115 protein-coding genes, 2 pseudogenes and 1 other annotated feature (1 of these 118 running past the window's edge) are annotated in these 115,343 nt (G+C 41.8%); of the genes and pseudogenes, 60 read left to right on the forward strand and 57 right to left on the reverse strand.

All coding sequences use genetic code 11. The features are described 5' to 3' along the window. Nucleotides 1-357 precede the first annotated feature (357 nt). The 3 genes from C1G57_RS09555 (at nt 358) to C1G57_RS09565 (ending at nt 2,331) form a co-directional block, all read left to right on the forward strand. Nucleotides 358-714: a type II toxin-antitoxin system RelE/ParE family toxin gene (locus C1G57_RS09555; protein WP_105114691.1), complete on the forward strand. Its 357-nt coding sequence runs from the start codon at nt 358-360 to the stop codon at nt 712-714. 1 nt (nt 715) lies between these two features. Continuing rightward, complete coding sequence (locus C1G57_RS09560) at nt 716-991, forward strand: helix-turn-helix domain-containing protein (RefSeq protein WP_105114692.1); 276 nt, start codon at nt 716-718, stop codon at nt 989-991. Nucleotides 992-1,302: 311 nt separating this feature from the next. Continuing rightward, entirely contained in the window at nt 1,303-2,331 is a 1,029-nt protein-coding gene (locus tag C1G57_RS09565) for a threonine aldolase family protein (RefSeq protein ID WP_105114693.1), read from the forward strand. An 18-nt stretch (nt 2,332-2,349) separates the two neighbouring features. Here C1G57_RS09565 and C1G57_RS09570 read toward each other — a convergent pair whose 3' ends face one another. Beyond that, nucleotides 2,350-2,661 (reverse strand): hypothetical protein, encoded by a 312-nt coding sequence (locus C1G57_RS09570; RefSeq protein WP_238595300.1) that lies wholly within the window; start codon nt 2,659-2,661, stop codon nt 2,350-2,352. 130 nt (nt 2,662-2,791) lie between these two features. Continuing rightward, entirely contained in the window at nt 2,792-3,205 is a 414-nt protein-coding gene (locus C1G57_RS09575) for a DUF6556 family protein (RefSeq protein ID WP_105114694.1), read from the reverse strand. Between the two features lie 112 nt (nt 3,206-3,317). On the opposite strand from C1G57_RS09575, the gene C1G57_RS09580 reads away from it, so the two are divergent. The 48 genes and pseudogenes from C1G57_RS09580 (at nt 3,318) to C1G57_RS09810 (ending at nt 41,930) form a co-directional block, all read left to right on the forward strand. Continuing rightward, a complete protein-coding gene (locus C1G57_RS09580; RefSeq protein WP_105114695.1) occupies nt 3,318-4,460 on the forward strand; it encodes a cysteine desulfurase family protein in 1,143 nt (380 codons plus the stop codon). Nucleotide 4,461: 1 nt separating this feature from the next. Further along, nucleotides 4,462-5,679, forward strand: a complete 1,218-nt coding sequence (gene thiI, locus C1G57_RS09585) for a tRNA uracil 4-sulfurtransferase ThiI (RefSeq protein ID WP_105114696.1) — start codon at nt 4,462-4,464, stop codon at nt 5,677-5,679. Between the two features lies 1 nt (nt 5,680). Continuing rightward, nucleotides 5,681-6,283 (forward strand): hypothetical protein, encoded by a 603-nt coding sequence (locus C1G57_RS09590; RefSeq protein ID WP_105114697.1) that lies wholly within the window; start codon nt 5,681-5,683, stop codon nt 6,281-6,283. Nucleotides 6,284-6,325: 42 nt separating this feature from the next. Beyond that, on the forward strand, nt 6,326-6,901 hold the full coding sequence (locus C1G57_RS09595; protein WP_153045631.1) for a hypothetical protein: 576 nt from the start codon (nt 6,326-6,328) through the stop codon (nt 6,899-6,901). Between the two features lies 1 nt (nt 6,902). After that, a pseudogene (locus C1G57_RS09600) lies at nt 6,903-7,055 on the forward strand (tRNA 4-thiouridine(8) synthase ThiI); the annotation flags it as partial. A gap of 146 nt (nt 7,056-7,201) precedes the next feature. After that, entirely contained in the window at nt 7,202-8,527 is a 1,326-nt protein-coding gene (gene brnQ / locus C1G57_RS09605; protein ID WP_105114699.1) for a branched-chain amino acid transport system II carrier protein, read from the forward strand. 67 nt (nt 8,528-8,594) lie between these two features. Further along, nucleotides 8,595-8,683, forward strand: a sequence feature (ribosomal protein L21 leader region). A 36-nt stretch (nt 8,684-8,719) separates the two neighbouring features. Next, complete coding sequence (gene rplU / locus C1G57_RS09610) at nt 8,720-9,034, forward strand: 50S ribosomal protein L21 (RefSeq protein ID WP_002941330.1); 315 nt, start codon at nt 8,720-8,722, stop codon at nt 9,032-9,034. 45 nt (nt 9,035-9,079) lie between these two features. Further along, on the forward strand, nt 9,080-9,373 hold the full coding sequence (gene rpmA / locus C1G57_RS09615; protein ID WP_009909754.1) for a 50S ribosomal protein L27: 294 nt from the start codon (nt 9,080-9,082) through the stop codon (nt 9,371-9,373). 237 nt (nt 9,374-9,610) lie between these two features. Then, nucleotides 9,611-9,877 carry a hypothetical protein gene (locus C1G57_RS09620; protein ID WP_105114700.1) on the forward strand — a complete coding sequence of 89 codons (267 nt, stop codon included), beginning with the start codon at nt 9,611-9,613 and terminating at the stop codon, nt 9,875-9,877. A 79-nt stretch (nt 9,878-9,956) separates the two neighbouring features. Then, nucleotides 9,957-10,160: a CPCC family cysteine-rich protein gene (locus C1G57_RS09625; RefSeq protein WP_105114701.1), complete on the forward strand. Its 204-nt coding sequence runs from the start codon at nt 9,957-9,959 to the stop codon at nt 10,158-10,160. 186 nt (nt 10,161-10,346) lie between these two features. After that, nucleotides 10,347-10,589, forward strand: coding sequence for a hypothetical protein (locus C1G57_RS09630; RefSeq protein WP_105114702.1), 243 nt, complete (start codon nt 10,347-10,349; stop codon nt 10,587-10,589). Nucleotides 10,590-10,606: 17 nt separating this feature from the next. Beyond that, nucleotides 10,607-10,891, forward strand: a complete 285-nt coding sequence (locus C1G57_RS09635; protein ID WP_238595299.1) for a DUF7675 family protein — start codon at nt 10,607-10,609, stop codon at nt 10,889-10,891. A 176-nt stretch (nt 10,892-11,067) separates the two neighbouring features. After that, nucleotides 11,068-11,973, forward strand: a complete 906-nt coding sequence (locus C1G57_RS09640) for a LysR family transcriptional regulator (protein WP_105114703.1) — start codon at nt 11,068-11,070, stop codon at nt 11,971-11,973. A gap of 1 nt (nt 11,974) precedes the next feature. Further along, nucleotides 11,975-12,439 (forward strand): signal peptidase II, encoded by a 465-nt coding sequence (lspA, locus tag C1G57_RS09645; protein WP_105114704.1) that lies wholly within the window; start codon nt 11,975-11,977, stop codon nt 12,437-12,439. After that, nucleotides 12,423-13,319 (forward strand): RluA family pseudouridine synthase, encoded by an 897-nt coding sequence (locus C1G57_RS09650; RefSeq protein WP_105114705.1) that lies wholly within the window; start codon nt 12,423-12,425, stop codon nt 13,317-13,319. The genes lspA and C1G57_RS09650 overlap by 17 nt, the downstream gene beginning before the upstream one ends. A gap of 79 nt (nt 13,320-13,398) precedes the next feature. Next, entirely contained in the window at nt 13,399-13,737 is a 339-nt protein-coding gene (locus C1G57_RS09655; RefSeq protein WP_105114706.1) for a zinc ribbon domain-containing protein YjdM, read from the forward strand. Nucleotides 13,738-13,785: 48 nt separating this feature from the next. Next, the gene (locus C1G57_RS09660) at nt 13,786-14,421 is read left to right on the forward strand and encodes a Pr6Pr family membrane protein (protein WP_105114707.1); all 636 of its coding nucleotides are present in this window, start codon (nt 13,786-13,788) and stop codon (nt 14,419-14,421) included. Between the two features lie 216 nt (nt 14,422-14,637). Continuing rightward, nucleotides 14,638-15,159, forward strand: coding sequence for a bifunctional pyr operon transcriptional regulator/uracil phosphoribosyltransferase PyrR (gene pyrR, locus C1G57_RS09665; RefSeq protein ID WP_105114708.1), 522 nt, complete (start codon nt 14,638-14,640; stop codon nt 15,157-15,159). A 55-nt stretch (nt 15,160-15,214) separates the two neighbouring features. After that, entirely contained in the window at nt 15,215-16,138 is a 924-nt protein-coding gene (locus tag C1G57_RS09670; protein ID WP_105114709.1) for an aspartate carbamoyltransferase catalytic subunit, read from the forward strand. A 637-nt stretch (nt 16,139-16,775) separates the two neighbouring features. After that, nucleotides 16,776-17,855: a carbamoyl phosphate synthase small subunit gene (locus C1G57_RS09675; protein WP_105114710.1), complete on the forward strand. Its 1,080-nt coding sequence runs from the start codon at nt 16,776-16,778 to the stop codon at nt 17,853-17,855. A gap of 390 nt (nt 17,856-18,245) precedes the next feature. Next, nucleotides 18,246-21,425, forward strand: a complete 3,180-nt coding sequence (carB, locus tag C1G57_RS09680) for a carbamoyl-phosphate synthase large subunit (RefSeq protein WP_105114711.1) — start codon at nt 18,246-18,248, stop codon at nt 21,423-21,425. A gap of 113 nt (nt 21,426-21,538) precedes the next feature. Beyond that, nucleotides 21,539-21,982, forward strand: coding sequence for a hypothetical protein (locus C1G57_RS09685; RefSeq protein ID WP_161941148.1), 444 nt, complete (start codon nt 21,539-21,541; stop codon nt 21,980-21,982). Continuing rightward, the gene (locus C1G57_RS09690) at nt 21,979-22,242 is read left to right on the forward strand and encodes a hypothetical protein (RefSeq protein ID WP_193434487.1); all 264 of its coding nucleotides are present in this window, start codon (nt 21,979-21,981) and stop codon (nt 22,240-22,242) included. Before C1G57_RS09685 ends, C1G57_RS09690 begins: the two co-directional genes overlap by 4 nt. Before the next feature lie 125 nt (nt 22,243-22,367). Beyond that, on the forward strand, nt 22,368-23,276 hold the full coding sequence (locus tag C1G57_RS09695) for a glycohydrolase toxin TNT-related protein (RefSeq protein WP_238595298.1): 909 nt from the start codon (nt 22,368-22,370) through the stop codon (nt 23,274-23,276). After that, nucleotides 23,276-23,920, forward strand: a complete 645-nt coding sequence (locus tag C1G57_RS09700) for an Imm59 family immunity protein (RefSeq protein ID WP_105114713.1) — start codon at nt 23,276-23,278, stop codon at nt 23,918-23,920. The genes C1G57_RS09695 and C1G57_RS09700 overlap by 1 nt, the downstream gene beginning before the upstream one ends. Nucleotides 23,921-23,975: 55 nt before the next feature. Beyond that, on the forward strand, nt 23,976-24,758 hold the full coding sequence (locus C1G57_RS09705) for a class I SAM-dependent methyltransferase (protein ID WP_105114714.1): 783 nt from the start codon (nt 23,976-23,978) through the stop codon (nt 24,756-24,758). Next, nucleotides 24,733-25,380, forward strand: a complete 648-nt coding sequence (pcp, locus tag C1G57_RS09710; protein WP_105114715.1) for a pyroglutamyl-peptidase I — start codon at nt 24,733-24,735, stop codon at nt 25,378-25,380. Before C1G57_RS09705 ends, pcp begins: the two co-directional genes overlap by 26 nt. Beyond that, on the forward strand, nt 25,380-25,688 hold the full coding sequence (locus tag C1G57_RS09715; protein WP_105114716.1) for a DUF4298 domain-containing protein: 309 nt from the start codon (nt 25,380-25,382) through the stop codon (nt 25,686-25,688). The genes pcp and C1G57_RS09715 overlap by 1 nt, the downstream gene beginning before the upstream one ends. 492 nt (nt 25,689-26,180) lie before the next feature. Further along, nucleotides 26,181-26,620 (forward strand): annotated as a pseudogene (gene tnpA / locus C1G57_RS09720) (IS200/IS605 family transposase). A gap of 210 nt (nt 26,621-26,830) precedes the next feature. Beyond that, the gene (locus tag C1G57_RS09725; RefSeq protein ID WP_105114717.1) at nt 26,831-27,580 is read left to right on the forward strand and encodes an HAD family hydrolase; all 750 of its coding nucleotides are present in this window, start codon (nt 26,831-26,833) and stop codon (nt 27,578-27,580) included. 198 nt (nt 27,581-27,778) lie between these two features. Beyond that, nucleotides 27,779-29,113, forward strand: coding sequence for a methylenetetrahydrofolate--tRNA-(uracil(54)-C(5))-methyltransferase (FADH(2)-oxidizing) TrmFO (gene trmFO, locus C1G57_RS09730; RefSeq protein ID WP_105114718.1), 1,335 nt, complete (start codon nt 27,779-27,781; stop codon nt 29,111-29,113). A 118-nt stretch (nt 29,114-29,231) separates the two neighbouring features. Then, the gene (gene relB / locus C1G57_RS09735; protein ID WP_105114719.1) at nt 29,232-29,465 is read left to right on the forward strand and encodes a type II toxin-antitoxin system RelB family antitoxin; all 234 of its coding nucleotides are present in this window, start codon (nt 29,232-29,234) and stop codon (nt 29,463-29,465) included. Next, on the forward strand, nt 29,458-29,736 hold the full coding sequence (locus C1G57_RS09740; protein ID WP_105114720.1) for a type II toxin-antitoxin system RelE family toxin: 279 nt from the start codon (nt 29,458-29,460) through the stop codon (nt 29,734-29,736). Before relB (C1G57_RS09735) ends, C1G57_RS09740 begins: the two co-directional genes overlap by 8 nt. Nucleotides 29,737-29,808: 72 nt before the next feature. Next, entirely contained in the window at nt 29,809-30,846 is a 1,038-nt protein-coding gene (locus C1G57_RS09745; protein WP_105114721.1) for a DNA glycosylase AlkZ-like family protein, read from the forward strand. An 82-nt stretch (nt 30,847-30,928) separates the two neighbouring features. Then, complete coding sequence (locus C1G57_RS09750) at nt 30,929-31,753, forward strand: alpha/beta hydrolase (protein ID WP_105114722.1); 825 nt, start codon at nt 30,929-30,931, stop codon at nt 31,751-31,753. Nucleotides 31,754-31,780: 27 nt separating this feature from the next. After that, the gene (locus tag C1G57_RS09755) at nt 31,781-32,527 is read left to right on the forward strand and encodes an esterase family protein (RefSeq protein ID WP_105114723.1); all 747 of its coding nucleotides are present in this window, start codon (nt 31,781-31,783) and stop codon (nt 32,525-32,527) included. A gap of 17 nt (nt 32,528-32,544) precedes the next feature. Next, nucleotides 32,545-33,711: an ATP-grasp domain-containing protein gene (locus tag C1G57_RS09760; RefSeq protein ID WP_105114724.1), complete on the forward strand. Its 1,167-nt coding sequence runs from the start codon at nt 32,545-32,547 to the stop codon at nt 33,709-33,711. Between the two features lie 140 nt (nt 33,712-33,851). Next, complete coding sequence (locus C1G57_RS11290; RefSeq protein ID WP_169050761.1) at nt 33,852-33,989, forward strand: hypothetical protein; 138 nt, start codon at nt 33,852-33,854, stop codon at nt 33,987-33,989. A 12-nt stretch (nt 33,990-34,001) separates the two neighbouring features. Next, nucleotides 34,002-34,736, forward strand: a complete 735-nt coding sequence (locus tag C1G57_RS09765; RefSeq protein WP_105114725.1) for a TraX family protein — start codon at nt 34,002-34,004, stop codon at nt 34,734-34,736. Nucleotides 34,737-34,834: 98 nt separating this feature from the next. Further along, nucleotides 34,835-34,975: a hypothetical protein gene (locus C1G57_RS11295; RefSeq protein ID WP_105114726.1), complete on the forward strand. Its 141-nt coding sequence runs from the start codon at nt 34,835-34,837 to the stop codon at nt 34,973-34,975. Nucleotides 34,976-34,987: 12 nt separating this feature from the next. Then, nucleotides 34,988-35,377 (forward strand): NisI/SpaI family lantibiotic immunity lipoprotein, encoded by a 390-nt coding sequence (locus C1G57_RS09775; protein ID WP_105114727.1) that lies wholly within the window; start codon nt 34,988-34,990, stop codon nt 35,375-35,377. Nucleotides 35,378-35,385: 8 nt separating this feature from the next. Then, the gene (locus C1G57_RS09780; RefSeq protein WP_024407069.1) at nt 35,386-36,138 is read left to right on the forward strand and encodes an ABC transporter ATP-binding protein; all 753 of its coding nucleotides are present in this window, start codon (nt 35,386-35,388) and stop codon (nt 36,136-36,138) included. Next, nucleotides 36,139-38,109, forward strand: a complete 1,971-nt coding sequence (locus C1G57_RS09785; RefSeq protein WP_105114728.1) for an FtsX-like permease family protein — start codon at nt 36,139-36,141, stop codon at nt 38,107-38,109. It abuts the gene before it with no gap. A gap of 90 nt (nt 38,110-38,199) precedes the next feature. Continuing rightward, on the forward strand, nt 38,200-38,451 hold the full coding sequence (gene relB / locus C1G57_RS09790) for a type II toxin-antitoxin system RelB family antitoxin (protein ID WP_105114729.1): 252 nt from the start codon (nt 38,200-38,202) through the stop codon (nt 38,449-38,451). Then, nucleotides 38,435-38,701 (forward strand): type II toxin-antitoxin system RelE family toxin, encoded by a 267-nt coding sequence (locus C1G57_RS09795; RefSeq protein ID WP_105114730.1) that lies wholly within the window; start codon nt 38,435-38,437, stop codon nt 38,699-38,701. Before relB (C1G57_RS09790) ends, C1G57_RS09795 begins: the two co-directional genes overlap by 17 nt. 38 nt (nt 38,702-38,739) lie before the next feature. Further along, nucleotides 38,740-39,408, forward strand: coding sequence for a response regulator transcription factor (locus tag C1G57_RS09800; protein ID WP_024385222.1), 669 nt, complete (start codon nt 38,740-38,742; stop codon nt 39,406-39,408). Next, entirely contained in the window at nt 39,405-40,346 is a 942-nt protein-coding gene (locus C1G57_RS09805) for a sensor histidine kinase (RefSeq protein WP_105114731.1), read from the forward strand. Before C1G57_RS09800 ends, C1G57_RS09805 begins: the two co-directional genes overlap by 4 nt. Before the next feature lie 75 nt (nt 40,347-40,421). Then, the gene (locus C1G57_RS09810; RefSeq protein ID WP_105114732.1) at nt 40,422-41,930 is read left to right on the forward strand and encodes a phosphomannomutase/phosphoglucomutase; all 1,509 of its coding nucleotides are present in this window, start codon (nt 40,422-40,424) and stop codon (nt 41,928-41,930) included. A gap of 69 nt (nt 41,931-41,999) precedes the next feature. Here C1G57_RS09810 and xerS read toward each other — a convergent pair whose 3' ends face one another. Both xerS and C1G57_RS09820 read right to left on the reverse strand, forming a co-directional pair. Beyond that, nucleotides 42,000-43,070, reverse strand: coding sequence for a tyrosine recombinase XerS (xerS, locus tag C1G57_RS09815; RefSeq protein WP_105114733.1), 1,071 nt, complete (start codon nt 43,068-43,070; stop codon nt 42,000-42,002). 740 nt (nt 43,071-43,810) lie between these two features. Continuing rightward, nucleotides 43,811-44,773 carry an Abi family protein gene (locus C1G57_RS09820; protein WP_193434488.1) on the reverse strand — a complete coding sequence of 321 codons (963 nt, stop codon included), beginning with the start codon at nt 44,771-44,773 and terminating at the stop codon, nt 43,811-43,813. 340 nt (nt 44,774-45,113) lie between these two features. On the opposite strand from C1G57_RS09820, the gene C1G57_RS09825 reads away from it, so the two are divergent. After that, nucleotides 45,114-45,548, forward strand: a complete 435-nt coding sequence (locus tag C1G57_RS09825) for a GNAT family N-acetyltransferase (protein WP_161941149.1) — start codon at nt 45,114-45,116, stop codon at nt 45,546-45,548. A 34-nt stretch (nt 45,549-45,582) separates the two neighbouring features. On the opposite strand, the gene C1G57_RS09830 is transcribed toward C1G57_RS09825, so the two are convergent. The 4 genes from C1G57_RS09830 to C1G57_RS09845 form a co-directional block, all read right to left on the reverse strand. Further along, the gene (locus C1G57_RS09830; RefSeq protein WP_105114735.1) at nt 45,583-46,248 is read right to left on the reverse strand and encodes a SatD family protein; all 666 of its coding nucleotides are present in this window, start codon (nt 46,246-46,248) and stop codon (nt 45,583-45,585) included. Between the two features lie 192 nt (nt 46,249-46,440). Next, nucleotides 46,441-48,015, reverse strand: coding sequence for a signal recognition particle protein (gene ffh, locus C1G57_RS09835; protein ID WP_105114736.1), 1,575 nt, complete (start codon nt 48,013-48,015; stop codon nt 46,441-46,443). A gap of 12 nt (nt 48,016-48,027) precedes the next feature. Further along, nucleotides 48,028-48,360, reverse strand: a complete 333-nt coding sequence (locus C1G57_RS09840) for a putative DNA-binding protein (protein WP_024378637.1) — start codon at nt 48,358-48,360, stop codon at nt 48,028-48,030. A 117-nt stretch (nt 48,361-48,477) separates the two neighbouring features. Continuing rightward, complete coding sequence (locus C1G57_RS09845; protein ID WP_105114737.1) at nt 48,478-49,176, reverse strand: GntR family transcriptional regulator; 699 nt, start codon at nt 49,174-49,176, stop codon at nt 48,478-48,480. A gap of 273 nt (nt 49,177-49,449) precedes the next feature. On the opposite strand from C1G57_RS09845, the gene guaA reads away from it, so the two are divergent. From guaA to C1G57_RS09875, 5 genes are all read left to right on the forward strand, one after another. Further along, on the forward strand, nt 49,450-51,000 hold the full coding sequence (gene guaA, locus C1G57_RS09855) for a glutamine-hydrolyzing GMP synthase (RefSeq protein WP_105114878.1): 1,551 nt from the start codon (nt 49,450-49,452) through the stop codon (nt 50,998-51,000). 484 nt (nt 51,001-51,484) lie between these two features. Further along, nucleotides 51,485-52,132, forward strand: a complete 648-nt coding sequence (locus tag C1G57_RS09860) for a hypothetical protein (RefSeq protein WP_153045632.1) — start codon at nt 51,485-51,487, stop codon at nt 52,130-52,132. A gap of 64 nt (nt 52,133-52,196) precedes the next feature. Then, nucleotides 52,197-53,426 (forward strand): MFS transporter, encoded by a 1,230-nt coding sequence (locus tag C1G57_RS09865; protein WP_105114740.1) that lies wholly within the window; start codon nt 52,197-52,199, stop codon nt 53,424-53,426. Between the two features lie 6 nt (nt 53,427-53,432). Then, nucleotides 53,433-54,254 (forward strand): glycerophosphodiester phosphodiesterase family protein, encoded by an 822-nt coding sequence (locus tag C1G57_RS09870; RefSeq protein ID WP_105114741.1) that lies wholly within the window; start codon nt 53,433-53,435, stop codon nt 54,252-54,254. Between the two features lie 117 nt (nt 54,255-54,371). After that, nucleotides 54,372-55,229, forward strand: a complete 858-nt coding sequence (locus C1G57_RS09875) for a hypothetical protein (RefSeq protein WP_105114742.1) — start codon at nt 54,372-54,374, stop codon at nt 55,227-55,229. Between the two features lie 51 nt (nt 55,230-55,280). Here the strand turns inward: C1G57_RS09875 and C1G57_RS09880 are convergent, their stop codons facing one another. The 10 genes from C1G57_RS09880 to C1G57_RS09925 form a co-directional block, all read right to left on the reverse strand. Then, on the reverse strand, nt 55,281-56,051 hold the full coding sequence (locus tag C1G57_RS09880) for a DUF6287 domain-containing protein (RefSeq protein WP_105114743.1): 771 nt from the start codon (nt 56,049-56,051) through the stop codon (nt 55,281-55,283). 9 nt (nt 56,052-56,060) lie between these two features. Beyond that, nucleotides 56,061-56,816, reverse strand: a complete 756-nt coding sequence (locus C1G57_RS09885) for an SDR family NAD(P)-dependent oxidoreductase (RefSeq protein ID WP_105114744.1) — start codon at nt 56,814-56,816, stop codon at nt 56,061-56,063. Between the two features lie 83 nt (nt 56,817-56,899). Continuing rightward, nucleotides 56,900-57,499: a lysozyme family protein gene (locus tag C1G57_RS09890; protein ID WP_105114745.1), complete on the reverse strand. Its 600-nt coding sequence runs from the start codon at nt 57,497-57,499 to the stop codon at nt 56,900-56,902. Beyond that, nucleotides 57,500-58,474 (reverse strand): nucleoid-associated protein, encoded by a 975-nt coding sequence (locus C1G57_RS09895; RefSeq protein WP_105114746.1) that lies wholly within the window; start codon nt 58,472-58,474, stop codon nt 57,500-57,502. It abuts the gene before it with no gap. Further along, nucleotides 58,474-59,733: a serine hydroxymethyltransferase gene (gene glyA, locus C1G57_RS09900; RefSeq protein ID WP_105114747.1), complete on the reverse strand. Its 1,260-nt coding sequence runs from the start codon at nt 59,731-59,733 to the stop codon at nt 58,474-58,476. The genes C1G57_RS09895 and glyA overlap by 1 nt, the downstream gene beginning before the upstream one ends. Before the next feature lie 13 nt (nt 59,734-59,746). After that, nucleotides 59,747-60,178, reverse strand: a complete 432-nt coding sequence (locus C1G57_RS09905; RefSeq protein ID WP_105114748.1) for a GNAT family N-acetyltransferase — start codon at nt 60,176-60,178, stop codon at nt 59,747-59,749. Between the two features lie 3 nt (nt 60,179-60,181). Next, on the reverse strand, nt 60,182-60,784 hold the full coding sequence (locus C1G57_RS09910; protein WP_161941152.1) for an L-threonylcarbamoyladenylate synthase: 603 nt from the start codon (nt 60,782-60,784) through the stop codon (nt 60,182-60,184). Beyond that, a complete protein-coding gene (prmC, locus tag C1G57_RS09915) occupies nt 60,771-61,604 on the reverse strand; it encodes a peptide chain release factor N(5)-glutamine methyltransferase (protein ID WP_105114750.1) in 834 nt (277 codons plus the stop codon). Before prmC ends, C1G57_RS09910 begins: the two co-directional genes overlap by 14 nt. Further along, the gene (gene prfA, locus C1G57_RS09920) at nt 61,604-62,683 is read right to left on the reverse strand and encodes a peptide chain release factor 1 (RefSeq protein WP_105114751.1); all 1,080 of its coding nucleotides are present in this window, start codon (nt 62,681-62,683) and stop codon (nt 61,604-61,606) included. The genes prmC and prfA overlap by 1 nt, the downstream gene beginning before the upstream one ends. 385 nt (nt 62,684-63,068) lie before the next feature. After that, entirely contained in the window at nt 63,069-63,644 is a 576-nt protein-coding gene (locus tag C1G57_RS09925; RefSeq protein ID WP_105114752.1) for a thymidine kinase, read from the reverse strand. A 763-nt stretch (nt 63,645-64,407) separates the two neighbouring features. Here C1G57_RS09925 and C1G57_RS09940 point away from each other — a divergent pair. Continuing rightward, nucleotides 64,408-64,590: a 4-oxalocrotonate tautomerase gene (locus C1G57_RS09940; protein ID WP_002934978.1), complete on the forward strand. Its 183-nt coding sequence runs from the start codon at nt 64,408-64,410 to the stop codon at nt 64,588-64,590. A 49-nt stretch (nt 64,591-64,639) separates the two neighbouring features. Here the strand turns inward: C1G57_RS09940 and lepA are convergent, their stop codons facing one another. The 31 genes from lepA to nth form a co-directional block, all read right to left on the reverse strand. Further along, nucleotides 64,640-66,472: a translation elongation factor 4 gene (gene lepA / locus C1G57_RS09945; protein ID WP_105114753.1), complete on the reverse strand. Its 1,833-nt coding sequence runs from the start codon at nt 66,470-66,472 to the stop codon at nt 64,640-64,642. A gap of 237 nt (nt 66,473-66,709) precedes the next feature. Then, the gene (gene ndk / locus C1G57_RS09950; RefSeq protein ID WP_100881362.1) at nt 66,710-67,123 is read right to left on the reverse strand and encodes a nucleoside-diphosphate kinase; all 414 of its coding nucleotides are present in this window, start codon (nt 67,121-67,123) and stop codon (nt 66,710-66,712) included. Between the two features lie 9 nt (nt 67,124-67,132). Further along, on the reverse strand, nt 67,133-67,720 hold the full coding sequence (gene yihA / locus C1G57_RS09955) for a ribosome biogenesis GTP-binding protein YihA/YsxC (protein ID WP_105114754.1): 588 nt from the start codon (nt 67,718-67,720) through the stop codon (nt 67,133-67,135). A 61-nt stretch (nt 67,721-67,781) separates the two neighbouring features. Further along, nucleotides 67,782-69,008, reverse strand: coding sequence for an ATP-dependent Clp protease ATP-binding subunit ClpX (clpX, locus tag C1G57_RS09960; protein WP_105114755.1), 1,227 nt, complete (start codon nt 69,006-69,008; stop codon nt 67,782-67,784). Between the two features lie 197 nt (nt 69,009-69,205). Then, nucleotides 69,206-69,718, reverse strand: coding sequence for a dihydrofolate reductase (locus C1G57_RS09970; protein WP_105114756.1), 513 nt, complete (start codon nt 69,716-69,718; stop codon nt 69,206-69,208). A 286-nt stretch (nt 69,719-70,004) separates the two neighbouring features. Next, entirely contained in the window at nt 70,005-70,844 is an 840-nt protein-coding gene (locus C1G57_RS09975; protein WP_105114757.1) for a thymidylate synthase, read from the reverse strand. 52 nt (nt 70,845-70,896) lie between these two features. Beyond that, nucleotides 70,897-71,199, reverse strand: a complete 303-nt coding sequence (locus tag C1G57_RS09980) for a hypothetical protein (RefSeq protein WP_105114758.1) — start codon at nt 71,197-71,199, stop codon at nt 70,897-70,899. Between the two features lie 12 nt (nt 71,200-71,211). Next, complete coding sequence (locus C1G57_RS09985; protein WP_105114759.1) at nt 71,212-71,490, reverse strand: hypothetical protein; 279 nt, start codon at nt 71,488-71,490, stop codon at nt 71,212-71,214. Between the two features lie 125 nt (nt 71,491-71,615). Then, nucleotides 71,616-73,010 carry a glycosyltransferase gene (locus tag C1G57_RS09990; protein WP_105114760.1) on the reverse strand — a complete coding sequence of 465 codons (1,395 nt, stop codon included), beginning with the start codon at nt 73,008-73,010 and terminating at the stop codon, nt 71,616-71,618. Nucleotides 73,011-73,110: 100 nt separating this feature from the next. Beyond that, on the reverse strand, nt 73,111-76,401 hold the full coding sequence (locus C1G57_RS09995) for an LPXTG cell wall anchor domain-containing protein (protein WP_105114761.1): 3,291 nt from the start codon (nt 76,399-76,401) through the stop codon (nt 73,111-73,113). Between the two features lie 224 nt (nt 76,402-76,625). After that, nucleotides 76,626-77,585, reverse strand: a complete 960-nt coding sequence (locus tag C1G57_RS10000; RefSeq protein WP_105114762.1) for an ROK family glucokinase — start codon at nt 77,583-77,585, stop codon at nt 76,626-76,628. Between the two features lie 91 nt (nt 77,586-77,676). Then, nucleotides 77,677-78,012: a hypothetical protein gene (locus C1G57_RS10005; RefSeq protein WP_105114763.1), complete on the reverse strand. Its 336-nt coding sequence runs from the start codon at nt 78,010-78,012 to the stop codon at nt 77,677-77,679. Then, nucleotides 78,013-79,881: an ABC-F family ATP-binding cassette domain-containing protein gene (locus C1G57_RS10010; protein ID WP_105114764.1), complete on the reverse strand. Its 1,869-nt coding sequence runs from the start codon at nt 79,879-79,881 to the stop codon at nt 78,013-78,015. Next, nucleotides 79,874-81,085: a CCA tRNA nucleotidyltransferase gene (locus C1G57_RS10015; RefSeq protein WP_105114765.1), complete on the reverse strand. Its 1,212-nt coding sequence runs from the start codon at nt 81,083-81,085 to the stop codon at nt 79,874-79,876. Before C1G57_RS10015 ends, C1G57_RS10010 begins: the two co-directional genes overlap by 8 nt. After that, the gene (gene dapB / locus C1G57_RS10020) at nt 81,082-81,849 is read right to left on the reverse strand and encodes a 4-hydroxy-tetrahydrodipicolinate reductase (protein ID WP_105114766.1); all 768 of its coding nucleotides are present in this window, start codon (nt 81,847-81,849) and stop codon (nt 81,082-81,084) included. The genes C1G57_RS10015 and dapB overlap by 4 nt, the downstream gene beginning before the upstream one ends. 8 nt (nt 81,850-81,857) lie before the next feature. Further along, nucleotides 81,858-82,700 (reverse strand): DegV family protein, encoded by an 843-nt coding sequence (locus C1G57_RS10025; protein ID WP_105114767.1) that lies wholly within the window; start codon nt 82,698-82,700, stop codon nt 81,858-81,860. 1 nt (nt 82,701) lies between these two features. Then, nucleotides 82,702-83,076: a DUF1149 family protein gene (locus C1G57_RS10030; RefSeq protein ID WP_105114768.1), complete on the reverse strand. Its 375-nt coding sequence runs from the start codon at nt 83,074-83,076 to the stop codon at nt 82,702-82,704. A 132-nt stretch (nt 83,077-83,208) separates the two neighbouring features. Further along, nucleotides 83,209-89,475: a ZmpA/ZmpB/ZmpC family metallo-endopeptidase gene (locus C1G57_RS10035; protein ID WP_105114769.1), complete on the reverse strand. Its 6,267-nt coding sequence runs from the start codon at nt 89,473-89,475 to the stop codon at nt 83,209-83,211. Nucleotides 89,476-89,663: 188 nt separating this feature from the next. Continuing rightward, nucleotides 89,664-91,619 (reverse strand): PTS fructose transporter subunit IIABC, encoded by a 1,956-nt coding sequence (locus C1G57_RS10040; protein WP_105114770.1) that lies wholly within the window; start codon nt 91,617-91,619, stop codon nt 89,664-89,666. Continuing rightward, nucleotides 91,616-92,527, reverse strand: a complete 912-nt coding sequence (gene pfkB, locus C1G57_RS10045) for a 1-phosphofructokinase (protein ID WP_105114771.1) — start codon at nt 92,525-92,527, stop codon at nt 91,616-91,618. The genes C1G57_RS10040 and pfkB overlap by 4 nt, the downstream gene beginning before the upstream one ends. After that, entirely contained in the window at nt 92,524-93,273 is a 750-nt protein-coding gene (locus C1G57_RS10050) for a DeoR/GlpR family DNA-binding transcription regulator (RefSeq protein WP_105114772.1), read from the reverse strand. The genes pfkB and C1G57_RS10050 overlap by 4 nt, the downstream gene beginning before the upstream one ends. 114 nt (nt 93,274-93,387) lie before the next feature. Then, on the reverse strand, nt 93,388-94,455 hold the full coding sequence (locus C1G57_RS10055) for a pyridoxal phosphate-dependent aminotransferase (RefSeq protein ID WP_105114773.1): 1,068 nt from the start codon (nt 94,453-94,455) through the stop codon (nt 93,388-93,390). Between the two features lie 29 nt (nt 94,456-94,484). Continuing rightward, nucleotides 94,485-95,210, reverse strand: a complete 726-nt coding sequence (trmD, locus tag C1G57_RS10060) for a tRNA (guanosine(37)-N1)-methyltransferase TrmD (protein WP_105114774.1) — start codon at nt 95,208-95,210, stop codon at nt 94,485-94,487. Continuing rightward, the gene (rimM, locus tag C1G57_RS10065) at nt 95,200-95,718 is read right to left on the reverse strand and encodes a ribosome maturation factor RimM (protein WP_105114775.1); all 519 of its coding nucleotides are present in this window, start codon (nt 95,716-95,718) and stop codon (nt 95,200-95,202) included. The genes trmD and rimM overlap by 11 nt, the downstream gene beginning before the upstream one ends. Before the next feature lie 117 nt (nt 95,719-95,835). After that, nucleotides 95,836-96,858 (reverse strand): DUF6287 domain-containing protein, encoded by a 1,023-nt coding sequence (locus tag C1G57_RS10070; protein ID WP_105114776.1) that lies wholly within the window; start codon nt 96,856-96,858, stop codon nt 95,836-95,838. A 113-nt stretch (nt 96,859-96,971) separates the two neighbouring features. Beyond that, nucleotides 96,972-97,307, reverse strand: coding sequence for a hypothetical protein (locus C1G57_RS10075; RefSeq protein WP_105114777.1), 336 nt, complete (start codon nt 97,305-97,307; stop codon nt 96,972-96,974). Nucleotides 97,308-97,316: 9 nt separating this feature from the next. Then, the gene (locus C1G57_RS10080; protein ID WP_105114778.1) at nt 97,317-97,832 is read right to left on the reverse strand and encodes a hypothetical protein; all 516 of its coding nucleotides are present in this window, start codon (nt 97,830-97,832) and stop codon (nt 97,317-97,319) included. A 179-nt stretch (nt 97,833-98,011) separates the two neighbouring features. Next, the gene (locus tag C1G57_RS10085; RefSeq protein ID WP_105114779.1) at nt 98,012-98,392 is read right to left on the reverse strand and encodes a DUF5301 domain-containing protein; all 381 of its coding nucleotides are present in this window, start codon (nt 98,390-98,392) and stop codon (nt 98,012-98,014) included. Between the two features lie 69 nt (nt 98,393-98,461). After that, a complete protein-coding gene (locus tag C1G57_RS10090) occupies nt 98,462-99,799 on the reverse strand; it encodes an MATE family efflux transporter (protein WP_105114780.1) in 1,338 nt (445 codons plus the stop codon). Between the two features lie 69 nt (nt 99,800-99,868). Further along, a complete protein-coding gene (guaC, locus tag C1G57_RS10095) occupies nt 99,869-100,852 on the reverse strand; it encodes a GMP reductase (RefSeq protein WP_105114781.1) in 984 nt (327 codons plus the stop codon). A 292-nt stretch (nt 100,853-101,144) separates the two neighbouring features. Then, nucleotides 101,145-101,768: an endonuclease III gene (gene nth / locus C1G57_RS10100; RefSeq protein ID WP_105114782.1), complete on the reverse strand. Its 624-nt coding sequence runs from the start codon at nt 101,766-101,768 to the stop codon at nt 101,145-101,147. 100 nt (nt 101,769-101,868) lie between these two features. Between nth and C1G57_RS10105 the strand changes: the two genes are divergently transcribed. Continuing rightward, a complete protein-coding gene (locus C1G57_RS10105) occupies nt 101,869-102,711 on the forward strand; it encodes an NAD(P)H-hydrate dehydratase (RefSeq protein WP_105114783.1) in 843 nt (280 codons plus the stop codon). A 36-nt stretch (nt 102,712-102,747) separates the two neighbouring features. Here C1G57_RS10105 and C1G57_RS10110 read toward each other — a convergent pair whose 3' ends face one another. The 8 genes from C1G57_RS10110 to C1G57_RS10145 form a co-directional block, all read right to left on the reverse strand. After that, nucleotides 102,748-107,694, reverse strand: a complete 4,947-nt coding sequence (locus tag C1G57_RS10110) for a S8 family serine peptidase (RefSeq protein ID WP_105114784.1) — start codon at nt 107,692-107,694, stop codon at nt 102,748-102,750. 162 nt (nt 107,695-107,856) lie between these two features. After that, nucleotides 107,857-108,927, reverse strand: coding sequence for an ABC transporter substrate-binding protein (locus tag C1G57_RS10115; protein ID WP_105114785.1), 1,071 nt, complete (start codon nt 108,925-108,927; stop codon nt 107,857-107,859). Then, nucleotides 108,927-109,697, reverse strand: a complete 771-nt coding sequence (locus C1G57_RS10120) for an ABC transporter permease (RefSeq protein ID WP_029187210.1) — start codon at nt 109,695-109,697, stop codon at nt 108,927-108,929. Before C1G57_RS10120 ends, C1G57_RS10115 begins: the two co-directional genes overlap by 1 nt. After that, nucleotides 109,697-110,497 (reverse strand): ABC transporter permease, encoded by an 801-nt coding sequence (locus C1G57_RS10125; RefSeq protein ID WP_105114786.1) that lies wholly within the window; start codon nt 110,495-110,497, stop codon nt 109,697-109,699. Before C1G57_RS10125 ends, C1G57_RS10120 begins: the two co-directional genes overlap by 1 nt. Beyond that, nucleotides 110,481-111,635, reverse strand: a complete 1,155-nt coding sequence (locus C1G57_RS10130; protein ID WP_105114787.1) for an ABC transporter ATP-binding protein — start codon at nt 111,633-111,635, stop codon at nt 110,481-110,483. The genes C1G57_RS10125 and C1G57_RS10130 overlap by 17 nt, the downstream gene beginning before the upstream one ends. Nucleotides 111,636-111,896: 261 nt before the next feature. Further along, on the reverse strand, nt 111,897-112,802 hold the full coding sequence (gene murB, locus C1G57_RS10135; protein ID WP_105114788.1) for a UDP-N-acetylmuramate dehydrogenase: 906 nt from the start codon (nt 112,800-112,802) through the stop codon (nt 111,897-111,899). Between the two features lie 126 nt (nt 112,803-112,928). Continuing rightward, entirely contained in the window at nt 112,929-113,789 is an 861-nt protein-coding gene (gene thrB / locus C1G57_RS10140; RefSeq protein WP_105114789.1) for a homoserine kinase, read from the reverse strand. Between the two features lie 3 nt (nt 113,790-113,792). Beyond that, nucleotides 113,793-115,079 (reverse strand): homoserine dehydrogenase, encoded by a 1,287-nt coding sequence (locus C1G57_RS10145; protein WP_105114790.1) that lies wholly within the window; start codon nt 115,077-115,079, stop codon nt 113,793-113,795. Between the two features lie 105 nt (nt 115,080-115,184). Between C1G57_RS10145 and C1G57_RS10150 the strand changes: the two genes are divergently transcribed. After that, nucleotides 115,185-115,343 carry the 5' end (the start) of a polysaccharide deacetylase family protein gene (locus C1G57_RS10150; RefSeq protein ID WP_105114791.1) on the forward strand. The gene runs 780 nt beyond the window's last position, so only the first 159 of its 939 coding nucleotides appear in the window; its start codon is at nt 115,185-115,187; its stop codon lies off the right edge, out of view.

Here is a 115,343-nt window from a genome sequence, read left to right on the forward strand (position 1 = left end):
TCTAATGTGAGTTTCGTCGCTTTTCATTATAGGGCATATGGGACTTTTTTCTATACTCAAAAAGGCTCCATAATCTCTACAGTGGATTTACCCACTACAGAAATTATAGAGCCCTTTTTTTCTATCTTGTTCAGAATTTGTCCAAAAAAGTTTTAGAATAGTTGTCTGATTTTCTCAAAGTCGTCTTCTTTCTGGTCTTGGAATAGATGGGTGTAGGTCTTGAGTGTTTCCAGTACATCTTTAGCTAAACAATGTGAAGTTGTTACGGGAAGAGGCAGTTGAGTTTGAGTTGCTATCGCGAGGGAAGTGTTGGAATTTTTGATTGACATGGTGAACAATATTTGCTATCATTAGTTTATGGAAAAACCTAAATTTGAGTTTTATGAGCGTCCTAATGGGCAGGTGGAGTTTGTTGAGTTTTTACAAAGTTTACCTGTGAAGGATAGGGCAAAGTTATTGGATATTATCCAGCATGTTCAGGAACATGGTTTGCTGGTCGCTCAAAGGATGGAATGGGTGAAGAAGTTGGATAAGGAGATTTTTGAAATCCGTTCAAAGGTTTCTAGTAATATCCAGAGGGCTTTGTATTTTCATGTGGTTGGCAATCGGTATGTGATTACTCATGGATTTACAAAGAAAACACAAAAGACACCGAAGGTACAGATTGAGCATGCCAAGGCTATGAAGCTTGAATTTGAAAGAAGAGGTGAATGATATGGCAACTATTGTATTTGACGATTATTTGGCTGAGCAGTTAAAAGACGAGGAATTTAAGACGGAGTTTATTCAGTCAAGAGCGCAGACTGAGCAAGCTGTTCAGCTCTTACTTACTCGGGAAGCCGCTGGTTATAGTCAGCGTGAGCTGGCTGAGTTGGCTCATGTTCCTCAATCGACAATAGCTAGGATTGAGAAGGGTGCCAATACGAGTATTGATACCCTAAGTAAAATCGCTAAGGCTTTAGGCAAGGAGTTGAAAGTATCATTTGTATAATTTTTTGTTATCTTGTCGCGATATGTCGCATTTGACATTTTTGATGTGATGAGAGGGTAGTATCAAATAATGGGCATTCGAGAAATCGGGTGCCTTTTGTTGTAGAAAATAGAAAGGAGAAGTCATCAGTACTGTGGGTGTATAGTGGTTTTCTAATCCAACTTGTCATACAGGCTCCCTCTAGTTTTCTTTCCAACCTTGTCCTAAATGTCCAGGAAATGCTAAGAAAGAATAAGAATGGTATAATGAAAAAGCTGAATTAAAGCCTATTAAATCAGGCTTTTTCATATTACTATGATCAGGAGAAAATCATGTTACATTTTGAAAATGACTATAACAAGGGTGCCCACCCTGCCTTGCTAGAAGCCTTGGTTGCAAGCAATCAAGAGGGATTATCAGGCTATGGTACGGATACCTACACAAAGTCTGCCATAGAAAAAATTAAACTGGCAACTGCCTGCCCTCATGCACAAATCACCTTTTTGGCAGGTGGAACGCAAACCAATCAAATTGTCATCTCATCTATGTTGGCATCTTATGAGGGTGTCATTGCAGCAGATACAGGACATATCTCCACCCATGAAGCAGGAGCCGTTGAGTTCACTGGGCATAAGGTCATGACCTTGCCACATAAAGACGGCAAAATTTCAGCGGATGCTGTGGATAGCTTTATCAATGACTTCTATGCAGATGCCAATCATGCTCACATGGTTCATCCAGGTATGGTTTATATTTCCCATCCGACGGAATATGGCACACTTTATAGCAAGTCAGAGCTGGAGGACTTAGCAAATGTCTGTCGCAGTCACAATATTCCTCTCTTTTTAGACGGGGCTCGCTTGGGCTATGGACTTGCGGCTCCTGATACGGATTTGGATTTATCGACAATCGCAGAGCTGACGGATGTTTTTTATATCGGAGGGACAAAACTCGGTGCCCTAATGGGTGAAGCATTGGTCTTTACCAAGAACAATCAACCGAAGAATTTTGTATCGATTGTCAAGCACCATGGCGCCTTGTTGGCAAAGGGGAGATTGACAGGAGTTCAGTTTGACTGCTTGTTTACTGATGACTTGTATCTTGAATTAGGCCGTCATGCTATCGCAATGGCAGAGCAGTTAACACAGATTTTGGAAGAAAAAGGTTTTTCATTCTATCTCAAATCACCAACCAATCAGCAATTCGTTATTGTTAAGAATGAAGAATTGACTAGATTGACAGAAGCTGGAATTGCCTATGGTTTCTGGGAAAAATATGACGACAGCCACAGTGTTATCCGCTTTGCGACCAGCTGTTCAACCAGTCAAGAAGATATGGATGAATTAAGAAAAATACTGTAGAAACTAAAAAAGAAAGGGTCAACCTTTCTTTTTTGTCTGTAGATAATGATAACGATAGACAGTATAGCCTTCAATCAGGCGATAGCCTAGTCCACCTAAAATGGCTTTTACTATAAAAACAATATGATTTGCGATGGGTGCCTGGACAGTCAATCCGAAAAGGATACCCAAGATAATCCAAGCAAGTACCGCCCACCATAGATGTTTGAATGGCGTGTATTGTCCATCTCTCTCTTTGACTTCATTAGATACTCTGACTGCACAGCTGGATAAGATAACGATAGGAAGAAGTGAATGAGTGTTAAACGGTGCTGGTAACAATGATGCCAACAGGGAGATTTCAATGAATGAAGACAGCAATAACTAAACTAAAATAGGTATCCTGAGAATAAAGTATTTCATCTTGCACCTCCTGAATTTAGTATAGTAAACCAAGGGAAGTTGTGCAAATAGTTATGTATCATTCTTGAGAAGAACTTGTTGTTGCTTCAGTAGAGCTCTCCGTGCTGCTACCTGTTTCAGTGGTACTTGTCTGGCTTCCCTGACTTGAAGACGTTTCTGCAGTTATTGACGAACTGCTGTAATCTACTTTAGAGTTAGTTTCGGTTTGGCTAGAATCTGTCGTTTCAGTGCTGGAACTTGTTGGTACTTGTATGTGAATGGTTGGGCTAATTGCTGAAGATTGACTAGTGCTGGTAGAACTGGATGAGCTTACCGAGCTACTTGGGCTAGTATTGGCTACCGTTGATTTTGCAGTAAAGGTATAAATAGTAATGCAGGCAGTAATAATCCCTAATATAGAGCCGATTAAGGTCAACAATTTTTGTAGTCTGGATAAGGTAGATTGGTGTTCGTTTCTGTTTGATGCTTTCATGTCGTATCCTCCAACTCCATCTTAAAAAACCAAGTTTAAAACTATCTTAAAGAGTGGAAACAAGATGTGAAACGTGATAAAATAGGACTATTGCAAGCAAAGGAATGAAAAAATGATTTATTTTGACAATGCAGCCACGACTCAGGTCTATCCAGAAGTTCTCAAGACCTATACGGAAGTGGCGACAAAAATCTGGGGAAACCCCTCTAGTCTCCACAATCTGGGTAGTCAGGCAACACGTATTTTGGAAGCATCTCGCAAGCAAATCGCAGAATTGCTTGGCAAGGACAGCAAGGAAATCTTTTTCACCTCAGGTGGTACGGAAGGTGACAACTGGGTCATCAAGGGAGTGTCATTTGAAAAGGCTCATCTGGGCAAGCACATCATCGTGTCAGCTATCGAGCACCCAGCGGTAAAAGAGTCAGCACTTTGGCTCAAAACACAAGGTTTTGAGGTGGATTTGGCTCCGGTCAATGCCCAAGGTTTTGTGGATGTTTCAGCCTTAGAAAGCTTAATTCGTCCAGATACCACACTGGTTTCTATCATGGCCGTTAACAATGAAATTGGTGCCATTCAGCCCATTCAGGAAATATCTCAACTGTTAGCTGATAAGCCAACCATTTCCTTCCATGTGGATGCAGTGCAGGCTATCGGCAAGGTGCCAACGGAAGGGTATCTGACAGACCGAGTTGATTTTGCTAGTTTTTCAGGTCACAAATTCCACTCTGTCAGAGGAGTAGGTTTCGTCTATATTAAGTCAGGCAAGAAAATCGCTCCGCTATTGACAGGAGGAGGGCAGGAAAGCGACAAACGCTCAACAACGGAAAATGTGGCTGGAATTGCTGCAACGGCTAAGGCGCTCCGCTTGACCTTGGACAAGGCGGCAGATAGCCAGAAGCGACTGGCAGCCATGAAGCAGATCCTGGTGGATGAATTGGGCAAATATACAGATGTGACAGTCTTTTCTGGGCTAGAGGACTTTGTGCCAAGCATTGTGACGTTTGGGATTAAAAACATCCGAGGCGAGGTCATTGTCCATGCCTTTGAAGACCACCAGATTTACATTTCGACCACCTCAGCCTGCTCGTCTAAGGCTGGAAAACCAGCTGGAACACTGATTGCTATGGGTGTTCCGCAGAAGTTGGCTCAAACTGCCGTCCGAATCAGCTTGGATGATGATAACGATATGGGGCAAATCGAACAATTCCTCACGATTTTCAAACAAATTTATCAGAACACACAGAAAGTAAGGTAGCATGAACTATTCAGAAATTATGATTCGCTATGGCGAATTGTCAACCAAAGGGAAAAACAAGATGCGGTTTGTCAACAAACTCCGCAATAATATCAAGCATGTCCTGTCTGTTTACCCAGAAGTGACGGTTTATTTTGACCGTGACCGTGGTCATGTCTATTTGAACGGGGCAGATTATCAGGAAGTCTCAGCTTCTTTGAAGAAGATTTTTGGGATCCAAAATTTCGCACCATCTTATAAGATTGAAAAGTCTGTTCCAGCCTTGAAAGAGGCAGTTGTGGAGATTATGCAGTCTATTTACAAGGAAGGGATGACCTTCAAGATTGCGGCGCGTCGTAGCGACCACAGTTTTGAATTGGATAGTCGTGACCTCAACCAAGTTCTTGGAGATGCGGTTTTCACAGCCATTCCAAATGTTCAGGTACAGATGAAGTCGCCAGATATTACTCTGCGGGTGGAAATTCGTCCTGACGCTGCTTATATTTCCCATGAAGAAATCAAGGGAGCAGGTGGTCTTCCAGTTGGGACATCTGGCAAGGGAACGCTCATGCTATCAGGTGGTATTGATTCGCCAGTTGCGGGCTATTTGGCACTGAAACGTGGGGTTGAAATCGAAGCCCTGCACTTTGCAAGTCCGCCTTATACTAGCCCAGGTGCACTTAAAAAGGCCCATGATTTGACTCGTAAATTGACTGCCTTTGGTGGTAATATCACCTTTATCGAAGTGCCGTTTACAGAAATTCAGGAAGAAATCAAGAAAAAGGCACCTGAAGCTTATTTGATGACCTTGACACGTCGCTTCATGATGCGGATTACAGACCGAGTACGGGAAGAGCGTGGTGCCATGGTTATTATCAATGGTGAAAGTCTAGGACAGGTTGCCAGTCAGACCTTGGAATCCATGCAGGCTATCAATGCGGTGACAAATACACCTGTTATCCGTCCAGTCGTGACCATGGACAAGTTAGAAATCATTGATATTGCTCAAGAAATTGATACCTTTGATATTTCCATCCAGCCATTTGAGGATTGCTGTACCATCTTTGCCCCTGACCGTCCTAAAACTAATCCTAAAATCAAGAATGTCGAGCAATACGAAGCTCGTATGGATGTAGAGGGCTTGGTGGAACGAGCTGTTGCAGGGATTATCGTAACTGAAATTACACCGAAAGAGGAAGTACAGGACGAAGTAGATAGAATAATAGAGGACTTGCTATAAGATGAACGACTTTTTTAATGGATTATTACATGCACTTAGTTGGGACAAAGACCTGACTAATGTAATTTTAGGAAACCATTTGAGTTGGTCTTACGCTTTGGGAATAACCATCAATTTTCTCATTTGCCTAGTGATATTTATTCGTTTTGTTCGCTCTTTGTTGAAAAATGTGAAGAAATCAGATAGTTGGCGGTTGCATTGGTCCAACTATTATCAGAACAGTATTTCAATCGTGGGCCGTATGCAATTTTGGCTAACAGTTCCCCTAACTTTATTATTTATTGTTTGTATCACTGTTTATTTTCTCGGCTTTCGTGTGGTGAATGGGCTGACGCGCTACCATTATTTTACCTCTCAAGAGTTAAGCCCGTCTTATGCACTAGTGACTATAAAAGATGCCAATGTCGGAAGCTATAGAAGTCCCTACTCTAAATTAGTTCTTCAGGTGCATATTGCGGGATATAGTCAAACAGTTAATGTCAGCAATAGTTCAAAGACTATAGCTCGGTACTTTCGGCCTTTAGAAGGGAATATCTATCCTGCACTTGTAGAGGTGAATTCAAATAACGAAATTGTTTACATTTCTAATATACTGATTGATTAGTAGAGACGTATTTGGAGAGAAGGGGTAAATGAGATGGACATTATGTCAGATATATTCCATGCTATAGGGGATACATTTATATTACGAAGTCATTTAGTAAATATTACGTATGGGGAGCCGCCAACAGTAGGATTTTTAATTGGAATAATAATCAACCATGCCTTTGCTCCTGTATTTATTTTATTTTTTCTTCTTCCTAAACGGAGAAGTGAATTACCTGCTATTATTAAAAAAGTAAAACAAGTATTTCAAGAGTTACGCTTTGACGTGATGAAGTATGTTATTCTGTTCATTTGTATCCTATTGGGGTTCGTTGCTGTCTATGACATTAAGAGGACTTTATCAGCTCATGCTTATTTTGTCCAGCATCCTGTCGTTGATAGTAAGCAAGGTGTCCTATCTCACTTTTATATCAAAAAAGGTGGCAGTAGAGCCAGTCATGCAGATATTTATTGCTATCTTACGATTGACAATGAACATATTCCAGTTTATTTTTCGGATGGAAATAAGCGTATAGCCAACGCTATCCTTAAGGATGGAAAGGATTATTATCAGGTCCGTGTCGGTCTTGATAAAAATGGTAAAGCTGTCTCGGTCAATGAATTTATAAATAATTAAGAATAGTAAAATCAAACATGTCGAGCAATACGAAGCCCGTATGGATGTTGAAAGCTTGGTGGAACGAGCTGTTGCAGGGATTATCGTAACTGAAATTACACCGAAAGAGGAAGTACAGGACGAAGTAGATAGTTTGATTGCTGATTTACTATAATTCTCGTTTTGTTTTCAGAAACCGTAAGGAAAATACATGAAAATCTAGCTTTTGCTAGATTTTTTTGTCGAATTGTTCGGAAAAACGCGATTTGTATGGTATAATAAGATTTCACAAATATTTTTTCTAATCTAAAAGGAGGAGTTATGAAAAAAGGAGCCCTAACAGGTTTACTCCTGTTCGGTATGTTTTTTGGTGCAGGAAACCTGATTTTCCCGCCTGCGCTTGGTGTCTTGTCTGGTGAGAATTTCTGGCCAGCAATTTTAGGATTTGTCGTATCGGGTGTCGGGATTGCCGTTATTGCCTTGATTGTGGGTACTTTAAATCCCAAAGGTTATGTCCACGAGATTTCACGCAAGATTTCACCTGCTTTTGCAACAATCTATCTTGTAGCCTTGTACTTGGCCATTGGGCCCTTCTTTGCCATTCCGCGTACGGCAACAACGTCCTTTGAAATTGGTATCGCACCATTGTTGAGCGAAAGTAGCGTTTCCTTGTGGTTATTGGTTTTTACTGCCTTGTATTTCGTTGCTGCTTATCTAATTGCCCTCAATCCATCACAAATTTTGAATAGTATCGGTCGTATTTTAACTCCTGTTTTTGCCATTTTGATTGTGATTTTGGTTGTACTTGGTATTGCTAAGTACGGGTCAACCAGTCCACTACCAGCTTCAGAGGCTTATTCAGCTGGACAGGCATTTGGTACAGGATTTATTGAAGGCTATAACACTCTTGATGCACTGGCTTCCATCGCTTTCAGTGTGGTTGCGGTTAATACCTTGAAGCAACTTGGCTTCTCAAGCAAGAAGGAATATATTTCAACCATTTGGTCAGTTGGATTAGTCGTTGCTTTGGCCTTCTCAGCACTTTATATTGGTTTGGCTTTCCTTGGAAATCATTTCCCTGTGCCTGCTGATGTTTTGGCGTCCGATACCAATAAGGGTGTTTATATTCTTTCGCAAGCAACTCAGGCTATTTTTGGTCCAAGTGCCCAAATTTTCTTGGCTGCCATGGTTATCGTTACCTGTTTTACAACAACGGTTGGTCTTATCGTTTCTAGTGGAGAATTCTTTGCAGAGCGTTTCCCACGTTTTAGCTACAAAGTCTATGCGACTGTCTTTACCTTGATTGGCTTTGGTATTGCCAACCTTGGTTTGAGCAAGATCATCGCTTTCTCTATCCCTGTTCTTTTGGTACTCTATCCAATTACCATCTGTATTGTCTTGATTACCATTGTCAATAAATTTGTACCACTTTCTACTTACGGTATGCAACTGACAGTAGGAGTAGTAACAGCATTGTCACTTGCAGAAGTCTTGGCTGGTCAATTTGGTTGGACTGCAGTGTCAACTGCGATTGCAAGTCTACCATTGGCAGGTCAATCATTGGCCTGGTTATTGCCAGCTCTTGTCGGAATCGTCCTCTCTCTCTTCTTACCAAACAAGCAGGAGAGCGAAGTTTTCGAAATGTAAGAAAAATGATACAAAACACTTGCATTTGCAGGTGTTTTTGTTATAATAGGACTGTTGACTATGCACACATCCTGTGCAACCGCACGAATGCCGTTCTTTCGTTGAGAGTAGAGTAAGTGGTTCGTCCCACGGTACTAGGCGAGTCTTCACATCAAATTCGGGCAAGACCCTAAAATCCATAGGAGGTGCATAATGAGCACATACGCAATCATTAAAACTGGCGGCAAACAAGTTAAAGTTGAAGTCGGTCAAGCTATCTACGTTGAAAAATTGAACGTTGAAGCAGGTCAAGAAGTTACTTTCGAAGAAGTAGTTCTTGTTGGTGGTGAGAAAACTGTTGTGGGTACTCCACTCGTAGCAGGCGCTACTGTTGTTGGTACTGTTGAAAAACAAGGTAAACAGAAAAAAGTTGTTACCTTCAAGTACAAACCTAAAAAAGGTAGCCACCGCAAACAAGGTCACCGTCAACCTTACACAAAAGTTGTTATCAACGCTATCAACGCTTAAGGCGTAGCTTGAAGCAATCATTACAGAAATTCGGAGGAATAACATATGTTAAACTTGAATCTTGCTAACTTGCAATTTATGGCCCACAAAAAAGGTGGAGGTTCAACGTCAAACGGTCGTGATTCACAAGCGAAACGCCTTGGTGCGAAAGCTGCTGACGGCCAAACTGTATCAGGTGGTTCAATCCTTTACCGCCAACGTGGTACTAAAATCTACCCAGGAGCTAACGTAGGTCGTGGTGGAGATGACACTCTTTACGCTAAAGTAGAAGGCGTTGTACGCTTCGAACGTAAAGGTCGCGATAAGAAACAAGTATCTGTTTACCCAATCGCAAAATAAGTCTGAAAATGGCTTAACAATAGGCTTTCCGAGATTTCGGAAGGCCTGTTTTTTTGTTTTGGTACCCATTTTGGTACCATTTTGTGAGAAAGCGATGCTAAGCTGTAAGGCGTATTATGTATCTGACAAAAGCAGATATCATGATATAATTGTAACTAGAGTTTGTATCATTTTATTTGAATACAAACAATTTATTGAATTATGTTACAACTTAGCATAGAAGGAAGAAACTGTCAGATGTTTGATGAAGTTATGCAAAAAATTGCAGATTTTTTAGAGAATACTCCTGCGGATATTTTTGAGTTTTCTATCTGGTTAGAAGACACATTAGTCGATGATTACGATGCAATGGCTGCAGAACAGCCTGAAGCGACTTATTCGTTAGGTCAGGAAGTTCCAGATATATGTGCAAGTGCTGAGCCTGGAATGAAATTATCTGAGATTATTGAATTTAAAAAACTGCTAAGAGTTGAGTATGATAAAGCCTTAGCTCTTGTTAAATAGAATTGGCTAAGCGCCTAGAGCGATTGGATGCGATTGAATACAATGTTAAAACCAGATGACAGGGAGGAGTATTATCACGATGACTATGAAAGAGAACATCGTCATAATTGACGGTTGGGAATTTATAAAATGCCCGATTTGTAGCACTCTTGTTGAAACTTACGATATTTGCGATAAATGTCGCTGGCAGAATACCGGTGAAACAAATATTGACGGTGGTCCTAATAAGATGACATTAGCAGAAGCTAAGGAAGCTTTTGCTAAAGGAGAACCAATTCGTTAATGGAATTGTATTTTTAATTGAAGCTAGTTTTCAGCTTGATTTTCTTGGTTGTTTTCGATACTTATAGTGAATTTTGCAAAGTATTTTGTTAATGTGAGCATTGAAGCAAACGTTTAATTTCACTATCATTCTGGTTTCTAAGTTTTTTAATCTTGATAGTAGTCTATTTATGAAAGTGTAGTTATTTTGAATATTGAAGAAACAATTTCAGTTTTTAAAGAAAGTATTAAAGAATTTGAGATAGTGCGGGAAGAATACCTGAGCCAATTTGGTAAAAATTCACTAGATTATGTTATTTTCTGGGACCCACTACATATCGAACAGCATCCAGATGAGGTAAAAGAAGCAACTGCGATGATAAGAAAAGCTATCAGTGAAAATGTGCCGTTAGACAATAATGAATATAATTTAGAAAATAATATCTACTAATCATTCTAGGGGGGACAGTGGAAGTGCTAGATAGCTTACAAGAATTATTCGTTGACAATCGTATTTTCTCTACTTCAACAATATCGGGGTTTAGCGATTGGTATAAAGAAGATGAAAATCATCAAGTTTGGTGGGTTGAAGAATTAGGCACTAGAGGTCGTTATCTCTTCAGTTTTGATAAAAAGAAAGTCTACAATCTTTTTGCTGATTATCCAGATAAGATGACAGCAGAAGAAGTTGAAATTTTCAATCGAGAAAATCCCTACTGGGCTGATATTTTCAGTGGTAGAAGGTTAAAATAAGCATCCGAAAGAGGATTTTGTTACATAAAATTTAAAGTGATATTCCTTGCATTTCGCGAACAGAAAATGTGTTGTTAGGGCAATGACAAGTAAGATTGAACTAATCGTATAAACTCGCCACACAATATCCTATATGTGTTATAATAGAGAGATAAGAATTGAGAAAGGACGAGTCGATGAACATTCAACAATTACGCTACGTTGTTGCCATTGCCAACAGTGGTACCTTTCGTGAGGCAGCGGAAAAAATGTACGTTTCACAGCCAAGTTTGTCCATTTCTATTCGTGATCTGGAAAAAGAGGTTGGTTTTCAGATTTTTAATCGGACCAGTTCAGGAACGGTTCTAACCAAGGAAGGTATGGAGTTTTATGAGAAGGCGCAGGCCTTGGTAAAGGGCTTTGACCATTTTGAAAATCGTTATTTACAACCTGAAGAGAGCGAAAAAATCTTTTCCATTTCCAGCCAGCATTACGATTTCTTACCACCTTTAATAACGGAGTTTTCTACTGCCCATTCTCAGTACCAAAATCTTCGTATTTTTGAATCCACGACGGTACAGATTTTGGATGAAGTGGCACAGGGCTACAGTGAGCTTGGGATTATTTATTTAAACAGCCGCAATACCAAGGGGATTATGCAAAAGCTGGAAAAGCTCAAGCTGGAAGTAGAAGATTTAATTGATTTTCAGACCCATATCTATCTTCGCAAAGACCATCCTTTGACCAGTAAGGATGAGGTTGACTTGAGTGATTTGGTTGGTCTACCGACTGTTCGATTTACTCAGGAAAAAGAAGCCTATCTGTACTATTCTGAAAATTTGGTTGATACGTCGGATTCTTCGGTTACCTTTGATGTGACGGACCGTGCAACCTTAAATGGAATTTTGGAAAGAACAGATGCCTACGCGACAGGTTCTGGTTTTTTGGACAGTGAGAGTGTTAACGGAATTACAGTCATTCCTATTAAAGGTCAGGTTGATAACCGGATGGTTTATGTCAAGCGAGTAGACGGTGAATTAAGCCAGTGTGCTGTAGATTTTATTGAAATGATGCACCGTTATTTTGACGCGAAGAAAGGATAGTATGAGAAAGTTTGGATTTCCAATAGTAGCTGCAGTCTTAATTGTGTTGGACCAGCTAGTGAAAGCTTGGACGGTTGCCAATATTGCATTAGACACAGTTGAGCCATTTCTTCCAGGTTTCATGAGTTTGGCTTATTTGAGAAATTATGGGGCAGCCTGGTCTATTTTACAAAATCAACAATGGTTCTTCACAATTGTCACGATTGCAGCTGTGACAGGATTGATTTGGTATTATATCAAACAAATTCAGGGCAATATCTGGACCTTGTTTAGTCTGTCCTTGATGATTGCGGGTGCCTTGGGGAATTTTATTGACCGCATAAGACTAGGTTATGTTGTGGATATGTTTCATCTGGATTTTATCAGTTTCCCAGTTTTTAATGTGGCAGACATCTGCCTGTCGGTTGGTGTAGGAATTTTATTTATTTGTATCATGAAAGAAGAGAGTAATGGAAGTAAGAGTTGAGATTGGTGGTCTTCGCTTGGATAAGGCCTTGGCAGATTTGACAGATTTGTCCCGTTCAGTTGCCAATGAACAGATTAAGAATGGTCAGGTCTTGGTCAATGGTCAGCCCAAAAAAGCAAAATACAGTGTGCAGGCAGGAGATGTGATTTCCTACCAGGTACCAGAAGTAGAAGAAATCGACTATGTAGCCGAAGATATCCCTTTAGAAATTGTCTATCAGGATGAGGATGTTGCGGTGGTCAATAAACCTCAAGGTATGGTGGTTCATCCGTCAGCTGGTCACACTACGGGAACGCTGGTCAATGCCCTTTTGTATCATGTGAAGGATTTGTCAGGTATCAATGGTGTTTTGCGACCAGGTATTGTCCATCGAATTGACAAGGATACCTCTGGCTTGCTCATGATTGCTAAAAATGATGAGGCACATACTAAGTTGGCTGCCGAATTGAAAGATAAGAAATCCCTTCGTAAATATTGGGCCATTGTTCATGGCAACCTGCCAAATGACCGTGGGATGATTGAGGCACCGATTGGTCGTTCTGACAAAGACCGCAAGAAACAGGCCGTGACTGCTAAAGGGAAAGAAGCTGTCACACGATTCCAAGTTTTGGAAAGATTTGGAGACTATACTTTGGTGGAGTTGACCTTGGAAACTGGTCGAACACACCAGATTCGTGTCCACATGGCCTATATTGGTCATCCGGTCGCGGGTGATGAGGCTTATGGTCCTAAGAAGACGCTCAAGGGACATGGTCAGTTTCTTCATGCCAGAACACTTGGGTTTACCCATCCGAGAACTGGAGAAGTTGTCGAATTTACGGCAGAAGCGCCAGCTATTTTCCAAGAAACGCTTGAAAAACTACGTCGGTCAAATGGTTGATGAAAACCTGTTCATCTTGCCCATTTCCCCAACAAATGCTATACTAGAAGATGAAAAAATGTAAGGAGTATGAAAAAACATGGAAACATTACCAAATTGTCCAAAATGTCATTCTGAATATGTCTACGAAGACGGAGCTCTCTTGGTCTGCCCTGAGTGTGCTTACGAGTGGAACCCAGCTGAGGTGGCTGAGGAAGAAAGTGGTCCAGTAGCCATCGACGCAAACGGGAATCGTTTGGCAGATGGAGATACGGTAACTTTAATCAAGGATTTGAAAGTTAAGGGTGCGCCTAAGGATTTGAAACAAGGTACACGTGTTAAGGGGATTCGTATCGTTGAAGGTGATCACAATATCGACTGTAAAATTGATGGTTTTGGTGCCATGAAGTTGAAGTCAGAATTCGTTAAGAAAATCTAAGAGAAAGGGCTGGTCAATCCAGTCTTTTGTCGTATGTGAAAGGATAGTATGAAGAATCAAACTTTTTTATTTTATAGTAGATGCTTGTTAGCAGTTCTGGCGATTACTGGGACGGCTCTTGAAATTATCAAATATGGTATCGGTATGCTGATGTACTACACGGTACTTTCTAATTTGTTGGTTTCAGTGTTTGCGGTCTATATTGTTTATGCCATGTACAAGGGGCTTGACTTGCAGACGGCAAAGTTTTTGCGAATCAAGGCTGCGGTGACCATGTCCATCATGATTACCTGTGTGGTTTATCATTTCATGTTGGCACCTTTGGCAGATGATTTTTGGCGCGTGGAGAATCTACTTTGTCATTACATTGTTCCCCTTTATTTCCTGCTAGATACCTTGCTTGTGGACCGACAGCGACAGTACAAGTGGTTTGACCCAATCTGGTGGACCATTTTGCCTGTCCTTTATATGATTTTTGGTCTAGTCAACGGTCTCTTTATCAAAATTCCCATTCCTGATGCCAAGGACAGTCCCTTTGCCTATTTCTTCCTCAATGTGCCCAAGTATGGCTGGGCTTATGTCCTGACTTATGCAGGTACCATCTTTGTTGCTTACCTGATTTGTGGCTTTATTTTGGCAGGTGTAAAATCCCTAAATGTCCGTCGCAGTCTGCTGAACAGGTAAAATTCTCAGCAAAATCCGAAGATTTTCGTAAATTTTACGGTAAGAATTTGTTTACGTAGAAAATTTGTGCTATACTTCTCTTAATCAATCCTTTAAAACCTGTCCAGAGAGGCAGACAAGGAGCAATGTGTTAAGTAGGTTAGTCTGTATACTAGCCCATATTTTCATGGTCTCCTTGTATAAAGGGGACTTTTTCTATATTTTTTGGAGGTCTTTATGAAGACAAAAGAAATCGTTGACGATATGACCATGAAGCGGGCCATCACCCGTATCACTTATGAAATTATCGAGCGGAACAAGAATTTGGAAAATATTGTTCTGGCTGGTATTAAGACGCGTGGTGTCTTTATTGCTAAGCGCATTCAGGAAAGGCTCAAACAGTTGGAGGGGATTGACGTTCCACTGTGTGAACTGGATACCAAGCCTTTCCGTGATGATGTGAAAGTAGAAGAAGATACAACCAGTATGACTGCTGATGTCAATGAGCGTGATGTTATTTTAGTGGACGATGTGCTCTATACAGGTCGGACCATTCGTGCGGCGATTGATAATGTGGTTTCCTTGGGACGTCCAGCCCGCGTCAGTCTGGCTGTTCTGGTAGACCGTGGGCACAGAGAATTACCAATTCGAGCGGACTATGTTGGTAAGAACATTCCGACCAGCCGTTCGGAAGAAATCATTGTTCACATGGCTGAAATCGATGGTCAGGATTCCGTCCTACTAGTCGAGGGAGCTTAGTCGTTCATCTTTCAAATCAATATTCTACATCCAAATCATAAAGGCAGGTATCATCATGACAATTACAAATGGTAAAGTTTCACTCAAACACTTGGTTACAATGGAAACTCTTTCAAATGAAGAGGTACTAGGGCTCATTCAACGGGGGATTGCTTTCAAGGGTGGGGAAAAGGTGGAGTTGGATAGGAAGTATTATGCTTCTAACCTTTTCTTCGAGGATTCAACTCGGACGCACAAGTCTTTTGAAATGGCAGAGCTCCGTTTGGATATGGGCATGATTGACTTTGATGCGCGTACCAGTTCGGTCAATAAGGGTGAGACTCTATATGATACCATTTTGACCATGTCAGCCTTGGGAGTCGACATCTGTGTCATTCGTCACTCGGAAGTGGATTATTACAAGCAGTTGATTGATAGTCCGACCATTCAGACATCGATTGTCAATGGTGGGGATGGTTCTGGTCAACACCCAAGCCAGTCCTTGCTGGATTTGATGACTATTTATGAGGAATTTGGAACTTTTGAAGGCTTGAAGATTGCCATTGCAGGTGATATTACACATTCACGTGTTGCTAAGTCAAATATGCAAATCTTGAAGCGTTTGGGGGCTGAAATTTTCTTTGCAGGACCAGAGGAGTGGTACGCAGAGGAATTTGATGTCTATGGTCAACATGTGACTATTGATGATATTGTTGATACGGTGGATGTCTTGATGTTGCTTCGTGTGCAACATGAGCGTCATGACGGAGCGGGTAGTTTTTCTAAAGAAACCTATAATCGTTTGCATGGCTTGACCGATGCACGTTATAAACGCTTGAAAGATAGGGCTATTGTCATGCACCCTGCTCCTGTCAATCGTGATGTAGAAATTGATGACCACTTGGTAGAGGCGCCAAAATCACGCATTGTTCGTCAAATGCAAAATGGTGTATTTGTTCGGATGGCGATTTTGGAAGCAATTGTCAATGGCAAGGCTTAGGCTTTAACTGTTTAGGAATTTGTTAGACTTATCTTATTTAATGTCAACCTGTGAGTTGACGAATAGAAAGGCAAGGGACGGGTCAATGGTTGCAAGCAACTCATTTCCCTACGCCTGGGAGTGGGAAAGAACTCGAAAATAAAAAAGAGTTCGTCAACAAGTCTTTAATTTAAGTTGTTGAGCTGAAACAGTCTATTCCCAGACTGTTTCACTCCCACCTCCGCATAGTTCCAACTGTCTGGGAGACAGTTGGAAGTTGGAAATAGAGCGAACACAGTTCGCATCAGTCGTAGAGGTTAAATTTGGAGTATAGAATACGAACAAATTTATCATTCAACCACTGCGCTGAGATGTTGACACCTGCTCTTAGAAATGGTGATATACTTTAAGGCTATCCCTTGCACTAGTTTGTACAGTCAATTATGATCGAATTGATTGTACAAACGTCGGACTATTATTTAATTCTATCCGGAGAGATAGGAAATAGAAAGGAGAAGGGGTATTTTTTGCTCGGATTTTGTAATTGAATTCGGGCTACGGACTGGGTCAAAAAGATAGTTTTTCCTCGAACGCAAGCGTTCTTGGTCAAACTCCTATTTTGCCTGTGTCCGCTTAACGCCCTTAATATCTTATTATTATGTCAAAAAGACGTTTGATTTTAGAAGATGGTACTATTTTTGAAGGGGAGGCCTTCGGTGCTGATATGGATGTGACTGGTGAGTTGGTTTTCTCAACTGGGATGACAGGTTATCAGGAATCTATCACGGACCAGTCTTATAATGGTCAGATTTTAACCTTTACCTATCCCTTGGTAGGAAATTACGGGATTAACCGTGATGATTACGAGTCAATCAAGCCGACTTGTAAGGGTGTTGTGGTTAGCGAGTGGGCCCGTCGAGCAAGCAACTGGCGTAATCAGATGACTTTGGATGAATTTTTGAAGGCTAAGAAAATCCCAGCTATCTCTGGCATTGACACACGCGCCCTAACTAAAATTATTCGACAGCACGGTACCATGAAGGCAACCTTGGCAAATGTCGGTGATTCTGTGGAGCATTTGACAGACCAGTTGAGAGCGACTGTTTTGCCAACCAACAACATCCAGCAAGTATCTACAAAGACGGCCTATCCTGCGCCTGGAGTTGGACGTAGTGTAGTTCTAGTCGATTTTGGCTTAAAACATTCTATTCTTCGTGAATTGGCCAAGCGTGATTGCAATGTGACAGTTGTTCCTTACGACACAACGGCTGAGGAAATTCTTGCCCTCAATCCAGATGGCGTCATGCTTTCGAACGGTCCTGGAAACCCAGATGATGTTCCTGAAGCCTTGGATATGATTCGTGGCATTCTTGGGAAAATTCCAATTTTTGGTATCTGTATGGGGCACCAACTCTTTGCTAAAGCAAATGGGGCAACCACTTACAAGATGAAGTTTGGTCATCGTGGTTTTAATCATGCGGTGCGTGAAATTGCGACAGGTCGAGTGGACTTTACCAGTCAGAACCATGGTTACGCTGTGGCTCGTGAGGATTTGCCAGAATGTTTGATGATTACTCACGAGGAAATCAATGACAAATCAGTAGAAGGGGTACGCCACAAGTACCATCCAGGTTTTTCTGTTCAATTCCACCCGGATGCAGCACCTGGTCCACACGATGCAAGTTATCTTTTCGATGAATTTATGGATTTGATGGATTCGTTTAAAAAAGGGCAGTAAGGTCTAACTACTATCGAACTAAACCTTACTGCGTCGGACTATTATTTAATTCTATCCGGAGAGATAGAAAATAGATAGGCAAGGGACAGGTCAATGGTTGCAGGCAACTCATTTCCCTACGCCTGCCTCTATGGAGGTCAGGCTATCCCTTGCACTAGTTTGAAAACTAAAGTAATATCGACTTTAGTTTTCAAACGTCGGACTTATCTTATTTAATGTCGCTCAGAGAGGCGACGAATAGAAAGGAGTAGGGTGTTCTGTTGCTCGGATTGTGTAATTGAATTCGGGCTACGGACTGGGTCAAAAAGATAGTTTTTCCTCGAACGCAAGGTTCTTGGTCAAACTCCTATTTTGACTGTGTCCGCTTAACGCCCTTAATATCTTAAAATTATGCCAAAACGTACGGATATTAAGAAAATTATGGTGATTGGGTCTGGTCCGATTATTATCGGTCAGGCTGCGGAGTTTGATTATGCTGGGACTCAGGCTTGTTTGGCTTTGAAGGAAGAAGGCTATAGTGTTGTCCTGGTCAATTCAAACCCTGCGACCATCATGACTGACAAGGAAATTGCGGACAAGGTCTATATTGAACCTATTACGCTTGAATTTGTCACACGGATTTTACGGAAGGAGCGTCCAGATGCTCTCTTGCCAACTCTTGGTGGTCAGACAGGTCTCAATATGGCCATGGAATTATCTAAGGCTGGTATTTTAGATGAGCTTGGGGTTGAGTTGTTGGGAACTAAACTGTCTGCAATTGATCAGGCAGAGGACCGCGACCTCTTCAAACAACTCATGGAAGACCTCAATCAGCCTATTCCTGAGTCAACGATTGTGACGACAGTTGAAGAATCCTTGGAATTTGCTGCTGAAATTGGCTATCCTGTCATCGTTCGTCCAGCCTTCACGCTGGGTGGAACTGGTGGTGGTATGTGTGCCAATGAAGAAGAGTTGCGTGAGATTGCTGAAAATGGTTTGAAATTGTCACCAGTGACCCAGTGTTTGATTGAGCGTTCGATTGCTGGTTTCAAGGAAATCGAATACGAAGTCATGCGTGATGCGGCTGACAATGCCTTGGTCGTATGTAACATGGAAAACTTTGACCCTGTGGGAATTCATACAGGAGATTCTATCGTATTTGCCCCAACGCAGACGCTTTCGGATATTGAAAACCAGATGTTGCGTGATGCCAGTCTCAGCATTATTCGCGCCCTCAAAATCGAAGGGGGCTGTAATGTGCAGTTGGCGCTGGATCCACATAGTTTCAAATACTATGTCATCGAAGTCAATCCTCGTGTGTCCCGTTCGTCTGCCTTGGCATCGAAAGCGACAGGTTATCCTATTGCCAAATTGGCAGCAAAAATTGCGGTTGGCTTGACCTTGGATGAAATGGTGAACCCTGTTACAGGAACAACCTATGCCATGTTTGAGCCTGCTCTTGACTACGTTGTGGCAAAAATTCCACGTTTCCCGTTTGATAAGTTTGAAAAAGGGGAGCGCCGCCTTGGAACACAGATGAAGGCAACTGGAGAGGTCATGGCCATCGGTCGTAACATTGAAGAAAGCCTACTCAAGGCCTGCCGTTCCTTGGAAATCGGTGTTTACCACAATGAAATGCCAGAACTCAGCCAAGTGACAGATGACCAAATGGTTGAAAAGATTGTCAAGGCTCAAGATGACCGACTCTTCTATCTTTCAGAAGCCCTTCGCCGTGGCTATACAGTAGAAGAATTGGCTCAGTTGACCAAGATTGATGTCTTCTTCCTCGATAAATTGCTTCATATCTTAGAAATCGAGCAGGAATTGGCAATCAATCACGATAATATTGATTTATTGAAAAAAGCCAAGAAATACGGTTTTGCAGACCGCAAGATTGCAGAACTCTGGGGCAGAACTGAATCCTACATTCGTCAACTGCGGACAGAGCACAAAATTGTCCCTGTTTACAAGATGGTGGACACTTGTGCGGCTGAGTTCGAAAGTACAACGCCATATTTCTATTCAACCTATGAGTGGGAAAATGAGTCCATCCGTTCGGAGAAAGAGTCTGTTTTGGTGCTGGGTTCTGGTCCAATTCGTATCGGACAAGGTGTGGAGTTTGACTATGCGACGGTGCATTCTGTCAAGGCTATTCAGGCAGCTGGCTACGAAGCCATCATTATGAACTCAAACCCTGAAACTGTGTCAACTGACTTTTCGGTTTCGGACAAGCTTTACTTTGAGCCATTGACCTTGGAAGATGTCTTGAATGTGATTGACCTTGAGAAACCAAAAGGGGTTATCGTTCAGTTCGGTGGCCAGACGGCCATCAATTTGGCAGAACCATTGGCCAAAGCAGGCATTCCAATCTTGGGGACACAGGTGGCGGATTTGGATAGAGCTGAAGACAGGGATTTATTTGAAAAAGCCCTGAAAGACCTAGGGATTCCACAGCCACCAGGCCAAACCGCAACCAACGAAGAGGAAGCTCTTGAAGCGGCCCGCAAAATTGGGTTCCCGGTGCTTGTTCGTCCCTCTTATGTCTTGGGCGGTCGTGCTATGGAAATTGTCGAAAATGAAGCAGACTTACGTTCCTATATGAGAACGGCGGTTAAGGCTTCGCCAGAGCACCCAGTTTTGGTGGATTCTTACATCGTCGGTCGTGAGTGTGAAGTGGATGCTATTTCAGATGGTAAGGATGTCTTGATTCCGGGTATTATGGAGCATATCGAGCGCGCTGGGGTTCACTCAGGTGACTCTATGGCAGTTTATCCCCCACAAACCTTGTCTAAAGAGGTACAGGCGACCATTGCAGACTACACCAAACGCTTGGCAATCGGTCTTAACTGCATCGGTATGATGAATATCCAGTTTGTTATTAAGGATGAGACGGTCTATGTCATTGAGGTCAATCCTCGTGCCAGTCGTACGGTGCCATTCTTGTCCAAAGTCACAGACATTCCAATGGCTCAGGTTGCAACCAAATTGATTTTGGGACAAAGCCTTGCGGAACTTGGTTACCAAGACGGTCTTTATCCTGAGAGCAAGCAAGTGCACGTCAAGGCACCGGTCTTCTCGTTCACAAAACTAGCTAAAGTTGACAGTTTGTTAGGACCTGAAATGAAATCTACTGGTGAGATTATGGGGTCAGACTTGACGTTGGAGAAAGCACTTTATAAGGCTTTTGAAGCAAGCTATCAACACCTATCTGAGTTTGGCAACGTTGTATTTACCATTGCGGATGAAGACAAGGAAGAAGCTCTTGGACTTGCCCAACGCTTCCATGAACTAGGCTATGGTCTGCTAGCTACGGCAGGTACAGCTACCTATCTGGCTGATAAGGGACTATCCGTGACAACTGTTGGCAAATTGGGCGATGCAGCTTATCAAGATATTCCAAGTCTTGTTCGGGCAGGTAAGGTCCAGGCTATTATCAATACGGTTGGTAAAAAACGTGTAGCCGATGGCGACGGTCAGGTCATTCGAAGCTCTGCTATTGAAGGAGGAATTCCACTCTTTACAGCCCTTGATACAGCAGAAGCTATGATTAAGGTGTTGGAAAGCCGTAGCTTTATGACACAGGCAATATAGTATAATTAGAAAATAGCAATATAGACGACTTCGCAAGAGGTCGTCTTTTTGATATAATAGAGTTGTAATTATAACTAGTAGATCGGCAAGGTAAATAAGGGAATAAAATGAAAATGGAAAAAATGACAGTAGAAGAGTTCTTACAACTGAAGAAGGATGCTCAGGTATCCTTGCTTCTATTTATTGTTTTTGGAGTTTTCTTGTTTTCAAGTATGTTTTATATTACAGCGATTGGGGCGAGAACACAAATGTACAATTCACTTGTGACGATGGTGTTTCTATCTGTGTTGATGAGTGCAGTCAGACCCTATGTTTTTTCCAAAAATATCTTAGAGAAAAAACAACCTGAGCTGAAACAGTATTCGACAAAGGGCTACTCAGTTTCTAGTGCCTTTCTAAAAAGGGTTTTTCTAGTTTATTCGGTTGCGATTATTGTGGTTGTATTCGGTTTTGCTTCTGCCTACGCAACTCGGGTTGAGACCATCCTTCCCGATGATACTTTACCAAGTCTGGAACAGAAGTCTATTATTGAATTAGAGCTTGAGGAAGATCAATGACAAAGCAAGAATTACTGAATTTTGTGGAAGCTCACCAATCTGAAATAGGGGCATTTACTATTATGCCAGGAAGAAAATTTGGAGGGCAATTTACTCTCGGCTACTATTTTGATGAGGAATCACAAAAATATAAAGTGTATGAAATGAGTGAGAGACAAGTCATGTTTATACGAGAAGAGTGTTCTGATGAAGCTGAAGCGATGGAGAAACTATATGAATGGATTGTTTTTAAATTTCATATAACTGAAAAGCTTATTTAGATTTATCCATAGACTCGATCGAAATTATAGAGGCCTCTGTTTAGGGACTTCAAAGCCAACTTTCTCACATTGAAGTCTCAAGCCCAAGCCAAATTCAGCTCAACGCTCGTCAGGGTCAGGATTTTGTGGACTTGCAAACGGTTGAGTTTGGTAAAATCGCCAGCAAGGTCGAGAATAACATCACGATCAAGATGACGGTTGATGGCGTTGAGCAGAAAATCCGAGTGGATGCGATTGGTTTTGACGAGGCAGGCAACATCCGCATTCAGGAATACACGACTGCTCAGAGTGGTTTGAAGTCTAGTCGCCAGAACCTCTTGGAAGACTTGTCCAAGTACGGCGGCACCATTGTCGGCGCAGGCAAGGGTGACTTTGTCGGCGGTGTTGAGATACCCAAGGGCACACGGATTGATGTCGTGTCGCAGAAGACGAATAACATTGTTATTGATAAGCATAGCAACACGTTTGAGGTAATCACCTTAGAAAATGGGGAAACTGCCTATCTGTCTAAATCAACAGACTTTAACGGGAACCCCCTTCCTGTTAGATCGCTGGATTATTTGAAACCAGACGGAACCATTAATTGGCCGCCAAAAGGAACAGATGGATTTGTCGTGGATTCCTCAGGGGTTCCAAAAACAAGTGATGCAAATCTAACAACAGGAATGTTGGTGGACCGATATGGCGAGTCAGGTGGAACGTTTGTCAGTCCAATTATTGATGGAGATTCGTATCCATATGAATCCCGGGGATTGCCTTACCCAGAAAGTTATCAACAGAAGCATACATATGAAGTAGTTATGGATATTAATAAGGCGAATTATGAAGAGGCGTTCAGTAAATTGACACCGGCTGAACAGACCGACTTGCTTGGGAAAATGGAACGGTATAAGTTTTCCGCGGAGGATATTTACAACCCACAAATCGGAGAAATCGCAGAGGTATTCGGAGCAGGTGGCGGAAAGCAGATTAAGCTGGGTACGAGTGTTTCTATTTATGAAAAGCTAGGTTTTTTAAGGGAGGTGACTAACTAATGTCAGTTTTATTGCAACAAAGACAACTGCTACAAGAAGAAATAGAACGTCGTAATTATCAAACCTTACGCTATTCTATCTTAGGAGACAAAAGTCTAGACGAGTGGCAAGTTCGTATTGATTTTGATGACAACAATCAGGTGTACCAAGTTTATGCGACACTGGATCGTGCATCCGTTAGAGGAAAATATGAATTTAATGATTTTGAAGAAGCAAAAAATAAGTTTTTGCGCCTTCTTGATTTAACAGTGTCATCCAATAAATTCAATGTAGAACAGGGAGAAACGCCCGAATACTATTCTCCATTATGGAGTTTAAGTAAACCCATTTCCTTGGATACAACAACCATCGACTCTATCGGCGTTGTGGACGGTCATCTTGAATTATTACTAGCAGATGGGAACGAATGGCTTACTGACACTGAACAAGACCACCTCCTCAAACTCCAGGAGAAGCTGAACAACTACATCCACTTTATCGAAAGCAAGCAGTATGTGGACAGCTACGGGGATGACTTTACAGAAAAGGTTATCAATCTGACTTTTCAGTATGCCCCATCAGATAGCGGTCTTGCTTTCCTTGTGCAAGTTCAAAAAGTATTACAGCCAACAGATATTCGTTTGAAGGTTGTTGTGCCAGAGTAGAGCCTTTTCTACAAAATGAAGACAGTATTTTCTGTATTTCTGGTAAAATAGACTTATGAAAGTAATCGTTACAACAAGTTTGGGAATGGATGAGCACTTGGTCCAAAAGGCAAAAAATCTGGCGAAAGAGTTAGGGTTTGCCTACTGTGACCGACGGAAGCAAGCTGTGAAGGTCTTTCTCAAGCAAGCGGATGCAGTCTTGGTAGTCTATAAGGATCGATTGGTCATTGAACAAAAAGAAGGGCAAAAACTCTTTTTCCACCCCGATACCGCTATGTTGCGTATCAAGTCTGGACGCGATCCACTTTTGGAGTTAGTGGGGGAGGGCAGGAAATCAATTCTAGACTGTACTATGGGCTTAGCTTCAGATAGTATTGTGCTAGCTAGTGCAGGTCATCATGTGACAGCCTTGGAGAGTTCTCAGCTCATTCATTTTATCGTGAGCCTGGGCCTACAAAAGTTTGATTGTGGGAAATCAGAGGTTAATCAAGCTATGCGGTCTATTCAGACCCTTTGGACAGATAGTTTGACATATTTGAAAGAACAGGCGGATCAATCTGTTGATGTTATATACCTTGACCCCATGTTTTCGCAAGAGATTACGGAGTCTGACAATCTTGACGGACTGAAACCCTTTGCTGATTACACAGCCCTATCTGAAGAATTTTTGAGCGAATGCAAGCGCGTGGCCAGAAAGAAAATTATTATCAAGGCTCATTTTAGAGATGAAGTTTTTGAAGAATTCGGCTTTGAACGTCATGTCAGACCCAATCAAAAATTTCATTATGGAGAAATCATTTTGGAGGAAAATGATGAAAATTTTAGTAACAGGTTTTGATCCCTTTGGTGGTGAGGCCATCAATCCAGCTTTAGAAACCATCAAGTCCTTACCCCCTACCATAGCAGGTGCAGAGATTATAATTGTCGAAGTTCCGACTGTTTTTGATAAGGCTGCTCGTGTTTTAGAAGAAAAAATGGCAGAATATCAACCCGATGCAGTGCTTTGCATTGGACAAGCAGGGGGACGTGTAGATTTGACACCCGAGCGTGTGGCCATCAACCAGGATGATGCTCGCATTCCTGACAATGAGGGGCAACAACCCATTGACAAGACCATTCGTTCAGATGGACCAGCAGCATATTTTTCAACCCTACCTATCAAGGCCATGGTCGAAGCCATTCGTTCTGTGGGCATTCCAGCTTCTGTTTCAAACACCGCCGGCACCTTTGTCTGCAACCATCTCATGTATCAGGCCCTGTATCTGGCTGAAAAATCCTTTCCTAATACTAAGGCAGGCTTCCTCCATATTCCCTATCTTCCTGAGCAGGTCGTGGACAAGCCAGGTGTTCCGTCCATGTCCCTTGAGGTGATAGTCAAAGGGATAGAAGCGGCCATTTCAGCCATTGTAGCATATGAGGACAAGGAAGACATCAAAACTGTTGGAGGGGCGACGCATTGATGGATGGAAAATGGCAGAGCAGGCAACGTGTTGAGCAGATGGAAAGCATATTTAATCGTCAACTCCAGCTCTTTTCAAGCATACGGGCTCTCCTTGAACAAGTTGAAACCAGCCAATCGGCTTATCTGGACTTGCTAGAGTATTATCAAAGCCCAACCTTCTTAGAAGATATGGATTTGGCTGATAGGGGGGAATTTAAAAATCTTCCCTGCGGTGTCTTGAGTGAGGATGGCGTCTATAATCTGCTTGTAGATAGAAAAGAATTGGCGACTAAGCTAAGAGAATGTGCAGACTTCCTGGATGTGTAAGATTGGAGAAGATATGGCAAATAGGATTGAGGAAGTCTTAGAATTATATCAGCAAGTTGTCTTGGAAAAGGATGTGGACTTGATGTTGTCCTTGTATTGTGATGATGTTGTCATTTACGATGTGGCTGGGTAATGGTCCCTGTCTGGCAAGCAGGACTTGTCAAAGATGGTTGCGGCTTGGTTTCAGGATATTGGGTCAGATAGGGTAGAAGGAGCTATTCAAATCTGGAAATCCAATCCTCCCAGACCTGTGTCTTTGCCTATTTTGATGCGACTTTTTCAAAAATTGGCCGTGAGCAGTCTGTCACAGACCGTTTCACACTGGGGCTTATTTACGACAAAGACTGGAAAATCAAACACCAGCACGCTAGCCATCCATTAGAAATCAGTCATTAAGGTTTGCGTAAATAATATTATGTAAACAAAGATAAACTACTTTCATCTCATTGAGAGTAGTTTTTGTCTTTTTCAGTCATTTTCTGATATACTGGAATAGTTTTCACACCTAAGTATCGGAGAAAATCTATTTACTACAAAATTAGACAGGAGTTAATTGATATTTTCCGTCATCTATGTCAATACAAAGGCGTGGAAATTATTGAGGGACACATGATGCCAGACCATGTTCATATGCTTGTCTTGATCCCACCGAAACTTTCGATTTCCGATTTTATGGAATATTTGAAAAGCAAAAGTGCTCTAATGATATTTGATAAACATGCCAATTTAAAATATGAGTATGGAAATCGAAAGTTTTGGGCTAGAGGCTACTATGTTAGTACCGTTGGGCTGAACGAAAAGACAGTTGCGAAATATATTCGCGAGTAAACAACTAATCTGGGAGATTAGTTGTTCAATGACATTGCACTTGATTCTTGAGTGTCAAAGAGTATGAAGACCCATTTTCAGATGGCAGTTTTAGAACAAAATAAAAGCCCGTTGTTACGGGCTTTAGTCAAGTAATTATAGCACTAACCTGAACGAAGTTCAGCGAACGTCTTTAGACGTCGCTGGAGAGAAACGGCTTATAGCCGGTGTACAAGCCACCCGTTTTCACGGGTGGTTATGACTTATTGGTATTGCAAACGTTTTCGTTGTGGGGTATAATAGAAAAAATGCTGTCTAAAGATTAGGAGAAAGACATGAAAAGTTACAAAAACTATATCTTCGATTTTTATGGTACATTGGTTGATATTCGTACAGATGAGAATAAACTAGAGGTCTGGAATCAGCTAACGCAGATTTACAATGCTTTTGGTTGTTCCTATCGGCCGCATCAGTTGAAAAATGCCTATCATCGTTTTGTAGAAGAGGCGGAGAGATCTCTCGCGGAAACAGTGAGTTATCAGTATGTCGAAATTGATTTAGAAACAATCTTCATTCGTCTATTAACGGATGCACCAAATGAAAACCAAAGTACCAATAAGCCGACTGATTTAGAGACTTTTGGACAAGTAGTAGCCACGATTTTCCGCGTGCTTTCACGTGAAAAGTTAGAGGCTTATGAAAATACCTTAACTAGTCTACAGACATTAAAGGATAGAGAAGCGCGATTATTTATTCTCTCCAATGCTCAACGAATTTTTACTCAGGCAGAAATTGAACAGACAGGTTGTGCTGATTTGATGGAAAAAATTTATATCTCTTCTGACTTTAAGATGAAGAAGCCTGAACCAGCATTTCTTCAACTGGTTTTAGAGGAAAATAATCTTGATGTTGAGGAAACGGTTATGGTTGGTAATGATTTGACATCCGATATAGCTATTGCTCATGAATTGGGAATGGATTCCATTTTGCTGAATACTTTCCCGTATAGTCAGGAAGAAATCGACTCTTATAGGAGACTTGGTTGGAATTTTGAGGTTGTTGGAGATATAGCGGAGCTATTGTAAATAAGCGATAGAACAGTAAAGAATAAACATAAAATATATTATGTAAACAATCGTAAACTACTTTCATCTCATTGAGAGTAGTTTTTGTCTTTTCCTGTCATTTTTTGATATACTAGATAGGTTAAAAAATTTAGAAAGGTTCTGTTTTGGGTCATTCCCAAACAGTAGTCAGATTATCTGGCTAGAGGTATTAGTTTCATGTCTCAAACCCACATTAATGTTATCGGAGCTGGCTTAGCTGGCTCAGAAGCTGCTTATCAGATTGCCAAGCGTGGCATTCCTGTCAAACTTTACGAGATGCGTGGTGTCAAACCGACTCCTCAGCACAAGACCGACAAGTTTGCCGAGTTGGTTTGTTCCAATTCATTCCGTGGTGATAGTTTGACCAACGCTGTCGGTCTTCTCAAGGAAGAAATGCGTCGTTTGGATTCTATTATCATGCGAGCTGGCGAGGCCCACCGTGTGCCTGCTGGCGGTGCTATGGCTATGGACCGTGAGAACTTCTCTCAAGCAGTCACAGATGAAATTCACAATCACCCACTGATTGAAGTCATTCGTGGTGAGATTACTGAGATTCCCGAAGATGCTATTACAGTCATTGCGACGGGGCCTTTGACGTCTGACGCCTTGGCAGAAAAAATTCACGCACTCAATGGTGGCGACGGTTTTTACTTCTACGATGCGGCAGCACCGATTGTCGACAGCTCGACCATTAACATGGACTTGGTTTATCTTAAGTCCCGTTACGATAAGGGTGAAGCTGCCTATCTTAATGCGCCGATGAACAAGGAACAATTCACCGCATTCTATGAAGCCTTGATTTCAGCCGAGGAAGCACCGCTCAACTCCTTTGAAAAAGAAAAATACTTTGAAGGCTGCATGCCGATTGAAGTCATGGCCAAACGTGGCATCAAAACCATGCTTTATGGACCAATGAAGCCAGTTGGTCTGGAATACCCAGATGACTACAAGGGACCACGTGATGGCGAATACAAGACTCCGTACGCAGTTGTTCAGCTCCGTCAGGACAATGCAGCAGGTAGCCTTTACAACATTGTCGGCTTCCAAACCCATCTCAAGTGGGGGGAGCAGAAGCGAGTCTTCCAGATGATTCCAGGGCTTGAAAATGCTGAGTTTGTCCGCTACGGTGTTATGCACCGCAATTCCTACATGGATTCGCCAAACTTATTGGAACAGACCTTTGCGACCAAGAAAAATCCAAATCTATTCTTTGCAGGTCAAATGACAGGAGTAGAAGGCTATGTCGAGTCTGCCGCCTCTGGCTTAGTGGCTGGTATCAATGCTGTTCGCCGTTTCCGTGGCGAAGAGCCAGTCATCTTCCCGCAGACCACAGCCATCGGAGCTCTGCCATTCTACATCACCCACACCGAAAGCAAGCACTTCCAGCCTATGAATGTCAACTTTGGTATCATCAAGGAGCTGGACGGACCGCGTATCCGCGACAAGAAGGAGCGTTACGAGGCAATAGCAGAGCGTTCCCTCAAGGACTTGGAAGAGTTTTTGGCTTACTAAGATAATCAGTTAACTCCAGACACCTACGGGTGTCTTTTGTGTTGTCTGGAAAGTTGATTGACATTTTTCTTAATTCAGACTATAATGTTTACATAGTAAACATGAAGAGGTGATAGAAATGCCAACCTTATCAAAACCGATTGCGGTGCGCTTTGACGAAGATTTGGTCCAGTTAATCGAGGAAGTGTCTGCTGGTCAGCACATGACCAAGACGGACTTCATTCGGGAAGCAGTTTTAGAAAAATTAGAAGATATGTACGATCTGGTAAGGGCAGAAAAAACCTACAAAGAGTGGGCTGACAGCGGTAAGAAAACCTATAGCCATGAAGAAATGATGAGACGCTATGGCTAAGTATCGTGTAGACTATGCCCCGAGTTTCTTTGAGGATATGGACAAGCTCGATAAGGGAACCAGTCGGCAGATTGCTAGGTGGATTGATAAGCATCTGGTAGATGTGGATTTTCCTCGTTCTCCAGGAAAATACCTGACGGGCAATCTAGCTGGCTATGTCCGCTTCCGTGTTGGAAACTATCGCATTATTGCTGTGGTTGATGATGGAGAACTGGTACTCCTCAATCTTCATGTAGGACATCGCTCGGAAATTTATAAGAAGTTGAAATGAGAGAATTTCATCCTAGACACCTTCGGGTGTCTTTTGTGTTATACTGGGGTTAGAAAAGCGAAGGAGAAACGAATGAATCACGATACTTGGAAGGGCATTATTCTACAGAAACAAGGCCTGTTAAAACCTCAATCTGTTCAGCAAATCTGCCGAAATCTTAACGGCTTACAGGCTCAGTTTCAGCCCTATGTTCATGTCGGATTTCGCAACCGTATGACAGCGAAGGATTTTCATGAGGGGAGCTGGCAGGAGGAGCTGACACGCCAGTGGTCCATTCGGCGGACGGTTCATGCCTATCTCCAGTCGGAAATTCCCCTTTATATCCACGAGGGGCGGCTGGCCAGCACCGACTACCTCAAGACAGAAGGACGAGACGGGTTTAGTCCTCAGACCAAGCAGAAGTACCACCAGCTGATTTTAGAAACCCTTGAGCAAGGTCCTATGACCCGTGAGGATCTCAAGGTCCTTTGCCGTGGGGAAAAGATGATGCAGGAAGAGGAGAAGTTGGTCTTCAATGCTTGGGGCGGCCTCTTTCGCTACATGGTCGAGCGTGGGGAAGTCTACCAAGAGTACGGAGCCAAGCGTTTTCATCGTCTGACAGACTTTCAGCCACTTTCGCGGGAAAAAGCAGAGCTGGAAATCGCTCGACGGTATTTTGCAGGTTTTGGGCCTGTCAGCCTTGCGGATGCCCGTTACTATTTTAAGGAAAATAAATCGACGGTCCTAAAATGGATGAAGCAATTAGACCTGAAAACCCTTGAGGTAGCAGGAGAAGAACGTTTTTATCTAGGAGAATTAGAAGAAGCTGAATTACCTGAATGCCTCTTCATTGCAGGTTTTGACCAACTCTTACTAGGCTATGAAAAGAAAGCCAATCCTTTCTTTGACCCCAGACATATCCGCCAGATGTATACGCTGACAGGCATTGTCAAACCCGTTGTCTTCTACAAGGGGCGACTGGTTGCGACCTGGCGACGAGATAAGGATAGGATTGAACTGGCTATCTTTGAAAATCTGACCAGTCGTGAACTGAAAGAACTGGAAAGTTATCGCCAGAGCTATGAGGAGCGTTTGAAAACGGAGCAAAAATTGTTCGGAAAATCAGAATAATGTAATAAAATAACTAAATTTTCTGAATATTTCAGAAAATCTATGGTATAATACTAAAAACACTGTTTAGAAAGAGATAGCAATGAATAAGTCCTACTTTTATTTGGATATGAAAACCCATGAATTAGAAGTTCCTTTCACCGGTCGCAAACGCCGTGTCCGTGTCTTATTGCCAAAAGGGTACGAAGAAAATACGGAAACGACCTATCCAGTCGTTTATTTCCATGATGGGCAAAACGTTTTATACAGTAAAGAAGCATTTTCAGGTCATTCTTGGAAGATTATTCCGACCATTAAGCGAAATCCAGATATTGCAAAGATGATTATTGTAGCCATTGACAATGATGGTGCGGAACGTATGCACGAGTATGCAGCTTGGAAGTTTAGCGAGATGGGCATTCCAGGTGTTCAGTTTGGCGGCAAGGGAACCTTGTATGCCGAATTTGTCATGGATGTGGTCAAGCCTTTTATAGACCAGACCTATCGCACCAAGTCTGACAAGGCCCATACTGCAATGATTGGTTCATCATTAGGTGGCAACATCACCCAGTTTATGGGGTTAGCCTATCAAGACCAAATCGGTTGTCTGGGTGTCTTTTCATCAGCTAACTGGCTTCATCAAGAGGCATTTGACCGCTATATTGAACGCCAAAACTTAGACAAGGACCAGCGTGTCTATATCTACGTTGGAACGGAAGAGGCAGATGATACGGATAAAACCCTCATGGCAGGCAATATCAAGCAAGCCTATATCAACTCTTCATTGACTTACTATCGTCAATTACTCGCTGGTGGAGTAGCTTTGGACAATATCGCCTTGGAAGTTGTTTCTGGTGCCGTCCATAATGAGGAAGCCTGGGCAGCTTATTTGCCAGATTGCTTGCGCTTTTTAAGCGAAAAGTGGTAATGTAAAGAATTAGTTAGGAGAATGAATATGCATGTAGAATTTTTAAGTCACTGGTCTGGCCATCTTGGTCGAGAAATGAATGTGAACAGATATGGTCACGCGGGTATTCCAGTAGTTGTTTTTGCCTCATCAGGCGGTTCGTACAATGAATACGCAGATTTTGGGATGATTGAAGCCTGCCGTGGTTCGATTGAGGCTGGCAATGTCCAATTTTTCACTCTAACCAGTCATGATAAAGAAAGCTGGTTGGCGGATTGGAAATCCATCCATGACAAGGCAGAAGCTCACCGTGCTTATGAGCGCTATGTGATTGAAGAAGCTATTCCATTTATCAAACATAAAACTGGTTGGTTTGACGGTATGATGACGACTGGTTGCTCTATGGGGGCCTACCACGCGCTGAATTTCTTCCTCCAGCATCCAGATGTTTTCACAAAAGTTATCGCCCTTTCAGGTGTCTATGATGCTCGTTTTTTCAACAATAATCAAGACTATGGCCATGACGATGCTGTTTATCAAAACTCACCATCTGACTATATCTGGAACCAAAACGACGGCTGGTTTATCGATAAATACCGTCAGGCTGATATTATCGTCTGCACAGGTTTGGGCGATTGGGAACAGGATGGATTGGATTCATTCTATAATCTCAAGCGCGCCTTTGAAGAGAAGAATATCCCAGCTTGGTTCGATACCTGGGGCACGGATGTGGCGCACGACTGGGTTTGGTGGAGAAAACAAATGCCATTCTTCCTCCACTCAATCGGACTATAAACTAGAAAGGACTGCCTATGAATTATCTCGTTATTTCCCCTTTTTATCCAGAAAATTTTCAACCTTTTACCATTGAATTGGCTAAAAAAGAAGGCGTTACGGTTCTAGGTATCGGGCAAGAACCCTACGACCAACTGCCTGAGGAGCTCCGCCATGCCCTTACAGAATACTTCCGTGTGGAAGATTTGGAAAATATTGATGAAGTCAAGCGTGCAGCTGCCTTCTTGATATACAAGCATGGTCCGATTGACCGTGTGGAATCCCACAATGAGCATTGGTTGGAAAACGATGCGGCTCTCCGCGAACAATTCAATATCTTTGGAGCTAAGCCAAAACACCTGAAAAAGACTAAATTTAAGTCTGAGATGAAAAAATATTTCAAAAAAGCAGGAGTTCCAGTCGTTCCTGGTGTTGTTGTCAAAACAGAACGTGATTTTGGTAGAGCCTTGAAGAATGTTGGTTTTCCCATGATTGCTAAGCCAGATAACGGTGTTGGTGCATCTGGTACCTTCAAAATCGAAAATAAAGAAGATTTTGAGCGATTTATCGAAAACTGGGATAGAACCACTGTCTATTTCTTTGAAAAATTCGTCAATTCAAGTATTATCACTACTTATGATGGTTTGTTAGACCATGACGGCAATGTTGTCTTTGAAACAGGCTTGACTTATGTTCATACTCCATTTGAATTGATGCAAACCAAGAAGGACAATGCCTACTTTATCGAGAAAGAACTAGATCCAAAGTTGGTGGAATATGGCAGAGCTATTATCAAGGCTTTTGGTATGAGAGAGCGTTTTTTCCATATTGAATTTTTCAAGGATGGGGACGACTACATTGCCATTGAATACAATAACCGTATGGCAGGTGGTTTCACAGTTGAAGCCTACAACTATGCCCATTCCATTGATCTCTTCCGTGACTATGCTAATATCGCAACAGGTGGTACAGTTGAGGAACGTAGATTTGAACCACAATACTGCTTGGTCGCAACTCGCCGAGATACAACTGACTATGTTCACTCTGCAGATGACATTCATCAGAAATTTGCTGGTAAGATTAAAACCGTCAAACGCATGCCCGATGCCTTTGCAGAATTGCAAGGAAATGATGCCTACCTCCTTGTGACAGAGAGCAAGGAAGAGTTGGATGAAATGATTGCCTACATTGGTTTAACTAAATAGAATGAATTGAAAGATGCCTAAAATGGTGTCTTTTTTTCTTTCCTTACAATCTTGTAAGGTTTTAAGTCAGAATTGTAAGAGAGTACAGGCGCACTATTTTCTATAATAGACTCATAAGAAATAGAAAGAAGGAAATCAATATGTCATTCAAATTTTTACAAGTCAAGCAAGTGTTTGATAAATCACAAGCAAGCAAACAGCCAGAAGAGCAAGAAAAAGAAGCCCAATTTTTATTTGAGCTCGAACATGAATTGTTGCACCGCAACTGGATGTACTAGAAGGAGGTTATCTTGAAATCTTACAATGCTTATCAACTGAAACTCGCTATGGCTGGCTTGATGGTGCTGGATCATCTGGATATCGTCCCTGGATTTATCCCAGACCAACTTAGCCTAGTTTTTCACATGGTTACTCGCTGTGTCGCAGTTTTCTTTGCCTACATGTTGGTTGAAGGCTATCTTCATACGAGTAATGTCAAAGCCTATTTGTTACGACTGTATGGGGCGGCAGGGATCATGGCTCTTGGCAATACTCTGCTAAACAGCCTTTACCAGTCAAAAGAGATTTACATGAGCAATAATATTTTTATGACCCTAGCAGTTGGTCTAACCATGTTGGTTTGTCTTAGAAATTTTGCTGAACACACTAGAAAGCAACAAATCCTTCAAGTCCTATCGGTTGGACTGCTGACTATCTTAGGTGCCTTTTTAACAGAAGGCGGCACTGTGGTCTTGCCCTTCATCCTCATTACATATATGGGACGCAAATCATTAGTTAAACGCAACATCGCTTATGGAATATTGGCCCTATTGTTACTATTTTTGTCCTATCAGCCTTATGAAAGTATTGAAATGACTGTCCAGATGATGCTCTACAATGCTGACTGGTTATTTATCTTGGTCTTGCCAATTCTAAGTCATTATAATGGACAAGCAGGGCCCCGGACAGCATTTTCACGCTATTTCTTTTACATTTTCTATCCGCTACACTTGTGGCTACTGGCAACCATTGCCTATTTTATCTAACCTTACAAAGCTGTAAGTTTTTAAATCAAAACTGTAAGTGGGTACAAGCGGAATATTTTCTATAATAGATTCATAAGAAAGAGAAAGAAGGAAATTATATGTCATTCAAATTTTTACAAGCAAAGAGAATTAAAGAAAAGGTATTCTCAGAAAAAGAAAAGGCTGAACTCTTGGAACAGGCAGAATTTTTAGAAGAACTCGCCCATGATTTGCAAACGATGCGATTTATGGCATACTAGAGGGAGGAAACTATGAAAAAGAATGTATTTGGCTTGCTGGCTTTGGGCAGTATAATGCTAACTGCTTGTTCTTCCTCTTCAGCAAGCCTTAGCTTTGATGAGGGCTATCAAACCTTTCATTACAAGGGAAAAGACTATGCCGTTAGCAAAGTAGCAGTTGCCGAGGATAATATTCAAGAAGTAGAAGTCAAGTTTCTGGAGTGGCCCGTTGTCAAAGAAGAAGGGGCAGTGAAAAAGACAGTATCTCTGAATAATCTCTATGTAACCACTAGCAATGACTGGGCCATCGGTGTCCAGGATGGTTATTATAAGGTAGATTTAGAAGATAATATTGCTGAATCAGACCGAATCAACTATCAAGCATTACTTGATACAGTTGATTTATCCAAAGAAAACAATTAGGAGTTTATATGTTATTAGAAATCAATCATTTAGAAAAAGTTTACCGCACGCGCTTTTCAAAAGAGGAAACTCGTGCCTTGCAAGATGTGGATTTTAAGGTAGAAGAGGGCGAGTTTATCGCTATCATGGGGGAAAGTGGTTCTGGTAAGACGACTTTGCTCAACATTCTAGCAACCCTGGACAAGCCGACGAGGGGCTCTGTTATCTTAAACAATCAGGATATTACGAAAATCAAGGAAAGCAAGCTGGCAGATTTCCGTTTGCGCAACCTAGGCTTTGTCTTCCAAGATTTTAATCTCTTGGATACCCTGTCCATCCAAGACAATATCTTTTTACCTCTGGTATTGGCCCGTACCAGCCATGAGGAAATGGAAAAACGGTTGAAAGTTTTGGCGCCAAAACTGCGGATTCAGGACTTGCTGAAAAAACGTCCCTTTGAACTATCTGGTGGACAAAAGCAGCGCGTGGCCATTGCCCGTAGCTTGATTACCCAGCCACAGATTGTTCTAGCGGACGAACCGACGGCTGCCCTAGATTACCGCAATTCGGAAGACTTGCTGAATTTGTTTGAAGACATCAACTTAGACGGGCAAACCATTCTCATGGTGACTCACTCAGCCAACGCAGCTAGTCATGCTAAGCGAGTACTCTTTATCAAGGACGGGCGGATTTTCCATCAACTATACAAGGCAGGCAAGAGCAATCAAGACTTTGCCAAGGAAATTTCGCTCAATATGTCTGCACTTTTAGGGGGTGAGTAGATGTTTTACCTCAAACTTGCTGGGCAAAATATCCGAAAATCCATGGGTGTTTTTGCTCCCTTTGTTTTAGCTAGTCTTGTGCTATTTACTCTGATTTGTTCCATGTTCTTACTCATGCTCAGTCCAGTTATGGAGACCATGGGCTCTGGTGCCGTTTCTATCGGTCTTGGTGTTGTTGTTCTGACCATTTTCTCGGTCATTATGGAGATTTATAGTTTTAATTTCCTGATGAAACAACGGGCGAGGGAATTTGGTCTCTATAACATGCTGGGGATGAACAAGAAAAAAGTAGCCTTGATAGCCAGCCTAGAATTGATGATGATATTCTTACTGGTTGTGGTTCTTGGTTCTGTCTTAGCTGGTGTGTTCGCAAATGTTCTCTACTTGATTTTTGTCAATCTAACAAATTATAGTGATTTGCATTTTGGAATTGCACCTCTGGCCTTTGTCATGACCGCCTTTCTCTTTGCTGGTATCTTCTTTCTCTTGGAATTGCTGGCTATTCGGACCATTGGCAAGACCAGTCCACTGATTTTGTTCCGAGCTAGTGAAAAAGGGGAGAAGGAGCCACGTGGGAATCTTCTCTTGGCTGCTCTTGGTGTCCTTAGCCTAGGCGTTGGCTACTACCTGTCACTTTCTTCTCAATCTGCAGGAGTTGCTGTCATCTATCGTTTCTTTATCGCTGTTCTCTTTGTCATTGCGGGGACATATCTGTTCTACATCAGCTTTATGACTTGGTATTTGAAGGCTCGGCGGAAAAACAAACGCTATTTTTACACGCCAGAGCATTTCATTACCACATCGCAGATGATTTTTCGGATGAAGCAACATGCAACAGGTTTGGCCAATATTACACTGCTTGCGGTCATGGCCTTTGTTACCATTGCGACAACTACTTCTCTCTATACAGGCATGACCAATATGACCAGTGGACTTTATCCAAAGGAAACATCCATTACCTATCACGTTGCGAATAGAAGTCAGGGTGAAATGGCCTTCCAGCAATCGGTGCTCAGCCATTTTCCAGAAAAAGCCAATGACAGCTTATCTTATCTGACCTATCAAGCTGGTCTAGTCTATGATGGTGGTAGTGAGATTGTCATTAGTCCGGAAACCATTACCAATCCAGACTTTAGCAAAATGGCTTATACTTACTTCATCACTCAAGATGACTTCAGGAAGTTGGGCAATGACTTGCCAGAGCTGGCTGTCAATCAAGTAGCCTTTATCCGTCCAAGTGAAATGCCATCGCTAGAGAAAGTCACTTTGGGAGATAGTACTTTCGAGAATGTAGTAAATCTTGATACAGCTATTTTCCCTGATATTACTAATACGCTCAATGCTGCCGTCATGGTGGTTAGCGATGATAGTGTTCTACAAACTATTCGTAGCTATTATGAATCAAATAATCCTCAAGGCTATCAGGTTAGTCTGGACTACCGTATCTTTACCGACTTGACTGATGAAGAAGTGCTCTCTCTTGGAGAGCAGGCAGGCGATATGTATCATATTCTGGATGAAAATGGAGAATACCTAGGAAATGCCATGCAGAAAACAGACTTCAATAATATGATCATGGGTTTCACAGGTGGTTTCCTCTTTACAGGCTTTTTGTTGGGCATTAGTTTCTTGCTGGGTGCTGCCCTGATTATCTACTACAAGCAGTATTCGGAGGGGCATGAGGACAAGAAATCCTACAAGATTTTACAGGAAGTGGGGATGAGCCAGCAGGCTGTCAAGAAAACTATCAACTCTCAAACGCTTTTGGTCTTCTTTATGCCACTGGCTATGGCAACCCTGCACTTTGTCGTCGCCCTAGTCATGCTCAAACAAATGTTGATGATGTTCGGTGTGGTTTCTTCCAGCATGATTTACACGGTTAGTGGAATTACATTGTTGGCAGTCGCCTTGATCTACTTTGTCATCTACAAGTGGACCAGTCGGACCTATTATCGCATTATTGAACGGTAGAAGAAGTCTCGCTTATGCGGGATTTCTTGATTTTTTTAGGAAATGGTGTTACAATAGTAATACCAACGGAATACTAGAAGAGGTGCGAAAATGGCAGCTATTACATTGAAAGTTTCTGAGCAGGACAAGCTCTTTATGCAGGCTATGGCAAAGTTTGAAGGTGTCAGCTTGTCAGAACTCATTCGGACTAAAACGCTTGAAGCCCTTGAAGACGAGTACGATGCGCGTGTGGCAGACACCGCTCTGGCTGAATACGAGGCTGACTTGGCGAATGGAATTGAGCCGATTAGCTGGGAGGAGATGTTGGAAGAGTTGGGGTTGACGGATGAAGACCAGTTATAAACTCGTACCAACCTGTCGTTTTATCAAACAGTTGAAAAAACTGGACAAATTTACTCAAAAACAGATTACCAACTACCTGTCCAGTCATGTGACTGACAACCCCAGACAATACGGAAAAGCCTTGACTGCCAATCGTTCTGGCCAATGGCGCTATCGCATCGGTAATTACAGGGTTATCGTCAGCATTGAGGATGATAAATTGATTGTAACTGCCCTTGAAGTCGGGCATCGAAAAGAAGTATATAAATAAAAAGCCAAGACCTGTGTCCTGGCTTTTACAGAATGAAGATGATGAAAAAAGAAAAGATTTATATTGTTGAAGATGATGAGATGATTGTCCAACTCTTGAAGCAACATTTGGGAAAATCTTATCAGGTAGAGAGTGTGCAGAATTTCCGAGCTGTCAGTCAGGAAGTGGCAGAAATCAAACCAGACTTGGTGCTGATGGACATTAGCCTGCCCTATTACAACGGTTTTTATTGGACAACGGAAATCCGTAAAACCATGACCATGCCCATTATCTTTATCTCCTCTAGCGATGACGAGATGAATGCGGTCATGGCTATGAACATGGGTGGCGATGATTTTGTTTCCAAGCCTTTTTCTCTAGGGATTTTGGATGCCAAAATCGGTGCCTTCCTGCGTCGGGTCAATCAATTCAGCAAATCAACTGACTTGTCTATCGATCAATTCCAGCTTAGTCTGGACGGGCGTTTTTCAAGCGAATCGGAACAGGTTCAGCTTTCACCTACTGAAACCAAAATTTTATCCACCTTACTAGAACGACAAGGGCAGATTGTCAGTAAGGAAGAACTCTTGGAAAAACTCTGGGAAAATGAAGAATTTATCGATCAGAATACGCTCAATGTCAACATGACCCGTCTGCGTAAGAAGGTGAGTGAGGTTGGTTTTGACCGTATTCATACTGTTCGTGGCGTGGGGTACCTGGTCAAATGATAGCAAAATTTATCCGAGAATACCGTAGTTTTTATTTCGCCTATCTGGTCTTGGCTGGTAGTTTTATCTTGCTCTTTTTACTTTACAAACTGCCCACCGAATTCCTGCAAAACGCTCTGCTATTGTCCCTAACCCTCTTAATCCTTCTGACTGCAGGGCTTTTCTGGAAGTTTCGCAACCGCATGAGAGCCTTGGAAGACTATGTCCATGAAGAAGCTTTGCCCCTGCTGAATAAGCCTGTGGACCTTGCCTATCTCAACTTGATTGAGGCGGAGAAGGAGGCGACGCGGGAGCAGCTCTTGGATTATAAGTCACGGGAAGAGGACCTGCAAGCTATGGTCAAAATGTGGTCCCACCAGATGAAAGTGCCTCTGGCTGCCCTGTCTTTAATGAGCCAGACTGACAATCTCAATCAGAAAGATGTCGATCATCAGCTCTTGCGCTTGGATAATTACATGGCCAATCTCCTCAACTACCTCAAGCTGACCAATCATGCCAGTGATTTTCGTTTTGAGCAGGTGGAAGTAAGAGAAGTGGTGGTGGATTTGGTCAAAAAATACCGCAATCAGTTCTTGCAAAAGGATATTTCAGTGACCATCGATGGAAATTGGCTACTGAAAACCGACAGAAAATGGCTCAGTTTTGCCTTGTCACAGATTATTGACAATGCCCTCAAGTACAATAAGACTGGTGGTAAGGTGGCCATTGAATTGAATGAGGGAATTTCCATTTCCGATACGGGAATTGGCATTTTGGCAGAAGACATTCCACGCCTGTTTGATGAGGGATTTACAGGTTTTAATGGCCGTGAACACCAAAAAGCGACAGGTTTTGGGCTTTATTTGACAAAGCGTATTCTAAGTCAATTAGATTTAGGCATTACAGTGGAAAGCCGAGTAGACGTCGGCACCACTGTAACCATCACCAAAGTACAGTAGAAGCTGTACTTTTTCCTTTTGAAAGCGTTTTGATTTTGTGATATACTGAAACTACTAGAAAATCAGGAGGTTACTATGTCACACCATCATGTTTTGCAAAACGGATCGGATATTCGTGGAATTGCTATCGCTACAGATGAATATGCTGTCAATCTCACTCCACAGGCTACCAAGGAAGTGGTTCGCGGACTTGTTCATTGGCTAACTCAGAAGCCAGAACTGGCGCAGGCCTATCAGGAAGGACAGCTCAAGATTGGTATCGGTCGAGATAGCCGCCTCAGCGGTCCAGACCTGGTTGCCGCCTTCACAGAAGAAGCGGTGCGTTTGGGCGTTCAGCTGTTCGACTTCGGTATGGCCACTACGCCAGCCCTCTTCATGAGCACCCAGTATCCGCAGTTCAAGTGCCACGCTAGTGTCATGATCACTGCTAGCCACCTGCCTTATTACTTCAACGGCATTAAGATTTTTTCGGAAAATGGCGGAGCAGAGCACGAAGATATTGACTTCATCCTCTCGCATAGTGAAGACTTGCCAGCTTCATCCCTTGGAAGTGTGACCACCGCAGACCTGATTACGCCTTATGCCCAAGACTTAGTTGGCAAAATTCGTACCGCTTGTGGCGAACAAGAAAAACCACTGACAGGTCTCAATATCATCGTCGATGCTGGAAATGGTGCAGGAGGATTCTTTGCTGAGAAAGTGTTGGCAGAGCTAGGAGCAGATACCACAGGCTCACAATTCCTAGACCCAGACGGAACTTTTCCAAATCACGTTCCAAACCCTGATAACAAGGAAGCTATGGAAAGCATTCGTCAGGCTGTCTTGAAGCAAGGTGCAGATCTTGGTATTATCTTTGATACCGATGTTGACCGTGCAGCACTAGTGACCAAGTCCGGTCAAATACTCAATCGTAACAACCTGATTGCCGTGCTTAGCCAGATTATCCTAGCTGAACATCCAGGAACCAGCATTGTGACTAATTCCCCAACGACTGAACACCTTAAGGTCTTTATAGAAAGTCTGGGAGGCAAACAAATTCGCTATATTTCAGGCTATCGTAATGTCATCAACCGTGCCATTTTAGCAAACCAAGAGGGAGTTGATTGCCAGTTGGCTATCGAAACTTCTGGACATGCCGCCTTTAAAGAGAATTACTTCCTCGATGACGGGACCTATGTGGCGGCTAAGATTCTCATGCTCTTACCCAAGCTACAAGCGGAAGGCAAGTCCTTGGACGACTTGATTGCCCAGCTCAAGCAACCACTTGAAACCCAAGAAGTGCGGTTCAAGCTGGAAGCTACAAACTATCGAGCACTTGGTGAACAAGTCATTGCTGATCTCAGAAATACCAACCTCGAAGGCTTTGCTTTTAACCCAGAAAACGAAGAAGGAGTGCGATTTGACCTGACTGAGCCTTATGGTGACGGCTGGCTCTTGCTCCGTATGAGCCTCCACGAGCCACTCTTGGTCTTGCAGGTGGAAAACGACCAGACCGGACACATACCTGCCGTTTTACGAACACTCTCAGCCTTTTTGGACCAGTACCCAGCAGTCAATCAGGAAAAATTGAAGGAATTAATTTAGATTTAAGAGAAAAAGGGGTAAGTTTTCACTTACTCCTTGATTTGTTTACATAATTTATATTACGCAAAGTTATAATTTATCCAGAGCATTTTTTTGCTCATCGTTGACGATATGGGTATAGAGGTCAGTGACTTGGGTATTGGCATGGCCCAGTTGGTGACTGACCAGAACTTGCGACTTGGTGGCGTCGTAGAGCCGTGTTGCCAAGGTATGACGGAGTTTGTGGGGGGTTACGCGTATCTTGAAGTCCGCAGAATACTTAGCCACCATTTTCTCAATGGAAGAAGCGTCGATGCGGTTAGGCAGACCACGGTACTCAGACAGGAAAAAGGCCGTATCCGTTTTTTCAGCCTTATAGCGTTGCTGGCGAATGCCCATGTAGGCTTCTAAGTAAGGCTTAGCAAACCCAGCCACATTGACCGAGTCACGCTTGCCACCTTTACGCGTTACCTCAATCATCATCATCTTGAGGTTGACATCACGGAGGTCCAGATTGACCGCCTCAGACAGACGAACACCAGATGCCAAGAGAAGTGCCAAAATCGCCAAGTCCCGTTCCTTGTTTTTTTGGAAGGAGGAGAGGGCACGTTTGGACAGCTTAACCTGGTATTCCTTGTCCACATAGTCCAAAAACTCCATCGTTTCATCGCCCAAAAAGAGTTTCTGCTTGATATTCTCCGCCCGAGCCGCCAAAGTTTCCTTCTTCTTCTTGGTGGACACCTTCTTCATGACATTGCGGTAGAAGTAGGGCTCGCCCTGCTCGTTTTCCACTTCTTCGGTTAAATACTTGAAGAGACTAGAAAGTGCCGACAGGGTACGGTTAATGGTGGTCTGCGACACACCATTCTGCGTGGTATTAGCGTTCAGTAAGGGACGCTCCCGCAGATAAAGAATGAAAGCTTCCATATCTTTTTTTGTCAAATGTTCCAGAATATCCAAGGGAATGTCAGCAATCCGTTCCACAGATACCAAATCCGAATCCTGTAACCATTCAAAAAAACGACGGTATTCTTTCAAGTATTCATACAAAGTTGTAAAACTGTAAGGCACAGACAACTTGGACTGATAATATTCCAAAACATACCAAGGCATGATTTCTTTTAGCTGTTCAATTTTTTCCAATAATAATTCGCGTCTCATCATTTTCTCCTGATTTTAGCTATATGAGTAGTATAGCATAATCTTATTTAAGTTTCAAGAAAATTATAGTTTTTCGGAAAGATGTACATAGGGATATTTTTAATATAACCAAAGAATTGCTATATAACTAGAAATTTTTTTCACGCCCAAAATTTCAAAAATCTACATTATTTCACGGTAAACTCAAAATCAACAATTCCATATTTTATTGATAAATTTACATTATTTCACTGAAAACTAAAATTTTAGAATTCTGGATATTTTTAAAAAATCTACATTTGAAAATTTTAAAAATCACTTTTTGGGGGAACTTTTTAAACTAATTTTCTATTTAAAAAAGCAAGTCAAATTTGACCTGCTTTATTTTTTTATATTGAATAAAATCAATAGATAGGCTAAATTCAACTTCGCATTTGTTACATTTCCACTTGCGATGAATGGTTATATTTTCTAATTGAAATTTAGTTATTGGTAAAAATTTGTTGGTTCTTAATTTAATTAACATTCATCACTAAGTTAAGAAATAACCTCTTCAATAATTTTGCTGCAATAATACCTTTTATCATTTTAATTCGCTCCTTACTTCACAATCAAATAAAGTTCATTAACTAACTTCTATTATACCACAAATTACAGAGTCCAATATTTGCGTAAAATGTAAGTATTTTAAAAAGTCACTACTATTGAGTGACTTTTTAATACATCTATTTAATATTTAGAAAACAAAGATTATTCTAATTTCAAATTCTAGTATACAAAGAATTATGTTGCAAACTATTCAATACTTCCTTGCTTTTAAGGCCGTAGTAATTTGCTTGCTTTTGGCTTTTGTCAATCAATTTTCTAAATGAACCAAAAATTTCTCTAAAATTATATTGGTTATCAATAGCATCCATCATATATTTCACTATAATAATCGGCAGAGCAATGCGGTTTGAATAAACACCTTCTTTTAGCTCGTATAAGAGTTCCTTCCATTCCTCACGAAGCATTGGTGTCGTGTGCATCTTAAGATCAATAATATTAGAATTGTGAGCGCACATATTCCTTAATAAGTTTAAACATTTCAACCAAGAAAGTAACTCAGCATCACTGCAATCATATTGTTTAGCTATTTGTCTAATATTATTTGTTGACATCAATTCGATAAGGTTGATTATCTGACCGAACGTCATTAGGTTAATAGCCAACCAAATTGGAGGATATTTCATATTGTCAATTTTCAATTTTTCCTTGATTTCTGGAGAAGTTGTTCTTTTCAATTCAGCTTTGAGCTGCTTTTTAAATTTCTCTTCTCGATATTTTAGGTAATGCTTGCAGTACTCTTTTTTATTGCACCACAGTGAGAAATTTAAATATCCATATGACCCTAATCTCCTATAACCTAAAACAAATGCTACTTGAGTTTTTAAAGCTACTTCAATGTCTTCAAGTGCATCCAATAGATGGAGACGCAATCGTTTATCTTGATAATATCTAACAGTAATTTTTTTGAATGGGGTGTTTTGGTAATTTATTTGACGCACTCCATCAACTGTCACAATTTTTGAAAAAGGTCTAGCAAATTCCTTTAATTTATAGTAAGAAATTATTGATAACTTTTGCTCAGCTTTTTTCTTGTCCTGCTCTCCAGAAAACAGCATGCCTCTTGATTCTAACAAAGCAACTTGTTCCTCAAAACTTTTATGGGGAAAACTACTCATCTGAACACTCCTTAAATAAAAAAACCACCCATCAGAACATGTCTGTGCAATCGAAGCAAGGGCGGCCATTGATATTTCATACTAATTATATAGTATATTTAGATAGACGTCAAGTACTTTAGTGATTTTTTGACAGAATAAAAATTTATATAAAATGACACATTATCGTCTTCAAATAATGTACAATTGAGCCTATTACCTCACCGCTATTTTCGATTTTTAATCAATGTACTTTATGCTTCTATCCCAGTATTATCAAGGGGTTAGACCATGTAAGGTCAATTGTTCATAAATTTTTAGTTTTTGCTATAATACAAATAAATACGAAAGAATGGTTCTTATGCTTGATTTTGTTCCCATTAACCCAGAGAATTGGCGAGTTCCTTTATCAGTTTCTCCTGACCAGGCTGAGTTTGTTGCGGATAAGGTGACAACTTTGGCACGTGCATTTGCTTATCGGATGTTTGATAGCCAGGCTTCTTTGATTTACCAGCAAGATTGTCCTGTTGGCTTGGTGTTATATCATGATTATCCTGATGGTCAAGCTTATCTCATATCTGAATTCTTTATTGATGCCACCTATCAGCGACAAGGTTTGGGGCGTCAGGCCATGACGCAGTTACTGGAAACATTCCGCTCAGAAAGAAAATTTTCGGCTGTTCAGCTCTGCATTTTATCCCAAAACACCCCAGCCAAAGCCTTATATCAATCGCTTGGCTTTGTTGAAACTGGCGAATACGATAAAGATGAAATTATATTGCGATTAGAACTCTAAAAAAGTTTACACAAAATAAATTATGTAAACAAAATTAACTTCTTTGACTGAGCTGCAGGACTAAATCCATTGCTGTTTTTCGATTGCGGAAATAGAGTTTTATCCCACTCGATTTTAAGCGTTTGGTAAAGGCGCTTTGGCTGAGTTTCATTTTCTCAGCAACTGGCTTTTGCTTAAAATCCTCCTGATAAATCTTATTGTTGATTAAGGCTTCAAATAAATCCGTCTGTGATTTATTCCATGTAGCCTTGATAAAATCACTTGAAGAAAGTAATGACTTGATAACACGGTCTATTTGCTTGTACTCCGAAGAAAATGAGAGCTTGCTACTACCATAATCATCCTTATCAAGAATAAACTCAATCGCCTTCTGTGCTTCCCAGTAAGCTGGTCCATCTGCTACGATACCTTGTTTGGGATCGATAGGGGTTAGAATTTCCCCTAAACCAATTCCAAAACGGATTTCAAGCTGGTCACGAAAAGCCAACTGAATTTGGTCGATCATCAAAAATATATAAGGGTTAGGCTTGCATAAGGCCTGAAATTCATCTCCCCTAATGATTGTAAATGGAGATGCTAACTCATCTGAAAAAGAACGGTTGATTTTATTTAAGTGCAGGTTCAGTTCTTCTTGCCTATTGCTAAGGTTGGAAACGTGTTGAAAATTGATTATTTTTCCAATTATTGCGATATAATTCATTGTTTTTCCTTTATTTGTGACTATATGTGCATTATAACGGACATTATTTAATTTGTCTATTAAAAAGGATATTTTTAATTCTTTCTATTATAACGGAAAGATTTGATGTTCAAAAATCACTTTATCTACTCTGCTACTCCTATTCTTATTGCTGTAGCTTAGCTATTTTGACTGAAAAGTAAAAAGAAGAGATTATTTTCTCTTCTTTTTGGCTTTCTTGATTTTATTGGCTTGGCGTTTCATGGCTTGTTTCATAGCAAATTCACCGATTTTACCTTTCAAACCGCCTCCAAACATTTGGGACATATCTGGCATGCCAGCTCCTCCCATTAGTTGGCTCATATCAGGCATTCCTGCACCGCCCATCATATCTTCAAGTGCAGACATATCCAAACCGTTCATATTTGGCATATTTTTAGGAAGATTATTGGGATTGATGCCCATTTGCTTCATCATTTTGCTCATATCGCCCGACATGACGCCCTGCATCATGGTTTTCGCTTGGTTGAAATCCTTGATAAATTTATTGACTTCGACAAAGCTATTGCCAGAACCGTTAGCAATACGACGGCGACGGCTGGGTGTCAACAAATCTGGATTTTCACGTTCAGCTGGTGTCATAGAGGATACGATAGCGCGTTTTCGTGCAATTTCACGCTCGTCAACTTTCAAGTTGGCAAGGGCCGGGTTCCCAGCCATACCTGGAATCATCTTCAACAAGTCTTCCATTGGTCCCATGTTTTGAACCTGGTCCAGCTGATCGATGAAATCGTTGAAATCAAAGGTATTCTCACGCATTTTTTCAGCGAGTTCTAATGATTTCTTCTCATCATATTCCTTGCTCGCCTTCTCAATCAAGGTCAGCATGTCACCCATACCTAAGATACGAGAAGACATACGGTCTGGGTGGAAGGTTTCAATATCTGTGATTTTTTCACCAGTACCGGTGAATTTGATTGGCTGACCAGTGATGTGGCGGACAGACAAAGCAGCACCACCACGTGTATCGCCGTCAATCTTGGTCAAAATCACACCAGTAATAGCCAGTTGATCATTGAACTCACGCGCAACGTTGGCAGCTTCCTGACCAATCATGGCATCGACAACCAAGAGAATTTCATTTGGTTGGGCAAAGTCTTTGATTTCTCTTAATTCAGCCATAAGGGCTTGGTCAATTTGTAAACGACCGGCCGTATCAATCAAGACATAGTCATTGTGGTTGGCTTTGGCTTGTTCTAAACCTTGGCGTACAATCTCCAGGGCAGGGACTTGATTACCCAACTCGAATACAGGTACATCAATTTGTTGACCAAGGGTTTTCAACTGGTCAATGGCAGCTGGACGATAAATATCGGCCGCAATCAAGAGAGGACGAGCATTCTCTTCCTGCTTGAGTTTGTTGGCCAGCTTACCTGTGAAAGTCGTTTTACCAGCCCCCTGCAAACCAGCCATCATAATGATAGTTGGAATTTTTGGTGACTTGATAATGTCAGACGTTTCAGACCCCAATACAGCCGTCAATTCTTCATCAACGATTTTGATAATTTGTTGAGCGGGGTTCAGGGTTTCAATGACTTCATGACCGATAGCACGTTCACGTACTTTTTTGATGAAATCTTTTACAACTGGCAAGGCAACGTCGGCTTCTAGTAAGGCCAGACGGATTTCCTTGGTGGCTTCTTGGATATCACTCTCAGAAATTTTCCCCTTACGACGTAGGTTTTTAAAAACACTCTGCAAACGTTCTGTTAAGCTTTCAAAAGCCATATACTTCTCCTCTTACTCTCTATTATCAATACTGGTTAAAATGGCGATTTTCTCCTTCAAATAAGCATCTTCTGGATACTTAGTGAGTATTTCATCGAAAATCTGACTACGCACTACATAGTCAGAATACATATGTAGTTTCATCTCATAATCTTCCAGTAATTTTTCTGTTCGTTTAATGTTATCATAGACCGCCTGACGGCTAACTTGAAATTCCTCAGCAATCTCAGCCAAGCTATAATCATCTGCATAATATAGCTCAATGTAGTTCATTTGCTTATCTGTCAGCAAGGCTGCATAGAATTCAAACAAGGCGTTCATTCGGTTGGTTTTTTCAATTTCCATAAGCTTTATTATATCAAAAATTCCGTCTTAAATAAATAGAAACATCTGCTTCCGTACCTAGAAAACAGATGTTGTTTACATAATTTATATTACGTCATACAATCGAGCGTAGAGCTACTAATTATTCTCCAGATAAAACTCGAACCGTTCACCAACATACTGGCTATTGACATACTCAAAGGCTTGACCGTCTTCTAGATAGGAAACCTGTCTTAAAGCTAGAATAGCTTGATTTTTTGAAATTTCTAAATATTTGGCGACCTTTTCATTAGCCAGTCGGGCAAAAATGGTTTGTTTACTTGTTCCGATCCGATAGCCATTATCAATAAGGGTTTTGAAGAAATGGTTGGTTACATCTTCCTTGGGAACGTTCTTAATCAAGCGTTCGGGAATGCTGGCTACCTCATAGACAACAGGGACATTATCAGCATAGCGAACCCGCTCCATCCGAATAACGTATTCCCCCTTGCCTAAAGCAAGCTGCTCGACTTCTTTCTCATTTGGTTTGGTACGAGTATAAGACAACAACTGACTGCTCGGCATTTTCCCTTGGAGTTGTACCAATTCAGTAAAAGAGGTTGTTCCACGCATCTTTTCTTGGACCCGTGTGCTGGCTACATAGGTGCCAGACCCCACCTTACGTTGAAGAACCCCTTCTTCGACCAGCAGGGTAATGCCCTGGCGCAAGGTCATCCGTGAAACGCCAAACTCGTCTGCCAAATCGCGCTCACTGGGCAAGCGTTGTCCAACTGCCCAAACTCCCTTGTCAATCTGTTCTTTTAATTTATCATGAATGGTGATGTATGCTGCTTTCATCTGTCTAGCCTTTCTTGCTTCTAGTTTACCAAAATATCAAGATTTTGACCAATATAGACCGATTTTTATCTGTAAAAATCTCGCAGACAAACAATCAGCCTCCTTTCCCTATAACAAAATCAGTAAAATCTATAAAAAAACGAACGCTTGTTTTCTAAAAAACTTCCATAGTTTGCAAAACAGATATTTGACAATTATAGTTTGGAAAATGTTCGTTTTTATGATAAAATAAGGAACAGTATTTGAATAATTTTCAAAATGAAAGGGAAAAACATGACAAAACAAGATGTCCAAAAAATTATTGTATTGGATTATGGAAGTCAATACAATCAGCTCATCTCACGTCGCATTCGTGAATTTGGTGTCTTTTCTGAATTGAAAAATCACAAGATTACTGCTGAAGAAGTTCGTGCCATCAATCCGATCGGTATCGTACTTTCAGGTGGTCCAAACTCTGTTTACGCTGAAAATGCCTTCGATATTGATCCTGAAATCTTTGAATTAGGTATTCCAATCTTGGGTATTTGCTATGGTATGCAGCTGATTACCCATAAGTTGGGGGGTAAGGTTGTTCCTGCTGGTGAGGCTGGAAACCGTGAGTATGGTCAATCAACACTTCAGTTGAAAGCTGAATCAGCCCTCTTTGCTGGCACACCAGAAGAACAGCTTGTACTCATGAGCCACGGAGATGCTGTAACGGAAATTCCTGCTGACTTCCACTTGGTTGGTCTTTCTGCTGACTGTCCTTTTGCTGCTATTGAAAACACGGAGCGTCGTATCTACGGCATTCAGTTCCACCCAGAAGTTCGTCATTCCGTTTATGGAAATGATCTCTTGAAAAACTTTGCATTTGGTATCTGTGGAGCCAAAGGCGACTGGACAATGGAAAACTTCATTGAAACAGAAATCGAAAAAATCCGTCAGACAGTCGGTGACAAGAAAGTCTTGCTTGGTTTGTCAGGTGGTGTAGATTCATCTGTTGTTGGTGTCCTTCTTCAACGTGCCATTGGTGACCAGTTGACCTGTATCTTCGTTGACCACGGACTTCTTCGTAAGAATGAAGGCGATCAGGTTATGGAGATGTTGGGTGGCAAGTTCGGTCTCAATATTATTCGCGTTGACGCTGCCAAACGTTTCCTAGACCTTTTAGCTGGCGTATCTGACCCTGAGAAGAAACGTAAAATCATCGGTAATGAATTTGTTTACGTATTTGACGATGAAGCAAGCAAGTTGACCGATGTGGAATTCTTGGCTCAAGGAACGCTCTATACAGATATCATCGAGTCTGGAACAGATACTGCTGAAACCATCAAGTCCCACCACAACGTTGGGGGGCTACCAGAAGATATGCAGTTTAAGTTGATTGAGCCGCTTAATACTCTCTTTAAGGATGAGGTGCGTGCGCTTGGTACTGCTCTTGGTATGCCAGATGAAGTCGTGTGGCGCCAGCCATTCCCAGGACCGGGTCTTGCCATTCGTGTCATGGGTGAAATCACTGAAGAAAAACTCCAGACTGTTCGTGAATCTGATGCAATCTTGCGAGAGGAAATTGCCAAAGCGGGTCTTGACCGCGATGTCTGGCAATATTTCACAGTCAATACTGGCGTCCGCTCTGTAGGTGTCATGGGTGATGGTCGTACCTACGACTACACCATCGCCATCCGTGCCATCACTTCTGTTGACGGAATGACTGCTGACTTTGCCAAACTACCATGGGAAGTCCTACAGAAAATCTCAGTTCGCATCGTAAACGAAGTCGACCACGTCAACCGCATCGTCTATGATATTACAAGCAAACCACCAGCAACAGTTGAATGGGAGTGATAGAGCCTGGGGATAGGCTCTATCAGCCAGTCTATCAAGACTAATTTAGCCGATGCCTGAAAACAAGAAAGCGTCGCAAGCCTGGGGAGAGGCTCTATCAGCCAGTCCATCGAGACTAATTTAGCCGATGCCTAAAAATGCAAGAGCATCGTTGTCTGGGGATAGACTGTTTTACCCGACGCTTGAAAACAAGGAAGCTTCGCAAGCCTAGATATAGGAATTTTAAGCTTCTTGAAATCAACACAACCCGTAGAAACTCACTTTCTGCGGGCTTTTTGTGACTAAAATTTCCCTATTTCTACTTGTTTCCATTCTTTTTATATGATACTATATAAATATAGAAAGGCAGGGAGATGTTATGCAGAAAAAATGGAAATTTCTAGTTATTGGTTTCTTTTTCATGATTGGAGTAACTGGTCTTGGTCTTCACTGGTTTGGTTAGGAGCAAACTCGCTTACTAAATGAGCAGTTAAAACCCTTGAATTTGCAAATCAATACTGATACTGGAACCAAGATTGATGCTATTGGTGGTCCGCAAAAACCGAGAATTATTGGATTTTTTCAGAAAGACCAGACTACTGCTATCAGTCGGCGGATTACAGCTGCTTCTGAAGAGGTAGCAAAAACAGCCAGTCCAGATGGTTTGACCCAAAAAGAATGGATTGTTCTCTATCCTCAAACTCGCAACAGTCCTTTTACGAATGCATCTGCCTACGCTCTTATGAAAACCACTATTACGGCAGAGTGGCTACAAGTTCGGACTAGCCAGGAGGAAGAACTGGAAGTCTTTTATGAAAAAAACGATGAGAGTCTACTAACCTTACAAGATTTGATTGCGGATAAAGAAAAGTTTCGTGAACAGCTAGAGCAGGTCTTGGCTAGCTCTCCTGCACAAACGGAAGATGCCCAAAAAGTCCATGAAGAACTCCTCAAAACATTTGCTGTAGAAGATTGGTCGGATATTTCTTTTACCTACGAGCAGGAGAGTTTGGTATTGCCACAAGCCATCATTTCCATGTCTGTCTTTGTAGAGAGTTTGAATGAAATCTACTTTTCAGACCAGACCTTGGCAGCATTTCGAGCTCAGGCACATGCAGACACTTCTTCTGCAACCACAATCTATTATCCCTAACTTGTAACCCCTAGCCCAGCCTTCCAGTCCTTAGTCGGTTGGGCTTTTTAGAAAGGAACATGACATGAAGCTTGACTACAAACGAACCATTTACATCGGTATGGCTTTCTTGGGTATTTCTGCTTTTTGGCAGCTATATGATGTGATTATCCCCTTGATTTTGGAAAACCAGTTTGCTCTGGATAAGACCTGGACGGGTCTGGTCATGTCCTTGGACAATATCCTCTCCCTCTTTCTCCTTCCCTTCTTTGGAGCCATTTCAGATCGGCTGGATTGCAAGTACGGCCGTCGGATTCCCTTTGTCTTTGTTGGGACAGTCTTATCCATCATCGGTCTGCTACTATTGCCCTATGCGACCAACCAGCACTCCTTCTGGCTCTTTAACCTGGGCTTGGGAATTGTTTTGCTAGCCATGTCCATTTCCCGCGCACCTGCTGTGGCCCTCATGCCTGACTTGACACCTAAAGAATTGCGGAGCAAGGCCAATGCTGTCATCAATCTCATGGGGGCGGTCGGGGCCATTTTTACCCTCTTGGTCATTCGGTTTCTGGTCGGCAAGTCTGACCAACCTGACTATACTGCTACTTTTCTGGCTGTCGCAGGCATCTTGCTGGTCAGCTTTGCTATTTTACACTGGAAAATCAAGGAAGAGACTATGAGGGTGGAGGAGGTTTCGGAAGCAATAGCAGAGCAGGTCAGCCAGGAACTTCCAAGGGAAGTCAAGCGGTCCCTTCTCTGCTTGCTGGCGTCTATCTTCCTCTGGTTTATGGCCTACAATGGCATCACAACAGCTTTTTCCCGTTATGCTATCGCGGTCTGGGCTATGTCTGCTGGTGAGGTGGCCACTTCGCTAATGGTCGCTACCATTGTTGCTATTATCAGCTACATTCCGTCAGGTTTTGTGGGAACAGTTTTGGGACGAAAAAGGACCATTCTCATCGGCATCTGCTTGGTTTCGACAACCTACGGACTGGGGATTGTCTTTACCAGCTTTTCGCCCCTTGTCTATCTGTCCTTTGCTATTATGGGTATGGGCTGGGCTTTTATCAATGTTAATTCATTGCCCATGCTGGTGGAGATGAGCCATCACTCGGATGTTGGCAAATACACCGGCATGTATTATACTGCTTCTATGGCCGCTCAAATTGTAACACCGATTTTGTCTGGTTTTCTTATGCAGTCACTTGGTTTTAAGATACTCTTTCCCTATGCTCTTATCTTCTCTCTTCTTTCCCTCGGAACAATGAGTGTGGTTCAGCATGGTGATAGCAAGCTTGAAAAAGAAAGGCTGTAATGGATTATGATGTATTGGTTACTGGGCATTCTTGTATTTATGCTTGGCTTGTTTTTCTATTTGCTGGCTCCGCGGAGGAAGGTGGTGGATTTTGAGCCTTTTCTAAACTGGGATTATGCCCACCGTGGTTTTCATGATAATGCGGGACCAGCACCTGAAAACAGCCTGCTAGCTATTCAGTTAGCGGTTGAGAAGGGCTACGGGATTGAGTTTGATATTCGCTTGTCAAAAGACGGTCAACTGGTCGTCTTTCATGACGAAACCCTCAAGCGAACCTCTGGGATTGACCAAAACATCGAGGAATTGACCTATGAGGACTTGCTAGCTTATAGTTTGTTCAACAGTCAAGAGAGGATTCCCCTGCTGTCGCAAGTCCTCTCAGAAGTGGCGGGACGTGTGCCCTTGATTGTGGAGCTCAAGTCGGAGTCCATGGAGGTTGCGGATTTATGCCATCGGACCATAGCAGAGCTGGATGTTTATGAGGGACTGTTTATGGTGGAGTCCTTTAATCCCTTGGTGGTGGCCTATTTCAGAAAGCACCGTCCAACTTATATCCGTGGGCAGCTTTCTGGCAATCTAGGAGATAGAAAGGGGATTATTTATATCGCAGTCCGCTATTTGCTTTCCAATGTACTGGCTCGACCAGACTTTGTGGCCTATGACCATCTCTATCAAAACAATCTTAGTTTGCAACTGCTGAAGTCAGTCTTTGGTATTCCCCTGGTCTGCTACACGGTCAAAAGTCCAGAAGAGTATGAAAAGAACAAATCCATGTTTGACCTGCAAATCTTTGAAGGTTTTGATCCTAACAAGCTGACCAGCAATTAGAAATAATATACAAGTCCATCCCCTACTATCCTTCTAGTAGGGATAGATGTTACGCAATTGTTTAACAAATTAAACTTTTCTCTGGAATTGAAAACTATTTTTTGCTATACTTGTCTTATGAAAACACTAACGCTTGGAAAATTGCTAGAATTACCCTCGTTTCACCACTTTTACACCCTGCCAATTCGAAAAAGTACAGAAGTTTCTGGGAATTATATTGTTGTTTTTGAGCAGGATAATCAAGTAGTATTTGTTGATGTGAATAGTGAAGCTGGTCACACTCATGAGGCACGTTTTGCCAGTCACTTTCACAAAGACAATCTTTTGGTTGGTTTGGGGGCTGTTCCTGTTAGCGCCTGGCCTACTTGCCAAATCCTTACCGTAAAGAAAAATAGCAATCAGAGGGGGATTGCCCTTGCTAACCTAGTTGAACACTACGGAGACCTATCTATTTTTAAGCAAATGGCAGAGCAGTATCGACAGCGTGAACGTTCAACTATTTATGACCCCTACCGCTATTCCTATACCATTGATGAGAAAAAAGTAGAAGCTTCAAGTGCCTTAAACATTGTCCCACGTAAAGAATACGAGAAGATACGAGATTTTCACCCCTTTCTTCAAACAAATAGGGGGAATGTTTATGCTGTACCATGTCACTATCAGGATAAACAACGAAATAAAGAAACCAAAATTTATATTATGGGCTGGTATTTCTACGAAAAACAATTAAAAATTTCTTGGAAACCATCCCACTCTCGAAAAAGTAGATGGCGTTCTTCCCTTGTATCAGTTGATAAACTGTCCGAACGCTACTTTTTCCAAGGGGAACTCTATAAGAAAGGCTCCTTTCCTATATTCTTAGACAATCTCACCATACAAAACAAAAGCTACCAAAAACGCCTAGACACCGAATTCGCAGCCTTCATCAGTATCATTGAAAAACAGAAACAGGCCGCAAAACTGCGTATAAAATAAGGCTAAGCCTAATGAGCCCAGCCTTATTTTTAGAGTTGATGTCACTATCCCCTATGGTTGATAGACAATCTGATAATTGGCATTAACAATCACACCATTTTGATAAACAGAATAGTGGGTATTGTCATTTCCTTCTAAAACATTATATGGAATAGCTTCAGTCCGTGTGTAATTTCCCTCGATGACACGCCAATTATTCTCACCAAGGATAGAATTAGCGTATTCTATGGTCTTGGGACCACTTTCTAGCTGAATACCTGTTTCTGTATTCTTGAGGGGATCTATACCCTCGCTAGCAGTGTTGCTGACACGATAAAAAGCATCCACATCCAGTTCTCCTGCTCCAACCTTTGTCAAAATGCGATCCCGTGTTGTATCCGTTGGGTCAGTTCCAGCAGCATAAAGTGATTGGCTAAGTAAGGTGTCTTTAGGCACCATCATCAAACTAACTTCGCCAATACTCTTATCAATGTAGCCTGTTTCAAAAATTCCGTCTGTAATTTTTCCACGACCTAGTAAATTCTGACTTTCAGCCACCAAGCCTTTCATATTAAATACTAGGGTTTCACCACGACTGTTTTGCCAGGTCCCAATGAGGCTGTCATAATTTCCCTGCATGAGAGAATCGATGTCCATGGAAAGAATGGTGGCAGCTTCCGCCACACTTGACGAACTGGTATCGCTACTGCTCGAAGAACTAGAGGTGTTTGTAGTTGAACTACTTGACGGCTCAGAACCTGCTTGATTAGTACTTGGACTGCAAGCTACAAGGGTTGTCAATGTCAGAATACTTGTTAAAAGGATAGAATAGTTCTTTTTCATACGGTCCTCCTATTCTCTATGGATGGTAAAGCCAGTGGCCTGCTTAGTCGCCATAATGGTCATATCTGAAATCTGCACATGCCCCGGCTGGTTTGCCACAAAAAGTGCACAAGATGCAATATCCTCAGCCTGTAAGGCCTCAATGCCCTTGTAAACTCCAGCCGCTCTGTCTGTATCGCCATGGAAACGAACCTGGCTAAAATCAGTTTCAACAATACCAGGTTGCAGGGTTGTGACCTTGATATTTTTATCGATTGTATCAATCCGAATACCATCTGACAGCACCTTAACCGCTGATTTTGTAGCCGCATAGACCGCAGCGCCCGCATAGGCATAAATTCCAGCAGTAGAGCCGATATTGATAAGATGTCCCTCATTATGTTCAACCATCTGGGGCAATATCTGGCGTGTAACAGTTAACAAGCCCTTTACATTGGTATCTATCATGGTCATCATGTCTGCCAGGTCATATTCGTGAAATTTATCCAAGCCTAAAGCCAGACCTGCATTGTTCACCAAGATATGAACTTGTCCCACTTCTTGTAGTATCTGTTGGCAAGAAGCAATAACTTGGTCATTTTGTGTAACATCAAATGAATAAACGTAAACCTGTACATCATAATTTTTCTCAATATCACATTTTATTTCATTTAATTTATCGTTTCTGCGTCCAGTAATGATGACATTGTCACCATTCTTAGCGAAAGCGTAGGCGATTGCTTTGCCAATGCCACTGGTCGCACCAGTAATCATACAATTTCTCATTCTAACATTCCTCATTCTGTCGATACAATTATTATATCATTTTTAGTAGGAAAAGAAAAACAACCAAGAAATTTTCTCGATTGTTAAAAAATATTCATCAACCGCATTAGGTGCATATTAAAACGAACCTGTCTAGCATAGTAGATATTTCCACCGTTTACATAGAGTTTACCACCATGCAAGAGGGCTATCGGGTGATAATAGGTGTAAGTCTCACCGCTTGTATTGCCAAGGCTGGGTGCTACGACTGTCTTGGAATACTCTTGAGCTAAAGCAAGGGTATGTTCACCACCATTTTCCGCTACAAAATCAATATAGGCAGGTCCAAAATTGTAGGCTTGAACAGCGGTCCAGACTTCAACTCCCTTTTCCTCTGCTAAACGTAAATTCTCTGATAAATAGACTACGCCCTGACGGATACTCTCTTTACTATCAGTAATCGTATTGGTATAGCCCGTTGCAGATTCACTAGACTGCATGACATCCGCTTCTCGTCCCTTAGTTTCTGTGTAAATCATCGCCAAAACCAGTTCTTCATTGGCAGCCGTATCATTCTCAGCCAGAACTTCTTGAACCATAGTCTGATAGGTCATCACTTGTTTGACATCTTGATAGATCTGGAAGCTCTTTACAAGGAGAAAAGCAAGGGCGATAAGGCTAATCGCTCTTATTAGTTTCTTCATTTACTTACTCTTTATATCTTCAATATTTTTGATAAGAATGGAATAGGTTCCATTATCATTTTGGATAAACTCTACGGATTCAGCATCTTCATAAACTGCATTAGGAACGATCAGTTCAATACCATTTGAAAGGGATAATTTTTGGTTTTCAAACTTCTTTAGCTGACGACTGCTATCAATCTCGTCGAAGGAAATCTTATCTGGAATAACTTCTTTGAGCTGGTCAACAAAGTTCAAACGGGCAGTCAGATTATTATCGAATAGCTGGTCAGCCAATTTTTCAGGAGAAAGTTCATTGTCTTCTTCCAAATGGTTGAAAATAGCTGACTTGACCTTTGATTGAAATTGGAAATCACCTTGATGGAAATTATCAGCAATTTTTTGAGCTGTCTGTTCAACTGCCTTGATAGATTTTTTGGCAGAAATGGCTGGCGTGACCTGCAGGAGATTATCGGAAAAGTAATGGAGAAAGGCTCCGTTGTGTTTAATCCTTTTCTCAATCAAATAATATTTACGCGTCTGTAGATTGATGATTAAGGCTTCATCTGGCGTAGAACCTGCTCCTGGCAGATTGTTTTGAGTGATTTTTAGCGGGCTATCACTTTCTGAACCAACGTGAGCAAGGTTTTCACGCAAGGCGATCCTTAGAAAGGCGAAATGCTCCACACCATTTCGTTCAAACTCGATAAAGATTAAATCATTGGTCTTGAGATTTTCAGAAATGGAAAACTCTTCTTTCCAGAGACCAGCAATTTTGACAGAGCTAGTCAATAAATCTTCATTTAAGAAATCAAGAAAAGGATTGTCTGCTTCAAAATGTCCAGTTTTTGCTTCATCAGAAAAAACACGCTCGATTTTCTTGCGCAAATATTCTTCTATTTTCGGACTGACAGTCAAAAGCTGGTCAGCAAGGACCAGCTCAGTGTCGTCAGGACTAAATTGATGTATAATAGCTTTTTTTACAAATATATCCATTATAAACCTTCGTATAGTGGGAAGCGGTCTGTCAAAGCACGTACTTCTTGACGCACTTCTTCTAGAACGGCTTCATTCTCTGCATTTTCAAGGGCTTTGATTGTCAACTCAGCAACCTTGCGAGCCTCCTCTACTCCAAAACCGCGAGCAGTAATGGCTGCAGAGCCAACACGGATACCACTTGTTTTGAATGGTGAGAGTTTTTCGTAAGGAATTGAGTTTTTGTTGAGGGTGATGTTCACTTCATCCAAGAGATGTTGTGCAACCTTACCGTTCTCAACAACTTTTGTCACATCTACCAAGAAGAGATGGTTGTCTGTGCCGCCTGTGATGACCTTGAAATTAGGGTTGGCAAGGAAGACTTCTGCCATAGCCTTGCTGTTGTCGATAATCTTTTGAGCGTAATCTTTAAAGGCTGGGTCCAATACTTCTTTGAAGGAAACAGCTTTCGCAGCTATAACATGCTCAAGTGGACCACCTTGGATACCAGGGAAGATAGCTGAGTTGATTTTCTTGATGAGAGCTTCATCATTGGTCAAAATCAAACCACCACGAGGTCCACGAAGGGTTTTGTGGGTTGTTGTTGTTGTGATATGAGCGTGGGGAACTGGGTTTGGATGAAGACCAGCAGCTACAAGACCAGCAATATGGGCCATGTCCACCATCAATTTTGCACCGACAGCATCTGCGATTTCACGGAATTTTGCGAAATCAATGGTACGGGCATAAGCTGAAGCACCTGCGACAATCAATTTTGGCTGTACTTCTTTTGCTTGTTTTAAAATTGCATCGTAATCCAGCAAACCTGTTTCTTCATCAACGTTGTAAGCAACGAAATTGTAGGTTTGTCCAGAGAAACTCACTGCAGCACCGTGTGTCAAGTGACCACCTGCAGCTAAGTCCATCCCCATAACAGTGTCTCCTGGCTCAATCAAGGCCATGTAGGCAGCACAATTGGCCTGGCTTCCTGAGTGTGGCTGAACGTTAGCAAATTTTGCACCGAATATTTCTTTAGCACGTTCAATAGCTAAACTTTCAACTACGTCAACGCATTCCGTACCGCCATAGTAACGACGACCTGGGTAACCTTCAGCATATTTGTTGGTCAAAATAGAACCTTGAGCAGCCATAACTGCTTTAGAAACAACGTTTTCAGACGCAATCAACTCGATATTATTTTGTTGGCGTTTTTCTTCAGCTTGAATTGCTTCCCAAACTTCTTTGTCGAAATCTTTGTAGTCAACTTTGTCAAAAATCATGTGCGGTACTCCTTTATAAGTGCTTGATAAAGCGATATTGTAATTTGTCAGATTCGTATCTCAAATGCTCGTAAAAACGATGGGCTTGTTTACGGTGTTCAGCTGAATTGAGGCGAATGAAAGATAATCCTTTGTCTAGAGCTAGCTTTTCAACTGCTTGTAACAACTTTGAACCAATTCCCTTGCCTTGGTATTCTGAAAGAACAGCCAATCCTAGAATATTAAGACCAGGATTTGAATACAGACTTTCATAGACTTGAGCATGAATGTAGCCTGATACTTGACCAGTTTCATCGTCCTCAAAAACCAAGATAGTATGTCCATTAGACTCCGAACAACGTTTAAATTGTATTTCTGTTTGCTCAAGAGGCACATCGTAGCCTAAGGCTTGTGCATTTATTTCTCTAATCGCTGACAAATCTGCAAACTCAATACTTCGAATCATGTCTTAATCCTCAAATTCTATTTCAGGGGCAGCAGCTTGGATCTCTTCCCGGCTGATACTGCCTTGTCGGAGAATTCTAGCTTTTGGTCCTGAAAGATCTAAGATGGTTGAATCAATTCCAGCCAAGGCCTCGTCATCGGCTATCCCTTCCAATTTTTCAGAGAATTGTGATAGGACTTTGGTAAACTCTTTACCACTTTCTTGTCCGGAAACATTAGCTGATGGTCCGATTAAGGGACCCGTTTCCGCAATCAAACGAAGGGTTTTTTCGTGTTTTGGTAGACGAAATCCAACAGTATCCAGGCCAGAATTAACCCAAAAAGGAACATTGGCGTTCGCTTTCAGGATAATCGTTAGCGGTCCTGGCATAAATCTATTATACAGTTTTTCTAGATAATGAGGGGGATTTTGACTGAAAAAATAAATATCGTTCAGATTTGAGACATTTAAGTTCATGGCCTTGTCCCTAGGGCGCTGTTTCAACTGATAGACACGATTGACTGCTTCTTCATTTAAGGCTTGAGCAAAGAGTCCGTAAACTGTCTCAGTCGGCAAAACCACGGCTCCACCATTTTCAAGGATTGTCCGGAGTTTATCCATTGTCATCCGCCACAACCTTTCTATCCTGACCAAATTGGTCTTTGAGGACTCGGATTCGTTTTTGGGGGAAATGCAGAGCGAGTAAGTCAGTCAAGGCTTGTCCTTGCTTGTAGCCAATTTCAAAGTAGAGTTTCCCATCCTCTTTCAAAAAGGCACCTGCCTGCTCCGCAATTTGTCTATAGATAGCCAGACCATCTTCTTCCGCAAATAAGGCCAGATGAGGCTCAGAAGTCAATACATTAAGTCCAACTTCTTCTGTGTCATCTGGTGAGATGTAGGGCGGATTGGAAACAATGATGTCAAATTGCCCTTTCACTGCTTGCAAGACATCCGATTCTAGAAAGTGAACAGAGACGTGATTAATTCTTGCATTTTCCTGAGCCACTGCTAAGGCATCCTCTGAAATATCAACTGCTACCACTTCCCAATCAGGTCTAGCTTTTGCAAGGGAAATAGCTATGGCACCGCTTCCTGTACCGATGTCTAAGACACGCAAACCTGCTCTGCTATTTTCCTGTAAAATCAAATCAACCAATTCTTCCGTTTCAGGTCTTGGAATTAAAACCCGATTGTCCACCATGAACTCCAAGCCATGAAAATCGGCTTTTCCGATAATGTACTGGGCAGGTCGGTGCTGGGAAAGTTGCTGAAAAATCGCCTCAATCTCTTCTTTGTCGGTCGGTGTGACTTCCTGACGGAGCAGGAGGAGAAATTCCGTAAAGTTCAGTCCCTTTAAGCCACGATAGGTGAAGGACAGGGATTCTGCCTCTTCACCGATTGCGACTAATTGTTCTTCGTATGCTGCAAATAATTGAGCGTAATTCATTATTTGTTAAGCTCTTCTAGTTTTTGCGTCTGATCGTAAAGTACAAGAGCATCTACGACTTCGTCCATCTTACCTGACAAGATGGTATCCAGCTTTTGCAAGGTCAAGCCGATACGGTGGTCTGTTACACGGTTTTGTGGGAAGTTGTAAGTACGGATACGCTCTGCACGGTCACCCGTACCGATTGTTGATTTACGCTCTGCATCCTGCTCGTCTTGGGCAATCTGTGCAAAGTGGTCCGCAACACGGGCACGGATGATCTTCATGGCCTTTTCACGGTTTTTCTGCTGGGTTCGTTCTTCCTGCATCTCTACCTTGATGTTGGTTGGCAAGTGAACGATACGCACGGCAGTAGCCACCTTGTTGACGTTCTGTCCACCAGCACCAGATGCGTGGTAGATGTCAACACGAAGATCTTTTGGATCGATATCGTATTCCACTTCTTCAACTTCTGGCATGATGAGGACAGTTGCTGTTGAGGTGTGGACACGACCTTGGCTTTCTGTCACAGGGACACGTTGGACACGGTGAGCTCCTGATTCATACTTGAGTTTTGAATAAACGGATTGACCAGAGACCATGGCAACCACTTCCTTGATACCGCCGACACCATTGTAAGACGCCTCCATGACTTCGAAGCGCCAGCCTTGACCTTCTGCATACTTTTGGTACATGGTCAAAAGATCTCCAGCAAAGAGGGCGGCTTCATCTCCACCTGCAGCACCACGGATTTCCAAGATGATATTTTTATCATCGTTAGGGTCTTTTGGTAAAAGAAGGATTTTCAACTTTTCTTCGTAAGCCTCTTTATCAGCCTTAGCTTGTTTGAGTTCTTCCTTAGCCATTTCCTCCAAGTCAGCATCACCAGAAGATTCTTTAATCATCTCTTCTGCATCGATAATGTTTTGAAGAACAACCTTGTATTCGCGGTATGCTGTTACTGTATCACGAGTTGCAGCTTCTTCCTTAGACAACTCCATAAAGCGCTTGGTATCGCTGACTACATCAGGGTCAGACAACAGTTCACCAAGTTCCTCGTAGCGATCTTCCACCGCCTGTAATTGATCATAGATGTTCATAATTATAAGATATTAAGGGCGTTAAACGAACAAAGCAAAAATAGGAGTTTTGACGAAGGACGAAACTGTCCTAGGAAAAACTATCTTTTTTGCACAGTTCGTAGCCCGTATTCAGTTCCTTTCTAAATAATTGGAAAGAACACACTTCTTGTTAGCCTGTAGGGCGTGTTCAGTTCCTTTCTGTAATATGCAGGTCATGAAACAGGCACAGTTCGTAGCCCGTATTCAATTCCTTTCTAAATATTTGACCGAACACACTTCCAGTTAGCTTCTAGGGCGTGTTCAGTTCCTTTCTGTAATATGTAGGTCATGAAACAGGCACAGTTCGTAGCCTGTTTTCAGTTTTCAAAAATCGTACCTTCAGCCTTTGAATTATAACCTTGGGTTACAATTTAATCTCCGGTGAAAAGTAATGTTTGCGGCAAACTGGGATGTAGGTTTCGTTTCCACCGATTTGAATCTGGGCACCTTCATAGGTTGGCTTGCCGTCTTGTGTTCGCAACACCATAGTCGCCTTTTTGGAACAATACTGGCAGATTGTTTTAATCTCATCCAATTTGTCAGCCAAAAGCAACAAATGTTTAGAGCCTTCAAAGAGCTCATTGCGGAAATCATTTTTCAAGCCAAACGCCATGACTGGTACACCTAGCTCATCCACCACTCGTGCCAAGTCATAGACATGATGACGGCGGAGAAATTGCGCTTCATCAATCAAGACACAATAGGGACGTGGCTCCATCTTTTCGATATAGCCAAAAATATCCATCTCATCGTCAATGGCAACAGCCTCTCTTCTCATACCGATACGGCTAGAAACAACGCCAAAGGCATCACGAGTGTCCAAGGCAGAGGTCATGATGACAACAGGCTTGCCTTGCTCTTCATAGTTATGGGCTACTTTAAGAATTTCAATGGTTTTACCAGAATTCATCGTCCCATATTTATAGTATAATTGAGCCACTTTTCACTTTCCAATCTTAAAATTTCACTCCTTCCATTTTATCATAATTTGACCATTTAGGAAATAGAAAAACAAGCCCGTTTTGAGCTTGTTTGATATTAAGACCAGGGGAATGATAAGAAATTTCCGACACACTCAAAAATGATTTTAGCTACCTTTGGTTTCCACTTGTAGAGCATAACACATCCATAGATTAAGCTGAGGAAAGAAAAGGTAATCAATAAAGGTCCTTCCCATATACTCTTGGCAAAAACAGTTGCCACTAGATATAAAGATAATCCAGAGACTAGGAACGATAAAATCATACGGTATTTATAGGCCATGAGTATTCCCTCCTTCATAAAGGTAGCATAGCACATAATGTAAACGTTGTCAACAATTTACTTATAGAAAACAGGTAAGAAATATGCTATACTGAAAAGAGAAAAGTATAGTCTTTTAGTTTACTTTTAGTACTCGCTTCAAAGGTTTGGGGAACCTTTGAAGGCTGGAGATAGTGCGAACCAAGTTCGCTTCAAAAGCCGCAGGCATAACTCAATGCTTCCTTGTTTCTAGGTGACCAGCTGATGTACTTCGCTTTTTTGTTTTCAGGCTCAGGTACGAATAGTCCACTGGACTATTCGTATCCCCCAGACTGTTTCAATCAGGCAAGGCGAGTTCAAACACTCCAGTGGAGTGTTTGAAGTTGGAAATAGGGAAACGAAGTTTCCTCGTACGTCGAAGTAATAAAAGAAAAACTAAATGACGATAAAGGAGAAACGATATGCCATTTGTACGTATTGATTTGTTTGAAGGACGCACGGAGGAACAAAAGATTGCCCTTGCGCGTGAAGTAACAGAGGTTGTATCTCGCAATACCAACGCACCAAAAGAAGCGATTCATGTCTTCATCAATGATATGCCTGAAGGAACCTACTACCCACAAGGTGAAATGAAACGCAAATAAGAGAAAACACTCTTGCAACAAAATGCAGGAGTGTTTCTTTGTATCAAGATTATTTCTTATCGTCTTCATCCATGCTGAGAACACTGAGGAAGGCTTCTTGTGGTACTTCTACGGAACCGATTGCCTTCATCCGTTTCTTACCAGCTTTTTGTTTTTCCAAGAGTTTGCGTTTACGGGAAACGTCACCACCATAACACTTGGCCAAAACGTTTTTGCGAAGGGCCTTGATGTCGCTACGAGCAATGATTTTCTGACCGATTGCTGCCTGGATTGGCACTTCAAATTGCTGACGAGGGATGATTTTCTTGAGCTTGTCAACGATGATTTTCCCACGTTCGTAGGCAAATTCCTTGTGGACGATAAAGCTGAGGGCATCGACCTTGTCACCATTGAGGAGAATATCCATTTTCACCAACTTGGATGAACGGTATTCTGAAATCTCATAGTCAAAGCTAGCATAACCACGAGTGGATGACTTAAGCTTGTCAAAGAAGTCAAAGACAATCTCCGCAAGCGGAATTTGGTAGATGACATTGACACGGTTATCATCGATGTAATCCATGGTCACAAAGTCACCGCGTTTGCGTTGGGCCAATTCCATGACCGCACCGACGTATTCCTGCGGTACCATGATTTGTGCCTTAACGTAAGGCTCTTCGATAGTTGCAATCTTGGTTGGGTCTGGGAATTCGGACGGGTTGGCTACATCAATCATTTCACCGTCTGTCATATTGACATGGTAGACTACCGACGGAGCTGTCATGATGAGATCAATGTTAAACTCCCGCTCAATCCGTTCTTGGATAACATCCATGTGCAAGAGACCCAAGAAGCCACAACGGAAACCAAATCCTAGTGCTTGTGACGTTTCTGGCTCAAACTGCAAGCTAGCATCGTTGAGTTGGAGTTTTTCCAAGGCTTCACGGAGGTCATTGTACTTATTGGAATCGATTGGATAGATACCTGCAAAGACCATTGGATTCATCTGCTTGTAGCCTGCTAGTGGCTCGCTGGCAGGATTTTCCGCCAAGGTCACCGTATCACCGACACGGGTGTCAGCAACTGTCTTGATGGAGGCTGCGATGTAACCTACATCACCAGTCGCCAAGTAATCACGACCGATTGCTTTTGGTGTGAAGATACCGACTTCCGTCACATCAAAAGTCTTACCATTGCTCATCATCTGAATAGTATCGCCAGGTTTTACCACACCGTTGACGATACGAACTTGCAGGATAACCCCACGATAAGGGTCATAGACAGAGTCAAAAATCAAGGCTTGTAGCGGAGCAGCCACATCACCAGTCGGTGCTGGAACTTTCTCCACGATTTGCTCCAAGATTTCCTCGATACCAATACCAGCCTTAGCTGATGTTGGCACGGCTTCTGAGGCATCCAAACCAATCACATCTTCGATTTCCTGACGGACACGCTCTGGATCTGCTGCTGGCAGGTCAATCTTGTTAATAATAGGCAAGATTTCCAAGTCATTATCCAGGGCCAGATAAACGTTGGCCAATGTTTGTGCTTCAATTCCTTGAGCAGCATCTACTACCAGAATCGCACCCTCACAAGCAGCCAATGAACGCGAAACCTCATAGGTAAAGTCCACGTGTCCAGGTGTGTCAATCAAGTGAAAAATGTAGGTTTCACCATCTTTGGCCTTGTAATTGAGCTGAACAGCGTTCAACTTAATGGTAATCCCACGTTCACGCTCCAGGTCCATGCTATCCAGTAACTGAGCCTGCATTTCGCGACTAGAAACTGTTTCTGTCTTCTCAAGAATACGGTCAGCCAAGGTTGATTTTCCATGGTCAATATGGGCAATAATAGAGAAGTTCCGAATCTTCTCCTGTCGTTTTTTCAAATCTTCTAAATTCATGTTTCTTCCTCTACAAGAGTATTACTCTTTATTATATCAGAAATACCAAGAACTTGCCATAAGAAAAACGGGAGTGGGAAAGAACTCCTACATTCATAGAAGAGTTCGTCTTCCCACCCCCGCAAAGTTGATTAGGACAGATTTGGAGTGTGAAACACGAACAAATCTGCCAATCAACCACTGCGCTGAGATGTTGACATAAACTTTGAGTAGGATTGCTGTGGTTGAACTGCTCTGCTATTTCCCCAACCATAAGGCGATTTCACGGTGAGCAGCTTCTATGCTGTCAGATCCGTGAACAACATTTGCCACAATACCATCAATTGGTGCAGTGGCGAAATCTCCTCGAATAGTTCCAGGTAAGGCATTGACTGGATTGGTAGCCCCCATCATATCTCGCCAAGATTTGACGACTTCAGGTCCTTCTAAAATCCCAGCAATGACTGGTCCGCTGGTCATGTAGTCAACCAAGAGCGGAAAGAAAGGTTTGTCTGTTAAATGCTCATAATGTTGAGCGACTAAGTCCTCCGTCGCTGTCATCATATTTAGGTCACGAATGACAAATCCACGACGTTCCACTCTGCTGAGAATTTGCCCAACCAGTCCACGTTTGATAGCGTCAGGTTTGATAATGAAAAATGTTTGTTCCATAAAAACCTCCTAAATCTCACTCAGGATAGCATCCCAAGCCTGGTCATAACCATAGCGGGTTTCGGATGAAAAGACGACAAATTGGTCATTTTTATCGAAATCCAATTTCTTTTTGATAATGGATTCATGCTTGTTCCATTTACCACGTGGAATTTTATCTGCCTTGGTCGCAACGATGATGACTGGGATTTCATAGTATTTTAAAAACTCATACATTTGGACATCGTCAGCCGATGGCGCATGGCGCATATCAACCAAGCTAACGACCACGCGTAAATTTTCACGACTGGTCAAGTATTCCTCAATCATCTTGCCCCATTTAGCACGCTCAGTCTTGGAAACCTTGGCATAGCCATAGCCTGGCACATCGACGAAACGAATTTTGTCATCGATATTGTAAAAGTTTAACTGTTGGGTCTTACCTGGTTTTCCTGAAGTGCGGGCCAGATTTTTTCTTCCGAGCAAGGTATTGATGAAGGAAGATTTTCCGACATTTGATCGGCCAGCCAGGGCGATTTCAGGAATATCGTCATCAGGGTATTGGGCCTTTGAAACTGCACTCAGCAGAATTTCAGCATTGTGTGTATTGATTTCCATTCTTTACCTCTCATAAATAAGGGGGAGAAAGCCAGTTGCTTATCACCCCTAATGATCATTTTTAGGCAGTTTCTAGCAATGGTTTTTCCTTGCCATCTACTGCTGCTTTTGTCACTCGAACACGTTTGACGTCATCTTGACTTGGAACTTCAAACATGACATCCAACATGGTTTCTTCGATAATAGAACGAAGTCCACGCGCACCTGTTTTCCGCTCAATCGCCTTCTCGGCAATAGCCAACAAGGCATCCTCATCAAAATCCAACTCTACATCATCGTAAGACAAGAGAGTTTGGTATTGTTTAACCAGAGCATTCTTAGGTTCTGTCAAAATACGCACCAAGTCCTCGGTTGTTAACTGGTCTAAGGCTGCAAATACAGGCAAGCGACCAATCAATTCTGGAATGATACCAAATTTTTGAATATCATCAGCAATGATGTGTTGCATGTAAGAATCTTTTTCATCAATGGCACGATTGTTTTGACCGAAACCGATGATTTTCTCACCTAGACGTTGCTTGACAATTTCCTCAATCCCGTCAAAAGCACCACCTACGATGAATAAAATGTTTTTGGTATCCACATGGATCATTTCTTGGTTAGGATGCTTGCGTCCGCCTTGTGGTGGAACGCTGGCAACTGTTCCCTCAATGATTTTCAAGAGAGCCTGTTGGACACCTTCACCCGAAACATCGCGGGTAATGGACACATTTTCACCTTTTTTGGCAATCTTATCAATTTCATCCACATAGATAATCCCTCGTTCTGCGCGGTCAATGTTAAAATCTGCCGCCTGCAAAAGCTTGAGGAGAATATTTTCTACGTCCTCACCGACATAACCCGCCTCAGTAAGAGCGGTTGCGTCCGCAATGGCAAATGGAACATTCAGACTTTTAGCCAAGGTTTGAGCCAAAAATGTCTTACCAGAGCCTGTTGGACCAATCATGAGAATGTTTGATTTTTGCAAATCAACATCGTTCTCATCACGGCTATCTTGGAAATTGATCCGTTTGTAGTGGTTGTAGACAGCAACTGCCAAGGCACGTTTAGCACGGTCCTGTCCAATGACATAATGATTTAAAATATTGAGCAATTCCTGTGGCTTTGGTGTATCCGCCAAGTCTGTCAATACTTCTTCTGCTAGTTCTTCACGAATAATTTCCTGTGCCAGTTCCACACATTCATTACAAATAAAGACATTGTTTCCCGCAATGATTTTTTTTACTTCTTCTTGATTTTTCCCGCAAAATGAGCAATAAATCAATTCATGATTATGCTTAACAGCCATCTATCTCCTCTTTCATATCACTTATCTAAACAAAAATCCATAAACTGCATGGATACTATTGACTAAATTGGTAAAAGCATTCAATAAAAATAATATTGCTAAACCAAATCGTTTCTTTTTAAAGGCTTGAATTGCACAAAGAACGCATATTCCACATAGAAATGCTGTAAACAAACCGAATAAACTTCTCTCCATGCCTATTTCTCTCTTCTTTTATAGTTTTTTATGATGAAATCAACGGGGTTGGCTTCATCTTTTGGACGAAACTGTTCACTTTGTAGCTGGAATTCTTCCATTGGAAAAGTTTCTGGGAAGAAACTATCACCTTCAAAATGCCCCTGAATATCTGTCACAATCAATTCTTCAATGTAGGGTGCGAAGGCAGTAAAAATTTGTCCACCACCAAGGACAAACAAGGTTCCTTCTTGTTGATGGTACCAGTCCAGAACTTCTTCAACACCATGCAGGACTGTAATTCGATCACTCTCTACTTGATAGCTTTTATCGGTGGTCAATACTAAGGTATGTCGATTAGGAAGTGCACGTTTTCCCATGCCATCAAAGGTTATACGTCCCATCACCATTGCATGACCAGTAGTCGTTTCTTTAAAATGAGCTAAGTCAGCAGGCAAAGACCAGGGCAATTTATCCCCTTTTCCAATCAAACCATTTTCATCTTGAGCCCAAATTGCCACAATCTTTTTTGTCATTTTCTCTCACTTTCCGTCCTATCATTCTATCAAAAATTCATAAAAAATTCACTTACCAAGTAGGCCAAGCGCAAATTTTATAACTAGAACCAATTCCTCAATTTTATATATTGTAGATGGACAAAACTCTACTTACTACTGTTTATTAAAATCGGACTTCAATTGCTCCAACACTTTGGGACAGTGTTGAAGGTTGGAAAGTGAAACAGTTCGGGGAACTGTTTCAGCCCGAGCTTATAATTAAAGAAGCGAGGTAAAAGAACGAAGTTCTTCACTGCTAATCCAGTTAAATCGCCAAGTCAAACTTCAATTGCGGTTTAACTGGATTATAATCCACTAGCTCAAAATCTTCTGCCCGAATATCAAAGAAATTGGTACCGTCTGGAACATTGAGGACCAAACGAGGCTCAATTTCTGAAGGCGTTCGACTGAGCAATTCTTCAGCCTGTTCAAACTGATTGTCATAGATGTGAAGGTTGTTGATGAAATAGAAAAACTTCCCTAGCTTCCAACCAAAATGCTTGGCAATCATCATTTGAAGAGCGACATACTGCATGGCGTTGATATGGTGAGCCACTAACATATCATTGGAGCGCTGAGTGAGAGTTGCATCAAGATAAATCTCTCCGTCCACTCGGCGAACATCAAACATGGTCTGGAAGGCGCATGGCAAAAGACCTGCGGATTGGTCGAAGGCCTCGTAATCCCACAAAGAAATCACATTGCGACGGTTCCAGGGATTTTCTTCCAGTTGCTTGAGGATTTTGGAAATGATGTCATGCTTTTTAACAATTGCACCATAGCGTTCACCGATGGTCCCTGTTCCATCTACTTCCCAGTCATTCCAATACTGGACACCGTATTTTTCCTGCAAGACGGATAAATCATTGGTCTGGTCTTGGTAAATCCAAAGAATTTCCTTGATGGCCGACTTGATTGGAATCGGTCTTAATGTAGTAATAGGGAACTCGCCCTTAGACAAATCATACTCAGCAAAGGCGCCTGTAACGTACTTGGAATTGGCAACATTTCCATCCTTGTAACGAGGGCGAGCATTTTCGGAAAAAACGCCCTCTTCCATAATCTTACGAATGTTTTCTTTAAAAATACTATCTGCTTTTGTCATAATTTTAGTATAGCAAATTCTAGAAAAAAACTCCAGTTTTGAACTGGAGTTGTCATTTATAGAGCAAGGGGTAGAGAGTGAGCTGGAACAAACCAGCGAGGGCAGTTACTAAGCTGAACAGTATAAAATACAAGGCGACCAAGGTGGCACTCAACAATATCTGACGAACATTTTTAGTGTAAATAGCCGTTGGTAAGCTAGCTAGACCGAAAAAGGGGATGATAAAAAATGCTAGTTTAAAATTCACATTTACAATATCAAACCATTGACCTACTGGTAAAAATAGCATGGCGATGAGAAAAGCTGCAATGCTATACAAGACTATATTTATCCGTTTTAATAGTGTCACACCCATAAAAAACTCCTTCTAGGGACCAAAGAAAACATAGCCCAGTCCAAATATCAAGGGGAAGGAAATAATCAATAGAATACTGGTAATGCCCGTCCACAGTTTTTTATAGTAAATCGACAAGATGAGAATCAATGCCCCTAGCAAAGGCAAAATCATCATGGTCGCCACGTTTCCCCAGCTAGACGGAAAAAACCAGTCCCGAATCCAGTTATCAAGGAAAAAGGCAGATAGCAAAATCAACAGACCAAGTATAGTCAGATAATTCGTTACTTTTGACATATTTACTTTTTTCATGGCCCAACACTCCTTTCTCTTTACACTTTCATTGTACACTTTTTTACCGTTTTTTCAATATATGTATATAGAGAAACTGTGACGGCGGAATCGAAAAAGCAGGGGAATGCCCTGCTTTCATGAACCTAGTTATAACCTAGAGCAAGCTTATACTGCTTGCGTGCCTCTGAATAGCTAAATTTGTTAGCATAGTCAAGAATCGTCTTAGACAATTCCTGTCGATCTTCTAAAGGTAAATTTGCTAGATTTTTCAAGACCTTGACAAGATCTTCTACACTATCAAAACCACATTGTTGATAGATACCTAATTCTTCTAAGACTTGATTATGGCCATAATCAACCCTGGAAAGGATAGGAATCAGTCCTTGGCCAAGACACTCTACCATGGCATTGGCAAACATTTCTGTTTTTGAACAAGAAAGATAGCCTAGGTATTGATTACGTTGGATAGTTACACTTGGGACAAACCCCTTAAATATGACATTTTCGGGGATAACATTCTCTTCTTTAAAAGCTTGGATTTCTTCGAATAGACCTCCGTAAATGTGAAGCTCTAACTCTGGTAGAAATCGCATAGCTTCTACAGCCATGGCTATTCGTTTGCCTTTACTGAAGTTTCCAACAAGGAGTAGCTTATTGGAAGACAAACCTATTGGAAGTATTGGAGTAATGTTTACCGCAGTTGGTGGTAAAAATGTAGCTGTAACTCCCTCTTCAGCTAAGTTTGGAATGATGTATGGACTCGCTACATATATTTCCCTATCCAGGACAGTTGTGTAGGTTTCTCGGCTATTAACAGCCTCTACATGGTTATAATGTAGCACATCTCTATACCGAGCACCTACAGATTTACAATAGTCTTTTATTTTTTGTGAAGCAGCTTGAAGCTGGTCATTCAAAACAATATCCTCGTCAGGATTGAGGTTCTTAATCAGGTAATGAAGAAAGAGGTCGTCCGGAGTAATGAGACAATCTTTCCAATAATAATTACAGATATCCTTACCAATAAGTCCCCTAAGGGTCGCTTCTCCCGACCTATTCAGATACTCAAAACGGCCATCAGCATAACTAATATAAAACGGTCGTTCATGAACAGTAGTTGTGGCAATATGAACCAAGGAGAGGCTACGTTCAATAATAATGCTAACAAACCTTGAGGAAGTCAAGCTAACATTGAAATAGCCAGTATCTGTTGTATAGATTATCTCATTAGAGCCGATTTCTTTTTTACTCTCCCATGAAATCCCTTTAGCCTGCAAATCTTCTTCAAAGTCTTGGAGACTATAGTTGAAAATCTCAACATCAATATCAGAATAAAGGTGAGGCAGAATGACAACCTGGTCAGGGTTGAAACCGATATGGCGCATTTGTTCGCGCCAATAGGGAGCAGAATAAGGATTTGGTACAAGAAGTTTATTTGCGATACCTAAATCATTTAGAACATTTTGTCGAAATACTTGAGAGGTCTCGTAGCCAAAGGACTTATCCGTTAGCCAGTAGCGTAATGTATAAACCGTCACCTTTTTCTCCTATTACTTTAAAAGAATAATCAAAAGGATCTAGCGATAAAACAAGATCCTAAATCCTTTTGAAAACCACAAATTTGACTAACTTGAAAATCTAGGCCGCAACTGTAGAATGAGTAAGACCGATTGAATCATATTCAACAGTCGGTGTCACAGACAGACTTGCTGGTTTGTAATAGTAGGTTATAATTGTCTCCCCTTCTTTTACATGTCCAACCTCTACAACATCTACATGGCTAAAGATATAAGGAACTTTTGGTGCTTCCTCTGTGATTTCTTTTGTATAGGTGTAGGAATAATATCGAGTCTCGTAATAATTTTCCCCCACTTTATCTTGTCTCGTTCCGTTAAATCGTTCTACTTCTGTAGCTGGGTCGAAACCACGAGCAATTGCTTGCTCTCTATAATCAATATTTTGATTCATTGCAGGCGCATCAGATTTTGCAACGTATGCAACAAATGTTTTTGTACCTTTAACAATTGTGTTATTTACAATTTGCCCTGTAGCACCCGTAGTAGTATCCAAGAATTCAACTGGAGAAGTAAGCATACCAGCTATTACTTTATCTTTTGCTGCTTTATCAAGTGTAGTATTGTACAACAAATAGGTAGGTGTGGTAACACTCTTAGTGTCCACAATAGAGCCATCTGCTCCCTTGATTGCAGTGGTTTCCACTGTTGCAACAAGTTGGTTATCTACAACCTTAGTAGATGGAACAATTTCCTCACCCGTCACTTCATTGACATAACGCGTAATCACTGTTCCTCGAATTTCTTTAGTTGAAGCCTCAAGTTTACGATAGATATAGGTTACATAAGTTGTACCTTCTGTAACTGATTCAACTTCAGCCCCGTCAATTCCTGCTAGAACATAAACTCCATCATTTGTTGTGATTCGTTCTTCCTTAACAGTAGCAGCATTGTAAATACCACCAATATTTTCTACTTTTGTATCTCTATCAGTTGGTACACCATCGATATAAGTTCTATTGACAGTCGTCCTAGTCACAACTCGATCAGTTACTAACGAAACTTCTGGTTTCAGTGTATTCCCTGCTTCGTCTTGGTAGCGAACAATAACTGACCCTTTAGTTTCTGTAACTTCTTCTGTTTCAGTTCGAGTATTGTTTTTAAGTTGATAGACAAATGTTACATCGGTTGTGCCAACCTTCAAAGTACCTTGGCTTGGAGCAGAATTTTCAGCTAAACCTTTGAATGCATAATTATTGTTGTTGAAGGTAATTGCATCCTGTCTAATACTATCCGCATTATAGGTTACACCAGTCGGAGTCGTTGTCGTCTGAATTTCCTCGACCCCATCAGTAGTAATGCTGGTACGAGAAATAATGTTTACAGCACCGCTAAGCAATTCTTTAGATGGAGCAATTGGTGTACCTTCTTCATCTACAAAGTGCACATTTACTGTACCTGTTTCTTGTACTGGATCAAGAACTTTGCGAATTACTACAGGTTGAGCAACCTTACGGTAAACATAGCTTACTGTTGTGTCGCCAGCAACAACTTTACCAGTTTCATTTCCTTCAACAGCTACAAACTCATATGTGTCGCCATTGTAGTCCAAGACGGCTGCCTTAACTGCTGCTGCATTATAGGTTGCATCGCTGACTACTTTATTTTCTTTAATTTCTTCTACACCGTCAGTGGTAATCTTGGTACGGAAGGTTGTAGAAAGAACAGCATTTACCAATTCCTTAGAATCCGCAAGTTTATTACCAGCCTCATCGACATAATGAACAATAACCTTACCGGTTTCTTGGATCGGTTCAAGCTCTTCACGAGTGACAACTGGTTGAGCAACCTTACGGTAAACATAAGTAACTTCTGTCTCGCCAGCTATTACTTTGCCAGTTTCATTTCCTTCAACTGACACAAACTCATAGGTTTCACCATTGAACTCCAAAACAGCTGCCTTTACTGCTACCGCATTGTAAGTTGCATCGCTGACTACTTTATTTTCTTTAATTTCTTCGACACCGTCAGTGGTTACCTTGGTACGGAAGGTTGTAGAAAGAACTGCATTTACCAGTTCTTTAGAATCTGCAAGTTTATTCCCAGCCTCATCGACATAATGAACAGTAACCTTACCGGTTTCTTGAATTGGTTCAAGCTCTTCACGAGTGACAACTGGTTGAGTAACTTTTCGGTAAACATATGTTACATCAGTTTCTCCAGCAACGACCTTCCCTGTTTCCTTACCTTTTACAGCAAGAAACTCATATGTGTCACCGTTGGATTCAATGGTATTTACTTTCAGGGCAGCAGCATTATAGTCAAGATCATTTGGTACAGTATTTTCTTTAATTTCCTCTATACCGTTTACAGTCACTTTAGTACGATAAGTAGTAGAAACAACAGCATTTACCAATTCTTTAGAAGCAGCTATTGTATTGCCCTCTTCGTCAACATAGTGAACTGTAACCTTGCCCTTATTCTCCTGTGTCTCAGTTGTCAAATCAGCTGAAGGTAGAGTGTTAGGGCTTGTAGGTGTTTCTGCAGGTACAGATGCGATTTCTGGATAATAGCCAACATATTCCCAACAAGTATCTGTTGCAGGTGTATGAGTAAAGCGAGCATTTAATTGCAGTTTGACATTTTCAACCAAATCAAGGAAGGTTGATGAATTGGCGAGAACCGGTGTAGAAACTCCGATACTTCCTGCAACCAATAGAGCAATAGCTACATGTTTGCCTGTTTTACGGTTCTTAAACAATAAGTAACCACCAAATGTCAACATACCCAACCCTGAAATAGCAATAGTTTTTGAGCTAGCAGAGCCTGTTTTTGGCAAAATAGACTGTACAGATTTCGCAGGAATACCAGTTATCCTCGATACTGTCTGAGCAACAGTTGAAGGTGTTTCCGCTTTTGGTGTGACTGTTACTACAGGAGCTACTGGAACTTGTGGTTCAACTTGAGGTGTCCCAGGAACAACTGGGATTTGTGGAACTTGTGGCGTGCCAGGAACTACTGGGATTTGTGGAACTAATGATGGTGGGGTTGGTAGGATTGGTTGTATCGGCTCAGGATCCACTGGAACAACTTGGCAACTACCAGAAGGTTTATATACGGCAACAAAACCAGTAATCCACTCAAAATTCCCTGTCTCTGGATTGATCCAAGAAAGCTGTTCATCAATATTACCTGATTTAATTCGTGCCTTTTGCTCCACTGTTAAATCATTGAAATTTACTCTACTAATCGTGGCATCTACCGTGCGATTCGTTTGCACTACTGCAGAATTAGTAGTCTCATTCGCAGAAACCAATGATGAACCTGCAAGGACGCCAACTGTACCTAGTAGTGCCACTCCAAGTCCTTTGACAGCCTTATGTTTTCGAAATCCATACTTATGTTTTTTTTCCATAAATTTTTCTCCTAATATGATATCATGTCAGTTACTATAAATAGACAGTACTTACATAGTCATTTTATTACATATTTAAGATTTTTTCAAGTGATATTAAAAGATTTTTTTTGAATGTTCAGTTCTTACTGCTTATCGCATAACCTAACCAAAACCATCTACGTAGTTGATTTACAATGATAAAGAAAACGCTAAAAAAGCAGAGTTCCCCCCTGCTTTAGATATTATTTCAAGACGAGTGATGCTGCTCCTAGGACACCTGCATCATTGCCTCGTGTTGCCAAAACAATTTGTGTGCTTTCCTTGATTTGTGGGAAGCTATTTTCAGCAAATACCTTGCGAACGCCATCCAATAAGAACTCTCCTGCTGCTGATACACCGCCACCCAGAACGATGTAGGCAGGATTGAGGACTGCAGCAATGTTTGCACAAGCAACACCTAGGTATTCTGAGAAGTGACGATAAACAATGAGAGCCAGGTCATCACCTTCTTTTGCCAAATCAAAGACATCTTTAGCCGTTACATCTTGCCCATCGTCAATCATCTGTTTCAGTTTTGCATCGCCAGCGTATTGGTCTGCATAACGACGGCTGAGGTTGACAATACCTGTCGCCGAAGCCACAGTTTCCAAGCACCCTTTCTTACCACAAGTACAAGCAAATGGCTCATCAAAGTCAACTGTGATATGGCCCAATTCACCTCCAGCACCTTTGACACCACGAATGAGGTTACCAGCAGCGATGACACCACCACCAACACCAGTTCCTAGGGTCATAAAGACAACGTTTGGATTATTGTTACCAGCACCAACCCATTGCTCACCGAGGGCCGCAACGTTTGCATCATTGTCGATAAAGAATGGTAGACCAAGGGCAGCCTCAAATTGTTCTTTGACCAACTGCAAGGTTTTCCAATTGAGGTTATAGGCACCTATAACAGTACCAGCTTCGCTATCCACGACACCAGGCGAACCCATACCAATACCCAAGAAATCTTCCTTTGTCAAGCCATGAGTTTCAAAGCGGTGTAGAATGCTTTCAATAATATCAGGAACAATGTGACTTCCATCATCCAAAATATTCGTCTTGATGGACCATTTTTCTTGGATTTCCCCCTCAGTAGTCAAAATGGCCAACTTAACAGATGTACCACCCAAGTCAATACCGATAATTTTTTTAGACATAATCATCACCTCAAATGTATTTTCTTTATTATATCATAATGCAAAGGTTTGCGTAAAGCCTTTTCATAAAATTGTATGTATAAAAATTGCCCTATCTGAACAGATAGAGCAAAACTAAAAATTGAATATGCAAGATAAAGCGACCGACAGAAAAGAGCATGGCAACCGTGAAGTTACTGCCTTCCTTGGTTCCATTGTAGAGAAAAAGAGTAGAAATAAAGGTAAATCCTAGGGCAAATCCCACCATCTGAACAGCGTGATAGGCTTGACTGTAAAAATAGAGCGTAACAGCCAACAAGAACAGGGATAAGACTGTCAACAGCAAGCGTAAAGCATTCATCTTTTTGGTATTAAAATAGCTAAACAAAGCCGCTCCCAAGGTCACCAAGAGATAGATGACCATATACGACATGACAAGAACTTTCATTTAGCCCTCCAGTTCGCTCAGATACTCATAGCGCTCATATTTTTCCAAGAGCAAATCGTTTTTCTCATCCAATTCCTTCTGCAAATCGGACAATTTTGTAAAATCACTGCCACAGGTCAGCATTTCCGCCTCGATTGCCGCAATCCGCTCCTCTAAGCCAGCAATATCCTCTTCGATGGTCGCCCATTCCTGCTTCTCAAAATAGGACATCCGCTTCTTAGTTTCTTTTACCTTCTCGGATTTCTCCTTTGGTTTTTCCAAGGAAATGGCAGAGCGGGAAGCCAGAAAGGCCTTCTCATCCAGATAGTCTGTGTAGTTGCCAAAGAAGGTCTCGATGCCCTTATCTTCGAAAGCCAAGATTTTATTGGCTACCTTGTCTAGGAAATAACGGTCGTGACTGACGGTAATGACCGGACCAGTAAAGCCCTGCAAGAAATGTTCCAAGACTGTCAGAGTCGCTATGTCCAAGTCGTTGGTCGGCTCGTCCAGTAAGAGAACATTGGGCCGTTCCAAGAGAATTTTCAGCAAGTAAAGTCGCTTCTTCTCCCCACCTGATAGCTTTTCAATCAGGGTACCATGAGTGTTGCGTGGGAAGAGGAATTGCTCCAAGAGTTCTGCGATAGAAACCATACCTGATGTCGTTTTAGCTTCTTCTGCCACTTCCTGCAAGAAATTGATGACCCGCTTACTTTCGTCCAAGCCCTTGATGGTCTGAGAAAAATAACCGATACGGATGGTTTCACCAATATCTACCTTACCACTGTCTGCTTGTAAGTCACCTGCAATCAGATTGAGCAAAGTGGATTTTCCTTTACCATTATCACCAACAATGCCAATACGGTCCTTGTTTTGAATGAGCAAGTTAAAATTAGATAGAATTGGCTTGTTTGGATAGGAAAAGCTGACGTTTTCAAAGTTGATAACTTTTTTGCCGATACGAGAGGTTTCAAAATTGATTTCCAGTTCGCTATCGTCAACCTTGTGGGCCAAGTCGCCTTTCAAATCATGAAAACGATTGATACGAGCCTGCTGCTTGGTTGCACGGGCCTGAGGCTGTCTGCGCATCCAAGCCAGCTCTTGTTTGTAGAGCTGTTCCTTCTTATGGCGAAGAGCGGCATCTCGCTCGTCCTGCTCTGCCTTTAAGCGAACATAGTCCTGGTAATTGCCCTGATATTCGGTCAAGCTAGCACGGTCTAGTTCGAAAATCCGTGTTGCCACATTGTCCAAGAAATAGCGGTCGTGGGTAATAAAGAGAACGGATTTCTTGGTATTTTTCAAGAAAGTTGTCAACCACTCAATAGTATCAATATCCAGGTGGTTTGTCGGTTCATCCAGCAAGAGCAAATCCGCATTGCCAAGGAGGACTTGGGCCAACTGCACCCGTCTGCGCAGACCACCTGACAACTCGGCAACTGTTTTGTTAAGCTCTGTTAAGCCAAGTTTGGACAGAACGGTCTTGACCTGGCTTTCAATTTCCCAAGCGTTGAGAGCATCCATTTCTGCCATCACCTTTTCTAGTCTGGCTTGACTGCTTTCATCATAGTTTGACAAGAGCCGTTCATATTCACGGATTAGCTGGGTTTCCCGTAAATCCGAAGACAGAACAGTATCTAAGACAGTTTGGCTTTCATCAAAATCAGGTTCCTGGGTCAAATAAGAAATTTTATAGGCATTCTTAGTCTGGAAAGGGGACACATCGCCATCAAAACCGATGCGACCTGACAGGACATCCAACAAAGTCGTCTTTCCAGTACCATTGACACCAATAATTCCGATACGGTCGCCTTGGTGAATGATAAACGAAAGGTCTGCAAAAACCGTCTTATCACCGACAGACTTGGTCAGGTGTTCAACGATAAAATCACTCATTGTCTAATCTCCCTTTTACAAATGCCATAATGGCTTCGACTTCATTTGGTAATATTCCTTCTACGATTTCGTACTCGACCTGTTTGAGTAGGTTTCCCAAGACAGGACCAGGTTTGAGGTCAAATGCCTTCATCAGATGACCACCATTGACAACAATTTCATGCTTGTCGTGGATGGTCAAGGCTTGATCAATCTGGTCAATTGCTTCAAAATCAGTAACAAGACCTTGTGCTTGACGAAGTTCTTCTACCAAGTACAAGAATTCTTTGCCATACTTGAAACAGATTTGTTTGGTGACTGGACCTGCTTGGCGAAGCTGATAAATCTCTACCAACTTGACCACGCTGCGTTGGAAATCATTGCTGGTTTTCCATTTTTTTAGGAAGGACTTGATGTTCTCGATACCTAAACAGACAAAGAGCATGGCCCAAGCTTGTTCTGAAGTCGAAAATCGGAAGTCCTCTACCAAACTGGTCAGCATGGTTTCAAGCTTTTCTCCCTTACCTGCTAGGTCAGGCAAGAAATCATAAGCCTTGGAATCAATCAGAGCGCGCAAGCCTTTTCGCCAAAAATCCGCCATCAAAAGCTTATCAAACTCGATGAAACTGCGCTCCACAGAGATTTTTTCTAGTAGCGGAGCGGTTTGGACCATGGCATCAAAGGTCGTCGGCTCAATCTCAAAGTCCAAGGTCGCCGCAAAGCGAAATCCACGCATGATACGGAGAGCATCTTCGTTGAAACGCTCAGCTGGTATGCCTACAGCCCGCAGGGTACGGTTTTCCAAGTCGGTCATCCCATCAAAGAGGTCGACAATCTGTGCCTCTTCATCAAGGGCAAAGGCATTGACCGTGAAGTCGCGACGTTTGAGATCCTCTTCTAAGGAACGTACAAAAGAAACTTGACTAGGTCTGCGGAAGTCCACATACTCCTCCTCCGTCCGAAAGGTCGTGATTTCATACTCTTTGCTGCCTTCTAAGACCAAGACAGTCCCATGCTCAATCCCCACATCAATGGTCCTCGGGAAAATCTGCTTGGTTTCTTGGGGATAGCTGGATGTGGCAATATCCACATCGTGAATAGGTCTGCCCAAAATAGCATCCCGTACAGATCCGCCAACAAAATAGGCCTCAAAGCCAGCTGCTTTAATTTTCTCTAAAATCGGCAAAGCCTCCTGAAACTCAGAAGGCAGATTGTTTAATTTCATAATAAGTGTTCCAAACCATAAACGAGTTGTGAGCGTTTGACTACCTCTTTAATGCCGAGGTTGACACCGCCCATAAAGGAAATGCGATCATAAGAGTCATGACGAATGGTCAAGCCTTCTCCCTGTGCCCCAAAAATCACTTCCTGATGGGCAACAAGGCCTGGCAAGCGGACCGAGTGGATACGGAAGCCGTCAAATTCTGCCCCACGAGCTCCAGCAATCAGTTCTTCTTCATCTTCCGCACCTTGATCCTGTGACTGACGGACTTGGGAAATGAGTTCGGCCGTTTTGACAGCTGTTCCGCTCGGCGCATCCTTCTTCTTGTCATGGTGTAATTCGATGATTTCAAGATTTGGGAAATACTTGGCTGCCTGTGCTGCAAATTGCATGAGCAAGATAGCGCCAATAGCAAAGTTAGGAGCAATCAAGCCTCCCAAGCCCTTCTCAGCAGACAAGGTGGTTAATTCTTCAATTTCTTCTGGGGTAAAGCCTGTTGTTCCAACTACAGGTGCGAAGCCATTTTCCAAGGCAAAGCGGGCATTTTCATAGGCAAATTTTGGCGTTGTAAAATCCACCCAGACATCAGCTTCTAGGCTGGCAACTTCTTCTTTTGTCTTGAAAACAGGAACTCCATCCACTTCTGTTTCTGTCGCAAATGGATCCACCAAGGCAGCCAGACTAAGTGCTGCGTCACCCTTGACCATTTCAACAGCCGTTGAGCCCATTTTCCCCTTAAATCCTGCGATAATTACCTTAATTGTCATGCAAACTCCTATTCAATGATGGGAGAAATACCGAAGGCTACTGCCCCTTCTCCCAAGTGTGTACCGATGACTGAACCAAATGACACGATTGGCAAATCGCTACCTACCCCTGCTTCTTCAAGCTGCAATTTAAAGTTTTCAGCCTTTTCAGGTGCGTTGGCATGAATGATAGCAATCTGGTAGTTGCCGTCTTCTGTTTGTTCTTGGAGAATGTCGATTAAACGCTTAATAGCTTTCTTCTCCGTCCGAACTTTTTCATAGACTTCGATCTTACCCTCACCTGTAAAATACAGAATCGGTTTGATACTCAAGAGATTACCCAGCAAGGCTGCGCCATTGGATAGACGACCACCTTTCACCAGGTGATTGAGGTCATCAACCATGATGAAGGCTGTTGTCTTGCCAATTTCTTGATTTAACTTACCAGTAATTTCTTCAAAACCAAGTCCTGCATCTGCCCATTTAAAGACATTCTCCACCATCATGCCCAAAGGTGCTGAGGTGATTTTTGTATCAGGAAAGGCAACTGTCAGACCTTCAAATTCATCAGCTAAATACTGAATATTTTGATAAAAACCTGAAATCCCTGATGACAAGAACAAGCCTAGCGCGTGCGTGTAGCCTTTTTCTTTCAAGCTTCCCAGAATTTCTTCCAATTCCATCAAACTTGGCTGGCTGGTTTTGGGCAATTCTTTTGACGAAGCCATTTTTTGATAAAATTCCTTAACGGTCAAATTTTGCCCTTCGACATAATTGATGCCATCAATGTGAACTGGAATATGTAAGACAAACAAGTCCTCGCGTTCTATTCCTAAAACAGCTGATGAGTCCGTAATAACTGCTAATTTCATATTAAAACTCCAAATTTACACCTGGTGCATCAAAAGCGATTTCTGTGACATCATAGGTCATGCGTTTTAGCATATCCAATAGCGGCTCAACTAAGGTTCGTTTTTCTTCATCAGTGAATTCAGTCGGTTCATTAACATAACGTCCCTGTAGATGAACAGCTTGGCTCATAGCACCTGAGATTACAAAATGATTCAAAACAATGATAAAACGTAAAATAGTAATCATTGACGTTTTATTTTCTTCCTCATTGCGTTCAAGTAGTTGGAAATCAACATTTAATTTGGTTTCTGGCACCCCGTTTTCCTTTTCCCAGGCATGATTACGTGCATCAAAGTGATACTGATTGACAAATTCTTTTTCGCGAATGATTTCCATGTCTAATTTCTCCTAAAAACAATACTATGCTAATTATACCATAATTTAGTGATAGTTGGAAAAAATTAAAGGAAGAAGCTGAAAATACTATCTTTCAACTTCTTCCCAAAAGGTGATGAGAATTGACTTCGGTCATTCTGTAAATATGGAGGAGGTAAAACTATCCGTTAATCCGACATAGGCTTTCAAAATAGAATCTTTCAAACCTTGGCGATTAAATCCTGCTTGCTTATTCTTAGCGGCCTGATAATCTTTATCAACTGCCTCCGCCATCAGCCTACTCAGCGTTTCAATATTATCTATTGTTTCAGTCTGACCATTGAAGCTAATCGTGATGGCTTTCAGTCTATCCTTCTTATCCCAGCGTTCTTTATACATAGCTTTTTTGAAGCTTGCATAATCCGTAAATTGTCCAGCAAATATTTTTTCAAAAATAAACTGATCAGATAGTAGACGACCTGCCGCCTCTGCTTCCGCTTTTAGCTTGTCTGTTGTATAAGGAATAAAGCCTTCTTCCCAACCTTTTGCTGCTAATAGCTCCAAGGCCGTCTTACGGAATTGTAAACCACCAACAGTACCACTATTATTTTGCAAGCCTGCATAAATCGGATAATAGAGCGGTACGAAATAATAGTTCTTCAAATTTTCGCGTAAATAGTCTTGTTCCAGCAAAAGTGAGGATTTGGCAACTAGTGCATGGTCAATCGCATCGTTGATAGTGGTAATGTTCAAGTTAGCCAGTTCCTCATTACTCAATTTCCTAATACGATCATGAGTGTTTTGGTAGTTTAAAGACTGGCTGACAGTTGCTTCATTGGCTGGGACCAACTCTATCTTGTTAAAGAAGTAAGGATAAGCCTCTTTCCCCTTTGTAGAAATCGCTTGGATTTCGACTGCATCCAAGAGGTAGGTCACATCAAAGACTCCTTTTAGATAGGTTTGTAAATCCTCTTTTGTTTTGAAGCGACTACTTGAAACATTGTGTGGGGTATTTGGACTATGTTCATTCATGAAATTAAAGCCATAGTAATAAATACCTCCACCAGCTGATGACTGCAACAAGCCCATAGCATAGGATTCTGCATCTTGACCAGGACGACGCTTATGACCATCCAACATGATGGTTTCATCATAGTTATGGACCAATTCATGACTCATAGTTGAATCCCCTAGATCAGATAACATGTCCCGATTTGAAAATTTCACAAAGGTTACTGTATCTGAAAAGGCACTATCTCTTGATTGTCTATGCCATTCATTCAAGGCACCTGCCAACTCCTGAACATAGCGGTATTCCTGATCATATTTACCAGCCCACCGCCGTTTATCAGCGTGGTCTTCAAATGCATTTGAATCCTTGATCCAGTAACCATCCCAAATTTCAGTTGAGCGTTGGATAAACTTATCTCTCAGATTAGAATCTGCCATTTGATACCACATATCCAAAAAGTCACCTAATCGTTTCCCGTGTTTCGGTATCAGACTTGTCTGTACTGTCTTAACTGCTTGGTAATATTGTTCTGGATTGGTCTTTTTCAAAGCCGTATCCACATATCTTCCGTAACCACCGAAGGCTACTGTTGCCATTGAGCTCATTACGAAAATATCATCCTTCTCCTTGATATTAAGCAATGGCAAGTAGTATTTTTCATAGCGTGGAATACGTCCCAGATGACTATATAGACTGGTGTCAATGCTAGAGTTTGCATTGGATGGAATTTCATAAACAAAGGCATTGGTCGCTTCTTTAAACCACTTCCTTGAATCAGTTTCTCCCAAGAACAATTTCTTATTGTATTCCAAGAAATCACGAACTGTTCCAAGTTGCCTAGAGAGTGCTCCAAAACGTTCCTTATGAATAGCTGCATTATTGGCAAGTGTTAATCTGTCAAAATACATATCTTCGTAGCCATTTTGCGAAACATAGAACTGATCATCATGCTTGGTGAGTTTATCCGTAAATGACCTCAACCAGCCTAGAGTATCTAATTGACGCTTATAGAAATCCGCATGATGGAGCACAATATTTTTGATATTGGTATCTCCATATTTAATGCCATATAGCCTATTGAGGTAAGCAAGAGCGAACATAATTTTTTCTTTATCTGCCAAGAATTCTTTTTTAATGACATCCCTGACAGCCTTGCTTGTGGTATCAACTACCTGTCTATTGGCCAGCAAACCTTTGATATGGACTTCGAGATTGTCTTTGACTTCTGCAAAGGATTCATCTAAGTACAAGTCTTTTAGTTTGGCGTTCTTGTCTGCAGTTTGGATATGTAAGATGTCAGCCATCTCTTGGCTGTCAAGATCAACCTGAGAAAATGCTGTCACTAGTTCATCAATGAAACTGGTTTCCAGAGATAGTAATTGTTCTGGTGTATAGAGGAGTTGTTCACCTAAGCGGTATTCAACAACTTTGGTATTGCCGTACTCTCCCTTAAATACCAAAGGTAGAGTTTCTGAAGTTCCATCTTCATAATGGATCAGTAATTTGGTCAAGGAAGCGTGTTGGTCATAGATATTTGTTGCTACTCCATCCTCATTCAAGGTCAGAACTGACTGGATAGGCTTGCTATAGAGATTACTTGCTTCATCAATCAAGTTACCATATTTAACAATCGTATTCCGGTCATAGAATGGCAACAACTTGGACGTGTTTTCATAGGCAGTTCTTCGTTTAGCCTGAGCATTTTGAACCTGGTTATAATCGATGGTCTGCACTGAATTCGACTGACTATTAGTATTTGCCTGCTCGGTCTTGGTAGGAGCTGTTGGAATTCCCCATGCCTTGATTTTCTCTAGCACGGCTTCTTGAGAAAGGCTTGTAGACTCAATGGTAGGATTTGGTTGGCCTGTTGCATGACCTTCAACACTATAAATATTGGTTGGCATTGACCCGTGTGTAGTATATAGATTTTGTGCCGAAGCAATGATACCTCCATCGGTAACAGATACACCTGTTGCAATATTATTCAAGACAGACATCCTAGCTGTACCTACAAAACCTCCAGTATCAGCAGGTGCTGTAGCCTGGATATTTCCTGTAACATAGGCATTGGTAATCATAGATAAAATCATATCCGAAGTGACACCACCAATTTTTTGTCCGCGGCCACTTGCTGTCTTAGCATCAATTGCCACATTAACCCTTACCTTGTCAATGGTTGAACTATTTAGTATTCCTGTAACACCACCCATATAGTAGATTTCATGGCTTGCTGTATTATTTAATCTGACATCGATGATGGAATTGCTAATGCTTGTACCATTTGTTGCTTCGTAAACCAAACCAGCAATATTTTGTTTGGCCGTAATATTTCCTGAAACAGTGACCTTATCAATGGTAGCCTTATCTGCTTTTTTTGCTAAGGCAGCTACTGCTGTTTGATCATTTACAATGGCCACATCTTTTAAGGAGATATTTTCGACCCTAGCATTCTTAAGAGTGCTGAAAAGCGGTCTATCTAACTGTAAGATCGAGTAGCCCTTTTGCCCACCTAGGCTCTTCAGACTTCCAGTAAATTCTTTGGTAACGTAGGTGTCAGTCGAAACCTCCTTATCAACAACCATATCAGCAGCTAGATAATAAGTGCCACTAGGATTGTTATTGATAGCATCTACTAATTCACTAAATTTACTGTAGGCCCCCTCTTGCAAGACAAGTTTATCAATCATAAAGGTATGATTTTCATCAAAACCATTATTATTCTGGTTAAACTTAACCAATTTCGGATGAATAATATTTACCATAATCCCCTTGTCAGCATTCTCAAAGCTGTCAACTGGAAGATAAATATCTTTGTTGTTTACAGTAGAAATCTTAACAAGGTAGTTTTCTGAAGAAATTGGAGCGCTAGTCAAGGCTGTAATCCTTGTTTTCTCGCCAAATTCATCAGCTTGATACAGCTCAATACTCTTGTATTCTCGTAATTCCAGCAACTTATTCTCTAGTTCAAATTTTTCTGTTCTGAGCTCTTCTTCCACATCATCATTACCTAAATTATAGGTAAATCGTGTTTTTACTTCATAGTCAGTGTTCAGCAGCAAGTCGGCAAATGGAACCTTGTATAGCTCTTCTTGTGTTAGAATTTCTTTTTCTGTGACTAATTCATCCCCTTTGTATAGAGATACCATAGCCTTGACAAATGTAGAATCATTGTCTATCAAAGTATAGCTTAGTTCTACAGTCCTATCATCTACATTTTCTTTAAGAATTGATAAAACTAACTCCGGTTTGGTTTTAATAGGTTCTTCTGGTTCTTCCGTAACTGGAGAACTTGGGACTACAGGCTCTGTTGGTGCCTCGGGTAGAACTTCAGCTTCTGTTGATGGTGGGACGGGAGCTTCTGGCTGTTCAGTAACTGGGTCACTCGGAGCAACTGGGACTACAGGCTCTCTTGGTGCCTCAGGTAGAACTTCAGCTTCTGTTGATGGTGGAACGGGAGCTTCTGGCTGTTCAGTAACTGGAGTTACTGGAGCAACTGGGATTACAGGCTCTGTTGGTTCCTCGGGTAGAACTTCGGCCTCTGTTGATGGTGGAACGGGAGTTTCTGGTTCGTCCGTTACTGGAAAACTTGGGACAACGGGATCTGCTGGTTCCTCGGGTAGAACCTCGTCCTCTGTAACTGGTGGTGCCGGAGTGACGGGAGCTTCTGGATCTTCAGTAACTGGGGCAATTGGGACAACGGGAGCTGTAGCTTCCTCAGGTAGAACCTCGTCCTCTGTTGATGGTGGAACGGGAGCTTCTGGCTGTTCAGTAACTGGGGCAATTGGGACAACGGGATCTGTTGGTTCCTCGGGTAGAACTTCGGATTCTGTTGATGGTGGAACGGGAGTTTCTGGTTCTTCCGTTACTGGGTCACTTGGAGCGACGGGATCCGTTGGAGTTTCTGGAAGAACTTCGGCCTCTGTTGATGGTGGTGCCGGAGTGACGGGAGCTTCTGGATCTTCAGTAACTGGAGAACTTGGGACAACTGGATCTGTTGGTGCCTCAGGTAGAACTTCGGCTTCTGTTGATGGTGGAACGGGAGTGACGGGGGCTACTGGTTGTTCCGTAACTGGAAAACTTGGGACAACTGGATCTGCTGGTTCCTCGGGTAGAACTTCGGCTTCTGTTGATGGTGGGACGGGAGCTTCTGGCTGTTCAGTAACTGAGGCAATTGGGACTACGAGATCTGTAGCTTCCTCAGGTAGAACCTCGTCCTCTGTAACTGGTGGTGCCGGAGTGACGGGGACTTCTGGTTGTTCAGTAACTGGAGAACTTGGGACTACAGGCTCTGTTGGTGCCTCGGGCAGAACTTCGTCCTCTGTTGATGGTGGAACAGGAGTGACTGGAACCTCTGGTTCTTTCGTTACTGGGTCACTTGGAGCGACGGGATCTGTTGGGGATTCTGGAAGAACTTCGCCCTCTGTTGATGGTGGAACGGGAGCTTCTGGATCTTCAGTAACTGGAGTAACTGGGACTACAGGCTCTGTTGGTGCCTCAGGCAGAACTTCGGCTTCTGTTGATGGTGGTGCCGGAGTGACGGGAGCTTCTGGATCTTCAGTAACTGGAGAACTTGGGACAACTGGATCTGTTGGTGCCTCAGGTAGAACTTCGGCTTCTGTTGATGGTGGTGCCGGAGTTTCTGGATCTTCCGTAACTGGGGCAATTGGGACTACGGGCGCTGTTGGTTCCTCAGGTAGAACGTCGGCTTCTGTTGATGGTGGAACGGGAGCTTCTGAATGCTTAGATATTCCCTCAACCAATGTATTTGGCAATATCAATTCGCTTGACGACTTCTGTTCACCAGCATTTGCTTCTGTTACTGTGATTGTCTCATAATTTTCATCCCCTTCTAAAATAAAACCTACAAATTCATGTTGATCTATAGAAATCACTGCTTGTGGCAAAGCTTCACCTATAGCAAGGGTAAATTGTTTATCAAAACCTGAGAGGCTACCTGTAGAAATTGCAGCCACTGAAAGACTACCTGTAGCAGTTAAAATAATCAGACTTCTAACAATTCGTTTTTTCCTATCTTTTGTAAGAGATAGACCGATAATCAATAGCCCTAAACCAACCAGACTACTTGTAAAAGTCGGGATATCTCCTGTTAGAGGTAAATTTGTCTTTGGACGATAGACCATATAGTAAGTATGGGTATCCCCAACCTGCCTTGCTGGAATGGTCGCTTGAATTCGTGCCTTCTCATCTGATGTCAGTTCCGAATAAAGGACATACTTATAGGAAATCTGTTCTCTTGCTACATTTGTATGGGCAAGAGCAGTCAATTCTGCTTTAATAGCCAAATTTGGCACAAAAAATATGGCGGCAGTCATACCAATAATAACTGATGCAACGCCTCTATTAAATGTACGAATAGAAAACTTATTTTGCTTTTCCTTCCAAAACATATGAAGCTCCTTCGTTTGTTTCTTCTTACTTAAAAGTATAGCATATTTCTCTAATAATATACTGTTTTAAATTAAATAAAACATCTCAATATACTATATATGATATTCTTTACATAATTATTTATATTTTAATCTAAATACAGCATTTTCCAGATAAAAAACCTTGCCCGAAGACAAGGTTTTCATTCTTATTTAGCTTGGCGAAGAGCTCCGTAAAGGATACCTGATACAACCGCACCAATCAATACATAAAGGATATAAAGCAATGGATTAGATGTCAAAGCGATAACGAAGATACCACCGTGAGGAGCCATCAGTTGAATACCTGACAAACCAACCAAGGCACCTGCAAGGGCAGAACCTGCGATAAAGCTTGGGATAGCACGAGCTGGGTCAGCAGCACCAAACGGAATCGCACCCTCAGTGATGAATGAAAGACCCATAACGATGTTTGTCAAACCTGAGTTACGCTCTTCTTGAGTGAATTTATTTTTGTAAAGAAGGGTTGCTACGAATACTGCCAACGGTGGAACCATACCACCAGCCATAACCGCTGCCATGGCAACAGAACCACCTTCTGCAACAGTCGCTGCAAGCGTACCTGTACCGAAGACATAAGCTGCCTTGTTGATCGGACCACCCATGTCAACTGCCATCATACCACCGAGGACAAGGCCAAGGAGAATAGCAGAGCTACCTTCAAGACCTGCAAGGAAGTTGTTCATACCTGTGTTGATAGCTGCCATTGGGATGTTAACGAAGAACATCAAGAAACCAGTGATGGCTGTTCCCAAAAGTGGCAAGAGCAAGATAGCGTTCAAACCTTGGAGAGATTTTGGCATATTACGCAAAGCATTGCGAAGAACGAGTACTACACCACCAGCAAGGAAACCGCCGACAAGGGCACCCAAGAAACCAGATGATACACCAGCAAGAGCAAGCGTTTCTTCACCACCAGCTGCGTAAGGAATTTTACCAAACGCAAGACCGCTGCTAGCGATTGCACCAGCTACAAAACCTGCCACCAAACCTGGTTTTTCAGCGATTGAGTAAGCAATATAACCTGCAAGAAGCGGCAACATGAAGCCAAAGGCTGCTCCACCAATCTTCATGAACATAGCTGCGATTTCATGGTAAGAACCAAGACTACCAAGACTGTCTTGCGGCACACCTAGAGCTCCATCGAATAGGAAGGCAAGTGCGATTAAGATACCGCCACCGATAACGAATGGCAACATTTGAGAAACACCGCTCATCAAGTGTTTGTAGAAAGCTTTACCAAGACTGAGTTTTTCTGAAGATTCCACTGTAGCTGCTCCTTCTGTCGCTGTGTATGCAGATGCTTTTCCATCCAAGATGATGTTAATCAATTCTTCTGCTTGTTTGATACCAGCAGCAACTGGACGAGATACCAATGGTTTACCATTGAAACGAGGCATATCAACAGCCTTATCTGCTGCAATGATAACACCTGCCGCATTCTTGATGTCTTCAGCAGTCAGTTTGTTACCAACACCTGAAGCACCATTGGTTTCAACCTTGATATCAACACCCATTTCAGCAGCTTGCTTCTTAAGAGCTTCTTCTGCCATGTAAGTGTGGGCAATGCCTGTTGTACAAGCTGTTACAGCAACGATAAACGGACGATCACCACTTGGTGCTGCAACCACTTCTTCAACTGCCTTGTCTGCGGCTTCAGCTGTATCAAAGACTGCAATGACTTCTTCTGGGTTCGTTACGGCACGAAGTCTATCTGCAAAACCTGGCTTCATCAAGTATTTGGACAATTCAGCAAGGGCAGCCAAGTGGGTGTCGTTAGCACCTTCTGGAGCTGCAATCATGAAGAACAAGTCTGTTGGTTGACCATCAAGACTTGCATAGTCAACACCCTTGTTTGATTTTGCAAAGAGAACAGTCGCTTCTTTGACAGCAGCATTCTTAGCGTGTGGCATTGCGATACCGTCACCAAGCCCTGTTGTCGTTTGTGCTTCACGGTTCATAATACCTGTTTTGAATACATCAAAATCAGTCACATAACCTTTGTCAACCAAGCTAGTAATCATTTCATCGATAACAGCTTCCTTGCTTGTCGCTTGCAAATCAAGCAACATGACATCTTTTCTCAAAACGTCTTGAATTTTCATAGTCTTTCTACCTCAACTTTTTCATATGTTTCCTTAATAAATGCGATACTTGCCAAATCGTCTGAAAAGGCTGTTGCCGTACCGCAAGCAACTCCCCATTTTAGGGCTTCGATTGGGTCTTGTGAGCGAACGTATTCGCCAGTAAATCCTGCCACCATGGAATCTCCAGCTCCGACAGAGTTTCTCACCGTTCCCTTGATTGGTTTAGCAAAGTAGGTAGCCTGTGGAGTGACCAACAAGGCTCCGTCTCCTGCCATAGAAATGATGACATTCTGAGCCCCCATATCTAAGATTTTCTTAGCGTAGGTCTCGATGTCCGCAATGCCATTTAACTCGACGTTGAAGATTGCTTCCAATTCATGGTTGTTTGGTTTAACCAAAAGTGGCTGGTAAGCAAGTGAATCCAGAAGTGTCTGACCTTCAAAGTCACAGACAACTTGCGCTCCTGCTTTTTTAGCAACTGGAATGAGCTTATTATACACTTCATTTCCAAGGCTGGCTGGTGCAGAACCAGCAAAGACAACTGTGTCTTCTTGGGTCAATCCTGCCAGAACCATTTCTAATTCTGCTAATTGGGTATCCGTCACAATCGGACCCAGGCCGTTAATTTCTGTTTCTTGGTCGGCCTTGATTTTCACGTTAATCCGTGTATCTTGGTCAACCCGAACAAAATCGGTATCAATGCCTTCAGCAACCAATCCATCCTTGATGAACTGGCCAGTGAATCCGCCAAGGAAACCCGTCGCTGTGTTTGGATAGCCCAAACGCTTCAAGACACGGCTAACGTTAATTCCCTTACCGCCGGCATATTTATCATCGCTCTCCATCCGATTGACACTGCCCGTCTCGACATGTTCTAAACGAACAATATAGTCAATAGCTGGATTGAGCGTAACTGTATAAATCATACCTCGATTACCCTCGTTTTCTCTTTGATGATGTCCAACAAACTGCTCTCCGAAGATTGACAGATAATGTTGGCTTTTTCGATTGCTGCAACCTTGGCAAAGGAGAATTGACCGATTTTTGACGCATCTGCTAAAACAAAGCTTTCTTTTGCATTGTCTATAATGGTACGTTTGATGGTCGCTTCTTCAATATCTGGCGTTGTAAAATAGTTTTTATCTATACCATTCATCCCCAGAAATGCCTTATCAAAATTGAGCTGTCGAATTTGTTCCAATGCCATCGCACCAACCGAAGCATCCGTAGACTGCTTAACAAAGCCACCAATGATAATGGTCTTTATCTTGCGTTCTACCAACTTCACAGCATGATGAATGGAATTGGTCACGACTGTTAGATTTTCCTGTTGGAGATAGTCAATCAAGACACCGGTTGTCGTCCCTGCGTCTACAAAAATCACATCGCCGTCCATGATTAACTGTGCTGCTCTTTCAGCAATCATCCGTTTTTCTTGAACGTTTTTGACAGATTTTTCCAGAATGGATTCTTCCAGTTGCAAATTAGCTGGTGCTTCCGCACCGCCATGTACTCTTCGAAGTTTTCCTTCATTTTCTAACTCGTCCAAATCCCTACGAACAGTGGATTCAGATGTTGCTAGAATGTCAACCAATTCTTCCAAGCGGACAAATTGTTGTGCTTGAATGCGTTCTAATATGACTTGCTTGCGTTCTGATTTGAGAATGTCCAACACCTCCTGCAATCGTTTACAAAAACCATTATACACTAAAAACCATCATTGTCAATCATTTTCTAGCAAAATCTTTCAAAAAATGTCAATTTTCTTCAAAAAAAGAACAATCTCTTACGAAATTGCCCCCTTTTCTATCATTGATTTGACCATCTCTTTAAGCATTGCCATCTCTTCTGGACGTCCAACGGACAGGCGAATATATCCTGCTAATTTCCCTGTTGGATAGTACTTGAAATTCCAATCTTTTGCTAAGGCTTGTTGATGAAACACTTCTGCCCACGGCGCCTTAAAGGTCACAAAACTGGTCTGACTTGGCAAGACATGACAATCTTCTAATTGTTCTAAAAAAGCAATCATTTCTTGACGCAGTTTGACAATTGTTTCAACCGTTTCTGTTACTTTATCTTTGTAATCCAAGGCAACTGTAGCCATATGAGCCGTTAAGTTGGATAGACTAAAAGGTGGAATAACCTTGTCAATCTCGTAAATCAAGCGTTCATTAGCAAGGGCAAAGCCCAAGCGGACACCTGCCAAACCGAAGGCCTTGGACAAGGTCCGTAGGACAATCAGATTGTCATAGTCATTGATTTTTTCAGTAAAGCTAGGACAAGCTGCAAACTCGATATAGGCTTCATCAATCACGACCAAGCCTGAAAAGTTGGCGATAATCTTTTCCAATTCCTGTGGGTCATGGGCCATAGAGGAAGGATTATTGGGGTTGGACAGCATGATGACCTTTGCTCCAACCGTTTGGGCATGAGCTAACACCTTCTCCGCAGACAAGGTTAGGCCGCCTTTTTCCCAATCCAAATCCACTCGCTCAAACTGACTACCGTGCATAAGGTTATAGGTCTGATACATGAAGAAGTCTGGATTGACGGTCAAGAAAGTGTCATCCTTTTCCATAAAGGTGGAAATGATCATATGAATAAGGTGGTCCGAGCCAACTCCGACTGTCACTTGTTGAGGACTTACTCCAAGATAGGCCGCATATTTCTCAATCAGTTCCGAATAGGTATTATCCCCGTAGAAACTTAGGCGACTAACTTCCAAGCTCTCCAAGGTTTTTTGTGGCAAAAATGACCAGTCAATGATCCGATTTTCATTGTTGCCCAAGTCAAATCTGGCTTTTTGTTGGATTTTATAAGGTTTGTAATTCTCAAATACCTTGCGTTTCATGTCTTCTCCTTTGAACAGGAAAACACAGTCTAATCAACTGTGTCTTCTGCTTTGATTTTTTCAAAAATAGTTAATTCTTCATCTGTAAAATTGTAGTTTTCTAACAAGTCTGGACGACGTTGATAGGTTTTGCGTAGACTTTCTTCCAAACGCCATTTACGAATATTTTCATGGTGTCCACTCATGAGGACATCTGGTACCACCATTCCACGATATTCGTAGGGACGGGTGTATTGCGGATACTCCAATAGTCCAGATGAAAAACTATCATCTGTATGGCTAATTTCCTTGCCAATAACCTCTGGAATCAGGCGAACGGTAGCATCAATCATGGTCATAGCTGCCAACTCCCCCCCTGTCAGAACATAGTCCCCGAGAGAAATCTCATCTGTCACCAAGGTCTTAATCCGCTCATCATAGCCCTCGTAATGACCACAGATAAAAATCAACTGGTCTTCCTGAGCTAATTCTTCAGCATAGGCTTGGTTAAACGTTTTACCAGCAGGATCCAGCAAGATAACACGTGGCTTGGTTTGATCAATGCTATCCATGGTGTCAAAAATCGGCTGGGCACGGAGCAGCATTCCTTGGCCTCCACCGTATGGCTCATCATCCACATGGCGGGCTTTTTCGGCTTTTTCACGAAAATTATGGTAGTTGATTTCCAGTAACCCCTTGTCACGCGCCTTACCCACAATAGAGTGCTCCAGCGGTGCAAACATCTCTGGAAACAGGGTCAAAATATCAATTCTCATCGTCTAGGCCCTCAAGCAGTTCCACATCGACGCGGTTATTTGGAATATCAATGTTCAAGACAACAGGCGGAATATAGGGTAAAAGCAGGTCTTTCTTACCTTTGCGTTTTACCACCCATACATCATTGGCACCTGGTTGCAAGATTTCCTTGATTTGTCCGATCAAGATGTCATTTTCATAGACATCCAAGCCGATAATTTCATGGTAATAAAACTCACCGTCTTCGAGATCGGTCAAGTTTTCCTCGGCGATTTTCAAACTATAGCCCTTGTACTTTTCAATATCATTGATATGGTACATGCCCTTAAACTTGATAATATCAAAGTTTTTAGCCTTACGGTGACTAGTAATTTCCACTTCCATGACAAACTGGTCTTTATCATTAAACAAGGCCAATTTTGCCCCTTTTTTGAAGCGTTCTTCTGCAAAATCCGTCACAGATAAAACACGCATTTCTCCTTGCAAGCCTTGGGTATTGACAATCTTTCCTACGTTAAAATAATTCATGACTTCTCCATCTGATTTTCTATCCTTTTATTTTAACACGACGAGGGTATTTTCTCAATAATAAGGCAAAAAAAAGAAGGAGATTGGATTGTTAACCTATCTCACTTCCATAAATACTTAATCTTGTTTATAATAAACCTCGTTCGCCACTTCTTCCGCTGGTGGTAGGTACTGACTGATGAATAATCTATTTTTAGTCGTATCACTTAAATCTGTTTCCCCAGTAGTCGGAAATTCGATTGCAACTCCAGCTGGAATAATTTGTAGGCTGGCACCGTACATACCAAAACGATGGCTCCCTCTTGCAATGCCGTTTGAATCGATTTCACGAATGGTTAGATCGCTATCCTCCTCATTAGTGATCTTGCCAGATGAATCAATAACCAAGACAGTCCCTTTGGCATTTGCCCAAGTTCCAGCAATAGTTGAGAAATCACCAGCTAACAGCCCCTGCATATCAATAGTAGGTGCAGATGTATTTTCTTGCACTGCTACAACTTTTTCCAATTTAGTCCATGAAAGCGTGCTTAAATCGACAACTGAGGCAGATGAAGGATTGGTCGCTCCTTCTGCCTGTAGGGTTAGTTGACCTGCAGTAGAGTCATATTTATAGTTTCTAAAACTACCAGCTGTTTCTAAAGAGTAACTTCCATCTTCAAGTGGCCACAGGGTTACTTTTTCACCAATCTCTGGACCTTGCTGACGGAACTGATCAACCAGTCTTATCAACTGCCCGTCATTCCCTACAGTATATAGGTCGATGAGGACAAATTGAGAACTCGTCGATAAGGCGACAGCTAATTCATCTACACCATCTTTATCAAAATCATTTTGGACATAATATGCTCCAGTATAAACAGTTGGATATTGTTTAAGTCCATAAAGAAGACCACTCACTTCATCACGATTTAGGGCTGAAAGTTCCAATCCCAAACTTGCCTGATAACGGTCGATAACCTTTTGATAGCTAGAATAATCCACCTCTACCGTCTTCGTTTCCGACTGACTTGAAGTTGTTGAACTTGATGTTGCTTGTGAACTTGATTGACTGCTCACAGCTGTCTCTTGCTTCACTTCACCCGATTTACACGCAGTCAAAAGAACCACAGAAAAAAGTAATAGAAATTTCTTCATTTTCATATAACCTCCAAATATAGTAGCAAGTTTCCAAAGCTTGAAAAGCTACTTATCTTAAGTTTAATATTTTGGGAATATTTGTCAAGGTAAATGTTTGACTACATGCGACCTGATTTCTAACAAATTTTTTCGACAGGATTTGAACCTGCAAGAATTAGGATACTGATATTTTCATTCCTTGCCATAGAATGTGCATATTTACTTGCAGCTTCTTGGCTAGAAAAAACATGGGCTTGATTATAGTCATAAACTATGTTGTAGATATCATTAAAACTATCAATAGTACCAACAAAACTCTGTTTCTCATTTATCAAGTCAATAATTGTAATCCTATATTTTGATTGCTCTTCTGCCCATCTCTTTTCTTCATTTGCCTTTTTCATCTTAGGGTAAATGAAATATCTAAAAATAATGACGGAAGCAAATAATAAAATAGTTACAAAATCGCCCATAAATAACTCCTATAGATTGTTGAGATATTCACTCTGAACGCGTACAGCCTCTTTATATTCTCTCATTGTTTTAGGATGTCTGATAACAGAAAAAAGTACTTGACTAGCAATTAGCGCATATCGGACAAAAAATGTAATAATAAATGCAAAAGCAACGGTCTTTACATTCTCGGTATAATCCCTAGAAATTTTATTTTCGTTGATTGTATAGTGGTGTTCCCTAGCTAAACTCTCTGCAGTAACATTTTTTATACCATCCTTACTAAAAATCGAGCGACGATATCTAAAAATCTTCTTGGGATCATATGGAAATTTGAAGAGTTGATAGTCCGAATACCAGAAGAATGTATACACTGATAACATCAAATAAGCAAAAAATAAAATTGTTCCTACATTGATTTCTCCAAATAAAAATGGTATTAGACCCCAGAAAAGATTGAAATAGAAAACATCACCTAAATAGTATTTCAAAGGTACCTTAGGTGTATCAAAATAATTTTTAAAAAATGTTGTAATTTTTTTCATAAAAAGTCTCCAAAATTAGTAGTAGATAGATTAGCATCTCCTTGTAAGGCTCCTCCTTTAGCACATTTTTTTCATACAGTGCTATCTATCTCTTATATTGTACCCCCCCCCCGAACATATTTGTCAAGGTAAATGTTAAAAAAATTGAATTTTAAAAAGCCGGATTGCTCCGACTTCTTCTAGTCTATTAACTCAGATAGTGACTTTTTTGTCCTGACTGTCAGCTCATAAGGAAATTCCAGATAGGTTTTGCCATTTTTCTCATAGAGATAGGCAATTTTATTATAAGGTTGAAAGGTCAGTTGATAATAATTTTCTACTCCAACTGGCTGGTCTTGATTACTGGCATTGTCTAAGAAATAGGGATGAATTTGGACAAGCTCTGTCAGAAGCTCTTCTACTTCGCTACCTTTTAGCATTCCTATCTCTTCTCCATCCTGATTGCTGATTAAAATCTGGTCCGATTGAGGGAACCTAATTTCCGTTTTCCTCATGTGAAAATAGCCAATACTCAAGCAGATACAAGATAGAACAATACAAATCAACCACTTCTTTTTCATAATAAAACCTGCCTTTTTGAGTAAATTTTATCAAGCACAGAAAAATATGTCAAGAGAAAACTCAAACATTTATTGAAAACGAGCGATTTTTTTCAACCGCAATCTGAGGGCAATCCCACAGACAAAAATCCCTGAAATCAAGCCAATCCAATAAGCTTCTGGACCCATTTTGAAAAATCTTTCAAGGAAAAAGGCAACTGGGAAGGTCATGGACCAATAGGCAACTAAGCCAAGTATAAATGGAACTGTCGTATCCTTGTAGCCCCGCAAAATTCCCTGAATGGGAGCTGTATAGGCATCTGCTAGTTGGAACATGAGGGCAAAGCTTAGAAAATGCGAGGTCAGACGGATAAAATCTGCGTCATTGCCGTAGAGGAAAGCGACTTTGGAACGGAAAAAATAAAGAAAAGTAAGTGTCAATCCTGCAAAACCTAGTGCCACCAAGCGTCCTAAACGGCTGTAGGCTTTCACATCCTGAGGTCGTTTAGCCCCTACTTCATAGGCAATGACAATTGCTAGGGCTGAAGAAACCGAGGCAGGAAAGGCATAAAGCAAAGTGGCAAAGTTCATCGCTGACTGATGAGCTGCAATAATTTGGGCTGAAAATTTTGCCATATACAAACCGACTACCGCGAAAATAGCAACCTCAGCAAAGACCTGCAAACCTATCGGCAGACCAACCTTCAAGCCTTCCTTCAATAAAGAAAGGTCGATCGAACTCCACCGCCAAATCTCATAAGAAGCAATGGTCTTATTTTTGCACATGACCATGACGATTACTAGTAATACAGCCCAGTAAGCTAAAGCAGTCCCCAATCCAGCTCCTGCTCCGCCCAGGACCGGTAGGCCCATTTTCCCATAAATCAAGAGATAGTTAAAGAGACTGTTAAAGGGAACCAGGAGCAGCATGAGGTACATGGAGAGGCGGGTCAAGCCCAAGGCATCGAAAAAGGACCGACAGACGCTGAAAAGCAAGAGAGGGAGGATGCCAATAGAGATATAGGAGAGGTACTGCCTGCCGACCTGAAAGACCTCTTTGTCAAGGTCAAACTGTGCCAAGGTGGGAATGGCAAGCAGGTAGACCAAGAGCCAGAGAAGAACTGTCAGCCCAAGGGCTAGATAGACAAACTGATGAAATTCCTGTCGGATTTTTGTCTTCTCTCCTTGTCCTAGATATTGAGCAATGATTGGAACAAGTGCAGATACGATACCCGTCAAAAATGAGAACAAGGGGTTCCAAAGACTTGTCGCCATGGAAACACCTGCCAAATCCATGGTGCTGTACTGGCCTGTCATCATGGTATCGATAAAGGAGGCCGAATAATTAGCAAATTGATAAATCAAAATAGGTAAAAATATTTTGATAAAGAGCCATAATTTTTCTCTATTACTCAATGTTTGGTACATACTTATTCTCTTTCAATTTTATATAAATATTGTAACAAGAAAAGGACCTGCATTGCAAGTCCTCTTTGACTAGATTGAATCACCATTCCAGATTGAATTTTTTACGATGACATAGTCCACGTGTTTCAAGCTGGTAATATCACGACCACCTGCATAGGAAATAGAGGATTGCAAATCTTGCTCCATTTCAATCAGAGTATCTCTCAAATGTCCCTTGGCTGGCAGGAGAATTTTTTTACCTTCTACGTTCTTATAGGCTCCTTTTTGGTATTCAGATGCAGAGCCATAGTATTCTTTAAACTGTTTGCCGTCTACTTCCACCGTCTTTCCAGGGCTTTCGATGTGTCCTGCAAAGAGAGAGCCAATCATGACCATGCTTGCACCGAAACGGATGGATTTGGCAATATCTCCGTGGGTACGGATACCACCGTCCGCAATAATCGGCTTACGAGCAGCTTTTGAACACCAACGAAGGGCAGCCAGCTGCCAACCGCCTGTACCAAAACCAGTTTTGACCTTGGTGATGCAGACCTTACCAGGACCAATTCCAACTTTTGTCGCATCCGCACCAGCATTTTCCAACTCACGAACAGCTTCTGGAGTGCCGACATTCCCAGCAATGACAAAGGTATCAGGCAATTCTTTCTTGATATGCTTGATCATCTTAATGACACTATCCGCATGACCATGCGCAATGTCAATGGTAATAAACTCAGGCGCGTCAGCTTTTAAACTAGAAACAAAGTCATACTCATAGTCTTTCACACCAACCGAGATAGAAGCAATCAAGCCTTGGTCATGCATGCGTTTCACGAAAGGAACACGCCCCTCCTCATCAAAACGGTGCATGATGTAAAAATAACCATCTTTGGCCAACATTTCTGCCACATCTTCATCCAAGATCGTCTGCATATTGGCAGGAACCACTGGCAGTTTAAAAGTGTATTTTCCGAGTGTTACAGATGTATCTGCCTCTGAACGACTATTGATGATACATTTGTTTGGAATGAGCTGAATATCTTCGTAGTCAAAAACTGGTGTTTCATTAAACATGAGCTTCTCCTCTGTTCGTTTTTAAATGATTTTTGTATTAGGAAATACTAGTTTGTTCGTTTTTCCTTAACCGACATCTAAAATTATATCTCATCGTTTGGTTTTTGTCAATATACTTTGTGCATCATGAGTAAACGTTCGTTTATTATTGTTTTAATAAAGCAAAATAGGATTGAATATTCGTCAAATTCCGTTTTAGAAGACATTCTATTGAATATTTCTAAAAACGTTCTGATTTTACTGGAAATTTTTGACAAGAATACGAAAAAAATCCTCAAAAACTGAAGATTTTTTACTCAAATTCATATAATTGTGGAAATTTATCACATTCAGGATTTTTGGGATGGCAGACTTCTCGTCCAAAATAAATCATGGCCTGGTGGGCTGGCAGCCAGAGTTCTGGTGGTAAGACCTCCATGACCCGCTTTTCCGTTTCCAGTGGGGTCGCTGATTTTTTGACAATATCGTGGTGTTTGCAGATCCGACCCACATGGGTATCGACTGCGAATGCAGGAATGCCAAAACCGACACTCAACACCACATTGGCCGTTTTTCTCCCCACACCGGCTAAGGCTTCTAATTCCTCCCGTGTCTGTGGGACAATGCCATCATGTCGGTCCAACAACTGCTGGGCGCATTCTTTCAAAAACTTGGCCTTATTACGATACAAGCCCAAGCGAGAAATGTAGGGCTCGATGTCCTTCACCTCTGCTGCTGCCATGGCTTGAGGCGTTGGGAAAGCCTCGAACAAACCTGGGGTTGCCTTGTTAACTGCAGCATCCGTTGTCTGAGCTGACAAAAGTACTGCGCAGACCAATTCAAAATGGTTGCGGAAATCCAGACTAGGCTGAGCATCAGGATAAAGGGCGATGATTTCTTCAATAACTTTTCTTGCACGTTTCTTTGATAATACCATATGTCCATTATAGCATGAAAAAGGAGAATTTTCTAAAAAGTAACTTGCGAATGTGTCCCGTTCTCATGCTATAATAATCTATAGAAAGGAGTTGACTATCATGGATTTACAAGAACTTTGTCGGCAGGTCATTCAGGAACGACCTATGAACAGCCACAAGGGAACCTTCGGCCGTGCCTTACTGATTGGCGGACTTTACCCTTACGGTGGCGCCATCATCATGACTGCCCTAGCCACTGTCAATAGCGGAGCTGGCTTGGTTACTGTCGCTACTGAGAAAGAAAACATTCCAGCACTGCATAGTCACCTACCTGAAGCCATGGCCTTTTCGGTTGAGGACAAAGACTTACTCCTAGTAAATATAAAACATGCTGACCTGGTATTGATTGGGCCTGGTTTAGGGGACAATAGCCGAGCAAAAAACCTAGTTGACCTTGTACTTGAAAATGTGTCAGAAAAACAAATTCTTGTCCTGGATGGCTCTGCCTTGACCTTGATAGCCAAACAGAACAGGAAAATTTTTCCCTGCAAACAGGTCATCCTGACACCTCACCAAAAAGAATGGGAAAGATTGTCTGCCATCCCCATTGACCGACAAACAAGCCAGACCAACCTAACCGCCTTAAGAGAGTTTCAAGAACATACTATTTTAGTCGCCAAAAGTTTTATGACACAAGTGCTTCAAGCAGCCCCCGAACAGATTACTCCCATCAAAGCAGGCGGTCCCTACCAAGCAACAGGTGGAATGGGCGATACGCTTGCTGGCATGATTGCAGGATTTGCCCTGCAATTTCCACATGCTCCCCTATACGATAAAGTCGTTGCAGCCACCTACCTTCATTCCTATATCGCTGACCAATTGGCCCAGCAATTCTATCTTGTAAAACCTACAGATATTTCGAAAGACATTCAAAAAACCATGCATTACTTTCAGATGAAATAAGCACCTAATCATCGGACTAGGTGCTTTTTGATTGCTTTAGACGCTTTCGTATTTTTTCTTTTGAACGAGAAAAACAGTAGTAACTAGAGCGATTCCCAGGAATAGATATGCACTCTGGTCTTTGGAACTTGTATTCGGTAATTGTCTACCGGAATAAGCAACTGCGGCACTCTCACTTATCTCCTTGTTCTGAATTGGTGCTTTTTCCTGACTAACAGCAGATTGATATACAGGATGGTTTTCTCGTGCTACTAGAACAAAGGATGACCTTTGCTTCTTATCCGTACTCAATTGAGGACGAGGATCTGGGAAGTTGATAGAGCTCGCATTTGCGACTGTTATGTTAATAGTATTTGTCTTTTCTTCCACTACCTTCTCTTCCTCTGATACAGGCAACGGTGGCTGTTCAGGCTTACTTGCTTTTTCTTCTGATGGAAGGACAGGCTCTACAGGTGGTGGAGTAGCTTTCTCATCTGGCTTAATGCTTGATTCAGCATTCTCAGAAGGCTGGTTTTCGCTAGTTGGAGTTGCTACACCATCTAATGCCACTTGAGCAGCCTGAAGCTCAGCCAGTGCTTGATCAACACTAGCTTGGCTAGCATGTTCATCAGCAAGGACTGCTTTAGCTTTTGCAAGAGCTTGGTCATATGTCTGTTTTACCATCTCAGAAGCATTGAGATATTTTACATCCGTTGTTCTGAGAACAGTAGAAAGTGATACGGCATTTCTTAGTGCAATGATATCTGTAGACTGACCATCTAAGTCAGATTTGCTAGCTTGCAAGTTTGATACTGCTTGATCGATTTCTTGCTGACTCACTTTATCTTTGAGAAGGGTCATTTTTGCCAAGCGGATAGCTGTATCATAGGCGATTTGAGCTGGAGATGACGCATTATAATAAACAGCTTCTTCTATCACTTTATAATAAGTTTCTAGCTCTTTCACCAAGGCGCTGGTGTCTGTTGCCTGACCGTTTAGAGCTGACTTAGCTTTGGTCAAATCTTCTATCACTTGGTCAACATCATTCTGAAGGTGTTTATTCGCTAAAATCAACTGTGCCTCTTCTAAAACTTTATTAAATTCAACTTGAAGCGAACTGTCAGCATTGTAATAAGTTGCTGTTTCCTCAATTTTAGCTAGTTCAGTCAATAAATTGGACAGAGCCCGTTTATCAATCAGAGTCAATTTCTTACGATTGACTTGGTCGACTAATACTTCTAGGTTCAAATCTTCATAAAACTCATAACCTTCAGGTAGGTTGGTCGCAATCGTATATTGCCCAACGGGAACAAACTTGCCATAGTCTGTTTTTGAATACTTGGCATTTGGCAAAGCAAGACTTAGGCCATCTGCCGTTACTAGTGTTACATTTGTACCAACAGGCAAGAGTTTATCGACATCGACCAACAAACTTGCTTTTTCCTTAGAAAGAACATAGAAATCAATCTGACCAATACTATTTTCTTCACTAATTGTTACATTTAACGTTCTTTCGCTCGCTAGGTTCGCCCACTCTGTATCATATAGGAATAGTTCAAAACTATAGGTACCAAATGGTAATTTAACAATACTGTTATTCTCTGCATAGCGAGGTAGTTCTGTGACAACTTGACCATTCTGATCTCTCACAATGTATGAAAAATCAATTTGTGCATCTTGCTTGGTTGTCTGATCAAGCAAATTAACCGTCACCAAGCCGTTACCATTTCCAATTCCAACTAAGTTCTCAACTTTTTCAGAACTTACGTTTCCAGCAAAATCTTCCACCAGATAGTAAAATTTAGAAATATCAGCTAAATCAAGTGGCAAAGTGAAACTGCCGTCCTCGTTTTGTGCAACAAAAACCTTATTATCAGTCACTGTGACATGACCTTTTTCGTCAGTAGCTGTCAAGGTTGTCAATCCATTCTCACCACTTACTAAATAGAATACTCGTTCGCGGAATATTCCTGCTGGTCCTTTTTCAGTGGCTGGGCGTGGATCAAATTTGTAGCTGCTCGCATCATAAGTAGCCGTTGTGATGTTTGGTGCTTGGCGGTCAACGATCACGTCAAATTCCAATTTTTGCAGGTCTGCTCCAGGAACCTCTGGAAGATAGGTCAAGACATACTTATAGTTTCCGTCTGCTAACGGATTGCCATTGCTATCTAAACCAGACCATTCCGTTGGATAAACAACTGTTGATTTTGGATTGAGTTCATTTCCACTGTAATAATTTTTTTCACCAGTTTCAGCCTTGCTTGTCCATAAAGCTTGAGTCCGCTCTGTATCTTCTGCCGCATAAACAGAGGCAACAAGATTTGTGTAATTACGCAGGAAAACGCCTTTAAATAGGACTGATTCTTGAATATTATCACCATTTGGAGAAATAGCTAGTTTTAATTGTCCCGTTTCATCCATGGAGAGAACGAATTGATCCTTATCATTCTTAAAGGCTCCAAGAACTTTCATCTCCTCTTCAGTCATGCGGTCCGTAGAATACACTTTTTCAGAGTAATTTGTCAACAAACCTGTAAAATCTTGGTCTTGTTTTACTTCCAGTATTTCCTCCATATTAGGTGTGAAATAAAATCCAACTTGACCTTCTGGTAAGAGTTGATAAATCGGTGTTTCAACCACTGGCAGATTTTGGAATTCTCCTCTATAAGCAACATATGGAATACTGATTACCTCACCAGCGTCCACAGGGTCGGTAAAACGTACAAAACCTTCTAAAAAGTAACCATTAGGCATTTCTTGGAGTAGGGTTTCTGAAAACTCAGAAGCATCTACTTTGATGGTGACTTGCTGACTACTATTAGCCTTCACTGTAATTTCTTGACCTGGAATAGCCATCAATTCGCGTGATACTAAGACTGCTAACCCTTCATAGGTCTGGTCTGTATTGACATGAGTAGTATAATTCAATACCTTATCTTCTGAACTAATATTGTGCACTTCTACCGTGAATTCAAATTGGTCACCAACATTTCCTAAAGTCAAGCTAGGGTAGCTATCCAGACCTGTAACGAAGAGGTCTTTTGATACAGCAGCTGCCACATCAAGCATCCCCGCTCCTTGTTGACGTGGAGAAGTATAGGCTTGGTTTAACGTATCAAAATGGGTTTTTGCCGTTGACATGAGCAACTGTTTGACCAACGTTTCCAGTTCAGCAGCTGATTTATTAGGAAACTTATCTTTCAAATATTGTTTCACCAAGACGGCAGCTCCTGCCACGTGAGGCGCAGCCATACTAGTACCACTTTGGGAAGCGTATTGGTTGTCATTGATAGCTGAATAGATAGAACCACCCGGCGCTGCTATATCTGGTTTTAATTCTCCATCAGCAGATAGGCCCCAACTGGAGAATGCCGACATCATGCCCGCTTCTGGATTGGCAACAGCCTCAGATTCGTTGTTAAACTGGATTTTATACGAATTAACCGCGAGGGCCTCACCAAACTCTGCAGGAATAAAAACAGATGGTATGGCAATAGCTGTTTCATCCAAGGCCATTCCGATATTTTCTTCGCCTACTACATTGTTGAAGATAACAACACCTTCTGCACCAGCCTTGGTAGCATTGGAAATTTTGCTAGAGAAATTGATGCTTCCACGCTTAATAAGCGCTAGCTTACCAGTCAGGTCAAGATTTGTAAAATCTTCTTCTTTCCCCAAGCCCACGTAAACATAATCATAGGCCTTTCCAATTTCAAATTTCTTCTCACTTCTATCAGGATTATCGTAAGAACTACGGCCAAAATTCAAATCAGCATTGTCTTCAAGACCGACAATATTCAAAACACGCTGATTGATGACACTATTATTAAACGAGGCAACAGAAATAGCATCTTTGGCTGTCGAAGGATCTGCAACCAAACCATAGTCGAGATTTGTACTCCATGGAATGGAATGTCCCGCACCAAAAGCACCGTCATTGCCAGCTGCAATAACCACTGAAACACCCGCTTTACGCGCCAATTCAATAGCTGCAAGGACAGTATTGTCCATATTGACAAGAGAGCCATTAGCGCCACCTAAACTCAAGTTAATGCTATCTGCCCCAAGTTTTACGGCGTCTTCAATAGCTCTCACATACAAGGCTGCGCCGGTTGTGCTACTAACATCAGAGAAGACCCTCATAAACATGACCTGTGATTCTGGGGCAACACCCTGAATATAGCGGCCACCGTCCATGGTTGATGGATTACCTGCAGCAATCCCGGTAACATGCATACCGTGTGACTGACTAGCCTCTTCTTTTAGCACATCATTTCCATCAGCATAGTTGTAGCCAAACACAACCTTGTCACTGAACCATTTTCCGTAAGAAATACCTGCTGCAGCTTTTGCGGCTTCTAATTCTTGAGCAGATTGGTACTTAGCCTTACTTGTATCTGATATTTTTAATACATCATGCTCAACGTCCAATCCAGAGTCAATAATGGCTACAATGCTTCCCTCTCCCTTGTAGCCAGTTTCCCAAACGGTTGGCGCAGAAATCATAGAATTACTATCTGCATCTAAGGTTGTAGCCAAGCTTCTTAGGGCAGGGCTTACCTGGTTATTCACCTTCTGCTGATCTGCCAGCTCTATGTTTGTTTCCAATGATGGTTCGCTTGCACTTGCCTCACTTGCTGGAACTTCCACAATTTCTTCTGTTTTGACATTACTTTCACTTGACACTGTTTCATCAGTTGTAGGATTTGTGGCAGAAACTTCTTGGCTCTGATTCTCACTTACCTCATTGCTTTCTACAATCTCCACAGGTAAAATCTCTTCTGATTGAGGCTTGACTTCCTCTTGCTGAAGTTGAGAATTAACTTGAACTTCAAAGGTATCCTCAACGGGTGCAACTTGCTCCACCGTCTGATCGACAGCAGCATTCTCCAACACTTGTTCTGCAAAAACCTGAGAAGTTCCTGCAAAAGAAATAATGGAACCAACTAAAACTGAAACTAACCCAAGTTTACATTTTCTGAGTGAAAATCGTTGTCTTTTCATACTATTCTCCTGTATTTTTCAATTTATTTTCCTATTTAAACATAATTTAGCCTATATTTCAAGAAAATATTGGGAATTTATGCATAATGTTTGTATTTATACAAAAAACTACCCTGAACAGTCGTTCAGAGTAGCTACTTTTTGCATTCTTAAACAGAGTTTCTATTTTCGATACATCTTGAATTGGAGATAGAGGTCATTGTACAGACCAAGCATCTCTTTTCCAAGGTTGTCATAAACTTCCATTTTCTTCATCGTTTCCTCTGAAGGATAGAAAGATTCGTCATTTTGTGTTTCTTCATCCAGCATAGCCTTGGCTTCTGGAATTGGCGTGGAGTAGCCCACGTATTCCGCATTTCGATAGGCATTTTCAGGACGGAGCATGAAACTCATGAAAGCATAGGCACCGTCAATGTTCTTAGCTGTTTTTGGAATGACCATATTATCAAACCAAAGGTTAGAACCTTTTGATGGTACAACATAGCGGAGGTTTTCATTGCCATCCAACATTTCGCTGGCTTCGCCAGAGAAGGAAACGGCAACGGCAGCTGCATCTTGGATCATATAGCCCTTGATTTCATCAGCTACGATGGCCTTGACATTTGGGGTCATATTGTAAAGGTGCTCAGCTGTTTCTTCAATTTCCGCAGGATTTTTAGAGTTTAGGCTGTAACCCAAAGATTGCAAGCCAAATCCCATGACCTCACGAACACCATCGATCAACATGATATTATCACGGTACTCCTCTGACCACAAATCTTCCCATTCTTTAGGAGGATTTTCAACCATGGTTTCATTGTAAACAATCCCCAAGGTCCCCCAGAAGTATGGAATAGAATAGTCATTGTTCTTATCAAAACTCAAGCCCATGAATCGCGGATCGATATTGTCCAAACCTTCAATTTTTGATTTATCCAACTTGATGAGCATATTTTCTTCCGTCATTTTGGAAATCATATACTCAGAAGGAACAGCTAGGTCATAGGTCGTTCCCCCCTGCTTGATCTTGGTGTACATGGATTCGTTGGAATCAAAGGTCTGGTAATCCACCTGAATACCCGTTTCAGCTGTAAATTCTTCCAGTAATTCTGGATCAATGTAATCTCCCCAGTTGTAGATGACCAACTTATCCGTCGTTCCTTGGGTTGAATCAGCTTCTAACTTATAACTAATCCCCCACAAAATTAGGATAATGGCTACAATACCGACAAAGAATGAATACAATCGTTTCATTAGTCAGCCTCCTTTTCACGTGAGATAAAGTAATAGCCCACCACTAACAAGATTGAAAAGAGGAAGACAAGAGTTGACAGGGCATTGATTTCCAAGGAAATCCCCTGACGTGCCCGTGAATAAATCTCAACAGATAGGTTTGAGTAACCATTTCCTGTTACAAAGAAGGTCACGGCAAAGTCATCCAAGGAATAGGTAAAGGCCATAAAATAGCCTGCAATAATGGCTGGTGTCAAATATGGCAACATGATTTCTTTCAGCATTTGTGGCTGGGTTGCACCCAAGTCATAAGCTGCTGAAATCATATCTGCATTCATTTCCTTCAATCGAGGCAAGACCATCAAGACGACAATCGGAATTGAGAAGGCAATGTGACTAAGCAAGACAGAAACAAAGCCTAATTGAAAACCAATCATAGTAAAGAGAATCAGGAAACTTGCCCCAATCATAACGTCTGGTGCTACCATCAAGATATTATTGACAGACAGCAAGGCATTTTGGAAACGAGGTTTTGCCTGATAAATATAGATGGCACCAAATGTTCCGATAATGGTCGCAATCAATGAGCTCAAGAAGGCCAAGAAAAAGGTTTGTGCCAAAATCAACATCAGACGGCTATCACCAAGCATGGATGAAAAATGGTCCAAGGTAAAGCCTGTAAAGCCATTCATATCTCCACCTTCATTAAAGGCATAGAAAATGAGATAAAAAATGGGCAAGTAAAGAAGGAGGAAGGCAACTGTTAAGTAGATATTTGCAAATTTCTTCATTATTTCTTCCTCTCTTTCGTCATCCACATAATCAAGAGCATGGCCAAAATCAAGACCACACCTATGGTTGAACCCATTCCCCAGTTTTGTGTGGTGAGGAAGTGTTGCTCAATAGCTGTACCAAGTGTAATCACTCGGTTACCACCAATCAAACGGGTCAACATGAAAAGGCTCAAACTTGGAATGAAAACCGCCTGAACACCAGAACGGACCCCATTCATAGAAAGAGGAAAAATAACTTTTGTAAAGGTCTGCCAAGAAGTTGCCCCCAAATCACGACTAGCATTGATGAGATTTTTATCCAAATCATCCAAGGCATTAAAAATTGGCAATATCATAAAGGGAATCTCGATATAGGCTGCAACAGCAATGAAAGAGAAATCCGTGAAGAGAATTTGCTGGGCACCCAGACCAATAAATTCTAAGAACTGGTTAATAGAACCATGTTGCCCAAAAATACCAATAAAGGCATAGGCTTTTAGCAAGAGATTGACCCAGGTTGGCAAAATAATGAGCATCAGCCAAAGCTGTCTATGCTTGAGCTTGGTCAAGAAATAGGCCGTTGGGTAGGAAAACAAAAGTGTGACCAGAGTAATAATACCTGCGTAAAAAATAGAGTTAAAACTCATTCGCAGATAGGTCATATTTGGCGAGTTAAAATAAGTTTGATAATTAGCCAGAGTGAAATTACCATGAATATCAAAGAAGGATTTGAAGATAATCAGGGCAACAGGTGCGAGTACAAAGAGAAAGACCCATAGGGCATAGGGAATTGCAAAGAGCCTAGAGGTTTTCTTCATTGCGTTCCTCCTCGATAGCGTTGATCAAGCCATCTTCCACCTCTTCCACTTCCACATACTCTTCAATACGGGCATCAAATTCTTCCTCTGTTTCATTGAGCCGCATGATATGAATGTCTTCTGGTTCAAAATCCAGACCAATCACTTCTCCCACAATGGCCTTACGGGTTGAGTGAATCATCCACTCATTACCAAGGTCATCATAAGCAATGATTTCATAGTGAACCCCACGGAAGAGCTGAGTATCGACTTTTACCTGCAATTTGCCTTCTTCTGGAAGGGTAATCTGCAAATCTTCTGGACGGATGACAACTTCAACTTCTTCATTAGGACGCATACCACCATCGACAGCTTCGAAGCGTTTGCCGTTGAATTCTACAAGATAGTCTTCAATCATTCGACCTGGAAGAATGTTTGATTCACCAATAAAGGTCGCAACAAAATGGTTGATTGGCTCGTCGTAAATGTCCACTGGTGTTCCAGACTGGACAATCTCGCCTTCGTTCATGACAAAAATCCAGTCACTCATGGCCAGAGCTTCTTCTTGGTCATGGGTAACAAAGACGAAGGTAATTCCTAGACGTTGTTGCAATTCACGCAGTTCGTACTGCATTTCAGTCCGCAATTTCAAGTCCAAGGCTGATAAAGGCTCATCTAGCAAGACAACGCGGGGCTGATTGATGATGGCACGGGCAATAGCGACCCGTTGGCGTTGACCACCAGACAATTTCTGAATAGAACGTTTCTCGTAACCTGAAAGACGGACCATTTGGAGAGCCTCGGTCACACGGCGTTCAATTTCAGCCTTGTTAACCTTGCGCAATTTAAGAGGAAAAGCCACATTTTCAAAGACAGACATATGTGGGAAGAGAGCATAGGATTGGAAAACGGTATGGACATCTCGTTTATTGGTCGGAACATCGTTTATCCGTTGACCGTCCAGATAAATATCGCCTGAACTCGCATCCAATAAACCAGCAATAATATTCAAAATCGTTGATTTTCCTGAACCAGAAGCTCCTAAAAGGGTATAAAATTTCCCTTCTTCCAATTCAAAACTAATATCCTTTAATACAGTTGTTCCACTGTCTTCAAATACTTTTGAAACGTGTTTAAATTCAATAATTGGCTTTTTCAATTCTCATAAATTCCTTCTTTTTAAACAGAGCCAGATGGCTAAAGTTTAGTCTTTCAGTTTGCTTTTAGTACTAGGCAACGAGTTGCAGCCAGCTTGCACAGTCCAAACATCTGTGCAAGGTTGGAAATAATACTTGCGATAGCAAGTAACTGTCGTAAGTACGGCAAAGCGAGTTCAAACAATCCAGTGGAGTGTTTGAAGTTGGAAATAAGGAAAAAGAGTTTCCTCATATGCCGACGTAATAAAAGATAAACTGAATGACTATGTAGCAGCAGGGTCGCCGATAATACGAACCTCTCTCTCCAGCGTAACACCTGAAGATTTTTCAACAACTTCAATCACATGGGCGATCAAATGTTCATAATCCAATGCCGTTCCATCAGCCACATTGACCATAAAACCAGCGTGTTTTTCAGATACTTCCACACCGCCAATACGGTAACCTTTCAAACCAGCTTCCATAATCAACTGACCTGCAAAATGACCTGGAGGGCGTTTAAAGACTGAACCACATGATGGATATTCCAATGGCTGTTTCAACTCACGCAAATGGGTCAAACGAGCCATTTCATTTTGGATAACAGGATAGTTACCAGGTTTTAGGGCAAATTTAGCAGATAAAACAATGGCACCATTCTCTTGTAGAATAGAAGAACGATAGCCAAAACGTAACTCACGGTTATCAAGTGTTTCTACATAACCTGCAGGTGTCAAAATCTGAGCCGAAACCAAGATATGAGCGATTTCGCCACCATAGGCACCAGCATTCATGTAGACAGCACCGCCAATACTTCCAGGAATACCACAGGCAAATTCAAAACCTGTCAAGGAATGGAAGAGGGCAACCTTTGTCGTTTCAATCAGATTAGCCCCTGCTTCTGCTTCAATGGTGTAGCCCGAAACAGTCACAGAATTGAGCTTGTCCATGCGGATAACAAATCCACGAATACCACCGTCACGAACGATAATATTACTTGAATTGCCTAGTACCTGCCAAGGAATGTTTTCACGCTTGGCAAACTCGACAATACGGACAATTTCATAACGGTTACGAGGAAATGCTAAGTAATCAACAGCTCCTCCAACTTTTGTATAAGTATATTCTTTTAAGGGCTCGTCGAACCGAATGTCAATCCCATCCAATTCAAGCCTAATTTTATCTTTCATCATCTTCTCATTTCAATTTAAAATATACAGGTCATATTATACCAAAAAACAGCACAAAAAACGAATAGAAATCCAATTTATGGTCAGAATTTTTACGAAAAAAATCAGCTCACACGGAGCTGAAAATTAGAGCACTTGAATACCCTGGGTATCTACATGGAGAGAATGAACGGTTCCATCTAGGTCTAGTTGTTCAAGAGCAGCCACGAGGGCAGTTTCTTTGTCCTTTGATGCCAATACCATGACAGTTGGTCCAGCTCCTGATAAATAGGTCGCGTAGGCTCCCAATTCTTGTGCTGTTTGCTTGATTGGACAAAATTCTTTGACCAACAGTTGACGGAAGGGTTCATGGAACATATCTGACTGAATGGCTTTTCCAGCCTTTTCCAAATCACCAGCCATCAAACTGGCAACAGCTACATTGGAAATGGCGCTGGCTGCCACGGCTTTTTTATAGCCCATTTGTGAAGGTAGCACCCCACGACTTTCAACGGTCCGCAAAGGGTAGTTCGGAATAAAGGCAACAAAGCTTGCCTCAGGAAACTCTGTTACCACTGCCTGAACCTTTTTATTGACATAGCTGGCAATAACTAGATTACCATAAATCGCAGGCGCCACATTGTCAGGATGGCCTTCAATTTCAGTTGCTTTGAGCAATTTTTCCTCTGCCGTCATATTCAATCCTGCCAACTGATTGGCCAACTCAATACCTGCTACAATAACAGAGCTGGATGAACCCAATCCACGCGCCAATGGAATATCACTGGTCATCTTGATCCGATGTGGTTGCAAGTTTTTAGCCACTTTTAGTGCAGTCTTAATCAAAAGATTGTTCTTGTCTGAGGGTACATGATCAAGATTGTGTTCAATTACCCAATCTTCTGTTTGTTCCAAAACTTCAATGGTCAAGTATTTTGAAAGGGCAACACCAACAGAGTCAAAACCAGGACCGATATTGGCTGATGTTGCTGGAATAATAATTTTCATGTCTTATTCTCCCAATACCTTGAAGGTATTCAAGACTGTAAAATCAGTTTCCTGAGCCAGTTTAGCAGTCACATTCTCCAATTGTGTCTTGCTCATTTCGTGGGTAACAATGACTAAACGAGCAGTTTCACCATCCGCAGCTTGTTGCAAAATTTGTTTGAAGGAAATTTCTTCCGAATTAAAGATTTCTGCTAAACGAAGCATCTTACCATTCTTATCAGGCGCAACAATTGAGAAATAGTACTCGCTCTTAACATCGCTTGGAGCAGCCAATTGAAGCGTACGGCTGTATTCATTGAAGGCTTTTCCGATAGTATTATCTTTCAAACGACGAACGATACGGATAATATCAGCCGTTACACTTGTTGCTGTTGGCTTCTGACCTGCACCTGGTCCATAGTACATAGACTGACCGATACCGATAGATTCGACAAATACAGCATTCATCACACCATTGACGCTAGCAAGTGGATGGTTTTTCGGTAGGAAGGTTGGAGATACTTCGGCAGCAATACCAGAGGTGGTTTCTTGAATATCACCCACAAGTTTAATGACATAACCCAATTCTTGAGCCACTGCTACATCTTCTGGCGTGATGTTTGAAATTCCCTTGTGTGCCACATGGTCAAAATCAACTGTCATCCCGAAAGCAAATTGACTGAGGATAACTGCCTTGTAAGCCGCATCAATACCTTCAACGTCATTTGTTGGGTCAGATTCTGCATAGCCAAGTTCCTGCGCTGTTTGAAGAGCTTTTTCGTAAGTCCAGCCTTCATCAACCATCTTAGTCAACATGAAGTTAGACGTACCATTCAAGACACCGAGGATACGAGTGACCTTGTCAGCAGCCAAAGAGTTGACCAAGGTACGCAAGATTGGAATACCACCTGCCACAGCAGCTTCATAATAAAGCGCAAGACCTTTCTCTTCAGCCAAGGCACGCAATTCGCTACCATGAACCGCCAACAAATCCTTATTGGCTGTGACGATATGCTTGCCAGCTTCAAGAGCACGTGTAATAAAGGTTTTAGCAGGTTCAATCCGTCCCATCAATTCAACGACAATGGCAATGTCCTCATCCGCTAAAATCTCATCAATATTTGTTACAAAATGGTAGTCATGACCTGCAGCCAACAAGCGTTCTTTTTCTACATCATCTTTTACTAGAACCTTTGCTACTTCAATGCTGTCCTGGGCAGCCTTTTCAATCTTTTCTGTATTTTCTGCTAATAAAAATGGCACACCACTTGCAACAGTACCAAATCCAAGCAATCCAATCTTAACGACCATGTAATCTCCTTTTAAAAGTATTTCTACTATTATATCAAATAGACTAACTTTTTGGCAAAAAATTTGGTATAATCAATCTATACATATTTATAGGGAGAAGTTTTTATGAAGCATTCCAGACTGACTACTCTAAATAGAAAACAAAAGCGAAAAAGACGGACAAGAATCGAACGATTCTTAGACCTACTTCCCCTACTTCTTTTGTTTATCCTACTCGGCTTCCTCATATTTAAAGTCTCGCAACAAATAACTGACAAACCAGAC

Origin of the sequence: Streptococcus suis (assembly GCF_002960425.1) — a bacterium.
GTDB lineage: Bacteria > Bacillota > Bacilli > Lactobacillales > Streptococcaceae > Streptococcus > Streptococcus suis_S.

What these genes read in the sequence shown, in the direction of transcription:
- C1G57_RS10120 (WP_029187210.1), bottom strand. Translation starts at nt 109,697, where the DNA reads ATGAAGAAATTTGCAAATATCTACTTAACAGTTGCCTTCCTCCTTCTT.
- C1G57_RS09675 (WP_105114710.1), top strand. Translation starts at nt 16,776, where the DNA reads ATGTCAAAAAGACGTTTGATTTTAGAAGATGGTACTATTTTTGAAGGG.
- carB (WP_105114711.1), top strand. Translation starts at nt 18,246, where the DNA reads ATGCCAAAACGTACGGATATTAAGAAAATTATGGTGATTGGGTCTGGT.
- C1G57_RS09905 (WP_105114748.1), bottom strand. Translation starts at nt 60,178, where the DNA reads ATGATTCGAAGTATTGAGTTTGCAGATTTGTCAGCGATTAGAGAAATA.
- C1G57_RS09870 (WP_105114741.1), top strand. Translation starts at nt 53,433, where the DNA reads ATGATGTATTGGTTACTGGGCATTCTTGTATTTATGCTTGGCTTGTTT.
- trmD (WP_105114774.1), bottom strand. Translation starts at nt 95,210, where the DNA reads ATGAGAATTGATATTTTGACCCTGTTTCCAGAGATGTTTGCACCGCTG.
- thiI (WP_105114696.1), top strand. Translation starts at nt 4,462, where the DNA reads ATGAACTATTCAGAAATTATGATTCGCTATGGCGAATTGTCAACCAAA.
- C1G57_RS09890 (WP_105114745.1), bottom strand. Translation starts at nt 57,499, where the DNA reads ATGAAGAAACTAATAAGAGCGATTAGCCTTATCGCCCTTGCTTTTCTC.
- trmFO (WP_105114718.1), top strand. Translation starts at nt 27,779, where the DNA reads ATGTCTCAAACCCACATTAATGTTATCGGAGCTGGCTTAGCTGGCTCA.
- ffh (WP_105114736.1), bottom strand. Translation starts at nt 48,015, where the DNA reads ATGGCTTTTGAAAGCTTAACAGAACGTTTGCAGAGTGTTTTTAAAAAC.
- C1G57_RS09740 (WP_105114720.1), top strand. Translation starts at nt 29,458, where the DNA reads ATGGCTAAGTATCGTGTAGACTATGCCCCGAGTTTCTTTGAGGATATG.
- clpX (WP_105114755.1), bottom strand. Translation starts at nt 69,008, where the DNA reads ATGGCTGTTAAGCATAATCATGAATTGATTTATTGCTCATTTTGCGGG.
- C1G57_RS09715 (WP_105114716.1), top strand. Translation starts at nt 25,380, where the DNA reads ATGGATGGAAAATGGCAGAGCAGGCAACGTGTTGAGCAGATGGAAAGC.
- dapB (WP_105114766.1), bottom strand. Translation starts at nt 81,849, where the DNA reads ATGACAATTAAGGTAATTATCGCAGGATTTAAGGGGAAAATGGGCTCA.
- C1G57_RS09725 (WP_105114717.1), top strand. Translation starts at nt 26,831, where the DNA reads ATGAAAAGTTACAAAAACTATATCTTCGATTTTTATGGTACATTGGTT.
- C1G57_RS09865 (WP_105114740.1), top strand. Translation starts at nt 52,197, where the DNA reads ATGAAGCTTGACTACAAACGAACCATTTACATCGGTATGGCTTTCTTG.
- rplU (WP_002941330.1), top strand. Translation starts at nt 8,720, where the DNA reads ATGAGCACATACGCAATCATTAAAACTGGCGGCAAACAAGTTAAAGTT.
- C1G57_RS09590 (WP_105114697.1), top strand. Translation starts at nt 5,681, where the DNA reads ATGAACGACTTTTTTAATGGATTATTACATGCACTTAGTTGGGACAAA.
- C1G57_RS10075 (WP_105114777.1), bottom strand. Translation starts at nt 97,307, where the DNA reads ATGGGCGATTTTGTAACTATTTTATTATTTGCTTCCGTCATTATTTTT.
- murB (WP_105114788.1), bottom strand. Translation starts at nt 112,802, where the DNA reads ATGAAAGATAAAATTAGGCTTGAATTGGATGGGATTGACATTCGGTTC.
- C1G57_RS10110 (WP_105114784.1), bottom strand. Translation starts at nt 107,694, where the DNA reads ATGAAAAGACAACGATTTTCACTCAGAAAATGTAAACTTGGGTTAGTT.
- guaC (WP_105114781.1), bottom strand. Translation starts at nt 100,852, where the DNA reads ATGTTTAATGAAACACCAGTTTTTGACTACGAAGATATTCAGCTCATT.
- C1G57_RS09820 (WP_193434488.1), bottom strand. Translation starts at nt 44,773, where the DNA reads ATGAGTAGTTTTCCCCATAAAAGTTTTGAGGAACAAGTTGCTTTGTTA.
- C1G57_RS09940 (WP_002934978.1), top strand. Translation starts at nt 64,408, where the DNA reads ATGCCATTTGTACGTATTGATTTGTTTGAAGGACGCACGGAGGAACAA.
- C1G57_RS09795 (WP_105114730.1), top strand. Translation starts at nt 38,435, where the DNA reads ATGAAGACCAGTTATAAACTCGTACCAACCTGTCGTTTTATCAAACAG.
- C1G57_RS10105 (WP_105114783.1), top strand. Translation starts at nt 101,869, where the DNA reads ATGGATTTACAAGAACTTTGTCGGCAGGTCATTCAGGAACGACCTATG.
- relB (WP_105114719.1), top strand. Translation starts at nt 29,232, where the DNA reads ATGCCAACCTTATCAAAACCGATTGCGGTGCGCTTTGACGAAGATTTG.
- prfA (WP_105114751.1), bottom strand. Translation starts at nt 62,683, where the DNA reads ATGAACATCTATGATCAATTACAGGCGGTGGAAGATCGCTACGAGGAA.
- C1G57_RS09745 (WP_105114721.1), top strand. Translation starts at nt 29,809, where the DNA reads ATGAATCACGATACTTGGAAGGGCATTATTCTACAGAAACAAGGCCTG.
- C1G57_RS10145 (WP_105114790.1), bottom strand. Translation starts at nt 115,079, where the DNA reads ATGGTCGTTAAGATTGGATTGCTTGGATTTGGTACTGTTGCAAGTGGT.
- C1G57_RS10085 (WP_105114779.1), bottom strand. Translation starts at nt 98,392, where the DNA reads ATGAAAAAGAAGTGGTTGATTTGTATTGTTCTATCTTGTATCTGCTTG.
- pfkB (WP_105114771.1), bottom strand. Translation starts at nt 92,527, where the DNA reads ATGATTTATACAGTTACGCTCAATCCAGCTATTGACTATATTGTTCGT.
- C1G57_RS10125 (WP_105114786.1), bottom strand. Translation starts at nt 110,497, where the DNA reads ATGAAGAAAACCTCTAGGCTCTTTGCAATTCCCTATGCCCTATGGGTC.
- C1G57_RS11295 (WP_105114726.1), top strand. Translation starts at nt 34,835, where the DNA reads ATGTCATTCAAATTTTTACAAGCAAAGAGAATTAAAGAAAAGGTATTC.
- yihA (WP_105114754.1), bottom strand. Translation starts at nt 67,720, where the DNA reads ATGGAAATCAATACACACAATGCTGAAATTCTGCTGAGTGCAGTTTCA.
- C1G57_RS09690 (WP_193434487.1), top strand. Translation starts at nt 21,979, where the DNA reads ATGACAAAGCAAGAATTACTGAATTTTGTGGAAGCTCACCAATCTGAA.
- C1G57_RS09705 (WP_105114714.1), top strand. Translation starts at nt 23,976, where the DNA reads ATGAAAGTAATCGTTACAACAAGTTTGGGAATGGATGAGCACTTGGTC.
- C1G57_RS10010 (WP_105114764.1), bottom strand. Translation starts at nt 79,881, where the DNA reads ATGAGTGATTTTATCGTTGAACACCTGACCAAGTCTGTCGGTGATAAG.
- C1G57_RS10005 (WP_105114763.1), bottom strand. Translation starts at nt 78,012, where the DNA reads ATGAAAGTTCTTGTCATGTCGTATATGGTCATCTATCTCTTGGTGACC.
- C1G57_RS10055 (WP_105114773.1), bottom strand. Translation starts at nt 94,455, where the DNA reads ATGAAACGCAAGGTATTTGAGAATTACAAACCTTATAAAATCCAACAA.
- lepA (WP_105114753.1), bottom strand. Translation starts at nt 66,472, where the DNA reads ATGAATTTAGAAGATTTGAAAAAACGACAGGAGAAGATTCGGAACTTC.
- C1G57_RS09575 (WP_105114694.1), bottom strand. Translation starts at nt 3,205, where the DNA reads ATGAAAGCATCAAACAGAAACGAACACCAATCTACCTTATCCAGACTA.
- C1G57_RS10035 (WP_105114769.1), bottom strand. Translation starts at nt 89,475, where the DNA reads ATGTTTTGGAAGGAAAAGCAAAATAAGTTTTCTATTCGTACATTTAAT.
- C1G57_RS09670 (WP_105114709.1), top strand. Translation starts at nt 15,215, where the DNA reads ATGACAATTACAAATGGTAAAGTTTCACTCAAACACTTGGTTACAATG.
- brnQ (WP_105114699.1), top strand. Translation starts at nt 7,202, where the DNA reads ATGAAAAAAGGAGCCCTAACAGGTTTACTCCTGTTCGGTATGTTTTTT.
- glyA (WP_105114747.1), bottom strand. Translation starts at nt 59,733, where the DNA reads ATGATTTTTGACAAAGTTGACTACAAAGATTTCGACAAAGAAGTTTGG.
- C1G57_RS09985 (WP_105114759.1), bottom strand. Translation starts at nt 71,490, where the DNA reads ATGAAAAAAGTAAATATGTCAAAAGTAACGAATTATCTGACTATACTT.
- C1G57_RS09760 (WP_105114724.1), top strand. Translation starts at nt 32,545, where the DNA reads ATGAATTATCTCGTTATTTCCCCTTTTTATCCAGAAAATTTTCAACCT.
- thrB (WP_105114789.1), bottom strand. Translation starts at nt 113,789, where the DNA reads ATGAAAATTATTATTCCAGCAACATCAGCCAATATCGGTCCTGGTTTT.
- C1G57_RS09620 (WP_105114700.1), top strand. Translation starts at nt 9,611, where the DNA reads ATGTTTGATGAAGTTATGCAAAAAATTGCAGATTTTTTAGAGAATACT.
- C1G57_RS09880 (WP_105114743.1), bottom strand. Translation starts at nt 56,051, where the DNA reads ATGAAAAAGAACTATTCTATCCTTTTAACAAGTATTCTGACATTGACA.
- C1G57_RS10115 (WP_105114785.1), bottom strand. Translation starts at nt 108,927, where the DNA reads ATGAAACGATTGTATTCATTCTTTGTCGGTATTGTAGCCATTATCCTA.
- C1G57_RS09655 (WP_105114706.1), top strand. Translation starts at nt 13,399, where the DNA reads ATGGAAACATTACCAAATTGTCCAAAATGTCATTCTGAATATGTCTAC.
- C1G57_RS09625 (WP_105114701.1), top strand. Translation starts at nt 9,957, where the DNA reads ATGACTATGAAAGAGAACATCGTCATAATTGACGGTTGGGAATTTATA.
- C1G57_RS09825 (WP_161941149.1), top strand. Translation starts at nt 45,114, where the DNA reads ATGCTTGATTTTGTTCCCATTAACCCAGAGAATTGGCGAGTTCCTTTA.
- rpmA (WP_009909754.1), top strand. Translation starts at nt 9,080, where the DNA reads ATGTTAAACTTGAATCTTGCTAACTTGCAATTTATGGCCCACAAAAAA.
- C1G57_RS09810 (WP_105114732.1), top strand. Translation starts at nt 40,422, where the DNA reads ATGTCACACCATCATGTTTTGCAAAACGGATCGGATATTCGTGGAATT.
- C1G57_RS09800 (WP_024385222.1), top strand. Translation starts at nt 38,740, where the DNA reads ATGATGAAAAAAGAAAAGATTTATATTGTTGAAGATGATGAGATGATT.
- C1G57_RS09785 (WP_105114728.1), top strand. Translation starts at nt 36,139, where the DNA reads ATGTTTTACCTCAAACTTGCTGGGCAAAATATCCGAAAATCCATGGGT.
- nth (WP_105114782.1), bottom strand. Translation starts at nt 101,768, where the DNA reads ATGGTATTATCAAAGAAACGTGCAAGAAAAGTTATTGAAGAAATCATC.
- ndk (WP_100881362.1), bottom strand. Translation starts at nt 67,123, where the DNA reads ATGGAACAAACATTTTTCATTATCAAACCTGACGCTATCAAACGTGGA.
- C1G57_RS09885 (WP_105114744.1), bottom strand. Translation starts at nt 56,816, where the DNA reads ATGAGAAATTGTATGATTACTGGTGCGACCAGTGGCATTGGCAAAGCA.
- C1G57_RS09775 (WP_105114727.1), top strand. Translation starts at nt 34,988, where the DNA reads ATGAAAAAGAATGTATTTGGCTTGCTGGCTTTGGGCAGTATAATGCTA.
- C1G57_RS10080 (WP_105114778.1), bottom strand. Translation starts at nt 97,832, where the DNA reads ATGAAAAAAATTACAACATTTTTTAAAAATTATTTTGATACACCTAAG.
- C1G57_RS09895 (WP_105114746.1), bottom strand. Translation starts at nt 58,474, where the DNA reads ATGGATATATTTGTAAAAAAAGCTATTATACATCAATTTAGTCCTGAC.
- rimM (WP_105114775.1), bottom strand. Translation starts at nt 95,718, where the DNA reads ATGAATTATTTTAACGTAGGAAAGATTGTCAATACCCAAGGCTTGCAA.
- C1G57_RS09975 (WP_105114757.1), bottom strand. Translation starts at nt 70,844, where the DNA reads ATGACAAAAGCAGATAGTATTTTTAAAGAAAACATTCGTAAGATTATG.
- relB (WP_105114729.1), top strand. Translation starts at nt 38,200, where the DNA reads ATGGCAGCTATTACATTGAAAGTTTCTGAGCAGGACAAGCTCTTTATG.
- C1G57_RS09700 (WP_105114713.1), top strand. Translation starts at nt 23,276, where the DNA reads ATGTCAGTTTTATTGCAACAAAGACAACTGCTACAAGAAGAAATAGAA.
- C1G57_RS09780 (WP_024407069.1), top strand. Translation starts at nt 35,386, where the DNA reads ATGTTATTAGAAATCAATCATTTAGAAAAAGTTTACCGCACGCGCTTT.
- C1G57_RS09555 (WP_105114691.1), top strand. Translation starts at nt 358, where the DNA reads ATGGAAAAACCTAAATTTGAGTTTTATGAGCGTCCTAATGGGCAGGTG.
- C1G57_RS10040 (WP_105114770.1), bottom strand. Translation starts at nt 91,619, where the DNA reads ATGAAAATTCAAGACGTTTTGAGAAAAGATGTCATGTTGCTTGATTTG.
- C1G57_RS09970 (WP_105114756.1), bottom strand. Translation starts at nt 69,718, where the DNA reads ATGACAAAAAAGATTGTGGCAATTTGGGCTCAAGATGAAAATGGTTTG.
- C1G57_RS10070 (WP_105114776.1), bottom strand. Translation starts at nt 96,858, where the DNA reads ATGAAAATGAAGAAATTTCTATTACTTTTTTCTGTGGTTCTTTTGACT.
- C1G57_RS09650 (WP_105114705.1), top strand. Translation starts at nt 12,423, where the DNA reads ATGGAAGTAAGAGTTGAGATTGGTGGTCTTCGCTTGGATAAGGCCTTG.
- C1G57_RS09910 (WP_161941152.1), bottom strand. Translation starts at nt 60,784, where the DNA reads ATGACAATGGATAAACTCCGGACAATCCTTGAAAATGGTGGAGCCGTG.
- C1G57_RS09660 (WP_105114707.1), top strand. Translation starts at nt 13,786, where the DNA reads ATGAAGAATCAAACTTTTTTATTTTATAGTAGATGCTTGTTAGCAGTT.
- xerS (WP_105114733.1), bottom strand. Translation starts at nt 43,070, where the DNA reads ATGAGACGCGAATTATTATTGGAAAAAATTGAACAGCTAAAAGAAATC.
- C1G57_RS09580 (WP_105114695.1), top strand. Translation starts at nt 3,318, where the DNA reads ATGATTTATTTTGACAATGCAGCCACGACTCAGGTCTATCCAGAAGTT.
- guaA (WP_105114878.1), top strand. Translation starts at nt 49,450, where the DNA reads ATGACAAAACAAGATGTCCAAAAAATTATTGTATTGGATTATGGAAGT.
- C1G57_RS10090 (WP_105114780.1), bottom strand. Translation starts at nt 99,799, where the DNA reads ATGTACCAAACATTGAGTAATAGAGAAAAATTATGGCTCTTTATCAAA.
- C1G57_RS09755 (WP_105114723.1), top strand. Translation starts at nt 31,781, where the DNA reads ATGCATGTAGAATTTTTAAGTCACTGGTCTGGCCATCTTGGTCGAGAA.
- C1G57_RS09595 (WP_153045631.1), top strand. Translation starts at nt 6,326, where the DNA reads ATGTCAGATATATTCCATGCTATAGGGGATACATTTATATTACGAAGT.
- C1G57_RS09995 (WP_105114761.1), bottom strand. Translation starts at nt 76,401, where the DNA reads ATGGAAAAAAAACATAAGTATGGATTTCGAAAACATAAGGCTGTCAAA.
- pyrR (WP_105114708.1), top strand. Translation starts at nt 14,638, where the DNA reads ATGAAGACAAAAGAAATCGTTGACGATATGACCATGAAGCGGGCCATC.
- C1G57_RS09640 (WP_105114703.1), top strand. Translation starts at nt 11,068, where the DNA reads ATGAACATTCAACAATTACGCTACGTTGTTGCCATTGCCAACAGTGGT.
- C1G57_RS09830 (WP_105114735.1), bottom strand. Translation starts at nt 46,248, where the DNA reads ATGAATTATATCGCAATAATTGGAAAAATAATCAATTTTCAACACGTT.
- pcp (WP_105114715.1), top strand. Translation starts at nt 24,733, where the DNA reads ATGAAAATTTTAGTAACAGGTTTTGATCCCTTTGGTGGTGAGGCCATC.
- C1G57_RS09685 (WP_161941148.1), top strand. Translation starts at nt 21,539, where the DNA reads ATGGAAAAAATGACAGTAGAAGAGTTCTTACAACTGAAGAAGGATGCT.
- C1G57_RS09750 (WP_105114722.1), top strand. Translation starts at nt 30,929, where the DNA reads ATGAATAAGTCCTACTTTTATTTGGATATGAAAACCCATGAATTAGAA.
- C1G57_RS10025 (WP_105114767.1), bottom strand. Translation starts at nt 82,700, where the DNA reads ATGAAATTAGCAGTTATTACGGACTCATCAGCTGTTTTAGGAATAGAA.
- C1G57_RS09845 (WP_105114737.1), bottom strand. Translation starts at nt 49,176, where the DNA reads ATGAAAGCAGCATACATCACCATTCATGATAAATTAAAAGAACAGATT.
- C1G57_RS09980 (WP_105114758.1), bottom strand. Translation starts at nt 71,199, where the DNA reads ATGGGTGTGACACTATTAAAACGGATAAATATAGTCTTGTATAGCATT.
- C1G57_RS09805 (WP_105114731.1), top strand. Translation starts at nt 39,405, where the DNA reads ATGATAGCAAAATTTATCCGAGAATACCGTAGTTTTTATTTCGCCTAT.
- C1G57_RS09565 (WP_105114693.1), top strand. Translation starts at nt 1,303, where the DNA reads ATGTTACATTTTGAAAATGACTATAACAAGGGTGCCCACCCTGCCTTG.
- C1G57_RS10030 (WP_105114768.1), bottom strand. Translation starts at nt 83,076, where the DNA reads ATGGAAATCATTCGCGAAAAAGAATTTGTCAATCAGTATCACTTTGAT.
- prmC (WP_105114750.1), bottom strand. Translation starts at nt 61,604, where the DNA reads ATGAATTACGCTCAATTATTTGCAGCATACGAAGAACAATTAGTCGCA.
- C1G57_RS11290 (WP_169050761.1), top strand. Translation starts at nt 33,852, where the DNA reads ATGTCATTCAAATTTTTACAAGTCAAGCAAGTGTTTGATAAATCACAA.
- C1G57_RS10000 (WP_105114762.1), bottom strand. Translation starts at nt 77,585, where the DNA reads ATGTCTAAAAAAATTATCGGTATTGACTTGGGTGGTACATCTGTTAAG.
- C1G57_RS09560 (WP_105114692.1), top strand. Translation starts at nt 716, where the DNA reads ATGGCAACTATTGTATTTGACGATTATTTGGCTGAGCAGTTAAAAGAC.
- C1G57_RS10015 (WP_105114765.1), bottom strand. Translation starts at nt 81,085, where the DNA reads ATGAAATTAAACAATCTGCCTTCTGAGTTTCAGGAGGCTTTGCCGATT.
- C1G57_RS09840 (WP_024378637.1), bottom strand. Translation starts at nt 48,360, where the DNA reads ATGGAAATTGAAAAAACCAACCGAATGAACGCCTTGTTTGAATTCTAT.
- lspA (WP_105114704.1), top strand. Translation starts at nt 11,975, where the DNA reads ATGAGAAAGTTTGGATTTCCAATAGTAGCTGCAGTCTTAATTGTGTTG.
- C1G57_RS09875 (WP_105114742.1), top strand. Translation starts at nt 54,372, where the DNA reads ATGAAAACACTAACGCTTGGAAAATTGCTAGAATTACCCTCGTTTCAC.